General features: G+C 42.1%; 70 protein-coding genes, 1 tRNA gene and 18 pseudogenes (1 of these 89 cut by a window edge). 46 read left to right on the top strand and 43 right to left on the bottom strand.

Going from position 1 to position 100,528, the window contains the following annotated elements; all coding sequences use genetic code 11:
- Positions 1 to 281: 281 nt before the first annotated feature.
- From DXA05_RS02260 to DXA05_RS02245, 4 genes are all read right to left on the bottom strand, one after another.
- Positions 282 to 2,492 carry a heavy metal translocating P-type ATPase gene (locus DXA05_RS02260; RefSeq protein ID WP_055236213.1) on the bottom strand — a complete coding sequence of 737 codons (2,211 nt, stop codon included), beginning with the start codon at positions 2,490 to 2,492 and terminating at the stop codon, positions 282 to 284.
- Positions 2,493 to 2,590: 98 nt separating this feature from the next.
- Positions 2,591 to 2,914: a heavy-metal-associated domain-containing protein gene (locus DXA05_RS02255; RefSeq protein ID WP_009041147.1), complete on the bottom strand. Its 324-nt coding sequence runs from the start codon at positions 2,912 to 2,914 to the stop codon at positions 2,591 to 2,593.
- 69 nt (positions 2,915 to 2,983) lie between these two features.
- Entirely contained in the window at positions 2,984 to 5,206 is a 2,223-nt protein-coding gene (locus DXA05_RS02250) for a TonB-dependent receptor (RefSeq protein ID WP_032849486.1), read from the bottom strand.
- A gap of 124 nt (positions 5,207 to 5,330) precedes the next feature.
- Positions 5,331 to 5,729 (bottom strand): hypothetical protein, encoded by a 399-nt coding sequence (locus DXA05_RS02245; protein ID WP_009041149.1) that lies wholly within the window; start codon positions 5,727 to 5,729, stop codon positions 5,331 to 5,333.
- A 196-nt stretch (positions 5,730 to 5,925) separates the two neighbouring features.
- Here DXA05_RS02245 and DXA05_RS02240 point away from each other — a divergent pair.
- The 6 genes and pseudogenes from DXA05_RS02240 to gcvP all read left to right on the top strand — a co-directional run bounded on the left by DXA05_RS02240 (position 5,926) and on the right by gcvP (position 12,738).
- Positions 5,926 to 7,010, top strand: a pseudogene (locus DXA05_RS02240) (metallophosphoesterase).
- A 72-nt stretch (positions 7,011 to 7,082) separates the two neighbouring features.
- Positions 7,083 to 7,316, top strand: a complete 234-nt coding sequence (locus tag DXA05_RS02235; RefSeq protein WP_074706552.1) for a YecH family metal-binding protein — start codon at positions 7,083 to 7,085, stop codon at positions 7,314 to 7,316.
- A 143-nt stretch (positions 7,317 to 7,459) separates the two neighbouring features.
- On the top strand, positions 7,460 to 8,311 hold the full coding sequence (locus DXA05_RS02230) for a DUF3298 and DUF4163 domain-containing protein (RefSeq protein WP_074706555.1): 852 nt from the start codon (positions 7,460 to 7,462) through the stop codon (positions 8,309 to 8,311).
- A gap of 113 nt (positions 8,312 to 8,424) precedes the next feature.
- Positions 8,425 to 9,045 carry a 16S rRNA (guanine(527)-N(7))-methyltransferase RsmG gene (rsmG, locus tag DXA05_RS02225; protein WP_074706557.1) on the top strand — a complete coding sequence of 207 codons (621 nt, stop codon included), beginning with the start codon at positions 8,425 to 8,427 and terminating at the stop codon, positions 9,043 to 9,045.
- A gap of 43 nt (positions 9,046 to 9,088) precedes the next feature.
- Positions 9,089 to 9,727, top strand: a complete 639-nt coding sequence (locus tag DXA05_RS02220) for an MBL fold metallo-hydrolase (protein WP_004311627.1) — start codon at positions 9,089 to 9,091, stop codon at positions 9,725 to 9,727.
- A 161-nt stretch (positions 9,728 to 9,888) separates the two neighbouring features.
- The gene (gene gcvP / locus DXA05_RS02215) at positions 9,889 to 12,738 is read left to right on the top strand and encodes an aminomethyl-transferring glycine dehydrogenase (RefSeq protein ID WP_128858707.1); all 2,850 of its coding nucleotides are present in this window, start codon (positions 9,889 to 9,891) and stop codon (positions 12,736 to 12,738) included.
- Positions 12,739 to 12,951: 213 nt separating this feature from the next.
- Here gcvP and DXA05_RS02210 read toward each other — a convergent pair whose 3' ends face one another.
- From DXA05_RS02210 to DXA05_RS02125, 16 genes and pseudogenes are all read right to left on the bottom strand, one after another.
- The gene (locus DXA05_RS02210) at positions 12,952 to 13,521 is read right to left on the bottom strand and encodes a nitroreductase (RefSeq protein ID WP_128858706.1); all 570 of its coding nucleotides are present in this window, start codon (positions 13,519 to 13,521) and stop codon (positions 12,952 to 12,954) included.
- A gap of 61 nt (positions 13,522 to 13,582) precedes the next feature.
- The gene (locus DXA05_RS02205; RefSeq protein ID WP_055236211.1) at positions 13,583 to 14,668 is read right to left on the bottom strand and encodes an HpaII family restriction endonuclease; all 1,086 of its coding nucleotides are present in this window, start codon (positions 14,666 to 14,668) and stop codon (positions 13,583 to 13,585) included.
- 50 nt (positions 14,669 to 14,718) lie between these two features.
- Positions 14,719 to 15,552, bottom strand: a complete 834-nt coding sequence (locus tag DXA05_RS02200; protein ID WP_284515371.1) for a C39 family peptidase — start codon at positions 15,550 to 15,552, stop codon at positions 14,719 to 14,721.
- Positions 15,553 to 15,573: 21 nt separating this feature from the next.
- A pseudogene (locus DXA05_RS02195) lies at positions 15,574 to 16,190 on the bottom strand (YigZ family protein).
- A 262-nt stretch (positions 16,191 to 16,452) separates the two neighbouring features.
- Positions 16,453 to 17,699 (bottom strand): annotated as a pseudogene (locus DXA05_RS02190) (DUF1015 domain-containing protein).
- Between the two features lie 88 nt (positions 17,700 to 17,787).
- Complete coding sequence (locus tag DXA05_RS02185) at positions 17,788 to 18,708, bottom strand: NAD(P)-dependent oxidoreductase (protein WP_008022136.1); 921 nt, start codon at positions 18,706 to 18,708, stop codon at positions 17,788 to 17,790.
- Between the two features lie 107 nt (positions 18,709 to 18,815).
- On the bottom strand, positions 18,816 to 19,883 hold the full coding sequence (gene serC, locus DXA05_RS02180; protein WP_128858705.1) for a 3-phosphoserine/phosphohydroxythreonine transaminase: 1,068 nt from the start codon (positions 19,881 to 19,883) through the stop codon (positions 18,816 to 18,818).
- Positions 19,884 to 20,314: 431 nt separating this feature from the next.
- Complete coding sequence (locus DXA05_RS02170; protein ID WP_128858704.1) at positions 20,315 to 21,649, bottom strand: DEAD/DEAH box helicase; 1,335 nt, start codon at positions 21,647 to 21,649, stop codon at positions 20,315 to 20,317.
- Between the two features lie 46 nt (positions 21,650 to 21,695).
- Positions 21,696 to 21,875: a hypothetical protein gene (locus DXA05_RS02165; protein ID WP_004306317.1), complete on the bottom strand. Its 180-nt coding sequence runs from the start codon at positions 21,873 to 21,875 to the stop codon at positions 21,696 to 21,698.
- Between the two features lie 250 nt (positions 21,876 to 22,125).
- Positions 22,126 to 23,400, bottom strand: coding sequence for an NADH:ubiquinone reductase (Na(+)-transporting) subunit F (gene nqrF, locus DXA05_RS02155; RefSeq protein ID WP_008022130.1), 1,275 nt, complete (start codon positions 23,398 to 23,400; stop codon positions 22,126 to 22,128).
- Between the two features lie 18 nt (positions 23,401 to 23,418).
- A pseudogene (nqrE, locus tag DXA05_RS02150) lies at positions 23,419 to 24,044 on the bottom strand (NADH:ubiquinone reductase (Na(+)-transporting) subunit E).
- A 110-nt stretch (positions 24,045 to 24,154) separates the two neighbouring features.
- Positions 24,155 to 24,796: an NADH:ubiquinone reductase (Na(+)-transporting) subunit D gene (locus DXA05_RS02145; protein WP_004300389.1), complete on the bottom strand. Its 642-nt coding sequence runs from the start codon at positions 24,794 to 24,796 to the stop codon at positions 24,155 to 24,157.
- A gap of 21 nt (positions 24,797 to 24,817) precedes the next feature.
- Entirely contained in the window at positions 24,818 to 25,492 is a 675-nt protein-coding gene (locus DXA05_RS02140; RefSeq protein WP_004315905.1) for a Na(+)-translocating NADH-quinone reductase subunit C, read from the bottom strand.
- 13 nt (positions 25,493 to 25,505) lie between these two features.
- Positions 25,506 to 26,678 carry an NADH:ubiquinone reductase (Na(+)-transporting) subunit B gene (locus DXA05_RS02135; RefSeq protein WP_004311620.1) on the bottom strand — a complete coding sequence of 391 codons (1,173 nt, stop codon included), beginning with the start codon at positions 26,676 to 26,678 and terminating at the stop codon, positions 25,506 to 25,508.
- A 133-nt stretch (positions 26,679 to 26,811) separates the two neighbouring features.
- A pseudogene (locus DXA05_RS02130) lies at positions 26,812 to 28,289 on the bottom strand (Na(+)-translocating NADH-quinone reductase subunit A).
- A gap of 780 nt (positions 28,290 to 29,069) precedes the next feature.
- On the bottom strand, positions 29,070 to 30,464 hold the full coding sequence (locus tag DXA05_RS02125; protein WP_049702944.1) for a C1 family peptidase: 1,395 nt from the start codon (positions 30,462 to 30,464) through the stop codon (positions 29,070 to 29,072).
- A 218-nt stretch (positions 30,465 to 30,682) separates the two neighbouring features.
- On the opposite strand from DXA05_RS02125, the gene DXA05_RS02115 reads away from it, so the two are divergent.
- The 7 genes and pseudogenes from DXA05_RS02115 (at position 30,683) to DXA05_RS02085 (ending at position 39,769) form a co-directional block, all read left to right on the top strand.
- Positions 30,683 to 31,954 (top strand): BamA/TamA family outer membrane protein, encoded by a 1,272-nt coding sequence (locus DXA05_RS02115; RefSeq protein ID WP_165861462.1) that lies wholly within the window; start codon positions 30,683 to 30,685, stop codon positions 31,952 to 31,954.
- A gap of 137 nt (positions 31,955 to 32,091) precedes the next feature.
- Positions 32,092 to 32,837: pseudogene (locus DXA05_RS02110) on the top strand (TolC family protein).
- 11 nt (positions 32,838 to 32,848) lie between these two features.
- Positions 32,849 to 35,074, top strand: a complete 2,226-nt coding sequence (locus DXA05_RS02105; protein WP_074557179.1) for a hypothetical protein — start codon at positions 32,849 to 32,851, stop codon at positions 35,072 to 35,074.
- The gene (locus tag DXA05_RS02100) at positions 35,064 to 36,362 is read left to right on the top strand and encodes an O-antigen ligase family protein (RefSeq protein ID WP_004315911.1); all 1,299 of its coding nucleotides are present in this window, start codon (positions 35,064 to 35,066) and stop codon (positions 36,360 to 36,362) included. Before DXA05_RS02105 ends, DXA05_RS02100 begins: the two co-directional genes overlap by 11 nt.
- A 9-nt stretch (positions 36,363 to 36,371) precedes the next feature.
- The gene (locus tag DXA05_RS02095) at positions 36,372 to 37,298 is read left to right on the top strand and encodes a glycosyltransferase family 2 protein (RefSeq protein ID WP_008643848.1); all 927 of its coding nucleotides are present in this window, start codon (positions 36,372 to 36,374) and stop codon (positions 37,296 to 37,298) included.
- A gap of 27 nt (positions 37,299 to 37,325) precedes the next feature.
- Positions 37,326 to 38,518: pseudogene (locus DXA05_RS02090) on the top strand (glycosyltransferase family 2 protein).
- Positions 38,519 to 38,627: 109 nt separating this feature from the next.
- Positions 38,628 to 39,769: pseudogene (locus DXA05_RS02085) on the top strand (glycosyltransferase family 1 protein).
- Positions 39,770 to 39,863: 94 nt separating this feature from the next.
- Here DXA05_RS02085 and DXA05_RS02080 read toward each other — a convergent pair.
- From DXA05_RS02080 to DXA05_RS02065, 4 genes and pseudogenes are all read right to left on the bottom strand, one after another.
- Complete coding sequence (locus DXA05_RS02080) at positions 39,864 to 40,313, bottom strand: N-acetylmuramoyl-L-alanine amidase (RefSeq protein WP_008643849.1); 450 nt, start codon at positions 40,311 to 40,313, stop codon at positions 39,864 to 39,866.
- Between the two features lie 4 nt (positions 40,314 to 40,317).
- A complete protein-coding gene (locus DXA05_RS02075; protein ID WP_004300375.1) occupies positions 40,318 to 40,623 on the bottom strand; it encodes a hypothetical protein in 306 nt (101 codons plus the stop codon).
- A 56-nt stretch (positions 40,624 to 40,679) separates the two neighbouring features.
- Positions 40,680 to 41,222: an HU family DNA-binding protein gene (locus DXA05_RS02070; RefSeq protein ID WP_004300374.1), complete on the bottom strand. Its 543-nt coding sequence runs from the start codon at positions 41,220 to 41,222 to the stop codon at positions 40,680 to 40,682.
- 185 nt (positions 41,223 to 41,407) lie between these two features.
- A pseudogene (locus DXA05_RS02065) lies at positions 41,408 to 42,966 on the bottom strand (ATP-binding protein).
- Positions 42,967 to 43,146: 180 nt separating this feature from the next.
- On the opposite strand from DXA05_RS02065, the gene DXA05_RS02060 reads away from it, so the two are divergent.
- Entirely contained in the window at positions 43,147 to 43,404 is a 258-nt protein-coding gene (locus DXA05_RS02060) for a DUF4248 domain-containing protein (RefSeq protein WP_004311607.1), read from the top strand.
- Between the two features lie 96 nt (positions 43,405 to 43,500).
- On the opposite strand, the pseudogene DXA05_RS02055 reads toward DXA05_RS02060, so the two are convergent.
- The 3 genes and pseudogenes from DXA05_RS02055 to DXA05_RS02050 form a co-directional block, all read right to left on the bottom strand.
- Positions 43,501 to 45,293, bottom strand: a pseudogene (locus DXA05_RS02055) (toprim domain-containing protein).
- Between the two features lie 16 nt (positions 45,294 to 45,309).
- The gene (locus tag DXA05_RS26385; protein ID WP_165861461.1) at positions 45,310 to 45,465 is read right to left on the bottom strand and encodes a hypothetical protein; all 156 of its coding nucleotides are present in this window, start codon (positions 45,463 to 45,465) and stop codon (positions 45,310 to 45,312) included.
- Positions 45,453 to 46,423: pseudogene (locus tag DXA05_RS02050) on the bottom strand (Lin1244/Lin1753 domain-containing protein). Before DXA05_RS02050 ends, DXA05_RS26385 begins: the two are co-directional and overlap by 13 nt.
- A gap of 148 nt (positions 46,424 to 46,571) precedes the next feature.
- Between DXA05_RS02050 and DXA05_RS02045 the strand changes: the two are divergent.
- From DXA05_RS02045 to DXA05_RS01990, 12 genes and pseudogenes are all read left to right on the top strand, one after another.
- Positions 46,572 to 46,910, top strand: coding sequence for a hypothetical protein (locus DXA05_RS02045; protein ID WP_008017359.1), 339 nt, complete (start codon positions 46,572 to 46,574; stop codon positions 46,908 to 46,910).
- 74 nt (positions 46,911 to 46,984) lie between these two features.
- Entirely contained in the window at positions 46,985 to 48,100 is a 1,116-nt protein-coding gene (locus DXA05_RS02040; protein ID WP_008643869.1) for a hypothetical protein, read from the top strand.
- A gap of 41 nt (positions 48,101 to 48,141) precedes the next feature.
- A complete protein-coding gene (locus DXA05_RS02035; protein WP_004315921.1) occupies positions 48,142 to 49,110 on the top strand; it encodes a glycosyltransferase in 969 nt (322 codons plus the stop codon).
- Complete coding sequence (locus DXA05_RS02030; protein WP_004315922.1) at positions 49,103 to 50,554, top strand: lipopolysaccharide biosynthesis protein; 1,452 nt, start codon at positions 49,103 to 49,105, stop codon at positions 50,552 to 50,554. Before DXA05_RS02035 ends, DXA05_RS02030 begins: the two co-directional genes overlap by 8 nt.
- 43 nt (positions 50,555 to 50,597) lie before the next feature.
- On the top strand, positions 50,598 to 51,743 hold the full coding sequence (locus DXA05_RS02025) for a hypothetical protein (RefSeq protein WP_004315923.1): 1,146 nt from the start codon (positions 50,598 to 50,600) through the stop codon (positions 51,741 to 51,743).
- 4 nt (positions 51,744 to 51,747) lie between these two features.
- Entirely contained in the window at positions 51,748 to 52,914 is a 1,167-nt protein-coding gene (locus tag DXA05_RS02020; RefSeq protein WP_008770970.1) for a glycosyltransferase family 4 protein, read from the top strand.
- Positions 52,911 to 53,762 (top strand): glycosyltransferase family 2 protein, encoded by an 852-nt coding sequence (locus tag DXA05_RS02015; protein ID WP_004315925.1) that lies wholly within the window; start codon positions 52,911 to 52,913, stop codon positions 53,760 to 53,762. The genes DXA05_RS02020 and DXA05_RS02015 overlap by 4 nt, the downstream gene beginning before the upstream one ends.
- Before the next feature lie 4 nt (positions 53,763 to 53,766).
- The gene (locus DXA05_RS02010; RefSeq protein WP_004315926.1) at positions 53,767 to 54,858 is read left to right on the top strand and encodes a hypothetical protein; all 1,092 of its coding nucleotides are present in this window, start codon (positions 53,767 to 53,769) and stop codon (positions 54,856 to 54,858) included.
- A 166-nt stretch (positions 54,859 to 55,024) separates the two neighbouring features.
- A complete protein-coding gene (locus tag DXA05_RS02005; protein ID WP_229106202.1) occupies positions 55,025 to 56,665 on the top strand; it encodes an LTA synthase family protein in 1,641 nt (546 codons plus the stop codon).
- Between the two features lie 8 nt (positions 56,666 to 56,673).
- Positions 56,674 to 57,888 carry a glycosyltransferase family 2 protein gene (locus DXA05_RS02000; RefSeq protein WP_008770969.1) on the top strand — a complete coding sequence of 405 codons (1,215 nt, stop codon included), beginning with the start codon at positions 56,674 to 56,676 and terminating at the stop codon, positions 57,886 to 57,888.
- A 70-nt stretch (positions 57,889 to 57,958) separates the two neighbouring features.
- A pseudogene (locus DXA05_RS01995) lies at positions 57,959 to 60,615 on the top strand (ATP-binding protein).
- Positions 60,616 to 60,660: 45 nt separating this feature from the next.
- Positions 60,661 to 61,758 (top strand): endonuclease/exonuclease/phosphatase family protein, encoded by a 1,098-nt coding sequence (locus DXA05_RS01990; protein ID WP_055235563.1) that lies wholly within the window; start codon positions 60,661 to 60,663, stop codon positions 61,756 to 61,758.
- Between the two features lie 47 nt (positions 61,759 to 61,805).
- Here the strand turns inward: DXA05_RS01990 and DXA05_RS01985 are convergent.
- Both DXA05_RS01985 and ettA read right to left on the bottom strand, forming a co-directional pair.
- Positions 61,806 to 65,050 (bottom strand): annotated as a pseudogene (locus tag DXA05_RS01985) (TonB-dependent receptor).
- A 216-nt stretch (positions 65,051 to 65,266) separates the two neighbouring features.
- Positions 65,267 to 66,957: pseudogene (gene ettA / locus DXA05_RS01980) on the bottom strand (energy-dependent translational throttle protein EttA).
- Positions 66,958 to 67,077: 120 nt separating this feature from the next.
- Here ettA and DXA05_RS01975 point away from each other — a divergent pair.
- A tRNA-Lys gene (locus DXA05_RS01975) sits at positions 67,078 to 67,150 on the top strand.
- Between the two features lie 72 nt (positions 67,151 to 67,222).
- Here the strand turns inward: DXA05_RS01975 and DXA05_RS01970 are convergent.
- Complete coding sequence (locus DXA05_RS01970; RefSeq protein ID WP_087317920.1) at positions 67,223 to 69,094, bottom strand: PAS domain-containing sensor histidine kinase; 1,872 nt, start codon at positions 69,092 to 69,094, stop codon at positions 67,223 to 67,225.
- Positions 69,095 to 69,287: 193 nt separating this feature from the next.
- Entirely contained in the window at positions 69,288 to 70,673 is a 1,386-nt protein-coding gene (locus tag DXA05_RS01965; RefSeq protein ID WP_128858701.1) for a GDSL-type esterase/lipase family protein, read from the bottom strand.
- A 91-nt stretch (positions 70,674 to 70,764) separates the two neighbouring features.
- Here DXA05_RS01965 and DXA05_RS01960 point away from each other — a divergent pair, with 91 nt between their 5' ends.
- The 3 genes from DXA05_RS01960 to mtgA all read left to right on the top strand — a co-directional run bounded on the left by DXA05_RS01960 (position 70,765) and on the right by mtgA (position 73,717).
- Positions 70,765 to 72,117, top strand: a complete 1,353-nt coding sequence (locus DXA05_RS01960; protein WP_128858700.1) for an MATE family efflux transporter — start codon at positions 70,765 to 70,767, stop codon at positions 72,115 to 72,117.
- A gap of 162 nt (positions 72,118 to 72,279) precedes the next feature.
- Complete coding sequence (locus tag DXA05_RS01955) at positions 72,280 to 72,996, top strand: OmpA family protein (protein ID WP_008017353.1); 717 nt, start codon at positions 72,280 to 72,282, stop codon at positions 72,994 to 72,996.
- Positions 72,974 to 73,717: a monofunctional biosynthetic peptidoglycan transglycosylase gene (mtgA, locus tag DXA05_RS01950; protein WP_004311587.1), complete on the top strand. Its 744-nt coding sequence runs from the start codon at positions 72,974 to 72,976 to the stop codon at positions 73,715 to 73,717. Before DXA05_RS01955 ends, mtgA begins: the two co-directional genes overlap by 23 nt.
- Positions 73,718 to 73,987: 270 nt before the next feature.
- On the opposite strand, the gene DXA05_RS01945 is transcribed toward mtgA, so the two are convergent.
- Positions 73,988 to 74,491: an RNA polymerase sigma factor gene (locus DXA05_RS01945; RefSeq protein WP_004311586.1), complete on the bottom strand. Its 504-nt coding sequence runs from the start codon at positions 74,489 to 74,491 to the stop codon at positions 73,988 to 73,990.
- Between the two features lie 240 nt (positions 74,492 to 74,731).
- Here DXA05_RS01945 and DXA05_RS01940 point away from each other — a divergent pair, with 240 nt between their 5' ends.
- From DXA05_RS01940 to DXA05_RS01930, 3 genes are all read left to right on the top strand, one after another.
- Positions 74,732 to 75,292, top strand: coding sequence for a LemA family protein (locus DXA05_RS01940; protein WP_128858699.1), 561 nt, complete (start codon positions 74,732 to 74,734; stop codon positions 75,290 to 75,292).
- A gap of 45 nt (positions 75,293 to 75,337) precedes the next feature.
- Positions 75,338 to 76,297 (top strand): M48 family metallopeptidase, encoded by a 960-nt coding sequence (locus DXA05_RS01935; RefSeq protein ID WP_128858698.1) that lies wholly within the window; start codon positions 75,338 to 75,340, stop codon positions 76,295 to 76,297.
- 182 nt (positions 76,298 to 76,479) lie between these two features.
- On the top strand, positions 76,480 to 76,977 hold the full coding sequence (locus DXA05_RS01930) for a DUF4251 domain-containing protein (protein ID WP_128858697.1): 498 nt from the start codon (positions 76,480 to 76,482) through the stop codon (positions 76,975 to 76,977).
- A 214-nt stretch (positions 76,978 to 77,191) separates the two neighbouring features.
- Here the strand turns inward: DXA05_RS01930 and DXA05_RS01925 are convergent, their stop codons facing one another.
- A complete protein-coding gene (locus DXA05_RS01925) occupies positions 77,192 to 77,815 on the bottom strand; it encodes a trimeric intracellular cation channel family protein (protein WP_128858696.1) in 624 nt (207 codons plus the stop codon).
- A 92-nt stretch (positions 77,816 to 77,907) separates the two neighbouring features.
- On the opposite strand from DXA05_RS01925, the gene wecB reads away from it, so the two are divergent.
- From wecB to DXA05_RS01900, 4 genes and pseudogenes are all read left to right on the top strand, one after another.
- The gene (wecB, locus tag DXA05_RS01920; RefSeq protein ID WP_004311581.1) at positions 77,908 to 78,993 is read left to right on the top strand and encodes a UDP-N-acetylglucosamine 2-epimerase (non-hydrolyzing); all 1,086 of its coding nucleotides are present in this window, start codon (positions 77,908 to 77,910) and stop codon (positions 78,991 to 78,993) included.
- Between the two features lie 366 nt (positions 78,994 to 79,359).
- Positions 79,360 to 81,935: pseudogene (locus DXA05_RS01910) on the top strand (DUF5686 family protein).
- A gap of 6 nt (positions 81,936 to 81,941) precedes the next feature.
- Positions 81,942 to 83,213, top strand: coding sequence for a replication-associated recombination protein A (locus DXA05_RS01905; RefSeq protein WP_008022094.1), 1,272 nt, complete (start codon positions 81,942 to 81,944; stop codon positions 83,211 to 83,213).
- Positions 83,214 to 83,359: 146 nt separating this feature from the next.
- Positions 83,360 to 84,316, top strand: a complete 957-nt coding sequence (locus DXA05_RS01900) for a D-2-hydroxyacid dehydrogenase (RefSeq protein WP_008017346.1) — start codon at positions 83,360 to 83,362, stop codon at positions 84,314 to 84,316.
- A 248-nt stretch (positions 84,317 to 84,564) separates the two neighbouring features.
- On the opposite strand, the gene cydB is transcribed toward DXA05_RS01900, so the two are convergent.
- The 3 genes and pseudogenes from cydB to DXA05_RS01885 form a co-directional block, all read right to left on the bottom strand.
- The gene (cydB, locus tag DXA05_RS01895) at positions 84,565 to 85,707 is read right to left on the bottom strand and encodes a cytochrome d ubiquinol oxidase subunit II (RefSeq protein ID WP_128858694.1); all 1,143 of its coding nucleotides are present in this window, start codon (positions 85,705 to 85,707) and stop codon (positions 84,565 to 84,567) included.
- 33 nt (positions 85,708 to 85,740) lie between these two features.
- Positions 85,741 to 87,287, bottom strand: a pseudogene (locus DXA05_RS01890) (cytochrome ubiquinol oxidase subunit I).
- 20 nt (positions 87,288 to 87,307) lie between these two features.
- Positions 87,308 to 87,544: a DUF4492 domain-containing protein gene (locus tag DXA05_RS01885; protein WP_074708221.1), complete on the bottom strand. Its 237-nt coding sequence runs from the start codon at positions 87,542 to 87,544 to the stop codon at positions 87,308 to 87,310.
- Positions 87,545 to 87,762: 218 nt separating this feature from the next.
- On the opposite strand from DXA05_RS01885, the gene DXA05_RS01880 reads away from it, so the two are divergent.
- The 9 genes from DXA05_RS01880 (at position 87,763) to DXA05_RS01840 (ending at position 96,862) form a co-directional block, all read left to right on the top strand.
- The gene (locus DXA05_RS01880; RefSeq protein WP_165861460.1) at positions 87,763 to 89,160 is read left to right on the top strand and encodes a TolC family protein; all 1,398 of its coding nucleotides are present in this window, start codon (positions 87,763 to 87,765) and stop codon (positions 89,158 to 89,160) included.
- A 46-nt stretch (positions 89,161 to 89,206) separates the two neighbouring features.
- A complete protein-coding gene (locus tag DXA05_RS01875; protein WP_087318343.1) occupies positions 89,207 to 90,427 on the top strand; it encodes an efflux RND transporter periplasmic adaptor subunit in 1,221 nt (406 codons plus the stop codon).
- A 48-nt stretch (positions 90,428 to 90,475) separates the two neighbouring features.
- Complete coding sequence (locus tag DXA05_RS01870) at positions 90,476 to 91,219, top strand: ABC transporter ATP-binding protein (RefSeq protein ID WP_128858693.1); 744 nt, start codon at positions 90,476 to 90,478, stop codon at positions 91,217 to 91,219.
- Between the two features lie 177 nt (positions 91,220 to 91,396).
- Entirely contained in the window at positions 91,397 to 92,617 is a 1,221-nt protein-coding gene (locus tag DXA05_RS01865; protein WP_087318344.1) for an ABC transporter permease, read from the top strand.
- A 38-nt stretch (positions 92,618 to 92,655) separates the two neighbouring features.
- Entirely contained in the window at positions 92,656 to 93,717 is a 1,062-nt protein-coding gene (locus tag DXA05_RS01860) for a histidine kinase (protein WP_128858692.1), read from the top strand.
- A 96-nt stretch (positions 93,718 to 93,813) separates the two neighbouring features.
- The gene (locus DXA05_RS01855; RefSeq protein WP_004313366.1) at positions 93,814 to 94,512 is read left to right on the top strand and encodes a LytTR family DNA-binding domain-containing protein; all 699 of its coding nucleotides are present in this window, start codon (positions 93,814 to 93,816) and stop codon (positions 94,510 to 94,512) included.
- Positions 94,513 to 94,879: 367 nt separating this feature from the next.
- Positions 94,880 to 96,103 carry a site-specific integrase gene (locus DXA05_RS01850; protein ID WP_004318751.1) on the top strand — a complete coding sequence of 408 codons (1,224 nt, stop codon included), beginning with the start codon at positions 94,880 to 94,882 and terminating at the stop codon, positions 96,101 to 96,103.
- Between the two features lie 97 nt (positions 96,104 to 96,200).
- Positions 96,201 to 96,407, top strand: coding sequence for a hypothetical protein (locus tag DXA05_RS01845; RefSeq protein WP_128858691.1), 207 nt, complete (start codon positions 96,201 to 96,203; stop codon positions 96,405 to 96,407).
- 5 nt (positions 96,408 to 96,412) lie between these two features.
- Positions 96,413 to 96,862, top strand: coding sequence for a DUF5053 domain-containing protein (locus DXA05_RS01840; protein WP_004300324.1), 450 nt, complete (start codon positions 96,413 to 96,415; stop codon positions 96,860 to 96,862).
- 301 nt (positions 96,863 to 97,163) lie between these two features.
- Here DXA05_RS01840 and DXA05_RS01835 read toward each other — a convergent pair whose 3' ends face one another.
- The 7 genes and pseudogenes from DXA05_RS01835 to DXA05_RS01805 form a co-directional block, all read right to left on the bottom strand.
- A complete protein-coding gene (locus tag DXA05_RS01835) occupies positions 97,164 to 97,877 on the bottom strand; it encodes a hypothetical protein (protein WP_004318758.1) in 714 nt (237 codons plus the stop codon).
- A 158-nt stretch (positions 97,878 to 98,035) separates the two neighbouring features.
- The gene (locus DXA05_RS01830) at positions 98,036 to 98,506 is read right to left on the bottom strand and encodes a DUF6808 domain-containing protein (RefSeq protein ID WP_004318760.1); all 471 of its coding nucleotides are present in this window, start codon (positions 98,504 to 98,506) and stop codon (positions 98,036 to 98,038) included.
- A pseudogene (locus tag DXA05_RS01825) lies at positions 98,503 to 99,080 on the bottom strand (N-acetylmuramoyl-L-alanine amidase). Before DXA05_RS01825 ends, DXA05_RS01830 begins: the two are co-directional and overlap by 4 nt.
- Positions 99,064 to 99,590, bottom strand: a pseudogene (locus DXA05_RS28285) (hypothetical protein). Before DXA05_RS28285 ends, DXA05_RS01825 begins: the two co-directional pseudogenes overlap by 17 nt.
- A complete protein-coding gene (locus tag DXA05_RS01815; protein WP_004300312.1) occupies positions 99,587 to 99,874 on the bottom strand; it encodes a hypothetical protein in 288 nt (95 codons plus the stop codon). The pseudogene DXA05_RS28285 and the gene DXA05_RS01815 overlap by 4 nt, the downstream one beginning before the upstream one ends.
- A gap of 203 nt (positions 99,875 to 100,077) precedes the next feature.
- Positions 100,078 to 100,356 (bottom strand): hypothetical protein, encoded by a 279-nt coding sequence (locus tag DXA05_RS01810; protein WP_004300310.1) that lies wholly within the window; start codon positions 100,354 to 100,356, stop codon positions 100,078 to 100,080.
- Positions 100,319 to 100,528 carry the 3' end of an RNA-directed DNA polymerase gene (locus DXA05_RS01805; protein ID WP_128858690.1) on the bottom strand. The gene runs 1,212 nt beyond the window's last position, so only the last 210 of its 1,422 coding nucleotides appear in the window; its start codon lies off the right edge, out of view; its stop codon occupies positions 100,319 to 100,321. The genes DXA05_RS01810 and DXA05_RS01805 overlap by 38 nt, the downstream gene beginning before the upstream one ends.

Here is a 100,528-nt window from a genome sequence, read left to right as displayed (position 1 = left end):
ACTTGTTTGAATGTATTCTTCATGGTAAGGACTGCGACAAGAAGGCTCTTCTGCCATGTTTCTATAAACCGGAATGTTAAAACAAAAATATTTTCTTACGGGCATTTTTATTTTATCGGCTGAAAGACAGCCGATAAAATTGGCGTGGCGGAAAATAGTATGGTTACCGTATTATCCGCAAAGTATTCACCGTCTATTATTTACAGTTCGCTGTTCATAAATGACAGCTTACCATTCATCGTTTACAGCTTACAGGTTCCTGTCTTTTTATAGTTCATTTCTCATTTTCGTCCCAAGCTCAACGAATTGAGCACTACGCTCACGCTGGAGAACGCCATTGCGGCACTTGCCAGCATCGGATTCAATAACAAACCATTCAGCGGGAACAAGATACCGGCAGCAATAGGAATACCGATCAGGTTGTAAATAAACGCCCAGAAAAGGTTCTGATGAATCAGTTTGACTGTCTGCTTTGACAACTGGAAGGCTTTAGGAAGCAGCAACAAGTCCGATGTCATCAAAGTCACCATAGCCACGTCCATAGCAATATCAGTTCCTTTTCCCATAGCAATGCTGACGTCAGCCAATGCCAGTGCCTGCGAATCATTGATACCATCGCCCACCATCGCAACCTTCTTTCCCTGCATTTGAAGCTCACGTACAAATTCGGCCTTATCGTCCGGTAGAGCGTCGGCAACAAAACGTTCGATTCCTAAACGGGAAGAAACGGCTAGTGCAGTCCGTTGTCCGTCCCCCGTCAGCATACAGATGTCAATCCCTTGACGTTTCAGTTCCTTCACTGCTTCGGCAGAAGTAGCCTTTATCGGGTCGGAAACAGCAATGATAGCCAGCAACTCGTTTTCACGTCCAAAGTAAATGATGCCGTTACCGTCCGATTCATAGTGAACCAGCATTTCAGCCATCACATCGCTTACTGTCGCACTGAAATCTTTCAGGAGTTTATGACTGCCTACCCAGTAAGTATGTCCCTCATACGAGGCTTTGATTCCTTTTCCCGTAATGCTTTCAAAGCTATCCAACGCGGCAGGTTTTATTTTTTCTTCGTCCTGAAGCGCAGAGACAATAGCGCCGGCAAGCGGATGCTCCGATTTCATTTCCGCAGCTAAAAGTACATCTTTGAAATGTGGTTCCTGCGACTGCGCCCATAACCATCCGGTAGCTGTAGGATGTCCTTCAGTCAGTGTTCCCGTTTTATCCAGAACAACGACATCTACTTTGCGCATTTGTTCCAAAGCCACTGCATCTTTAATCAGAATATGCTGGCTGGCAGCTTTACCTATACCCACCATCAACGCAGTAGGTGTAGCAAGCCCCAAAGCACATGGACAAGCAATGACAAGAACAGAAACAGCCGACAAAATACCATAAGAAATATATTCACTACCACCAATGGTAACCCACAATACAAATGTCAGAATGGCAATGCCCAATACGACAGGTACAAAAATCCCCGTAATACGATCGACAATGCGTTGCACGGGAGCTTTGCTGCCCTGTGCTTCCTGCACCATAGCGATAATACGGGCAAGCACGGTTTCACTGCCTACCTGTGCGGCACGAATGATAAATGAGCCACGCTGGTTGATCGTTCCCGCCAATACTTTATCACCTTTCTTCTTTTCTACCGGAACCGGTTCACCGCTAATCATACTTTCATCGACATACGAGTCGCCTTCGGAAAGCTGACCGTCCACAGGTATTTGCTCTCCCGGGCGTACAACCACCAAATCACCTACCTGAAGTTTTTCAATCAGGATCTCCTCCTCCACTCCATTGCGCAGAACACGAGCCGCTTTAGGCTGCATTCCCATCAACTTACGGATAGCTGTCGAGGTATTTCCTTTGGCACGTTCCTCCATCAACTTTCCGGTAAGGACGAAAGCGATAATCACCGCAGAAGCCTCATAATAGACATGCGGTTCCAATCCGCGGTCATACCAGAATTCGGGGAAGAAAGTGTTGAACAGACTGAACAGAAAAGCAATGGAAGTACTAAGAGCAACCAAAGTATCCATATTGCTCCGTCCTAATTTAGCCTGTTTCCAGGCTCCGGTGAAGAAACCACCTCCGAAAAAGACCATAACAGGGATAGCAAGTACCATTTGAATCTCATTAGAGTATGGCACATGCATCAGTATCATGGAATATACCAACAATGGTACTACCAAAATCCACGCTCCAATTACCTTCCATTTCAAACGAGTGTAACGCTTATGCTGTTCCTCTTCCCGGCGTTCTTCTTTGTGGGCTTCTTCCACAATCAGATCATAACCTGCCGCAAGCACAGCCGCACGAATCTCTCCGGGAGTCAGCTGCTCTTTCTCATAAGAAACGGTCAATGTATTGGTAGCAAAATTAACGGAAGCCTCAATGACTCCCGGCAATTTTTTTACTGTTCTTTCTACATTATTGGCACATCCTGCACAATGCATATTAAGCACAGGAAATGCCTTTTTTGTTGTGTTACCCATATAATTATTGTTTACGGCCTTCCCCTCCTCTCGAAAAAGAAGTTGGGGAAGAACCCTTGTTTGTTTATAGAAACAAGCTAATACAGGTATTTGTTCAATTACTTCTTATCAGCCTTCTGATTGTCTTTCTTTGTTTCTTTTACAAATTCGGCTTCATAACTGAACTTATTAAACCCTGCCTGCAACTTCTTTACATTCGTTTTTTCAGCGTCATACGTAATGGTTACCATTTTCGTTTTTACTTCGGTCGAAATATCCTTCAACCCTTTCTCAAAACGCATATTGTCCTTTACTTTCTTTTCGCATTTCTCACAGTGCATCTGCGACACTTTAAATACAACAACACGAATATCTTTTGCCAATACAGCTGTTACACTCAAAAGAGCCACCACGCAAGTGGCCATCCATCTTTTTGTTCTCATTTTTCTTATCAGTTTAAAATTAATATTCTTTATTATGCGATCGTTTCTTTCATTCGCTATTTCCTGCTTTTACTCACTATTTCTAGCTAAGTTAAAACGTATTCCGATATATCCTTTTGCTCCGTGCACCGGTCCCCAAATCATGGTAGAATCAAAGTTGTTCCCCCAGGGATTTGCCGCATCGATAATCGGATTCTTTTGTTTGAAGTTTGTCAGGTTCTCGCCTCCTACGTAGATAGACCAGCGGCGGAAGTAACGGGTCACCTGTAAACTCAACTGTTCAAAACTGCCATAACGACGTTCCCAGGACAACTGTCCGTCTCCCAGTTCATAAGGAGTAGGCATCCTGCCGCCGCCATTCAGTTGCAGTGTGGCGTCAAACTGCCATATTCCCAGCGGAGTTTGGTAAGAAGCCGTGAGTAGTCCTTTATATTTGCTAGTCAGCGGTTTCTCCATTCGTTCACCTTTGTAGGTCGTTTTTGCATCTGTGAGCCGGTAAGCACCTGTCAGGGTGAATCCTTTGAAGAAAGGATAACTTGCTTCCACTTGGAACACATGCGAATAAGAGCGTCCATCCAAATTGTAGAAAGCTACTTCATGGGGGTTGCTATCCATATCTACGATCACTTGTTTCAGGAAATCCGTATAATAGTATTCTGCATTCACATTCAGCGTTTTGCCGAATATAGGGATATAAGTAGAGACGCTGGCACCGTAATTCCACGCTTCTTCCATATCCAGGTTCTTTGCTATTTCCACCTTACGACTGCTGGAAAGCAGGTAGTTGTTTTCCGCCAACACATGATTGGTACGATACCCTTTTCCGGCAGAAAGACGGAAATTCACATAATCATTCGGATTGTACTTAAGATGCGCACGCGGAGTCACGAAGAAACCATGTTCGTTACTGTAATCACCACGCAGACCGGCCATTACCATCCATTTATCATTCAGGTTCAACGTATATTGCACGTAAGCACCGGGAACAGCTTCCTTTTCAAAGGCTTTGAGAGGATTGTCCGTTGTATTTTCCAAACGGTAATGTTGGTCATAAGCGTCATAATTGAAGCTCAATCCAGCGGAGAAACTATTTTGCGGATTAAATTCCGTTTCAAACATCAGCGAAGCATAGACGTTGGTTTGATCCACATTATACAGTTTGCGTCCATACGTAGCATCCTGATTGTGTAAAGTGGTGGAAAGAATCAAAGCCAGGTTCGTATTCTTCTCCTTATTAAAGATATAGGCGTTCTTGGTGAAGAATTCATAGCGTTCCGTATCAATCCCTACTTTATACAGATCACCGGAGTGCATTGTCCCTCCGTGATTGGCCTGTCCGCTGGTACGTGTTTCAGAAAGGGCTTTGATACCTGCCTGGAAAACATAATGGTCGCCCATATATGCCCACCGATTCCACACATTATATTGTTCTACCTGCGGAATATCCACAAATCCGTCATCGTTGCCATCATGCGCCTTGGTCTCATTTTCGTAATGTGCCAGCAGAGAAGTGCTCCACCGTTTGGAAAGTTTCAATGTAGCGTCCGCATTGGCTTCATACCTGTTGGTAGTGCTTGCAAAAAGATTGGCAGAAACCCAATCGGCTTCCGGCAACTGTGGTTTCTTAAATTCTACGTTTATCTGTCCTGTGATGGCTTCATAACCATTCTTCACCGAAGATGTTCCTTTGGAGACCTGTATGCTCTGCATCCACGGACCGGGGACATATCCCAATCCATAAGGAGCGGCGGCTCCCCGATAATTCGGAATGTTTTCCGTCAACATCTGCACATAAGTGCCGGACAGCCCCAACAATTTAATTTGTTTGGCTCCTGTTGCCGCATCGGAATAACTCACATCTACTGAAGGGTTCGTCACAAAACTTTCACCCAGATTACAACAAGCGGCTCTACTCAATTCGGCACTGCTTATCATGTCTTCGTTCATCACGCTACTGCGCAATTTCATCGTTCCCAGTTTACGAGTGACAATATTTACTTCATTCAGTTCCACTCCATCACGAAGCACAATATCCAGTTGTTGATTTTTACTGCTCACATGAATCGTGTCGTTCTGAAAACCGATAAAACTGACAATCAGCATGTGGCTTTTGGAAGGTTTAGTGATAGAAAAACTACCATCCTCTTTGGTTGTCACTCCTTGTCCTGTATTCATCCAGAACACATTGGCACCCGGAATAGCCTCCCCGGTACTATCTTTCACTGTTCCCCGTACTTGCGCATATATATTGCCGGCAAATAACAGGAACAGTCCTATTATCATATATTTCATTCTTTCTAAAGTTACTTTCGAGATACAAAATTAATTCATTTCTCATGCAACTTAGTTGCATTCAGTGCTGCTTTACTTTCATGTTCTATTGAAAGCAAAGGATTAAATAAGAAAGAAATAGTGGCTAAATAATGTAGGTGGAATATAACGCCAGCTTCTGCCTCGAGCAGAGAGGTGGCGGAGAGGTCAGACTATCAAATTCTACCGGTTTATCCGCATAGGTCGGAGTCAGCAGATAGCAGAAATGCTCACATAAAAGATCGACTGCCAAAACTGATACGGTCAGTTCCGTAGAGTGTTTCATCAGGTCGAGCTTATAAATCGTAACCGTACAACCTTTTTCTTTGCAGTTTTTCTTTGAATCGCAAGTATGAGACTTTTTACACTTCGGACAGCCTGAATCACAGCAACTCTGCACTGTCTCACAACGGGCACAGCAATAACGCACAATAGAGACTCCGCCTCCTGAATAGATAATCAGGAGAGAAAGGATAAGTGCTGTTATGTAGGCTAGTTTTTTCATTTCAGAGGACAAAGATAAGAATAAAAACAGATTTTCCTATAATTTTTCGTAATTAAGATTCAATCAATCCGATACAGACACATTCTCTTTCCTTTATTTGGCTATTTTAGAGTCATATCAGCACTATTAACTCTTTTTACTCAACAATAAAACCTATCTTTGCCCCAATAAATTCTCTGATTTTTAAGTAAACGCTATGCTTACATATTTACTCATCATTATCACTCTTTATCTGGCAGGTAATGCCTACATATTTATCAGAGCAAAGCAAGCTCTGAAAGTTAAATCTCTCGGAGTAAAAATATTCCTGACCGTTTTATTCTGGATATGTGCTTTATCCTTTTTCGGCACGATGCTAACTCGTAACCTTGAGATGCCTGTCTTTATCTCCCATTCAATGTACACCATTGGAACAAGTTGGTTGATATTTACTCTATACATGGCATTATTCTTGCTTTTGTTTGATATCTTGAAATTATTCAAAGTTGTCTACAAATATAGGTTCTATCTGTCTTTAGTGTTCACGTTGGGATTGCTGGGATGTGGGTATATAACTATCATCACCCGGAAACCAATGTAGTCAGCATTTTAACCAATAAACGATATGAAGATACTCCCCAAGCAATTAAAATCGTCGCAATCAGCGATGTTCACTTGGGAAATGGCACAGGGAAAGCCGCATTAAAAAAATATGTGGAAATGATAAATGCGCAGCATCCCGACCTGATACTGATTAGTGGTGACTTGATTGATAATAGCGTCGTACCTCTTTATACAGAGAATATGGCGGAAGAATTAGCTAACTTGAAAGCTCCTATGGGTATCTATATGGTTCTCGGCAATCACGAATACATTAGCGGTATCGATGAAAGTATCCGATATATTAAAAGCACTCAAATACAATTATTGCGCGATTCAGTAGTTACACTTCCCAACGGCATACAACTGATAGGACGTGATGACCGTCATAACCGCAAGCGTCATTCCCTGCAAGAGTTAATGGTGAATATCGATAAAAGCAAACCTATCATTTTATTGGATCATCAACCTTTTGATTTGGAAAAAACGGAAGCTGCCGGCATCGACCTGCAATTCAGTGGGCATACACACCACGGACAAATATGGCCTATTAATTGGGTGACCGATTATATCTTCGAGCAAAGCCACGGTTATCGCCAATGGGGAAACAGTCACGTGTATGTATCTTCCGGATTGTCTCTTTGGGGACCACCCTTCAGAATAGGAACGCATAGTGAAATGGTTATTTTCAATTTTCAATGAATATTATGCAGTTTTGTCACATATGTTACAGTTTCCAAGCAATCTCTGCCCTATCTTTGCAGAAAAAAGATTATGGAACAATTACATGCTCATGAAGTCCTCCACATGATGGAAGGAAATAGCTACTCGGAATCATCATTGCGGGAAGCAATCATTAAGAAGTTTGGCTCACAGCAACGTTTTTATGCTTGCTCGGCAGAAAACATGGATGTAGATACCCTTATCGAATTTCTGAAAATGAAAGGGAAATTTATGCCTGTTGAAGATGGATTCACAGTAGATATCACTAAAGTTTGCAAGCATTGATTGGCGGATAATATCCGCCAATCCCATTTTGGGGATAAATAGCTGCATTTTTTTCTGTTTTTATTAGCCCGATTCACGAATTTCATCTATATTTGTCAATAGTGAATGATAAAACAAATGTTGAATTTACAGAAAAAACGGGTATGAAAAAACAATATGTCAGTCTGCTTGCAATTATACTTTCGGTAAGCGGCTTTTTGTTTTCTTGTCATGACAAGATGAACAAAAACACAGGTGCGTTACAGTTTGATAGCATTCAAGTGAATGAGACAGCACACCTCTTCAGTGATACAGCCAAACCGGCCTGCAATATTATTATTAATTTTGCCTATCCGGTAAAATCATCGGATGATATGCTGAAAGATAGTTTGAATTCTTATTTCATTTCGGCCTGCTTCGGTGATAAATACATCGACGAAAAGCCGGAAGAAGTTGTAAAGCAATATACCGAGAACTATATCAGCGAATACCGCCGCGACCTCGAACCGATGTATGCCGAGGACGAGAAAGACAAGGAAGACGAATCTTCCATCGGAGCTTGGTATTCTTATTATAAAGGTATAGAGAGCCACGTACAACTGTATGATAAAGACCTGCTTGTATATCGTATCGACTACAACGAATATACCGGAGGTGCACATGGCATTTACATGGCTACTTTCCTGAACATGGACCTCACCCTGATGCGCCCGCTCCGTCTTGATGATATTTTTGTCGGAGACTACAAAGACGCATTGACCGACCTGATCTGGAACCAGCTCATGGCGGACAACAAAGTGAACACTCACGAAGCATTGGAAGACATGGGATATGCTTCCACCGGGGACATCGCTCCGACAGAAAATTTCTATCTAAGCAAAGAAGGAATCACCTTCTATTATAATGTATACGATATCACTCCTTATTCTATGGGACCTGTAAAGGTAACAATCCCATTTTCTATGATGGAGCATTTACTAGGCAGTAACCCAATTCTGGGAGAACTGAAAAATTAAAATTCATAAAAAGCTGAACACCAATGAATATCCTATTGTTATCACTCCCGTGTGACAGAATAGGATATTCATCCACATCTATCATTCAAAACTTATAACTCAAAACTCAAACAGTGGAAATCATACTGAAATATTTTCCTGATCTGACGGAAGAGCAGCGCAAACAGTTTGCAGCTCTATACGACCTCTACATTGACTGGAATTCTAAAATCAACGTAATCTCCCGCAAGGACATCGAGAATTTATATGAGCATCACGTGCTCCATTCGTTAGGCATTGCCAAAACAATCCAATTTCGCCCCGGAACCAGCATTATGGACCTGGGTACAGGAGGAGGTTTCCCCGGTATTCCTTTAGCCATCTTATTTCCCGAAGTAACATTTCACCTCGTGGACAGTATCGGCAAAAAAGTACGGGTAGCAACCGAAGTGGCAAACGCTGTCGGACTGAAAAATGTAACATTCCGTCATGCCCGCGCAGAAGAGGAGAAACGAACGTTCGACTTTGTTGTCAGCCGTGCCGTAATGCCTTTGGCGGATTTGATCAAGATTATCAAAAAGAATATCTCCTCAAAACAACAAAATGCATTACCCAACGGACTGATCTGTCTCAAAGGTGGCGAACTGGAGCATGAAACGATGCCGTTCAAGCATAAAACGGTCATTTATAACTTGAGCGATAGTTTCGAGGAAGAGTTCTTTCAAACCAAAAAAGTGGTATATGTTCCGATTTAAATAAGACTATATGTTCTGATAGATGATAAATCATAAAGAAACCATGAAAATAAAGAGATTTGAATTTAATATGTTTCCCGTAAACTGCTACGTATTATGGGATGACACTAAAGAAGCAGTCGTAATCGATCCCGGCTGTTTTTATGAAGAGGAAAAGCAGGCTCTGAAAAAGTTCATTCTTACCAATGAGCTGAATGTAAAACATTTGCTGAATACTCATTTGCACCTGGATCATATCTTCGGAAATCCGTTCATGCTGAAAGAATTCGGATTATCGGCAGAAGCAAACAAAGCGGATGAGTACTGGATTGACGAAGCACCGAAACAAAGCAGAATGTTTGGTTTTCAGTTGCAGGAAGAGCCTGTACCACTGGGCAAATACCTGCATGACGGAGATATTATCACTTTCGGACATACCAAACTGGAAGCGATACACGTGCCCGGACATTCACCCGGTAGCTTGGTGTACTATTGCAAGGAAGATAACTGCATGTTCTCCGGCGACGTCCTATTTCAGGGCAGCATCGGTCGTGCCGATCTCACAGGAGGCAACTTCGATGAACTGATAGAGCACATTTGCAGCCGTCTGTTTGTTCTTCCCAACGAAACTGTCGTTTACCCCGGACACGGTGCTCCTACGACGATCGGAATGGAAAAAGCTGAAAACCCATTTTTTAGATAAGAGAAGATTTAATGAGTTATGAATTCTGATTTATGATTTATGATTTGCCGTGCGGATGAAGTAGGTGTTGCGGCTGATTGAGGTTTATAAATCGGGAAAACATAAGAAAGCATAAATCAGAACTCATAATTCATAAATCATAAATCATAAATCATTAAGACATGAAAACCGATTTGTTAGCTAGCCGTCACATCGGCATCAATGAACAAGACACAGCCCTGATGCTCCGCAAAATTGGCGTGAACTCACTGGACGAACTGATTGATAAAACAATTCCCGCCAATATACGGCTGAAAGAGCCGCTGGCATTGACTAGTCCGCTGACGGAATACGAATTTGGAAAACATATCGCCGAACTGGCAAATAAAAATAAACTATATACTACGTATATCGGTTTGGGATGGTACAACACGATTACCCCGGCTGTTATCCAGCGGAATGTATTCGAAAACCCGGTATGGTACACTTCTTACACTCCTTATCAGACAGAAGTGTCGCAAGGACGCCTGGAAGCGTTGATGAATTTTCAGACAGCCGTATGCGACCTTACTGCCATGCCACTTGCCAACTGTTCACTTCTGGACGAAGCAACTGCCGCTGCCGAAGCCGTGAGCATGATGTATGCCATACGTTCCCGTGCGCAACAGAAAGCCAATGCGAACGTAGTTTTTGTAGACGAGAATATTTTCCCACAAACATTGGCTGTTATGACTACACGCGCCGTGCCGCAAGGCATCGAACTGCGTGTAGGTAAATATAAGGATTTTGAACCTTCACCGGAAGTGTTTGCCTGCGTTCTACAATATCCAAACTCGAATGGAAACGCAGAGGATTATTCCGAATTTACAGAAAAAGCTCATGCCGCAGATTGCAAGGTAGCTGTCGCCGCCGATATTTTGAGTCTTGCCCTGCTGACTCCTCCGGGAGAATGGGGAGCAGATATTGTATTCGGAACTACACAACGTTTGGGTACTCCAATGTTCTATGGTGGTCCGTCGGCTGCTTTCTTTGCTACCAGAGACGAATACAAACGGAATATGCCGGGACGAATCATCGGATGGTCTAAAGATAAATATGGCAAACTTTGCTACCGGATGGCTTTGCAGACACGTGAACAGCATATCAAACGGGAAAAAGCAACTTCAAATATCTGTACCGCACAGGCATTATTAGCTACCATGGCAGGCTTTTACGCTGTTTATCACGGCCAGGAGGGTATCACCACAATTGCGTCGCGCATCCACAGTATCACTGTATTTCTTGAAAAGCAACTGAAGAAATGTGGATACACACAAGTCAACGCTCAATATTTTGACACCTTACGTTTTGAGTTGCCCGAACACGTTTCGGCACAGCAAATCCGTACCATAGCGCTTAGTAAAGAAGTAAATCTGCGTTATTATGAAAATGGTGATGTCGGTTTCTGTATTGATGAAACAACAGATGTGGCAGCCGCCAATGTATTGCTCTCTATCTTTGCCATCGCTGCCGGAAAAGATTATCAGAAAGTAGACGATATTCCGGAAAAAAGCAGTATCGACAAGGCTTTGAAACGGACAACTCCTTTCCTGACGCACGAAGTATTCAGCAAATATCACACGGAAACAGAGATGATGCGTTATATCAAACGTTTGGATCGCAAAGATATTTCGCTTGCACAATCGATGATTTCTCTCGGTTCATGCACCATGAAGCTGAATGCAGCTGCGGAAATGTTGCCTTTAAGTCGTCCCGAATTTATGGGTATGCACCCGCTGGTTCCGGAAGATCAGGCAGAAGGATATCGGGAATTAATTAAGAATTTAAGTGAAGATCTGAAAGTTATCACCGGATTTGCAGGGGTGAGCCTACAACCCAATTCAGGTGCTGCGGGAGAATATGCAGGACTTCGTGTAATCCGTGCTTATCTCGAAAGTATCGGTCAGGGACATCGGAACAAAGTCCTGATTCCGGCTTCGGCTCACGGAACAAATCCTGCGTCAGCTATACAGGCCGGATTTGTGACTGTCACCTGTGCATGCGACGAACAAGGAAATGTAGAAATGGATGACCTGCGTGCCAAGGCTGAAGAAAATAAGGATGAATTGGTAGCGCTGATGATTACTTATCCTTCTACACATGGTATCTTCGAAACAGAAATAAAGGAAATTTGCGACATCATTCATGCCTGTGGCGCACAAGTATATATGGATGGAGCCAATATGAATGCCCAAGTGGGATTGACCAATCCGGGATTCATCGGTGCAGATGTCTGCCACTTGAATCTTCATAAAACATTCGCTTCCCCTCATGGTGGCGGAGGTCCGGGAGTAGGTCCTATCTGTGTGGCCGAACATCTGGTTCCTTTCCTTCCCGGACATGGAATCTTCGGCAATTCGCAGAATCAAGTATCAGCTGCTCCATTCGGTAGTGCAGGTATTTTGCCTATCACGTATGGATATATCCGCATGATGGGTGCAGAGGGATTGACGCAGGCAACTAAGATCGCCATCCTGAATGCTAATTATCTGGCTGCTTGCCTGAAAGATACGTATGGAGTTGTCTATCGGGGAGCCAATGGTTTCGTAGGACACGAAATGATTCTGGAGTGTCGGAAAGTACATGAAGAAGCAGGCATCTCGGAAAATGATATTGCCAAACGTTTGATGGACTATGGTTATCATGCTCCTACCCTCTCCTTCCCTGTTCACGGTACATTGATGATTGAACCGACAGAAAGCGAGAGTTTGGCAGAACTGGACAATTTCGTAGATGTCATGCTGAATATCTGGAAGGAGATTCAGGAAATGAAGAACGGCGAAGCTGATAAGGATGATAATGTGTTGATTAATGCTCCGCATCCGGAATACGAGATTGTTAGTGATCGTTGGGAACATTCGTACACACGCGAAAAAGCGGCTTATCCGATAGAAAGTGTACGTGATAACAAATTCTGGGTCAATGTAGCTCGTGTAGATAACACATTGGGAGACCGTAAGTTACTACCAACTCGTTATGGCACTTTTGAATAAAGGTGATTTATTATAGAAATCAATTCATTAGAAAAGATTTTTAGAAGCATCTCAATAAGAAATAATCCCGGGGCTCAATGAATGTGAGCCCCGGGATTATTTTTATCAGCCCAAGACTGAATAAACAAAAGCCCTAGAGATGCATCAATTATCCCCAAGGCTCATATTTTGTGATATGGAATGTAAATCCAACTACAATTCTGAATATTTTTTCTACTTGACAATCGTTACCGTATCAGCCTTCACCTTTTTCTCTTTCATCGGAATCTTCGAATCAGCATACCCCAAAGCTACGCAACCATAGACTTTATGATTGGCAGGAACACCTAAAGAGGTAATATATTCACGAACTTCAGGATCATCACACGTTGTGCCCAACTGGTTGATCCAGCAAGAGCCGATTCCTAAAGAATGGGCAGCCAGAAACATATTTTCTATTGCACAAGCACAATCCATACCAGCCCACCATTGTGTAGGTTCATTGGATACAATCACCAAAGTCGGAGCATGATAATAACAACAATAGGTCTTGCTATGCCCACGCTCTTGCAAACGGGAATCATCGCTTTTTGCAAAAGCTCCTTTAATGCGCTCATTCAGTTCTGTCAATTTATCTACATTTTGAATAGCAGTAAAGTGCCATGTTTCCAAATGCATTCCACTGGGTGCATAAGTTGCAGTTTCCAGAATAGCCTGCAAATCTTCTTCTGAAACTTGCTGACTAGTATAAGCCCGTACACTACGACGTGCTTTAATGTTCTCTAAAACTTCATTCGTTTTCATGGATAACAAGTTTTTTATATATATCGAATCAAAATTTCACCACAGAATTCTAATTTATCATTTACCTTTTAACTAGCCCAATCTTTGCATTCAGTTTGAAATAATAGACTCCATTCTCTCTCTCCAAAAATCCGTATTTATCCTTCTCCAAAGATCCTTTTTCCAAACGGGTATTTTGAAACAAAAAGTCTTCCATTACTTGCTTTTCTGATTTATGATAACAGAGCACCTCTCCACTTCCGCCCACCAACAGAATACCTTCCACAGCCGAATCCAATCCATTATAAATCTTTGCGGGACGCATACCTAAAGCTAATGCCATCAAGAACTGCTTCATCTTAAACTCATAAAACTTGTGCTTGTTTATCAGTTCATCTTTAATCTTTAACGGATTCATTTGTTTGATAACTTCCGTCAGCTCGCTAATACGAGAGATACCATCCAAATGCATAATACGAACCATTTCTGTCAAGACACGTGGAAAATGCAGGTCAATCATTAGAAGATTGCTACGGAATACCCGGTCGGCTACATCAGAATATTTAAGTACACCGCCCAATCGTTCGATCATCATCATTCGCTCGGCAACCTCATTGGGAGATTCAGGCAAAGCATTGATTTTATTCACTGTGGGAGTGGCAAATTTGACTCCACTCTGTTCCAGTTTTAGATTTGCAGCACGTCCTCCGTCCAGTAACGGATTCATTACACCCAACCGTGAACGAACATTAAAACCTCTCAACGGAGCTTCCGGATGCCAAAATGCAATGGAGAAATCAGTACGATCTTCTGTTTTTGCTTCCAAATCGAAAATGGCAGCTTCATCTAAAAACTCTTCTACTCCTTCCGGAGAGGTTACGTCATCTTCCGAAGAAGATTTCACAGCCCGCAATATCAAATCAGCTACAATACCAAAGTCTTCGCGAGGCATGAATTTAGTTCCGCTCTCTGCTTCTATACGAATCGCATCTTCCTCAATATAATATTGACGTGTTCCATCATGTTCTTCCCGTTGAATCATTGCAATAGGCCAAGATGTTTCTCCCGCCTTTGCGTCTGCTGTGCCTAGCACTACTTTTCCGTCTGCCAGGAGACGAAAGAAAGAATAGAGTTCGCACCATTCTTTTTTGGTTGCTTCGAATGCCATATATCTTTGTTCTTCTTTATTTTACTAATGTTCTTTTTATCCTAATTTGACTAAGAAATTTCTATCTTCACAATGAATTGCTTACTGATTAATACCTGCGGTAAGGTTACAGGCAACGCAACAGGAGGTACTATATGAGTTACTTCCTCCAAAGGAGGAAGCTTGCCTACTTGTGCAAACAGGGAGTTTCGAATCCATTCTTTAGGAGTGACTATGATAAATCGTCCCGTCCAGCAACCATCAAAATAGGAAGGATTGCCCGGCTGTTTCTTTATTGGATAGCAGATATTTTCTCCTTTACTCCGCATCTCTGGCGAACGTCCGGGGTCATTTACCCACACATGTTTATCGTCAATGCCACGAAGTACCATCCAGTGCCCTCTCGGACCGGGACGCAAACCACGAACTGCTCCTGTATATCTCACATTCACAAGCACAGGTATACCACGATCAATATAATCTTTCAATACCCGGTAATCTTTCTGCTGAAAATGTTCGGCACTTATCATATTTTCATAATAACGTGTCAAAGAATCAATTTCAAAAGAATAATATCCTCCCTGCCCTATCGATGTACGACGACGGAAAGGGGCACGTTTTTTCAGAAAGTAGTTGCGTTGATATTCTATCAGTTTCTTTTCTGCATCCTGGGCTGTACGTTGTGTATCGGTCGTCATACCTTTAAAGTAGTCAAAGACCATTAACGAAGAAGCCAGAGAACAATGCGAGTAAGGACATCCCGTGATTTTCTGCGAATACCACGGAACAGGGATATTATTAGGAGCGAGCTTTTGAGTCTCCTGTGCTTGTACTTGCGTCTGAACGCTTATCAAAGCAAAGAAGCTTAAAAACAAATTGAAAATTATATGATATTTATTTCTCATGCAATATTTTAAATATCTTACTTACAATACATTCTCATCATCAAGAATCCGAGCTGTCTCCACCTTTTCCAAACGAGCACGCAATTTAGGCATCATCGAACGACGAATGCGTAACGTCATACTACAATCCATGTCATACGACTGATTGAGAATTTCTGGTTCCTCCTCTTTCACAATGCGCATCACGTCATTCATGAAAGGATATTCAAACATTACCGTCACGTCTTCATCTACCGTTTTTTCTATAATTGTAGCGGCAGCAATAGCTTCAGCAGCGGCAGCCTTGTAAGCCACGATCAATCCGCTTGTCCCTAACTTGATTCCTCCAAAATAACGGACTACTACAATCAGGATATCCGTCAGTTCATTTGAATTTATCTGTCCGAGAATGGGTTTTCCCGCTGTTCCGGAAGGTTCTCCATTGTCATTGGCACGGAAATCCTTTCGTGCAGCTCCCAACATATAGGCATAACATACGTGTCGTGCGTCATAATACTTTTTCTGATACGTTTCAAGATGTATTTTTATCTCATCGAGAGTACGCACAGGAAGGGCTATAGCAATGAACTTGCTTCGTTTTTCCGTATAAATACCTCGGAAGGTTCAATGATGGTTTTATAAGTATCTTCAGCAGTCATGCTGCAAAGATACGGCTTTAATAAGAAAAGTCAATCTATCGTTTGGAAATATTAATGTTCCACTTATCGATGAGATGTAGCTGGGAATATAAAAATCTTTGTTGGCAGATTTTCATCTACAAGATAGTGACGCTATCCAATAAAAATAGTGACGGTATACCACAAGGATACCGTCACTATTTTTTTTATCTTAATCGGGTGTTACATTTATTGATATAGCTTACATCAGCAACGTCTTTTTTGCATCATCCGATAGAATTTCCTAATCCAATTTATGAATTACCAACCCGAACGAAGTTTAGGTTCAAACCAAGTTGTCTTCGGTGGCATGATATTACCTGTATCTGCAATATCCATCAATTGTTTCATAGATACGGGATAAAGAGCCAGAGCCACTTTCATTTCACCGCTATCCACACGTTTCTTGAGTTCTCCCAATCCACGGATGCCGCCCACAAAATCAATACGCTTGTCCGAACGCAAATCCTTTATGCCCAAAATTTCATCCAAAATCAGGTTGGAAGAAATGGTAACATCAAGCACGCCAATAGGGTCGTTATCATTGTATGTACCTGTTTTGGCTGTCAGACTGTACCATTTACCACCCAGATAGAGTGAGAAGTTATGTAAGCCGGATGGTTTATAGATATCCGCCCCCTTCTCTTCTACTATAAAGTTTTTATCAAGTGCAGCCAGGAATTGCTCGGGAGTCAAACCATTGAGATCTTTCACTACACGATTATAGTCGATGATGGTTAGCTGGTTTGCAGGGAAGCAAACAGCCATGAAGTAATTATATTCTTCATCACCCCGATGATTCGGATTTTGCTTTGCTTTCTCTGCTCCCACTAGTGCAGCAGCGGCAGAACGGTGATGTCCGTCGGCAATATAAAGAGCCGGCATCTTAGCAAATTCAGCAGTAATGGTAGCAATATCCTCATCTTGATCGACAATCCAGAAAGTATGTCCAAAACCATCCCCCGGAGCGATGAAGTCATAAACAGGCTTGTTTGCCGTATACTTCTTGATAATAACATCCAACTTCTCATTATCCGGATAAGCAAAGAAAACAGGCTCAATGTTAGCGTTGTTCACACGGACATGCTTCATACGGTCTTCTTCCTTGTCACGACGGGTAAGCTCATGTTTTTTGATAATCCCATTCATATAATCGGGAACGTATGCACCAACTACCAATCCGTATTGCGTTTTCCCGTTCATCGTTTGGGCATAGATATAATAATTTTCCTTATTATCCTGCACCAACCAACCTTTGTCCTGGAACAGTTGGAAATTCTCGGCAGCTTTAGCATACACTTGTTCATCGTGTTCGTCCGTACCGACAGGGAAATCTATTTCCGGTTTAATAATATGATAAAGAGACTTTTCGTTACCTTCCGCTTCTGCGCGGGCTTCTTCTGAATTCAATACATCATAAGGACGTGAAGCGACCTGTTCTACGAGGTCTTGCGGAGGACGAATGCCCTTGAAAGGTTTAATTATTGCCATGATATTAGTATTTTATATGTAAAAAATTAAAGCCACAGACTTATTGAAAATCTGTGGCTCAAATATACTACTTATTTCTAAAAGAATCTTATTTGTTTACTCTAAATTTCTCGCAACCATCTTTCAGGAAGCCTACAATTTGTTGAGCGGCAGCAATACCGGCATTGATATTTGCTTCAGCAGTTTGAGCACCCATCTTCTTTGGAGTTGAGAAATAACGTCCGGCAAATTTCTCTGCAAATTCTGCGTTAGCAACAGGCATAATATCTGTGATATATTTGAAGTCTGCACGCTCTTCCATCAATTTAATCAGTTCTGCTTCGTTGATAACTTCCTTACGGGCAGTGTTTACCAACATAGCACCTTTCGGCATATCTTTCAACAAAGCATAATTGATAGAATTTTTCGTTTCGGCAGTTGCCGGAATATGAAGAGATACCACCTGACAAGTCTTATACAGTTCTTCTGCCGAATCAAGTGCTTTCACACCATCTTTTTCGATTACTTCTTTCGGGCAGAATGCGTCGTAAGCATACACTTCCATTCCGAAACCTTTGGCAACACGGGCTACATTACGACCTACGTTTCCATAAGCATGAATACCCAGTTTCTTGCCCATCAATTCTGTACCGGAAGTTCCGTTATAGAAGTTACGGACAGCATATACCATCATACCCAAAGCAAGTTCGGCAACAGCATTAGAGTTTTGTCCCGGAGTGTTCATCACACATACGTTGTGAGCAGTGGCAGCAGCCAGGTCAACGTTGTCATATCCCGCACCGGCACGTACTACGATTTTCAATTCTTTGGCAGCATCAAGCACCTCTGCATCAATAATATCACTACGGATAATGATAGCATTAGCATCTTTCACTGCATCCAGCAATTGAGCCTTATCTGTATATTTCTCAAGTAAAGCAAGCTCGAATCCAGCTGCTTCTATTTCTTTACGGATGCCGTCTACTGCAACTTTAGCAAACGGTTTTTCTGTAGCTACAAGTACTTTCATAATTTAATTCTATTTATAAAGACTCACCACAGATTACGCAGATTTTCACAGATTATAGAATTTAGGAATCTGTGCTAATTCGTGTAATCTGTGGTGAAAATAATATATTAATGAAGTTTTTCAAATTCCTGCATGCAGTCAATCAAAGCTTGTACGCTTTCTTTCGGTAAAGCATTGTAGCAAGATGCACGGAAACCACCCACAGAACGATGTCCTTTGATACCTACCATACCTCTTTCAGTGGCAAACTTCAAGAAGTCAGCTTCAAGGTCTTTGTATTCGGAAGCCATCACGAAACAGATGTTCATGCGTGAACGGTCTTCTTTGGCAGCAGTACCCACGAACATTTTGTTGCGGTCGATTTCAGCATACAACATATCCGCTTTTTCAATGGCACGACGTTCCATTTCTTTCACACCACCTTGTGCTTTGATCCAACGAAGGTTCAGCAATGCAGCATAGATGGGCACTACCGGAGGAGTATTGAACATAGAACCATTATCAATGTGTGTCTGATAATTCAGCATTGACGGAATGTAACGAGAAACCTTACCTACAGCATCATTCTTAACAATAACGAATGTAACACCTGCAGGAGCCAGATTCTTTTGTGCACCACCATAAATACAGATATATTTAGAAACGTCAATCGGACGTGAGAAAATATCAGAAGACATATCGGCAACCATCGGAACCGGAGAATCGAGGTCTTTCTTCAATTCTGTACCGTAAATCGTGTTGTTAGTAGTGATGTGGAAATAATCTGCGTCTGTCGGGATTGTGTAATCTTTTGGGATATAAGTATATGTAGCTTCAGCAGAGGAAGCAACTTCTACAACTTCACCAAACCCTTTAGCTTCTTTCATTGCTTTCTTAGCCCACACACCAGTGTTCAGGTAAGCAGCTTTTTTTTCCAGGAAGTTATAAGGAACCATGCAGAACTCCATACTAGCACCTCCACCCAGGAACAGTACCGAATAGCCTTCGGGGATATTGAGTAATTCCTTGAATAATGCCTCTGCTTCGTCAACCACAGGTTGGAAGTCTTTGGCACGGTGGCTGATTTCCATCAAAGAGAGACCAGAGCCGTTGAAATCTAAAATAGCCTTCGCTGTATCCTCTATCACCTCACGCGGAAGAATGGAAGGTCCTGCATTGAAATTATGCTTTTTCATTTGAAGTTTGTTTTTGGTTTAACAATTTCGTTACTTTTGTCTTTTGACCTTGCGAATTTACGAATTTATTCCCATCGCACAAATCTTTCCTTATAAAAATACTGTTTTAAAGCAGATTTTCCTTTCTTTTTATTGGTTTATACAGGATATATACACCATATTGTTATCTATAGATGTCAAGTATGGGATAAAAGTCGAGATTGAAATAGAACCGGGGATATTGATGATAAAACAAAAGATTAATGCAATAAAAATGAATATTTATAAACTACAACAGTGAATTCAGCTTAGATTAACAGGAAAATGAAGTGAAAAGTAAAACATCTTTGGAAATAATGTAATCATCCCTATGCTCAATGACTAGTGAACATAGGGACGATTGTAAATAATAAAAGAGGACTTTAAGAGTTCTATATTACAAAAAAAGAGTTTTACTTCGCTTCCTCAATAATAGTCTTCATTCCTTTTATTTTCTCTCCTTGAATCAGATTCAGGAGTTGCTTCACCTTAGCCCGGCGAACGGCAACGAAAGCATAATGTTCTTTGACATCAATCGCTCCGACATCTTCGCGAGTCAGATTTCCTTTTTTATATAAGAATCCGGCAATATCGATCCGACTAAGTTTCTCCTTCTTTCCTTTACCTATATATATAGTAGCCCAGAGCGATTTCGGAGGCCGGGGAGGGTTTTCAGGCAACGCCACTGTTTCCATTTCTTCCGGGATATAAGAAGGAAGTTTCTCTTCGGCATGAAGAATCAGATAAGACGTTCCGGTCGCATCCCAACGTGCTGTACGTCCGTTGCGGTGCGTAAAGGCTTCTTCATTGACCGGCAAATGATAATGGATGATATGTCCGACTTCCGGAATATCCAGTCCACGGGCTGCCAGATCGGTAGAAATCAATACATGACAACTGCCATTACGGAACTTGTAAAGCGCACGTTCACGGTCCGGCTGTTCCATACCGCCATGAAAACGTTCTGCGAGTAGTTTTTTATCCGCCAATAACTGATGTACACGGTCCACCGCATCCCGATGATTACAAAACACGATGCTCGAACTGCTCCCCAATGTACAAAGCAGGTTATATAAAGTATCAATCTTATCTTTGGAAGGCGAAAGCACCTTCATCAATTTCAAGCGCGACTCTTGTTCTTCAGAATCGTCCGAAAGGAAGTTCAACTTAACTGTGCGGTTCAATCCTGTAAATTCGGGAATCTCTTCGGCATCGGTAGCTGAAAGCAACATACGTTTTTTTAATCCCGGAAGCTGGGTGATAATCTCTGCCATTTCATCGTGGAAACCAAACTCCAACGATTTGTCGAACTCGTCGATAATTAAAGTTTCAATGGTTTCGGGATTGAAATTTCCTTTAGACAGATGGTCGGTGATACGTCCCGGAGTACCAATGATGATAGCAGGATGATTGCCCAATATACTTTTCTTTTCTTCGGTGATAGGATGTCCACCGTAACAACAGCAGGTTTTCCAGGAAGTCCCCATTGCTTTGAATACAGAATCTATCTGTAAGGCCAGCTCACGCGAAGGAACGAGAATCAAAACCTGCACGCTGTCATCGTTCGGTTTTAGAGTAAGGAGTAAAGGTAACAGATAGGCCAGCGTCTTGCCCGATCCTGTCGGTGACAACAGTATAACGTCTTTTCTTCCGGTAGCTTGTTCAAGTGATGCTTCCTGCATCGGATTCAGTTCCTCAATCTTCAAATTGCGGAGAGCCGACTGTATAATTTCATTTTTCTCTAACATGGGGGCAAAGATACAAAAAGGAAAGAGTACGGAGATAAAAATGCAATCAAACTTTAGCCATGCCGGTCAATATATAATAACCTTTCAGATTATTCTCTTTCATGTAAATGGTTACTTCTGCCCTACAAGCTGTAACCAAGGCATATCCCGTTAAACTTGAACTCATAGCTTTGACAAATGAATACTCTGTATCATTGTGAATAAAAGATATACGATGATATTCCATAACCTATTGTACTTTAATAATTCTATTGTGTAGCCAAATATACGAATATAATAGATAAGTACGGATACAAAAGGAGAACTATCTTTAAAACAGACATAAAATAGATACAAACCATAACGGAAAGACATTATGAGATAATAGTAAAAAAAAGCGGGAAATCGAAGAAGCATTACTGCTTTTCAGATTTCCCGCTCTGTGTTTATGTAACCTTTCCGGTCATTTTTCCGACCGGTTTGTTCTCTTCTGCGAATTATCCTCCGAAGTTGTCGAACATCAGGTTCTGTGCCGGAACGCCAAGATCGTCGAGCATCTTCTCAACAGCTTTCGACATCGGACCAGGACCACACATGTAGTATTCAATATCTTCAGGAGCTTCGTGATTCTTCAGGTAAGTTTCGTAAATTACGTTGTGAACGAATCCCGGAGTGTACTTCACGCCTGCAGCATCAGCAGCAGGGTCCGGACGGTCGAGAGCCAAATGGAAAGTGAAATTCGGGAAGTCCTTTTCGATTTGCAAGAAATCTTCCAGATAGAACACTTCGTTCAACGCACGGGCACCGTAGAAGTAAGACATCTTACGGTCAGTAGTATGCAATGTCTTGGTCAAGTGCATGATTTGCGCACGCAACGGAGCCATACCGGCACCACCACCAATCCACATCATTTCCTTCTTAGAATCGAAGATTGGGTGGAAGTCTCCGTAAGGACCGCTCATTATTACCTTGTCACCCGGTTTCAGGGTAAAGATATAAGAAGAAGCGATACCCGGCATTACGTCCATAAATCCAGGACCTTGTTCTTTCGGTTTGAACGGCGGAGTAGCGATACGTACTGTCAACATGATACGATCACCTTCGGCAGGATAATTGGCCATAGAGTAAGCACGGATTGTTTCCTCGTCGTTCTTACACTTCAGCCCCAGCAAACCGAATTTCTCCCATGCAGGCAAATATTCGTCACCAATCAAGCTCTTATCAATGTCCTTGTCATAGTCCATTGAGAATTTAGGAATCTTAATCTGTGCGTAAGAACCCGGGATAAAGTCCATGTGTTCGCCTTTAGGCAGAGCAACGATGAACTCTTTGATAAATGTAGCCACGTTCTTGTTGGAGATTACTTCGCACTCCCACTCTTTCACGCCAAGTACAGATTCGTCAATCTTGATTGACATATCGCCTTTCACTTTCACCTGACAGCCCAAACGCCAGTGGTCTTGCTGCTGTTTGCGACTGAAGTGAGGAACCTCAGAAGGCAGGATTTCGCCGCCTCCTTCGAGTACTTGACATTTGCACTGTCCGCAAGATCCCTTACCACCACAAGCAGATGACAGGAATATCCCATTTACAGACAGCGTATTCAACAAAGTAGAACCGGAAGCCACTTCCAACTCCTTTTCGCCGTTGATTGTCAGTTTTACGTTTCCTGATGGCACCAGGAAATTCTTGGCAACCAACAAGATTACAACAAGCAACAGAATAACCACAAGGAATACCCCAATGCTCGCTAATATTAAATTCATATCCATTGTCTTATTCCTTTCTTTTTAGATGTTCAAACCAGAGAAACACATAAATGCGATTGCCATCAGACCTACTGTGATAAATGTGATACCCAAGCCCTTCAATGGAGCAGGTACGTCAGAGTAAGCCATTTTCTCGCGGATAGCAGCCAGACCTACGATAGCCAGCAACCAACCGATACCAGAGCCTAATGCATAAGAAAGGGCATCCCAAATATCACCAATGTATTTCGGATCACTCGGACCCAGATTGATACGTTGTTGCATAAACAGAGAGGCACCCATGATCGCACAGTTAACAGCAATCAACGGCAGGAAGATACCCAGCGAAGCGTACAGTGACGGAGTGAAGCGTTCTACCACCATCTCCACCAATTGCACGATACCGGCAATTACGGCAATGAAAAGAATAAAACTCAAGAAGCTAAGGTCGACACCTCAATGATAGCATTGGCAGCCAGCACCTTAGTTTGCAACAGGTAGTTGACCGGAAGCGTCACCAGCAACACGAAAGTCACGGCGATACCCAGTCCTACGGCAGTCTTCACATTCTTCGAAACAGCCAAGTATGAACACATACCCAAGAAGAATGCGAATATCATGTTGTCCACAAAGATAGAGCGGACGAATAAACTTAATAAATGTTCCATAATTCTTTTTGATTTATGATTTATGATTTATAATTTATGATTCAGCAGACTTATCATGCGACTATGACTATAAAGCTAGACATAAATCATAATTCAGAAATCAGAAATAATTAATTACTTTGTTCTTGCAATTCTTTATGACGTGCACGTTGATACCAGATAATGCATGCTACGATAATCAATGCCATCGGCGGCATCAACATCAAGCCGTTGTTTACGTATCCGATATTTTGAATCGGTTCATAATTCAGGATATTGAAACCAAGCAATGTTCCCGAGCCAAACAGTTCGCGGAAGAAAGCAACGATAATCAGAATCTTGGCATAGCCTAAACCATTACCTACACCATCCAAGAAAGACTCCCAAGGACCGTTCTGCATGGCAAATGCTTCCAGACGTCCCATCAAGATACAGTTGGTGATAATCAAACCTACATAAACAGAGAGCTGTACGCTTACGTCGTAAGCAAACGCTTTCAGGATTTCACTTACGATAGTTACCAAAGCAGCTACCACAACCAACTGAACGATGATGCGGATGCGGTTAGGAATCGTCTTACGCAACAGTGAAATAACAACGTTGGCAAATGCAGTAATCACCGTTACTGAAAGTCCCATCACGATGGCAGGCTCCAGCTTTGCAGTAACAGCAAGTGCAGAACAGATACCGAGCACCTGTACGGTTACCGGATTATCAATTCCCAGCGGAGCAGAGAATACTTCTTTATTTTTCTTTGAAAACAGTTGTCCCATATTCTATCTTTCTCCTCCTTATTATTTAGTTAAAAAACTCAAGTAACTATTCAGGCAAGACTTCAACATGGCATCTACACCTACTGAAGTGATTGTACCACCGGAGATACCATCCACTTGGTAATCAGGTTTCTCTACCTTGCCATTTTTTACGACTCCCAAAGTGATAGCTCCATTTTCCAAAGTCTTCTTACCTACAAATTCATTTTGGAAATGGTCGGTTGCAATTTCAGCACCCAGCCCCGGAGTTTCACTAGCGTGTGAGAAGTAAGTACCGTAAACGGTATCTTTATCTTCGTTCAGTGCAACATATCCCCAGATAGCGCCCCAAAGACCGGCACCGTAAACAGGAACTACATATTTAGTCTGACCGTCCACTTCGCATACAAACACGTGCAGACGTTGTTGTTCTTTTGCTTCTTTCTCGTAGTTGGTAGCAAATTCGCCCGTATTTTCGGTCAGCGTACCGTCTACGTTCATCAGCATATCCCCTTTCACATATTTCTGATATTCAGCATCCGCATCTTCCACATTCTTAATGTTCAATGCAGCGAGGATTTGTTTCTTAGTGTCCAACTGCACATTCTTGTCTTGTGTAGATTTCAGTGAAGAACTAACGAATGCCAGCAGGAATGCTACGATAATAACCATTACCGAAGCATAAATGATAGTATAACTATTACTATTCGTATTCATTTTCTTTCGGTATTTATTGGTTAGACTTGATAGTGCGTTTCTCGCGACGGCTGATATTGCTTTGTACTACACAGTAGTCAATCAGCGGAGCGAAGATGTTCATCAGCAGGATGGCAAGCATCATACCTTCCGGATAACCCGGATTCAGTACGCGGATAACGATAGCCATCACACCGATCAGGAATCCAAAGATATATTTACCTCTTTCTGTACGTGCGGAAGTCACAGGGTCAGTAGCCATAAATACAGCACCGAAGCAGAAACCGCCGAGAACGAGGTGTTCGTACCAAGGCATTTGAGCCATTGTGTTGTTTTCCATGCCGATTGAGTTGAATACCCATGCCATGAATGCGCCACCTACGAATACGGAAATCATTGTCTTCCAGCTTGCAACACCTGTCCAAAGCAGGATAACGGCACCAATCAGGATAGCGATTACGCTGGTTTCACCAATAGAACCCGGAATCAGACCTGTAATCATATCCATGTTGAACGCAGGAACACTACCTGTTGTAGCAGCCTGTCCCAGTGGAGTGGCAACGGTGAGTCCGTCTACGCTTTGTCCTAAACCGAAGATGCTGTCTCCTGACACCCAAACAGCATCACCGGACATCTTGGTCGGGTATGCGAAGAACAGGAATGCACGAGTAATCAACGCAACGTTGAATACGTTCATACCTGTACCACCGAATACTTCTTTTGCGAAGATAACAGAGAATGCAGTAGCTACGGCAAGAATCCACAGCGGACAGTCTACCGGAACGATCATCGGGATCAGGATACCGGAAACAAGGAATCCTTCCTGGATTTCTTCTTTCTTCCATTGAGCTACGACGAACTCAATGCCAAGACCTACTACGTATGATACGATTATTTTAGGCAGTACTGCCAGGAATCCGTAGATAAACATTTCGATGAAGCTGCCAGTAGCACCTGTATGAGTGAAATGCTGGTAACCTACGTTGTACATACCGAACAGCAAAGCCGGTATTAACGAAATAACCACAATCGACATGATGCGCTTGCTATCGATTGCGTCATGTATGTGCGTTCCCGTTTTCGCAGTCTTGCTAGGCACGAACAGGAATGTTTCGAAGCCGTCAAACACCGACTGGAATGCGTGGAATTTGCCGCCCTCCTCAAAGTTCGGCTTTATCTTATCGAGATAATTTCTTAACGCTTTCATTTATTTAATTGAAAATTGAAAGTTGAGAGTTGAAAATTGGCTGTACTGGGTTTATGCTGTATCCACAGAGAGCCGTTTCGCAAGATTTCAACTATCGCTTATTTTAATTTTTATTATTTAATCTCTTATTCGATTACGCCATTTCTGAACGGAGCATATCGAGTCCGGCACGAACGATGCGTTGCAGTTCCATCTTTGAAGAGCAGACGAATTCGCAAAGGGCGAAGTCTTCGGGAGCTACTTCGTAGATGCCGAGTGCTTCCATACGGTCGATGTCACCGGCGATAATTGCTTTAATCAGATATTCGGGCAGAATGTCCATTGGGAATACCTTATCGTATTCACCCGACATAATCATGTGACGTTCGCCACCTTTGATACGGGCATCCAACGTATATTCCTTCTTACCCATCAACCAGCTGAAATAAGAACGATTGGCACTGAACTGGTTGAAACGCGGCATGATCCATCCAAGCATTTCGTGAATGTCGTCACCTTCGGGGATAACAGTCAATTGGCTATGGAATGCGCCCAAGAATCCGTTCGGAGATACTTGCTTTCCTGTCAGCACGTTACCGCTGATGTAGCGTAAATCTTTGTCTTTTGTTACATTGTCGGCAAACACGTTGGTGAGCAATGCACCTACCTGTAGTTTGCAGTATGCAGGTTTCAACACTTCGGAACCTGTCACAGCTACTGTACGGGTGAAATCTACATGGCCTGTATTGAAGAGGCGACCGATGAAGATTACGGCTTGCGGATCAATAGTCCATACCGTTTCGCCCTTGGATACGGGGTCGAGGTGGTTGATCTGAACGCCTACATTACCTGCAGGGTTCGGTCCGTCGAATGCGGTGATTGTAACGTTCTTAGCCTGTGTCAGTGCAGCAGCGTTCTGTTTCACACTGATGTTCAGGTAGGTTTTTGCCAGTTTGGCAAGAGCATCAAGCCCTGTCTGGAAGTTTGCTTCTTCGCCTTTGAGGGCGAACTCGAAATCCGGAGCCAATGGATTGGTATCGAATGCGGAGATGAAGATTCCTTTCGGGGTTACCGTCGGATCTGCAATGATGTCATAAGGACGCTGTTTGATAAACGCGAAAAGTCCGGCTTCTAACAGAGCGGATTTCACAGCTTCAGCATCCATCGAAGCAACATTCTTTTTCCCAAAATCTTCATAGTCCTGCTCTGCAGCAGCTTCTACTACGATGTTCAATACCTTACGACGAGCACCACGTTCTACACTCGTCACCACGCCGCTCACCGGCGAAACAAATTTCACTTCAGGATGATACTTGTCGATAAACAAGGGTCCACCAGCCATTACATATTCCTGCTCTTTCACAACTACCTTAGGCGTCACTCCAGGAAAGTCATCGGGTACAAGTGCGTAGAATCCCGGTTCTTTTACTGTTGCGTACGTTTCAGCAGCTTTTCCTTTCAGGTTTATGTCAAGGCCTTTACGTAACTTTATTACATTTGCCATGCTATATAAAATAATGGTTTCATAAATTTGCCGCAAAAGTAATAAATAAGATTGGGATTCGGGAGGAAAAAGAAAGGAATTACGGATATATTTCCGTAATTCCTTTCGTGTTCGTACACGTAAATCATCTTTCTCGTAATCATCTTTCTTTTGTCTTGAAACAAAAGAAAGAAGCAAAGAAAAATTCAAGGCTGACTTTTTTCTCCTACTCGCTTCCTTCACTTCGCTAAAGGGCAGAAACTCGCTACGCTCAAACAGTCTGCCCTTCTTAACGCTACGTTACGGGCGCTCGCCTGACGGAGAAAAAAGTAGGCCGGAGAAAGCCGCCGGCTGGTTCGCTGTATGATGTTCGTGAGGGGTATTAGGAAGGAACTCTCTGTATCTTTCTATTTTTCTATCTCTACTATCTCTATTATCTCGTATTCTATATCTCTATTATATATTATTCAGCTTTGCTATATTTAGTCGTATAACGTCTACGGCTTTTATATAACAAAGCATTTTTATTAGTAGCATTTGTAATATGTAAAGTTCTTTAGATAATGTGCTTTTTATGCTGAAAGTTCTTCATGCTGCAAAACCTCTTATTTAGCGAAGTTTTGTATGCTATGAATCCTTCCACACTGCAGAACTAAAACCTTTTATTTAGCAAAGTTTTCCATGCTATCCGTCCTTTAAAACAATGCAATCCTCCGTATACCAAAGGCCGCCACGCCGCACGGGTTCCCCGGCCTCGTTTTTCCGGCGTCAAGCGCAGGTGTTTCCTTCGGCGTTAAGAAGGGCAGACTGTTTGAGCGTAGCGAGTTTCTGCCCTTTAGCCGGAGGAAGCACCGGAGTAGCCGGAAAAACGCAGCCTTGATTCTTTCTTTGTTCTTTTCTTTTCTCGTATCAAGACGAAAGAAAAAGAACTATTCAGCAAACATAGGATCCCAAGCAGGAAGTCGGATAGGCTTCTGTTTCAACACCTCGAGAGCTTTTTTCGATGCATATTTCGTTTCTACTACTAGGCGGAACATATATTCGTTAAACCAATCATCTGTCATAATGAGATAACCCTGATAACCGGCGGCGGGTCCCCAACTATTTTCAACCATCCATTTCGTCGGTTTTCCATTTTTGTCAAGATCGACAGCCATAAGAGTCATGGCGTGACTGGAGCCACTAGCAAAACTTTGGATACGTTGCTTCTTGTTCATGCCAAAAGAAGTACCCATAAGAGATTCGTAGTCGTAGTTTTTGACATCCAGCAGACCACGGTCAGAGTTTAGAAACTTACCTACATCGCAAGAAAAATACATCATCGTGCTATCCTTGAGAGAAGAAATAGCCATTTCTTTGATATCCTCGATGGGAAGATTGACATAAGTCCAGTTTTTGCCGTCGTAACGGTGGCGGTCGTAATCTATCTCATAACACTTATAATATTCACGACTCGGATCGTTCATTAACATGACATAATTATCAATCAGTTTTTCGTCACCATACTTTTTCAGGAAAGAAAGCGGAGTGTAAGTTTCGGTAGACACAGGCTCACCCTTAGCGTTATATTCAGTCCAGGTAAATTCAGTAGGAGGAACACCGAGATTCAACACTAACATGCGGTAGATGGTGCTCAACATCTCTGTTTTTGTTTTCTCAAGGGCAGCAGGCTTGACACCTTGCGCGGCAAGATCACGGAGTTGAAGCCCCTGTTCACGAAGTTTCAGGGCGATCAGACCTGCCATACGGGAGGTATTTTCACTACTGTTGGTTTCCGGCATCACATCTTTGGGAACAAGCCCGTATTTACTGACAATATCGGCTACACCGGTGAATGTTCCACCGTCACTCAAAGGATTACGGAAGAGCCATTCCACCATTTTATCATCCATCGGCTTACTGCTGGTGTCGATAATACCTTGTAGAAAGAGGTTGGCTTTCTCCAGTTGGTCGAAGAAGAAAGGATAAGTTTGCGAGAATTCGAAGGAACCGAGGTTATGCTTGGCGATCGCTTTGGCACGCATCACATTCAAACCTGTAAAAAGCCAGCAACGACCAGAAGATTTTTGGTCGGTGATACCTTTAGAAGACACTTTGATAGAAAAATGCGTATCCATGCCTTTCAGATTATCCTGGTTGAGAGCCAGTTTACGGATGTCGTTGTTGCCGATGGCGTTGCGGATAGCCTTGTCGGTGGGAGTGTTTGCATAACTCTGCTTGATTTGTTGCATCATGGAGTCGCTGATGCCACCTTTCAGTTCTTGCGCTTGTGTAGAATAAGAAAAAGCACATAAAACAAAAATTGATAAAATCTGTTTATTCATTTGATATAAATAATTAATTAATAGGCTGACGGATCATAATATGCTAACAAATATTGTTTTGGTGTATGGGGGTAAATCATGCAGTTTTATTTATCAGCATATCGAGAAACATCTTATTCCGCAAAAATACGATTCTTTTTTAGATTTATTATCTAAGAACATCAAAACTAATCGGAATAAAATAGTTTTCTTTGCAGTCGAATTCCTCAGAGAGAAATATGAAGAAATATATAATAGGAATATTGATGATGCTTCCATCCATCAATATGATGTCAGCTACGGCTGATAGTACGGCAGTAAAAAGCGATGAACTGCAAATGTCTACAACTTCTATCAGTGATACTACTCCTACAGAAATTGAAGGCACCCCATCAGACACCATTCCTGCCCTTTCCAAGCGCGAGTTGCGTCGCCAGCGCGTGGCAAATCGGAATTTGCACTATAACATATTAGGTGGTCCCAGTTATACGCCGGACTTCGGTTTGTTAGTAGGCGGTAGCGCACTGATGACGTTTCGGATGAATCCGAGTGATACCACTCAACGGCGTTCAGTAGTGCCAATGGCCATCGCCTTGATATTCAAGGGCGGCTTGAATCTGATGACGAAACCACAACTCTTCTTTAAAGGCGACCGTTTCCGTATCTTCGGAACCTTCTCTTATAAAAATACAATCGAGAATTTTTATGGCATCGGATATTCCACTAATAAAGATTATGAACGTGGAGAAGATACCAGCGAGTACCGTTATAGCGGCATTCAAGTAAACCCCTGGTTCTTGTTCCGTCTGGGAGAAAGTAATTTCTTTGCAGGCCCTCAAGTCGATTTGAACTATGACAAGATAACTAAACCGGCTGCCGGGATGGTTAATGAGCCCTCGTACATTGCGGCAGGAGGTACGGAGCACGGATACAAAAATTTCAGTTCGGGACTCGGCTTCCTATTGACGTATGACACACGTGATATTCCCGCCAATGCTTATAACGGAACTTACCTTGACTTCCGGGGAATGATGTACAATAAAACGTTCGGCAGTGATAATAACTTTTACCGATTGGAAATAGATTACCGCCAATACAAAACAGTAGGCCGCCGCAAGGTGATAGCCTGGACAGTGCAAAGCAAAAACGCATTCGGAGATGTACCCCTAACAAAATATGTACTTAGTGGAACCCCCTTCGATCTTCGCGGTTACTACATGGGACAGTTTCGCGACAAGTCCTCGCATGTCATGATGGCCGAATACCGCCAGATGATAAATACGGACAAAAGCACTTGGATAAAAAAGATGTTAAGTCATATAGGATATGTAGCCTGGGGAGGATGCGGTTTCATGGGACCCACTCCGGGCAAGATAGAAGGTGTGCTTCCCAACCTCGGATTGGGATTACGTATCGAAGTTCAACCCCGTATGAATGTACGCCTTGATTTCGGCAGAGACATGGTGAACAAGCAGAATTTGTTCTACTTCAACATGACAGAAGCCTTTTGACGCCATTTACGCGACAAATTGTGCACAATTTACAAGAAAGATTGTAAAATAGATAATAAAAGACTGCACATAAATGAAATTAATCCTTATATTTGCGCAAGCTATAACACAGCAAGAGCAAATAATAGGATTTTTTTATGAAGCAATTTATATATTTTTTTTCGGGGTTATTACTTCTGTTCATCTCTACCACCCGTGTAGTTGCACAAGAAGTGTCTGACTATTCTCAACTAAGTGAAGAAGATTATAGTAAAATAGTTCTCCCCCCACTATCAGTTTTATTCGAAAATGCCAAGAACAGCCCCATTTATGAGATGGCGGACGTAAAGGCGAGAATTGAGCGCAAATTACTCCAAAAAGAGAAATGGTCATTTCTAGGTTTCTTCAGTTTACGGGGGAGCTATCAATACGGAATGTTCGGTAATGAGTCCACCTATACGGACGTGGCAGTCGCCCATATCTTACCTACTCCACTCAAGCGCAAAATGGTTACACAGTAGGTGCAGGTCTAAGTATTCCATTGAACGATTTATTCGACCTCAAAGGACGTGTCAGTCGGCAAAGACTCACACTGCGGAGTGCGGAACTAGAACGAGAAATGAAGTATGACGAAATCAAAAAAAGTATTATTGAAATGTACACAATGGCAATTTCGCAGATGAAAGTTCTTCAAATGAGGAGTGAAAGTTTGGTGCTAGCTAATGTGCAATACGAAATTTCTGAAAAGAACTTTGCCAATGGTACTATTGAGTCTACCGATTTATCTACAGATAAGGAAAGGCAATCTCAAGCCCGTGAGGCATATGAGAATAGCAAGTTCGAATTAACAAAGAGTTTAATGATACTCGAAGTTATTTCACGCACTCCCATCATACGAAAATAAAAGATTAAGATATGAACTATATCATTTCTATCATACGAGCCCTATTTCGTCATCGCTGGCTGATATTGCTAGGAACCACTTTCTTCACATTGCTGGTTATTTACTACACACGACATATGCAAGGAGGATATGATGTAAAAGCCACATTATACACAGGGGTAGCTTCAGGTTATAATCTAGAAAGTGACAAACGCACAGACTGGGCAACAGTACAAAACTCAATGGACAATTTGATCAGCATCATGCAGGCCGAAAGTACGTTGAAGAGAGTATGTCTACGATTATTTGCGCGAATTCTTATTCAGGGTAACCCGGATAAAGAAAATAACGGTATTACCGCTTCCAGCTATAACTATACCTACAATCACTTGAAAAATAGTCCGAATGGAGCTGAAATTCTAAAACTAATCGACAAGTCGAGTGAAGATAAGACAGTAGCTAATCTGGAAAAATATATGCGTCCACATAGAGATAACTATATCTATGGATTATTTTACTACAATCACCCTTTTTATAGCTATAATGCCCTGAAAAACATCAAAGTACAGCGTCGATTGACCAGTGATTTGTTGGATATCAGCTATTCATCCGGTGATCCAGGCATCGTCTACAATACAGTGAGTATCTTAATGGACGAATTTGTAGAAGAATATCGTCGCATTCGTTATGGAGAGACGGACAAAGTAATCAAATACTTTGAAGAAGAGTTGAAGCGCATCGGAAAGAAACTAAACTTAGAAGAAGAAGACCTAACAAAGTATAATGTAGAAAAACGCATTATCAACTACATTGACGAGACCAAAGAAATAGCCGCCATCAGTAAAGAATACGAGCTGAGAGAGCAAGACGCACTTTTTGCTTTTAATAGTAGCAAATCCATGCTTGAAGAACTAGAAAAGCATATGGACAGTAATGCAAAACAGGTGCTCAAGAACATGGAATTTGTAGACAAACTGAGAGAAGCTTCCAGCATTACCGGCAGAATATCGGAGGCTGAAGCGATGACTGTTTCCTCAAAAACAGACGATCAGACCTTGATAAATGAAAAGAAACGGCTCTCTGAAATCAAACAAGAATTAAATGACTTAACATCCTCCTATATCGGCCATAAATATACCAAAGAGGGCGCTTCGAGAACCAATATCATCGACCAATGGCTGGAACAAACGCTACTATACGAGAAAGCCAAAGCTGAATTACAGATTGTACAGAATGCACGCAGTGAATTGAATGACCGATATGTTTTTTTCGCACCGGTAGGTACTACCATCAAGCAAAAAGAGCGCATGATAAATTTCACCGAACGCAACTACCTCACTGTACTTCAAAGTTATAATGAAGCCTTACTGAGAAAGAAAAATCTAGAAATGACTTCTGCCACTTTGAAAGTACTCAACGAGCCGACTTATCCGATTTCGTCCAACTCAACCAATCGGAAACAGATTGTTATAGCTGCCTGTGCAGTCAGTTTTCTCATCATAGTCGCTTTGTTGTTACTAGTCGAAATGCTTGACAGAACTTTACGAGATGCCAGCCGTACCAGGCGAGTCACCGGGTTTAAGGTAATAGGCGCTATTCCCAATACAAGCCCCTCTCGCTATGGAGGTCTGACCAAGACTTATGTTCAGCTTTCCGTAAAAGAATTGAGCAATTCGCTACTTCGCTTCCTGACTAAGCGCAAGTCTCCCGGCGTATTCATCATCAACCTTTTCAGCACCAGTGACAATTCCGGAGAAGAAGAATTGGGAAATTTAATCTGTGGATATATGCAAAGCCGGATGTTAAATGCCAGGTTTATCACCTATGGAGTAGATTTTAATACAGACTCGACCCAATTTCTGCTAGCCAAGAGTATTACAGACTTTTACACTTTGCAAGGAGAAGATGTGCTGATAGTTGCTTATCCGCCATTATCGACCAGCAATATTCCGAGTGCTCTGTTACATGATGCCAACGCCAATATTCTAGTAGCTTCGGCAGACCGTGGCTGGAAAACTATTGATAAACAGCTTTGCGAACAACTTACGCAGCAACTGGGTAAGACGGATGTCCCATTCCGTATATGCCTCACAAATGCGAACCGTGACGCAGTAGAAGACTTTACCGGACAACTTCCACCCCATACATTACTGCGTAGAATCGGCTATCGTCTCAGTCAGTTATCATTAACAGAAAAAATCATATTCAATCTCAGAAGAAAAGCCAAAGAAGCAGCAGACGAGGACGATGACGAATAAAGTAACCGCTTTCCACCTCCTGCTTGCCGCACAGTTCGCGCTAATCGCAGCAAGTATGTTCGTAAACATCAAGATAGGATTATTCTCAATGGTGCTTATCTTATTGTTTACTACGATCTGTCTGATACAACTCGGCAATGACGAGCGCACTAACTGGAAACCCGGACAAAATATAATGACCTATTTCTTCATTGTCTGGTTATTGTTTTATATACTGGAAATACTGAATCCAAACAATGTTATGGCAGCCTGGAATATTAACCTCACTCCATACGCTCTCACCCCCTTGATCTGTGCATTCGTCGTTCCGATCGTAATACGTACCAAAAAAGATATTGAACTATTATTAATTATATGGTCAATATTTGTTTTGATATTCACCCTAAAAGGTTATTGGCAGAAGAATCATGGATTCAGTTCTAAAGATCTTTATTTCTTACACGTAGTGGGAGGTGCACGTACTCACATTATCTGGTCAGGCATTCGCTATTTCTCTTGTTTCTCTGATGCAGCCAATTATGGTGTTCATGCTGCCATGTCTACTGTGACCTTTGCCATTGCCTCATTCTTTGTTGACTCCAGATGGAAACGCATCTACTTCCTTTTTATTGCTTTTTGCGGCATTTATGGAATGGGAATCTCCGGAACACGCTCTGCCATGGGCGTTCTTATGGGTGGCATGCTGATGATAACCGTCATAGCAAAGAATTGGAAAGCATTACTGGGAGGTATATTCATATCTATCAGCATTTTCGCATTTTTCTATTATACCAACATCGGGAGCGGAAACCAATACATTCACAAAATGCGTTCCTCTTTCCATCCTACCGAAGATGCTTCATACCTCGTACGTGTCGAAAACAGGATGCGAATGAAAGAATTGATGGCAAAGAAGCCTATCGGATATGGTGTTGGGCTTTCAACCGGAAATTTCGAACCGAAAGAGCAAATGCCCTATCCTCCGGATTCATGGTTAGTCGGCGTATGGGTAGAAACAGGAATTGTCGGACTCATTCTTTATCTGGGTATACATGGCATTCTATTCGCTTGGTGCTCATGGCTACTGATGTTTAAAGTACGCAATAAGAGCTTGCGCGGATTAGTGGCAGCCTGGCTTTGTATGGATGCCGGTTATTTCATAGCGGCCTATGTCAACGACGTAATGCAGTATCCCAATCCATTGACTGTATATATAGGATTCGCACTCTGTTTTGCCGCTCCTCATATAGACAAGCGCATCAGTGAAGAAGAGAAAGAAAAAGAACTAGTAGCCACTCAAAAAAACTGACGAACAAATATGACAAACAATATTCCAGACATATCATTTATCACAATCTGCTACAACGGATTCAAAGACACATGCGAACTAATAGAATCACTACAGAATAAAATACATTCTGTAAGTTATGAAATCATCGTCGTAGACAATGCTTCACATGAAAACGAAGCAGCTAAAATACATCAACTGTATCCCACCGTTGTCGCTATCCGCAGCAATGAGAACAGTGGTTTTTCCGGTGGAAATAATATCGGCATCCAGGTAGCAAAAGGTAAATACATATTCCTTATTAATAATGATACATATATTGAATCAGACCATATCGCCTATCTCGTAGAACGCCTTGAAAGTCGACCGGAGATTGGAGGTGTATCCCCCAAGATACGCTTTGCATTTCCACCCCAGCATATACAATTTGCCGGATTCACTCCCTTGTCGCAAATCACCCTACGTAACCATATGCTGGGCTTCGATTGTCCAGACGATGGAACATTCGACACTCCCCACACCACCCCCTATCTGCATGGGGCAGCAATGATGTTTAAACGGGAAGTCATTGAAAAAGTAGGAATGATGCCCGAGATATTTTTTCTCTACTATGAAGAACTAGACTGGAGCACAAGCATGACCCGTGCCGGATATGAACTGTGGTACGATCCCTGCTGTACCATTTTTCATAAAGAAAGCCAGAGCACTGGGCAACTTAGTAAATTGCGTACTTATTATCTGACACGCAACCGCCTGTTCTATGCCCGGCGCAATCTGAAAGGGTTCAACCGCATCGCCTCCATTATTTATCAGAGCACCGTAGCTGCTACAAAGAATAGTTTGGCTTTCATACTCAAAGGGCGTTTCGACTTGGCGGCAGCCATATTCTATGGAGTAAACTCCGGACTTCTTCGCCCGTCATCCGACAAAAAGAGCGTTGTCTCACCCGATAAATAAAACGTTGTGTCATAAATTCCAAATACTATGAATATCGTCGACTGGATTCTTTTTGTACTTTTCGCGCTTTGCGTATGTTATCTGTTGCTATACGCCATTGCTTCCAAGTTCTACCGGGTCCCTGAATTTCCGGAAGCCCGCACCCTACGACGTTTCGTCATACTCTTCCCGGCTTATAAAGAAGACCGGGTAATCGTCTCTTCCGTACGCAGTTTCCTGAGACAGGAATATCCGAAAGAAATGTTTGATATCATCGTTATCTCCGACCAGATGCAGTCTGCCACCAACGAGCTCTTGCGTTCCTTGCTATCCGATTGTTGATAGCCGACTATAAAGACAGCTCCAAAGCCAAAGCACTGACAATGGCAATGGATGCCATTGACGGAATACCCTACGATGTAGTAGTTATCATGGACGCCGATAATCTGACTTCCCCGCACTTCCTGACAGCGGTAAACCGTGCATTCGACAGCGGTGTGCGGTGCATACAAGCCCACCGAACCGGCCAAAATCTGAATACTGACATTTCTGTTCTGGATGGCATCAGCGAAGAAATTAATAATGGCATCTTCCGCAGCGGACACAATGCACTAGGACTTTCAGCCGCATTATCCGGTTCAGGAATGGCTTTTGAAGCCGACTGGTTCCGGAAAAACGTCCGACTTCTTGAAACGGCAGGCGAAGACAAGGAATTAGAAGTACTTCTTCTGCAACAGCGCATTCACACCACCTACCTACCGGAAATACCAATTTATGACGAAAAAACGCAGAAAGAAGAAGCCATCAGCAATCAGCGAAAACGCTGGATAGCTGCACAATTCGGCATTCTCCGCAGTTCATTGTCCGGATTACAGAAAGCAATCCGCCAAGGTAACATTGACTACTGCGACAAGATAATTCAATGGATGCTACCCCCAAGACTGATCCAAATAGCAGGTGTTTTCGGACTGACATTTATTTTCACAGCCATCGGTATCTGGCTAAGTCTGAAAGGCGATTCCGGAAACGAATGGATGATAGCCATAAAATGGTGGATATTATCCATAGCCCAGATAGTAGCAATGATATTGCCCATACCTGGAAATCTGCTAAACAAACGATTGGGTAAAGCAATTATAAAAATCCCAATACTGGCACTCACTACCATCGGCAATTTGTTCAAGTTGAAAGGAGCTTATAAAAAATTTATCCATACAGAACATGGAGAAGGCCATTTTTAAAGAAAATTTTCTTGAAAAGCAAGAGAATATTTATAAAAAAATGAGACTCCCTAGAAACAAAAAACTTATATAAAAGAGAAAACATCACCACCACTAAAAAAGAAAGAATATGAAAATAGCCATTGAAGCACAGCGCATTTTCCGCCCCAACAAGCATGGAATGGATTTTGTTGCTCTTGAAACAATTCGGGAACTACAAAAAATGGATCATGAAAATGAATATTTCATTTTTGTCAGTCCCGGTGAAGACAAGTGTCTGGAAAGTTCCGATAACGTACATATCATCGAGCTGAAATGCCCTACTTATCCATTGTGGGAACAGGTAGCACTCCCGCGTGCAGTAAAAAGCATCAAGCCCGATTTGCTGCATTGCACCAGCAACACGGCTCCTCTACACTGCCCTGTGCCTCTGGTTCTAACATTGCACGATATAATCTATCTGGAAAAGCGCCAGTCGTCCAGCCTGTCGTGGTATCAAGAGATGGGATGGCATTATCGCCGGTTAGTCGTTCCGCGCATACTCCCCAAGTGCGAGAAAATTATTACCGTTTCGCAGTTCGAACGGAAACGGATTCTTGAAGCGTTACATCTGCCGGAAAAGCAATTAGTAGCTATATATAACGGGTTCAACAGTCATTTCCATTTGCAGCCCAAAGCTCCGGAAATTACCCGGAAATATATCGATGCAGACGAATATCTGTTTTTTCTAGGAAACACGGATCCGAAAAAGAATACTCCGAGAGTACTGAAAGCGTACAGCGGATATTTGAAAAAATCGGCAAAGAAGTTACCATTACTGATTGCCGACCTTAAAGAAGATGCCATTGACCGGATATTGGAAGAAGAAAAGATGATGGATATCAAAAGTTATCTCAGCTTCCCCGGCTACATTGAGAATACCGACCTTGCAGCGCTCTACAGTGTGCATTCGCATTTCTATATCCCTCACTTCGCGAAAGTTTCGGTATCCCGATGCTGGAAGCGATGGCTTGCGGAACACCAATCATTGCAGGAAATACTTCAGCAATGCCCGAAATTGCAGGTGATGGGGCTTTATTGGTTGATCCATTCAGTCCCGAAGATATCACAGCAAAAATCTTGAAACTAGAAAATGACGGGACATTCTACCAGCAACAAGTGGAATACGGGCTTAAGCGCAGCCAGATGTTTTCGTGGAGAAACACAGCAGAATCGTTATTGAGTATATATAAGGAACTTTCTTTATCAAACATCTGCCCCGTGTCTAAGTAAAACTCACCGGAAAATAACCTAAGAAATGATAAAACGAGAAAAGACTTGTGACAAGTATTTATGTACTCGGTCACAAGTCTTTCTATAGAGTACATTACATTTTTGAGCAGAATTCTTTCACTTCGAAGCACGGACACGCTTTAATCCACTCTTCGGGTTCGATCTCTCCGTTTCCGTTCAGGTCCGGACTTAGATCCCGATGTCCGCACACCCGGCAACCGGGATAGTCGCGCAGGAGTGCAAGGATCAGCACCCGCATCGAATGAATCTGCCATTCGGTACGTGTATCGGCGGGATGACCGTGGCAGTCAAGTCCGCCCTCATAACAAATGCCAATACTGTTCTGGTTGTGTCCTTTTGCGTGCGCACCGATTCGTTCAATCTCACGGGTGGTCTTTATATCTCCATTTTTACGGATATAAAAATGATACCCCGTCCCGTTGAAACCACGCCGACGGTGGCACACTTCCAAATCATCTTCCGTAAAATCCCTGTCCGCCCTTGTGGCGGAACAGTGGATCACAATCAAGTTGATGGTTCGCATAAATTCATCCCTCCGTTTCAGTGACCATCTGTACTCGTTGCACACATTCCTTGCTACTACACTGCAGAGCCGCAGCTTGCGTCAGCTGTCCTCTCAACGAGAAAATCTCCGCGTGCATCTCTTTCACTTTCGAACTAAGGTCGAAATAATCCTTCAACACTTTCTCCAACTGCTGCATCAGAAAAGTATACTGGTCTTTCACTAGTTCACTGAACTCTTTCACTTCTTGCGCCATCATCTGGCGCTTCTTGCGGCTACTGCCCAGAAAAGGCAGAATCGTCATGATGATTTCGATAATTTTATCTAACATTTTAATAGATTGAGATGATAAATTAATAAATTGAGAACAGAGTCAATCAAAGCGGTTTATGCTGCCGGATCCGGAGCTTCTCCTCCACCGCTACCACCACCGGGTTCTCCCCCATCGCCTTTACCATCATCATCGGAGCCGTCACCGCCGTTTCCTCCGGCAGCGGACTTCTTCTCCGTATACAATTCGAACATCATGTTATTATCCCCGCCACGAGTAGTTGCCGTGCTGTCATTGGCAAGACGCAATGAGTTGTCGACTTTGAAACGGAGATTGATGCGAGTGATATTTTTCACCGTACAATCCTTTTCCTGTTCCACACCCGGACAGGTCAGCGTGGTATAAAAAATACCCAGTCCATCCACTTTCACCTTATTCCCTGCCACAAGCACTTTTTTCATCGCACGGACAAAGGATTTCATCACATGCGACACGTCTTCCACCGAAAGCGACCCGATAGACTCGATTTCCTGTGCCAGTGAATCAATTGAATAGATTTTCGACTCCCCAGCCTTGGGCTTGAGAAGGTACATCATCGGTGATTTATCATCACCGAGCCGTTTTCTGCGCTTGTAGCGCACAACTGTAACTGTTGCCATATTTAAAAATTGTTTCTACGAAAAGAAGTACATTCTCCCTTTCTGTTGATGAAACAAAGATACGACAACACATTGACGACTTACCGGATTGCACCGGACTACACCGGATTATGCCAGATTAAAACGGATTACACCGAATTATACCGAAATATGTGGAAATATGTAGGAATATGTAAGATTATTCCCTAGTTTTCAATGATCCATTCTCCAATAGTTCGCGTACTACTGTCGAAATTAACTCCCACTTTGATAACTTTCCGATGATCTGCCTGATAAGGAATCGCATACTGCTTACTATTGATCTGTGCCAACGCTTCTTCAGGAGTACCGTCTACTTTGAATTCAAATACATAGATAGCCTCCTGCATCTTTATCACAACATCAGCCTGCCAACAGCGCTCTTTACTTCTGCATCCACATATTGCCCCATCAACCGGAACAGGAGGTAGAAGATGGTCTGATAGTGTTTCTCCTCCTTATTATTCATATCATTGGGGATAGAGGCGAAAAATGATTTGATCCGCTCCATACATTGATCCAGATTGCCGACCCGTAAGTCTTTGATAAACGATACTACATAAAATGTATTCTCGCGAGCAGGCAAATGCACATAAGCCGGCATTAATGATTCGATAAAGCCTTTCCGAACTTCTTTGTTAGGATAAGCCAACGTATAGATCTGAAAATCCCGATCATATTCTTTAATAGTGAGATAACCGCTTTGGTAAAGTACCGGAAGCGGGTCTGTAATGACATTGGTAGGTGCATCAAACTGCTCGGCAGTAGCCGAAACGCCATCCAGTTGACGAATATCGAAATCGCTTTGCTGCAAGATGTCTATCAGGAAAGTGGGAGTGCCGGTAGAGAACCAGAAATTGGCATATTTCTTTTGAGCAAATGCATTAAACAAACTAAACGGATTGTAAATGTCTTCACTATTTTCACTGAAATGATACCCATCATACTGTTGTTTCAAATGTATACACGCTTCATCATACGTTTCACCGTTCGCCTCGGCCATCCTTCTTATATCTTCTTCCAACTGTGTACGCAATTCATTTTCCGTTATACCGCAAATGGCACTATAAGCATCTTGCATACTTATGTTCTGAAGATTGTTCAATTCACTAAAGATGCTCATCTGACTAAATTTACTGATACCGGTCAGGAAAAGAAAACGAAGATATTCTCCCTGCGCTTTCAACGGACTGAAAAAGTCGCGCATGATGCCACGTATTTCAGCTTGCAACTCCTCATTGTTGTTGCTATCCAACATAGGAGAATCATATTCGTCTACAAGTAACACAACCTGACGCCCGCTCTGCTCGTAAGCACGTTTGATAATACCTTTCAGACGGAGACTGAAAGTGTCTTCGCTCGTGTCACATCCGTAAATTCGTTCCCATTCCACCAAGCGATTGTTGATAGCGGAGCGCAGCATCCCCGCATTCATATACTTACTGATACTGAAATCAATATGCAACACGGGATAAACCGTCCAGTCTTTCTCCAACTGTTCCATCATCAGCCCCTTGAACAGGTCTTTTTTACCAGAGAAATAGGCTTCAAGAGTGGAAACTAACAGACTCTTTCCAAAGCGTCGGGGACGGCTAAGAAAATAAGTCGTATGTGTATTTACCAAACGATAAATCAACTCTGTCTTATCAATATACACACAATTATCATTGCGTAGTCTCTCGAAACTCTGTATCCCTATCGGATAACGCCTGAATATTCCTTCCATCCTTTTTCTATGCTTTTAACGTGAAACGTAAACAAAGATACGATAAATTTCAAGAATCGGTATTCTATTAGTATCAATTCTTTTATGAATACGCCCGAACATCCGCTCTCAAAATTTGCCTATTCCACTAAAAATGAGTAACTTTACTTCAAATATAACAATCTAAAGGCACAACTATAAATGAAAACAAAAAACAAGATTCTCCCCGAACAAGAAGAAGAAAAAACATTCCAATACCGCACCTATGGGAAAGGCGAGCTCGCCTTGTTGTACCTCCCCAATATCCTGCAACAAAGCGCAGTAGACCGATTCAACGAATGGATTGAAGCTGCACCCGGACTAAAAGAACGGCTCCTGGCCACCGGCATGAATCCACGCAGCAGATACTACACTCCCGCACAAGTAAGGCTCATCGTCGAAGTACTCCAAGAACCCTAATTGAAGTATTAAGTATTAGGTATCAAGTATGGTAAACGCATCGCAACAATGGATAACATCATAATACTTAATACTTGATACTTAATACCTAATACTTTAAAACAGCTCTTTTTCAGGTAGCCAGCAGGAGTTGTCGAACATTGTATTTCGGACACGCTGGTCAGCGGAGAGAGAAGGGTCGTGAGATTCTTCACAGGGCAGGTATCGTCCGCTTACGGGATCGTAGACAAAGGATGCCATTCCACCGACACCAAGATGCTTGAATTTCACCTTGTCCACGTATACGCGTGTGGCACCAACCTCCTTGTCACGTTCCACAATGATACCGTAATCCGCTTTGTTATAGAAATCGGCAGAGCCGTTGATGTCGTACATTTCCACACGAGGGGTAATGCCCGTGACAGGATTACGGTTCATTTTACGAGGATGGACTACGAGCACGAGCAGGCAATTATGTTGCACGGCAAATTCTGTAAATTTATTCAACAGGTTCGAAATATATTGCGTTTCCGTCTGTCCAGGCTGCGGGTTATGGTCGAAACGGTTGAGCGGGTCGAAGACAATGATGCGGCAGCCACGGCGGACAACGAGTTCATGAGCCTTAGCCAGTACACGATCCGGAGAAACATTACCTTTCAGAGAGATATGAGAGACGTTTTCAGTCAGAAAATCTTCCGAGTTCGCAAGGAGTCCCTCCGTCATGCCACAGCCGTTTTGAAAACGGTGTCCGGTGAGTTTCTCAATCAGTTTGCGGAGATGATAGACGATGGGGGTATTTTCCGGGCTAAAGAACCCGATTTTCCATTGATGCCGCAGGCAGAGACGCAACACCAATTCGTCCACCCACTCGGATTTTCCTGCACCGGGAACTCCGGTGACGTAGACACTTCGCCCACGTTCATACGTGCAGATCTTATCCATCTCCTCCCATCCCGTTTCCGCTCCGGGACCGAAGCCGTTGTCGAAAAGAGCCCGCAGATCGTCATGCAAGTCGGCAGCGGTGAAGATACCTTCGAGCGGAACTTCTGCTGCCTGTTCGATGGCGATACGGAGACTGGCGATACCATATTTGCAGAGATGCTCGTTGGCATCTTTACACTCCGGACCGTAAGTCACCACCCGGCAGCGTTCAGCTCCCAGCCGGTTGATGAGTTCATTGCGCAACCGGATTCCGGCAGAATCAGCATCAACGGCAATGATGATTTCTTCCAGGTCCTCGAAGTGCGTCTCCATAAAACGGTCGAGCCAGGAGAGGTTCGAATTGGCTCCGGCCGGCACGGAGATGGCGCTTTTGAATCCGGCGGCGATGGAAGAAGCAGCATCCAGTTCCCCCTCGTGATGATGCAGGAGGTTTGCCCCAGGATGGAGTCGATGTTGTAGGGAATCAGTTCGGCACCCTGCACCATTTTGAAAAGTTTCGGGAGAGCGCGAAATTTGGTGTTTATCAGTTGTTCCCCTTCAAAATAGTTGAAGCAGATGCAACGTTCCTTTTTGCCGGATTGCGGCATAAATTCTTCCTGTTCGGTGATGCGTAGGGCAGCTATGACGGACTGCGGGATGCAACGCGTCTCCACCAGCCAACGCTCCGTGTCTTCGGAAAGCGTGGTTTTCGAAACATCGAACATCGGACGCTGAAAATGCTGCGGAATGGCTGCCGCACGACGCTTGCGGGCTACCGCACGTTCGGCATTCTTGCGCTCTTCCACATCATCGGGAACATAAAAATCAGCACCACAATGATAACAGTGACAGTGGCCCGTGTCGACGTTGACACGTAGCGAACGGTCGCGCTTATTCTTGCGGGTAGGAAGACATTTTTTACAAATCGTCTTGAGCACTCCACTCGATTTACCGTGGATGTCGACATCATAGTTGGCAAAATTTCTCATAATTTTTTCCTTTTTTCTAATTAAAAAATAGTCTAAAATAATCATTCACACGCAGAGGACTTACCTGCCGGACGAGTGTCTGCCACCTGCCGGACGAACTTCCGTTACCTACTAGACGAACATCAACAACCTGCCGGACGAAGCCAGTCATCTGCCAGATTAATGCGCCCATCTTTTCTTCACATCATCCCACACCGCCGATGCATCGGACGTGGCGGCGCATCAGCCGGAATAAGATGTCCCAGATACGTTCGCCGCCCGTCGACGACGCTTTCAAAGCGGTTCACATCCTTGTCGACCGTATTCTCAAGCTCTTTCAGCAAGGTTTCCCTCAACGTGCGGCAAGTAACGGAACCGGCCGCGATATAATTTGAAAAATACCGTTTCACGTCCTCCGGGAAAAGCAGTCCGGCTCCTTTATCATAAAGGCGGATATGTTTTTTGAAAATTTCCAGAATAAGTTTTTGATGGTCTACAAAAAGCTTTCCCAAACCGGAATGCTGGCCGGCCAATTCCATATATGACTGGAAAGTAGAAAGTTGGTCCACCAACTTTTCCCAAGGCAACACGGGTTGTAACGGACCATGATTGCCTTCATCCGCCAAACGGCTCACAAGAGACGACGGTGTTTCTACATTACTCCTATTATTGTTTACAACAGAAACACTTCCTTTACTCTCCTCTTCTTTACTCTCCTCTTCTCTCCTCTTCTGGTTTTCAGTGGGTTTTCTCCCTTTACTGACGGGCGTTTCAGCACTTTTTGCCACCTTTTTCGGACGCCCTCCTTTCTTACCGTTTTCGATGTCCATTTTCCGCTTCTCTTCCAAGCTTTTCATCACCCTATCCAAGTAAGAAGAACGAAACATCTGTCGTTCCTCATCCAGTTCGAAGAGATCGAATTCGCGAAGTACCCGCTCCACCGCAACTTCATCCACATCATACCGCCGGGCCATGGCCTTCAGTAAAACCGGTTTGCACGACGCCTCATAAGCATCTTTAGTGCGCAGATGCAACAGCAACATCACGTAAATTCCGAGTGCTTCCGCGGCATTCATCTCTGACATCATACAGGCAATATTGTCGTCATTCAACAAATTTACCTCCAAATTGAAATACTGATCTTTCTTCATTTTCATTTATCATTTATTATTCCACATTTAATACTTCCGGGGCGCAAAGGTGCAAAATGTATTTTATTCCAGCTATCGCAAAAATGAGAGAGGGATTATATATTTTTTATCCGACCTTTGCCAAAAATTATTAATAATCCCAAACAATATGGACACAAAACGCAACCAAACGTTGGAAGAAATAGAAGAAAATAAAATAGTGAACGAGCATTACCAGAACAGAGTAATGCTGATAAAAAAGCTCTTGAAAACGTCACGGCTAGCCACAGTAGACCTCTGCGTGCATATCGACATCAGTGAAGCCTCCTACTACCGTTACATAAATTTCACCAGCTATATGAAAGCAGACATTTTCATACATGCTTGTCTCTTCCTCAAGCAATATATTGAAAGTCACCACATTCCTTATACCCAAGAAGAAAAACGGCTTATAAAAACATTAGACCTGTTTCAGATTTCCTCAAATAGCAACTTAAACTGCAATTAAAACACAGAAAAGGAGAAACTTATCATAAGTTTTATTACATTTGCAATGTAATAAAGGTCTTTAAAACTTAAAAAATGAGTGATAGCGAAACAGACAGCCCATCAATAAAAGCACTGATCGTTTTCAGAGAAAACGGAGAAACCGACAATCTATTTGTTCCTATCTTATGCGATGCTATCAGAATGGCTGGAATCAATGTAAGATACTCCCAAAAAGAATTCTGGGAATCGGATACGACTTATGACATCATCCATTTCCAATGGCCGGAAGAACTGGTGGGATGGACATGCAAAGACCCCGACGTCATCCGCCGCCTGAAAGAACGCATTGATTTTTTCCGCTCGCGAGGAACTCATTTCATATACACACGGCACAACATTCACCCCCACTATGCAAATGATATCATCAGCCGGGTCTACGACATAATCGAATCGGAGAGTGACACCGTAGTGCACATGGGACATTACAGCCAGACAGAATTCATACAAAAATATCCCGACAGCAGGAACGTCATCATCCCGTACCACATCTACCAATACACCTACAAAGAAGATATCAGCATAGAGCGCGCGCGCCAATATCTGAACCTGCCACAAGAAGCATTCGTCGTCACCGCCTTCGGGAAATTCCGCAACCGGGAAGAAAGACGTATGCTGCTCGGAGCGTTCCGCGACTGGGACAAAGAACGGAAACTACTGATAGCCCCTCGCTTATGCCCCTTTTCAAGGCGCAATAACTATGGCGGAAATATCCTCAAACGATGGGCTTCCCGAATTGGCTACTATGTCCTCATGCCGTTGTTAAACCGTATGTTCAGACTACAAGCGGGAGCCAACGACGAACCGATAGACGAGTGCGACCTCCCTTATTATATGTCTGCCTCTGACGTGATATTCATCCAAGAAAGAAATGCACTAAACTCCGTAAATATTCCTCTTGCTTTTCTTTTCCACAAGATAGTCGTAGGACCAAATACCGGCAATATAGGCGAACTATTAAAAAACACAGGCAATCCGACTTTCAATCCGAATCATAAAGCCGATATCATACGGGCACTGAAAATGGCCTGGCAGTTATCTACTTGGGGAAAAGGAGAAATGAACTATACCTATGCACTAGAAAACATGAGTATAGATAAAGTGGGCAAACAATATGCCGAAGTATATAGAGATTTGAACAGCAGATTGTAATGCTGCTGCCAGTATCAATAATTTATCAGAATACGAAATGCATGAAATATAATGAAATAAAAGTCAGTGTCGTCATTCCTGTCTATAACACTGAAAAATATGTTCGTCAAGCAGTAGAAAGCGTGATGTATCAAAGCTTGAAAGAACTGGAAATAATAGTTGTAGATGACGGATCAACAGACAAAAGTTTAAGTATAGTAGAAAAACTGGGTGACACTGACAAACGTATACAAATATATACACAAGCGAATCAGGGACAATCAATTGCGCGTAACAGAGGGATCTCACACGCACACGGAGAATATATCTATTTTATGGATAGCGACGATCTGCTGGAAGAAGATGCTTTGGAATTGTGTTATCATAAATGCAAAGAAGAAAAACTTGATTTTGTATTTTTTGATGCTTTAGTTTTCTTTGAAAACAACGTTGAAAATGCTCCAACACTGAATTACAAACATACAGAGAAATTAGAAGACAAAATCTATACCGGCCAGGAAGCACTTGAAATTCAATTACAGAATAAAGAATATACTCCTTCCGTTTGCCTGCACTTTATTCATAGAAACGTGATAGAAAAACATAATCTATCATTTTATCCCGAAATCGTACACGAAGACCAACTGTTTACTACCTTGCTTTATCTACAAAGCACGAAAGCAGCTTGCATTAAACGAACTTTTTTTCATCGTCGTATGAGAAAAGATTCTACAATGACGAGTAAATTCGCAATGCGGAACATAAAAGGATATCTTGTCGTCACAGAAGAGATTCTTAGCTTTAGAAGACAGACTACCGAAGATAAAAATAAAGAAATTATTGATTTATATTTATCTCAAATGCTTGACGCTGCCATGTGGCAAGCACATTCACTAAAATTACCGGAGCGGATCAAACTCGCACGGTTGTGCCTGCAAAAATATAAAAAGTATGTATCGACAAAAACGATAGGGGCATTACTTTTCAAATTCCTATTTATAAACCATAAAAAAACGGTCGACAATGGCTAGCAACATTAAAAATCAACTCTTTTCAGGAGTGTTCTATACCGCACTGGCCAAATACAGCGGCATTGTCATTTCTCTTGTAATAGCAGGAATACTGGCCCGCCTCCTATCTCCGGACGACTTCGGAATCGTAGCCGTTGCCACCGTAATCATCGCTTTTTTCAGCCTCCTCACCGATATGGGAATATCTCCCGCTATCATACAGCACAAATCACTGACAAAAGATGAACTATCAACTATTTTCTCGTTTACCGTATGGACCGGCATCGGAATCAGCATCTTGTTTTTTGCAGCTTCATGGATGATTGCCGACTATTACGAAAGCGAAATCCTGCGGACACTGTGTCAACTGCTGTCCGTTAATCTATTCTTTGCCTCCGCCACCATCGTGCCGGGAGCACTATTCTATCGGAACAAGGAATTCAAATTCATCGCTATCCGTAGTTTCGTTATCCAGATTTCCGCAGGTGCGGCAGCCGTGACTGCCGCCCTCTGCGGAGCAGGATTATATGCACTGATTATCAACCCAATAATATCCAGCATACTCATATTCGTCATCTCCTACCAGCGCTATCCGCAACGACTGCGTTTCACGCTGGGGCTGACGGCGCTCCGGAAGATATTCTCCTATTCCGCCTACCAGTTTCTATTCAACGTCATCAACTACTTCAGCCGCAATCTGGACAAATTACTGATTGGCAAATACATGAGTATGTCCGACCTCGGATATTACGAAAAATCCTATCGCCTGATGATGCTTCCCTTGCAAAACATCACCCAGGTCATCACTCCTGTAATGCACCCCATCTTCAGTGATTTCCAAAATGACAAAGCAAAACTAGCCACCTCTTATGAACGTATTCTCCGATTCCTCGCTTTCATCGGATTGCCTCTTAGCGTGCTGCTCTTCTTTACAGCAGAGGAAGTAACGTTGATTATTTTTGGAGTCCAATGGCTGCCCTCCGTACCCGTTTTTCGGCTACTCTCCCTGTCCGTAGGAATTCAGATCATACTCTCCTCGTCCGGTTCCATCTTTCAGGCGGCAGGCGATACACGGAGCTTATTTGTATGCGGAGTGTTCTCGTCTGTGCTCAACGTGACAGGCATACTGCTCGGAATCTTCTATTTCGGAACGCTGACAGCAGTGGCTAGTTGCATTGTGGTGACGTTCTCCATCAACTTTATACAATGTTACTGGCAAATGTACCGGATAACCTTCCGTCGAAGTGCGTGGCCATTCATTCGTCAGCTTATTTCTCCGTTCATCATTAGCATTTTGATAGCATTAGCCCTCATTCCCATGCAGTATGCACTGGAAGGGATGAATATTTTTGTGACAATTATAGCCAAAAGTATCGTTAGTTTTATTATCTTTGGCATTTATATACAAATGACGCATGAGTATGACATTATCGGCAAAGTGCGAAGCATCCTGTGTAAGAGATAATAAAAAGAACAGAATAAACAATATATAGAGATTTGAGCAACCAATGAAAGCCTTATTCCTTATATTCCACGGCTTCGACAAAGCCAACGGAATTAGCAAAAAAATACACTATCAGGTAAAAGCCCTCAAAGAATGTGGGTTAGATGTTCGTTTATGTTATTATGACATAAGCCCTTCCGGTGAACGCCGCTGGATGGCAGACAATGCAGTGATTGCTGAATTGGGACAAGGAGTGTTTGCGAAAATTCGGAAACGGTTGGGCCTAAACTGCATAGCAAACTACGTACTTCGCGAAAATATACATTTTGTCTACATCCGTTCATATCATAATGCAAACCCTTTCACCATAAATATGGTGAAACGTATGAAGAAAAAAGGAGCAAAAGTGGTCATGGAGATACCGACTTTTCCTTACGATCAAGAGTACATCACATGGCCTATGAAATTCAAAAGGCTCACAGATCGTTGTTTTCGTCATCGCCTGGCCTCTTTCCTTAATGGAATAGTCACCTTTTCAAACGCTAAAAATATCTTTGGCGAACGAACAATCCGCATATCTAACGGAATTGATTTTGATGCCATTCCTATGAAGAAACAAATGAATGACACGACACATGAGCTACATTTAATAGGAGTAGCTGAAGTACACTATTGGCATGGATTCGATCGACTTATCCGTGGATTAGCTGAATATTATTGTACGAATCCTGACTACAAAGTTTATTTTCATATCGTGGGACCATTATCCGGCGAACGTGAAAAGCAAGAAATCCTTCCCGTCATTCGTGATAATAAACTAGAATCTTATGTTATCCTCCATGGACCACAGCATGATCAGCAACTTGACGCCATGTTTGAGCAGGCAGATTTTGCTATCGGTAGTTTAGGCCGACACCGCAGTGGTATCACACATATCAAAACTTTAAAAAATCGCGAATATGCTGCACGAGGATTGGCATTTACTTATTCAGAAATCGACGAAGATTTTGATAAGATGCCTTACATTTGGAAAGCACCACCAGATGAATCACCTATTAATATTCAACAGTTAATCAGCTTTCAAAAGTCTCTGACTATGACTCCGCAGAATATTAGAGAATCTATCCGTCCATTGTCCTGGACAGCGCAAATGAAAAAAGTCATCGATGAATTGGACATCAGACCACAGCATACAATACTTGAAAAGTAATCCGATGAATAAAAAAGTAAAAATAGCCTATTGCATCCCCTCGCTCTATTATCCTAGTGGAATGGAACGTGTACTTACACTAAAAGCAAACTATTTTGCAGAACATTTAGGGTATGACATACACATCATATTGACCGATGGAAAAGGAAAAGAACCTTACTATAAATTGTATCCATCCATCACCACCCATCAGCTCGACATCAACTATGACGAATTGTATGGCCTTTCCTTACCGAAACGAATTCACCGATATTGGAGCAAACAGAAATTGTTTAAAAAAAGGCTGGAGACATGCCTCAATGAGATTGAACCGGACATTACCATCTCTCTCTTACGACGTGATATAAACTTCATCAATAAGATGAAAGACAAAAGCATTAAGCTTGGAGAAATCCACTTCAACAAGTCCAATTACCGGGAATTCAGCGACAACTGTCTTCCTGGTATCATTCAGCGTGCCGTCAAGCAATACTGGATGTGGCAACTCATCAGGCAGGTGCGACAACTCAAAAGTTTTGTCGTCCTTAGCCATGAAGATGCTGCCGAATGGACAGAGCTCAATAATGTAACCGTAATCTACAATCCACTCCCGTTTTTGCCGGAACAACAATCGGATAACACCCCCAAACAGGTCATTGCCGTAGGCAGATATGTCCCTCAAAAAGGATTTGACCGTTTAATATCTGCTTGGAGCATTGTCAATAAAAAACACCCGGACTGGATTCTCCGTATCTATGGTGATGGTATGCGGGAACAACTTCAGAACCAAATCTACGAACTAGGAATTAGCCCCAGTTGTATTCTGGAGCATAGCACACCGGATATTGTCGATAAGTACTGTAAAAGTTCTATCTTCGTCCTTTCTTCGCGTTATGAGGGATTTGGCATGGTTATTATAGAAGCAATGGCATGTGGAGTACCTCCCGTCTCATTTACATGCCCCTGCGGACCGCGTGATATCATCAGCGACGGAATAAACGGACTATTAGTAGAAAACGGTAATATAGAGGGATTAGCAGAGAAAATCTGCTATCTGATAGAAAACGAAAATGTACGACGAGAAATGGGACGGCAAGCTCGAATGGATATAGAACGTTTCAGGATCGAACCAATCGCAGAACAATGGAAAACATTGTTTGAAAGTATCATTGAAAAAAATAAAGATTTATGAAATGGTATACTAAATATCTGCAAGTTTACGAACAACCTTTCGATTCAGCACCAAAGGAAGCAGTAGATTTCGTAAAAACTAAATTGCAGAAATTATCGGAAAACAAACAACCCTTAGCATCTGTCATTCTCATCTGCTATAATGAAGAAAAGCGTTTGCTAAGTTGCTTATGGTCGCTTTGTGACAACATCTGTGACTTTCCGATTGAAATTCTGGCTGTCAACAACAATTCTTCCGATCGAACTGAAAGTGTGCTCCAACAGTTGGGAGTCACTTATTTCAATGAGCTTAAGAAAGGACCGGGACATGCCCGCCAATGCGGATTAAACCAAGCAAAAGGAACATACCATATCTGTATTGACACCGATACCATGTACCCGAACAATTACATCAAGACACATGTAAAAAAACTAATGCAACCAAACGTAGTCTGCACGTTCAGCCTTTGGAGCTTTATTCCTGATGAGCAACACTCTAAATGGGGATTATGGTGGTATGAATCATTAAGAGACTTTTACCTGCGCATTCAAGCCATACAGCGTCCGGAACTTTGTGTACGCGGCATGACATTCGCATTCAAAACAGAATTAGGCAAGCAGTTAGGATTCCGCACAGATATCATTCGTGGTGAAGACGGCTCACTGGCTTTAGCGATGAAACCTTACGGAAAACTCGTCTTTATCCATTCTTCAAAAGCACGGGTTATAACCGGATATGGAACAGTAGGAGCAGATGGAGGACTGTTTAAAAGCTTCAAAGTGCGTTTTATCAAAGGATTAAAAGGTATTGGAGGATTATTCACCAGAAAGAAAAAATATAAAGATAAAGACAATAATTTAATCAAATAAGCAAATGAAAATAATAAGAAAAATTATTCTAGTTGTTATTTGTGTAATATTAGTTGACTATATATACCAGTATAATCAATTTCAAAAGTATAATCAGGCTCCATTAATTATCAAGACTCCGGAAGGTAGTAACCAACCCTATCACCCATCAGTAATATACATTCCGGAAGGATGGAATGGATATAAATACTGGATGGCGGAAACTCCATATCCCTTAGGTGAGGATGGTGATTGGAAAGGATTGCCTCCATATAGAGAACGATGGGAAAATCCATGTGTGCATGTATCTAAAGACGGAATACATTGGAACGATTTTGAGGACTCTCAAAATCCAATAGATGATTTAGACGAAAACAATATTATAAATAAAGATTATTTTTCAGACCCACATTTAGTCTTTTATAAAGATACTTTAGAGTGCTGGTACCGCATCAGCCATCAAAAAAATAATGCTACTTATATATTACGCAAATATACTCTCAATGGAAAAGACTGGTCTCCCCGAGAGGTGATGATAAATCTACAAGATACCTCTATCATAAAAAATGAAACAGGTAATATGGTTATAAGCCCTGCGATACATAAAGGTACTAATGGATATGTAATGTGGTATGTGAACAGTATAGAAAAGCCAAGAGAAATCTGTAGAAGTTTTTCTACAGATGGGAAAAAGTGGAGCAAAAAAGAAACATGTCATCTACCTGACAATTCTGTTACCCCTTGGCATATTGATTTAGCATATATAGACAAAATATATTATCTAGTTATATATGATTATGATACTAATAACCTAGTATTATACTCCAGTTCCGACGGCTTATCATTTAACAACAAAAAATATATATTATCCAAAGCTCCAATGCTGGGTTCTTTTTATTCCTATGGTTTATATCGAAGTTCACTTATTAAGGACAATGAAAAATATAAGCTATATTTTAGTGCTTTTGAGAAAAAAACTGCTATAGGACTAATGGAAGGAAATTCAATAAGTACATTACATGCTACTTCTGCAGAGGGAAATTTTATATCTTTCTGCAAATTTCCAATTGTATATTTGAGGAATAAAAAACAGTCGCTAAAGGAATTATTTCAATAGCATAGTTGAAAACAAACAATATAATTATGATTGGCGGCACCTTAAGCGTATTTAAAAGTATTTGCAGACAAAATAGTGAGATAGAAATATGAATATAAAATTATTAATCAAACAATTTACATTCCCCTTGTCGTTAATATTACTATGCTATATTAATTTACAATACATGCACTACTCAATTCTTATTGATAAATATTCTCTTACTCCATTCTCATATCTGGAGAATATCATTCATGCTTTTATCGATATATGCCTATTATTCTTTATTCCACTTTATCTAATTGGAAAAAAGACTTATTTATTTTTCATTCCATATACTATCATTACAATACTGGTAATTGTAAATGTATCTTATAGTAGATTCTTCTACACATATATGCCTCCAATATTATATGGAGAATTCAACAATCTTGACGGACTATCAGCTAACGTATTTGCAACTATTAGGTTCTCTGACATTACAATACTAATAACAACTCTTGCAAGTATCTTATCTTATAAACAATTTCATAGAGCTTATTCTGAAATAAGAAGAAAGACACGAAGAATCTTTTCCCTTTACATATTAGGAATTGCATTTGTTTTATTAGGAGGATTAATAGCTACAGCAACAATACATTGGTCATCATTAAACTACAAGTATGTTCACCCTTTTAAAAATAGTCCAACAGAAAGTATATTCAAATTCGGAATAATTTATGGGACCATTATACAATGTGCATCAAACAACAAACAAGACTGTAACCCAGAGGAAGTGGCAAAACTGGAACCATTCTTTTACGAATCAAAATATAGTATTGAATATCCACCAAAAGAAAATATTATTCTCATTATAGTAGAATCCCTTCTTTCGTTCCCTACAGATCTAAAAATAAATGGAATAGAAATTACTCCTACCCTCAACAAATTAGTAGAAAAAGGAGCATACTACAATAATAACATGACTTCTCTGATACAATTAGGCGAATCGAGCGACGGACAATTCACATACCTCAACGGACTTATACCCAAAACAAAAGGTGTTACCATTTACGATTATTTTAATAATACTTTCGTGTCCTTGCCCAAACTTTTAAAGAAACAAAAACCTGGAATCGAATGTAGAATGGTTATTCCTACTTCATCTAAAACATGGAGACAAGATGGAGTATGTATCCAATATGGGTTTGATAAACTCTATTCACGAAAGGAATATACATTGAGTAATTATAAAGAAAATTGGTTAAATGATAAGCTTCTTTTTGAATATGCAGCAAGCATAGACAAAAATAGCAAACAACCTTTTTTCTCACTTATCCTCACATCATCAACGCATTCTCCATATACCAAAGCAGTTGAAGACTACCTCATTCCATTCCCTGACACATATTCAGAAGAATTAAAAAATTATCTATCTAATGTGCATTATATGGATAAATACTTAGGTAAGTATTTGAATTTCTTAAAAGAAAATCATCTTTACCACAATTCTCTAATTATAATAGCCAGTGACCATTCCATTTCAAATGACTGGCTTAAATCCAAAGAAGAAGATAATGTTTCTTTTCAAATCCCATTGTATATTGTAAACTCTCCACAAAAGATCGACAAAACAAGCGATTATGTTATCACGCAAGCTGATTTATTTCCAACCCTTCTTGATTTGGGGGGTATTCATTCTGAATGGAGAGGAGTAGGAAATAGCTTACTTTGCCCTGATTCCATTTTGAACACCGAAAGAGAAAAAAAACGAATAATATATAGAGAAAAAATTTCTGATATTATATTAGATAGTGATTATTTTAAAGGAAAGAAAATATCTAAATAAATACAGCTATGAACGAAATCATCACTCTTTGTCTTGAAATAATTTTCTGGTTTGCCTTGTTCATTGTGTTCTACACATATCTGGGCTACGGAATTGTGCTTTACGTTCTCGTCAAGTTGAAAGAACTTTTCGTGAAGCCTGTGAAGCGTTCGTTGCCGGCATCGGACGCTGGTTTGCCGGAAGTGACTCTCTTCATTACAGCATTCAATGAAGAAGATGTTATAGACGAAAAGATGGAGAACAGTCTTGAACTGGACTACCCTGCGGACAAACTGCATATCGTATGGGTGACAGACGGAAGCAACGACGGTACGAACGAACGACTGAAAACCCGTTGGCAGGGAAAAGCGACCATACACTTCCAACCCCTACGACAGGGTAAGACAGCCGCAATGACACGTGGAATGACGCTGGTGGACACTCCGCTCGTCGTCTTTACGGATGCTAACACTATGGTAAACCGGGAAGCAATACAGGAAATCGTACTTGCTTTCCAAGACCCGAAAGTGGGCTGCGTGGCCGGCGAAAAACGGATCGCCGTACAGACCAAAGACGGAGCCGCTGCCGGTGGGGAAGGTATTTACTGGAAATACGAATCAACACTGAAAGCACTTGACGCCCGCCTCTACTCTGCTGTAGGAGCAGCAGGCGAACTATTTGCCGTGCGTCGTGAACTATTCGAAGCAATGGAACCGGATACGTTGCTCGATGATTTTATTCTTTCGCTCCGGATCACCATGAAAGGTTATACCATTGCTTATTGCACCAATGCTTACGCCATCGAAAGCGGTTCGGCAGATATGCGCGAAGAAGAAAAGCGGAAAGTGCGCATCGCTGCGGGAGGATTGCAGTCCATCTGGCGACTTCGTCCGTTGCTGAATCCTTTCCGCTACGGGACACTTAGCTTTCAATATACGTCTCACCGGGTATTGCGATGGTCTATTACTCCGTTCCTGTTGTTTGCTCTCTTCCCGCTGAATATTGCGATTCTGCTGTTAGGCGGTTCCGCGATATTCTACGGAGTGCTGCTTGCCATGCAGGTTCTTTTTTACGGATTGGGATATTGGGGATATTATCTATCCACCAAACAGATAAAAAACAAGTTGCTTTTTATCCCCTACTATTTCTTATTTATGAATGTCAATGTGCTGAAAGGCATCCGTTATCTGAAAAAGAAAAAAGGAAGCGGAGCCTGGGAAAAGGCGAAACGCGCTGAAAAGTAAAACAAATGCTATTATCTTTTGTTATCCTTACTATAAGACATTAGTCTCTATCATCTAATAAAAAACAGACATGAACAGAATATTACATGATGCGAATAACGCACAAAGAATATTGAAACTGACGGCAGATACAATGCTATTGGTTGACAGGCACGGAGTCTGCGTAGACATTGAGCCTCATTGTGATCTATGGTTTCTGCAAGAGGATATACTTTTAGGAAAAAATATATTTGAGCTTTTACCAGAATATACGAGAGAGAGGGTGATGCCCATCTTCCAGATTGTACTCGAAGAACAAAGAAGCATCAGCAAGAACTTCAAGTTGGTGCTGAAAGGCGAAACTTTTTACTTCAAATGCCTCATGTTCCCTTATGACGGTATGGTGCTTTGCCAATATCGCGACATCACGCAAAGAAGCAACGTAAAAAGACAGTTGGAACAGGCAAATCTCACCCTGCGGGCTATCCAAAAGGTAGCCCAGATAGGACAATGGACGTACAATACGAAACAGAATATTTTTCATTATCTTGGATATACCGGTGTTTTGTGCGAGGAAAATGTGCAAAACCTTGCCATTGAGAAATATGTGGAACTGATTGTAGAAGAAGACCGTCAGAGTTTTATGGAATGGTGTCGGGTGAACGAAAAAGAACTCAACATGGAAAGCATCAGCTACCGTGTCCGCCTGAACGGAGAAATCTTCTATATGCGTATCCAGACTTATCTGCGTGAACAACGCTCCGACGGTAGTTTCAATATCGAGGCTATATCCAGAACATCACGGACATACAGCATCGTAGAAATGACATCAATACACTGACTCATGCCATCAACAACGCCAAAGAAAGTATCTTTGCCGCCAAGCCCGATGGCACGATTATCTTTGCCAACCGTCGTTTCCTGTACAATCATGGTATTTCAGAAAACGAAGACATCAGTCAATTAAAGATTTACAATGTCGCCGCAGATATGCCTACACAAGAGGCTTGGAACGAACGTTGCAAAGATGTCATACACGGTGGCAGCAGTAACTTTGTGGCTCATCACCCATCTAAAATCAATAAAGGTATATTGGCTTATGAAGGCACGATGTACAACGTGACCAATGATTCCGGAGAAGAAAGTTACTGGTCGTTTGCCCATGATATTTCCGAGAGGATTCGGTACGAAGCCCAAATCAAACGGCTCAACCAAATCATGGATACAACCATCAACAATCTCCCTGCCGGGATTGTAGTGAAGGAAATCAACAACGACTTCCGATACATTTACCGGAATCGGGAGGCCTACAACCGCGATCTTTATAAGAACGACCCTGTCGGCAAGAATGACTTCGATTTCTACCCGCCTATCGTAGCCGAAAAGAAGAGACAAGAAGATATCCAGGTGGCCACCACCGGAAAAGGTCTGCACTGGACTGCTGAAGGAAAGGACAGAAACGGAAACATGATTATCCTCGACAAACGGAAAATCCGGGTGGACGGTGACGAATTATCTTCGCCTATCATCGTCAGCATCGAATGGGACATCACGGAGCTGGAAATAATAAAACGGGAACTTCAATCGTCGAAAGAGAAAGCGGAAATGTCTGATAGCCTGAAGTCGGCCTTCCTCGCCAATATGAGTCATGAAATACGTACGCCGCTGAATGCTATCGTAGGTTTCTCGCATCTCATTGCCGAAAGCGATGATGCGGAAGAACGGAAGACGTATTATAACATCGTAAACGCGAACAACGAACGTCTCCTGCAACTTATCAACGAGATTCTCGACCTCTCGAAGATTGAATCGGGAACCATCGAGTTTTCCTTCGGACCGGCTAGTCTCCATAATCTCTGCCGGGAAGTGCACGATGCTCATATATTCCGTACTCCGCAGGGAGTAAGCCTTGTCTATGAATCCTCGGACGAAAGTCTGATGATTGAAACGGACAAGAACCGGGTATTCCAGGTGATTTCAAATCTGATTGGAAATGCTGTCAAGTTTACGAAGGAAGGAAGCATCAGTTATGGTTACAAACTGGTGGACAATCAGATTGTATTCCACGTAACGGATACCGGAACAGGAATTGAACCGGAGAAAGTGGGGCGTGTGTTCGAGCGTTTTGCAAAGCTGAACAATCATGCGCAGGGCACAGGATTGGGGTTATCTATCTGTAAGTCTATTGTTGAACGGCTCGGTGGAAAGATTTCCGTCAACTCCGAATTTGGCAAGGGGACGACGTTTACATTTACTTTACCATACACGATTGCAAATCCTGCAAATGTGGATTCTTCAAAGAAAGAGAATGGTGAAGGGAACATTGCTGGAATAGCATCTGCCGGGAAAACTGCAGATTCGAGTGTTGACAGTTCTGCAAATACACGGCACGCCTGTATTTTGGTTGCCGAAGATACGGACAGTAACTTCGACTTATTGGAGGCTATTCTAGGTAAAGACCATCAGCTTATACGTGCGCATGACGGAATGGAAGCTGTCACGATGTTCGATGAGGTGAAACCGGATCTTATCTTGATGGATATCAAGATGCCGAATCTGGACGGACTGGAAGCTACAAAAATCATCCGTGAACTGTCTGCCACTGTTCCTATTATTGCTCAAAGTGCCTTTGCATACGAACAGGACAGGAAAGCGGCTGAAGAAGCGGGGTGCAATGATTTTATAGCTAAACCAATAGCGGATGATAAATTGAAAGCAATGATTCATAAATGGTTGCTTCCTTCGTAGAGAGCTTAATCCCTCATGATACAACCAGCAAATAATTTAGATTAAATGAAAGCCTTTTACAGACTGTTTTATTACATATCCATCGTGCTGACCAGTATTTTGGCAGGAGTTACCATTGCGGGTGCTTTCGTAGGCAATGCCGCACCGGATAGTTTCAAATTTATGCCTTTCATCGGTTTGATACTGCCGATACTTTTATTGGCTAATCTTGCTTCTGCTATCTACTGGACGATTCGTTGGCGGTGCTGGGTTTTCATCCCTCTGATTGCTATATTCAGCAATTGGGGATATATGAGCTGTGTATTACAATCGCCTTTTTTCAGTCCGGCTTCGTCACCGATGGTTAAAATGAATGTATATACTCCGGGAGTGTTGACGGTTGCTACTTACAACGTCGATGCCTTTAACCACGAGCATACCGGCTACTCATGCAAGGAGATTGCTTCTTACATGAGAAATCTGCAAGCAGATATTCTCTGTTTTCAAGAATTTGGCATTAACGATGAGTTTGGCATCGATAGTATATCCGCAGCTCTTTCTAATTGGCCGTATCACTATATTCCTTCTTCGCCCGAAGGGAAGAATCTGTTGCAACTGGCTGTTTTCAGCCGTTATCCTATCAAGGAGGAGCATCTTATCATCTATCCTGATTCGAAAAATTGCAGTCTTGCATGTGATATTGAAATCAATGGTCGCACCATCCGCCTGTTCAACAATCATCTCCAAACAACAGAAGTAAGCCAGAATAAACGCAAACTGGAAAAGGGACTTCGTACGGATGATTCCCAAAGAGTGGAACATGCTGCCCTGGGACTTATCGACGGCTTACATGAGAATTTCCGGAAACGGGCCGTACAAGCTGATCTTCTCAAGCAACTGATAGCCGCCTCCCCCTATCCTACTCTAGTCTGCGGTGACTTTAACTCTCTGCCGTCTTCGTATGTTTATCATACTATAAAAGGTGATAAGTTGCAGGATGGTTTTCAGAGGAGCGGGCATGGGTATATGTATACTTTCAAGTACTTCAAGCATCTGTTGAGAATCGACTATATTCTCCATTCACCGGAACTGAATAGCACGGATTACTTCTCGCCGGATCTTAATTATAGCGATCATAATCCGGTGGTGATGAGGATGAAATAAAAAAGATGCTCCGTTTATTGAACGAAGCATCTTTTTATATAAATATTCTAGAATGTAAACTTAACGCCTAACTGCATCTGCCATGCACTACCTGTAGAAGCAGTATAATCCCATTTAGAATTTTTCTGGAACACCTCGCGAGAAGATGCATTCATCTGATAAGTAAGAGGTTCTCCTACCTTACTTGCTGTTTTTAACAACCTTACATTATCATAACTCTGCAAACCGCAAGAGCGATAAGCCCCCCACTTCGAATTTAATAAGTTACCAATATTCAACATATCAAGACTTACTTGAATACCGTACTTACGGCTACCAATCTTAGCATAAAAATCCTGTGCTATCTTCATGTCAAAACGGTGAATCCACGGTTCTAAAGAAGAAGCACGTTCTACATACTGCCCCTTGTGATCATTCAAATAAGAGTCATTATTTACATAGTTCCAAAAATCTTCTTGTTGGTCTACCGCCGAATAAGTCACATTATTTTGTTTATCTTTAATATCCACAAATGTCATTTCTTCTTTAGAAGCAGGCACATACATCAAATCGGAATAGTTTCCGTCACCGTTCATATCATTAGAATAGGTATAAGAAAAACGTCCTTGTTGGTAACCTGTATAGAACAAAGAAACAGTCGTTTTCATATTCGCATAAGCAACTTCATAAGAAGCATTAGCTATCAAACGATGCGGGGTAGAAAATAAAGAATAAGAGACACCCGGATCATTCAATGAATTAACTGCAACATTATTCTGCCATACTGAAGCCGCCGATGAACCTGGATTTGCCGTCATATCTTTAGCCATTGTATAAGTGTACCCAAATGAACCTGTAAAGCCAAAATCAAATTTCTTCGTTAATACTGCATTAAAAGAATATTGATAACCTTTTTCATCCCCATTAGTCAACTGTATAACGGTTTTCGTCTTAGGATTGTCATAGTAATTATTCTTAGTCCAATATACACGTCCCGGTTGTTCATTATAGGTTCCAGAAGGGGCCTTTTCGTTCATATTCTTCTGAACAACATTATATATATCACGTGTATACATAGCACCAACAGAAAGCATAAATCCATAAGGTAACTGAAACTCTGCATTTACATTACTACGCCAAACTTGAGGCATTTTAAAATTCGGATCCACATAAGCTATAGCACCGGGGACCTCATTTCCCGGAGTTGATGGAAACATATCCGGATTTTGGGTAAGAGTTTCTTTATAATTTGGATTAAAAGCAAAGTTTGCCGGTAATTCCGAAGTCTCAAATTCGACCATATTTTGCATCTGACCTGCATTTGTCGGTTGGTTAGTGAACCATACAAATGGTAATAACCCTGTAAACAAGCCTGTACCTCCAGTCAAAACAATAGAACGGTCACCTTTTATATCCCAATTAAATCCTAAACGAGGAGATATTAACAATTTACTTTTCGGCCATTCGGATACGTCAACATTCGTTCCATTAAATGACTGTTCTTTGATAGCCGCATTCCCTAACAAATCATCAAAATATAACGGTAAATCAAAGCGTAATCCATATGTCAATTTTAAATTAGGTGTAATAGAATATTCATCTTGTGCATAAGCTCCCAACATACCAAATGTCAGTTCAGCTCCCGGAGCGTCTTTTCCATTATATCCATAAGTAATGCCATACAGCATCGGTTTTTCTCCCGTCATAAAATCGTCCATTGAAGCATAACGATAATATCCATAAGGAGCACGTAAATATGAATTCATGAAATACTGTCTTTCAAATGTTGCACCGGCAGTTATCAAATGGTTTCCTTTATTAATAGTTACATTGTCAGTAACACTAAATACATTATTCTCGACATCATTAAAAGGAGTAAACAATTCTGTACCCAATGTCATATACTGCTTACCGTCCTTGTAAATATCAACCATTGGAAACGCATCTCCCTTAGTTGTACGAGAATCTCGGATATGGGTATAAGTCACTAATAATTTGTTTTGTACTGAAGAAGAAAAATTGCTATTCAACTCACCGGAAAGAGACGTTACAATATTTCTAAAACCATAGTTGGAATTTCCAAATGCAAATGCATCAACCCCATAACGGTTTGAATTAGCTTTAGTGATTACCGAAGAAGTTGAACTAATACTAGCATCATTTTCTGATTTCACTGTGTTAAAACGTAATGACAGTTTATGACTTTTATTAATATTCCAATCCAAACGAGCCATAAGCTTCCAATTTTTACTCTCGAAATCATCAAATTTATCATAACTTCCCGGATCATATCCATATTTATCCTTTACAAAATCACTTATTGTCTTCAAATCCTTTATCCAAGTTCTAGAAATATGATTTTGATTATCCCCACTTCCACCTTCTTCTTGACTAGGAGTCCACAAAATACCAGGGCTAGTACTATTTTCTAATTCTCCATTTACAAAAAAGAATAGTTTATTTTTTATTATCGGAGCTCCTAATGTAAAGCCATACAACTGGATTTATAACTTTCCACATTAGGAACGTCAACATCGTTAATAGATTTTCCTATAAAATTCTTTGGTTTCTGATATGTATAAACTGTTCCCTTTAATTCGTTTGTACCACTCTTGGTTACAGCATTAATAGAAGCTCCCGTAAAATTGGAATACGTAACACTATAAGGAGAAACATTAACGCTAATTTCATCAATTGCATCAAGTGAAATAGGCTGCGCATCTCCACCCGGCAAATTATTAGTACTCAAACCAAAATTATTGTTCAAAGCTGCACCATCCACAGTTATTGTATTATAACGTCCATCACGTCCGGCAAAAGAATTACTGCCACCCGCATAAGGAGAAAGTTTAGTAAAGTCAGTAATACTACGATTAATAGTAGGCAATGTCGTTAACTGACGCTCACTCACATTCGTTACAGTCCCCATCTTCTCTACTGTTTTCTGTGCTGTTACTATAACTTCATCCAATAATTCAGAACTTTCCTTTAAAACTACATTTAAAGTGTATACTTCTCCTAACGATAAATTTACACCTTTATAAATAGCAGTCTGATAACCAACATAAGAAACTTCAACTTTGTAAGGACCACCGGTACGCATACCTTGCAAATTAAATTGACCACTGATATTAGTCACTGTACCATAACGTGTACCTGACGGCTCGTGGATTGCAACCACAGTCGCTCCAATGATAGGTTCATCTTGTGCTGTAACCTTACCACTCATACTAGAAGTGGTAACCTGCGCACTAACGGTAGCAATGACCATGAGCATCGCCGCTACTAAAAAAGATCGCATTCTCTTTAACATAAATGTAGTTGATTAGTTAATATAAATTGTTTGCTTTTAAAAACTGTGCACAAATATAATTAATAATATTTAGAACTACATTACGATTATACTACAATTTTTTAAGAGAGATAAACGTTTTCCCTTGTTATAAAACGATAAAGGCTCTACAATATTTGCAGAGCCTTTTATTTTGAAACAGAAAGCATTATAAATGCTTCAATCTATTACTTTATACTAGTCAGTCATTAACTTTCTATAACGAACGCGTTTTGGTTCTTCATTTCCCAAACGTTTCATTTTGTTTTCTTCATATTCTGAATATGAACCTCGAAGTAGAATACATTGGAGTCTCCTTCAAAAGCAAGGATATGTGTACAGATACGGTCGAGGAACCAACGGTCGTGCGAGATAACTACTGCACAGCCGGCGAAATCTTCCAAACCTTCTTCCAAAGCACGCAGAGTGTTTACGTCGATATCATTGGTAGGCTCATCGAGCAACAGTACATTACCTTCTTCTTTCAAAGCCATCGCCAAGTGTAAACGGTTTCTTTCACCACCGGACAATACACCGCAGAGTTTTTCCTGATCGCCTCCGGAGAAATTGAAACGGGAAAGGTATGCACGCGCATTCACGTCACGTCCACCCATGCGGATCAACTCATTACCACCGGAAATTACCTGATATACGCTCTTATTCGGATCAATATCTCTGTGTTGCTGGTCTACATACGCCACCTTTACAGTCTCTCCTACTTCAAATTCTCCTTTATCCACTGTTTCCAATCCCATAATCAGGCGGAACAATGTCGTCTTTCCCGCACCATTAGGACCAATCACACCGACAATACCATTAGGAGGAAGCATAAAGTTCAAATCGTCAAACAACAATTTATCACCGTATGCTTTAGCCACATGTTTGGCTTCAATGACCTTATTACCCAGACGGGGACCATTCGGAATAAAGATTTCAAGTTTCTCTTCTTTCTCCTTCACGTCCTCATTCAGCAATTTGTCATAAGAGTTAAGACGTGCCTTACCTTTCGCCTGACGGGCTTTCGGAGCCATGCGTACCCATTCCAACTCACGTTCCAGTGTTTTACGACGTTTGCTGGCGGTCTTTTCTTCCATTTCCATACGTTTGGTCTTTTGTTCCAACCAGGAAGAGTAGTTACCTTTCCAGGGGATACCTTCACCACGATCCAGTTCAAGAATCCATCCGGCAACGTGATCAAGGAAGTAACGGTCGTGCGTCACAGCAATAACCGTACCTTCATATTGTTGGAGATGTTGTTCCAACCAGTCGATAGACTCTGCATCCAAGTGGTTGGTAGGTTCGTCCAGCAAAAGCACATCCGGTTTCTGTAATAGCAAACGACAAAGAGCTACCCGGCGACGTTCACCTCCGGAGAGATTTTCTACCGGCTGATCTTCAGGCGGACAACGGAGAGCATCCATCGCACGCTCCAACTTGCTATCCAAATTCCATGCATCAGTTGCATCAATGATATCTTGCAATTCACCTTGACGAGCAAAAAGAGCATCCATCTTATCCTGATCCTCATAATACTCCGGCAAACCGAATTTCTGATTGATTTCTTCGTATTCTGTCAGTGCGTCAACAATGGGTTGCACACCTTCCATCACTACTTCTTTTACTGTCTTTGTGTTGTCTAAATAAGGTTCCTGTGCCAAATACCCCACGGAATATCCCGGAGAAAACACGACTTCTCCCTGAAAGGATTTCTCCAAACCGGCGATGATCTTCAATAACGTTGATTTACCAGAACCGTTCAAACCGATAATACCGATTTTCGCTCCATAGAAAAACGACAGGTAGATGTCTTTCAGCACATTCTTATTAGGAGTGAAAGCTTTGCTCACTCCTACCATTGAGAAGATAATTTTTTTATCGTCAGCAGCCATAATGTATGATTATATATTGTTGATAATGGCACAAAGATAAGAAAAATGTTTGAATTCTTTTGGAGTTATAAAAAAATGTTCTACCTTTGCACCCGCATTCGAAAGAAAGCACTGTAGGATTGATTCGCTAGCTCAGCAGGTAGAGCACAACACTTTTAATGTTGGGGTCCTGGGTTCGAGCCCAGCGGATCACGAAACATAAAATTAATCCCTTGATAATCAGTCGTTATCAAGGGATTTTTCTTTTAATATTCTTCACATATACTTATTCAACAAGCATAGAGCGACACGGTAATTCGATTATAAAAGTAGTACCTATCCCCAGTTGGGAATCGACTAATATCCGCCCGTTCATCTTCTCGACGATCAGTTTGCAGATAGGTAAGCCCAGACCGGCCCCTTGAGCAAAGGAATCCAACTTTTCAAACCTTTCGAATATCTTTTCAAGCATATTCTGTGGGATGCCCCGACCGGTATCTTTAACACCGATTCTGACAGATTGGTGATCTACCTCATAGAAGACTTCCACGTGTCCGGTGGTAGTGTTCTTTAAGGCATTCGAAAGGAAATTACTCAAGATCTGTTTGATACGCAATTTGTCCAGTTCTACCAGAGAATCATGTGCCGGATAGTTAGTCAGAAGTTCAACGCCGGATGGTACTTGATGAGCATACTCCGCTACACTCTCGTCAAGAAGCTCGGTAAGGTTAACCCAGTCCGGACGCAATTCCAGATAACCGGATTCTATTTTAGAAAGATCAATTACATCATTAATCAGATTTAATAATAGTTTGTTGTTATGTCCAATCAGAGAATTATATAGTTCCTTTTCCGCTGCATTTTCCGTACTAGTCAACAGGCTTGAAAAGCCGACAATAGCATTTAAAGGAGTACGGATTTCGTGACTCATATTAGCCAGGAAAGCAGACTTTAACCGATCGGACGCTTCAGCTTTATCACGTGCCTTGACAAGCATTTCTTCTGTCCTTTTCAGTTCTGTGATATCATAATTGATGCTGATAATCTCGATAATCCGGTCTTGCGGGGCATATTTCTTTACTAACAGATTGACATGCGTCCATGTGTATGTGCCATCCTCCCTAAGAACACGCATCTCTTTGCTAAGTTTGGTAGTAAGTCCCTTTCGTGCGTCGTCCAAAAACCGAATCAACAAGGCACGGTCATCGGGATGGAAATGCCGGTATGTGCCAAAGATGTCGGACAACGGAGTTTCATCCGCTTCACCCACATTTCTGTACCAGCTTTTTTGGGCATAGCCGTGTCCACTCAAAATATTGAAGTGGGCATAACCGACCTTGGCATAATCACCGACCAGTTCAAAAAACTCCTCAAACTCCTGAATCTTATTATAGGCTACCGTTGTTTCTGTCTTATCCGCATTAATCAATAGATAGTTTATTGGCTGATGCTCACTATTATATAATGTAGTCACTTTAGTCATCAGATCAATCGTACCCTGTTTTTGGGTATTCTGATAATACGATCCAACCTTCGAGAAGTCATAACGGAAAGTAAAGTCGGCATCTTCATTTTTCTTCAGCCGTTCTTTCATTTCTTTCGGAAAAATAGGATTATCAAAAATATTGATACCCAATACGTCTTCTTTCTTCTCTATATGAAACATTTCTAATTCCTTATCGTTCAAATCCACTAATACCCCATCCATATCGTATAATTCGATACCAATAGGCAAACACTTGAAAATGTTAGATAAGAGACGCTCACTGTATTGCAAAGCTTGGTAAGCAGATGCCATATCAGGACCATCTTGCACTTCGGATATACCATAAATGATTTCGTTTCCGTCTTCATCCGTTTCTTGAAAGCATACCTTGCTACGTACCCAAACAGATCCTTTCACCGTATCAAGCAAATACACCACCTCCGGCCGTTGATACACACCATAAGAATGAACAGTTGTAGAAAGTTGTTCCTCTTTCTGAATACGTTTATTGAAATCTTCAAAACTAATAACTCCGGTCTGATCCAGACCTAATAACTCTACTATAAAGTCAGAACATTCATAATTCGCAGTTGATAAATTGGCTTTCCACCATCCCATATTAGCGTTAGCCATCAACTGCGAGAAAAAGGTAAAATCTTGTAGTCTATTCATAACGCTATTTATCATTTTATTATTTTTCGGGCGCAAAAATACAGATTGGTAACAAATCTAACTTTCAGAAAGACACTTTTTTTAGCATATTATAAGAAGATTATTTGTGATTAAACTAAAAAATTTCCGGTTAAAACTTTCTCTAAAAGAGATTATTTCAACCGGAAATTTTACAATCGTCAAGTTCCTTATTTTACTTTTTCAAGGACTGATAAACAGCTTTTGCCATCACTTTAGCCCCTTCTTCATTCGGATGGATCTTATCCGGAAACAACTGGGGCATTCCGTCCATTGCTGCGTGAAGATCGATGACAGACAAGTTATTTTTCTTGGCAACCTTCTTTATCATCGGAATGATTTGTTTAGAGATGATATCATCGTTGATATTATCACCGGTCTGATAGGCTTTAGAAGGATAACAAAGATAAATCTTCGGTTGAGCTGGCAACGCTTTGAAAGCATCGACCATTGTTTGCAGATCTTTCGTGAAGTCGGCCTTATATTTCCAGTTGAATGATTTACTGTCATTCGTACCCAACTTGATAACAACGATATTAGGATTGAAAGCCAGCGCATCCTGATAAGCTTTTTCATTCATATAAGGATGATCGCCCTTGTTCAGCAGAGTGCGTGCACTGACTCCGAAATTCTTTACCCAATAAGCCTCTCCCAACATACGGCTCAACACGGCCGGATAACTGTCACGATCACGATTCTTGATACGTGCTCCATACGTAATACTATTTCCAATGCAAGCTACACGGATAGCATCTTTATGAGGAACTTTGAAACTACGGAGCCAAGACGTCAGTTCGTCCAACATTTCATTCTTATAGAGGAAACCCTCGCGAATTCCCCATCCATGTCCACCGGAAGGATAAATATGAAGCACTGAAGGAACATTGTTCTTGTTCAGCGCCAAATAATAATTAACTCCGTTAGCAGGCGGAACAACTTTATCATCATCACTATATACGATAAAAGCACGCGGTGTATCTTTCGTCACTTGCTTTTCATTAGAATATTCAAGTTCCAATTCAGCAGAAGCATCTTTTCCCAAAAGGTTGTCGTGAGAGCCTCTATGGGTATAAGATTTATCCATCGTAATCACAGGATAGAAAAGAATCTGAAAGTTCGGACGAAGTTCGGGCTTGGCATGAGTGGCAATGGTAGAAGCCAGATGTCCACCGGCAGAAGAGCCCATGATACCAATGTCATTCGGGTTCAAATTCCAGACATCAGCACTGTCACGCACCAATTTCATTGCTGCTTCAGCATCCGAAATGGGTAATGTACGATCACCGTTCGGCATCCGGTATTTTAGCACAATCAATGCAATACCTTGTTTATTGAAATAGGGCGCCCAATCACAGCCTTCGTGTTCGAATGCCAAATGTGAATATCCACCTCCCGGACACGCAACCACAGCACGTCCTGTAGCCAGTTCCGGCGCAGGAAAAAATACGCGAAGTGAAGGTTGTTCAATATCAAAAGGTTTCGGAGCATTTTGCGCTACCACTCGTGAACCAGCAAAAAAGAGAAGCAGCAAGATAAAAATAGTAGAGAATTTCTGTTTCATAGTATCTATGTACTTTGATTAATGAATAATTAGATGCGCGAAGATAGTAATTTTGCGTATCTTTGCACCCCATTTTGATTAGAAAAATTATATGCAAGGAATAAAGAATCTGACACAAGGCCCTATCAATCGTCAACTGTTTAATCTGGCAATGCCGATCATGGCAACGTCGTTTATCCAAATGGCATATAGCCTCACAGATATGGCGTGGGTAGGACGACTGGGAAGTGAAGCCGTAGCCGCCATCGGTTCTGTCGGAATCCTGACCTGGATGTCCGGTTCTATCTCCTTATTAAATAAGGTGGGATCTGAAGTGAGTGTCGGACAATCCATCGGTACGCAAAGCCAGGAAGATGCCCGCAGTTTCGCATCTCATAACATCACGATTGCTTTGATTATTTCCATCTGTTGGGGCACACTCCTTTTTATATTTGCAGAACCTATCATACGCATCTATGAACTCGAGGATCATATTACGGCCAATGCCATCCAATACCTGCGGATTGTCTCTACCGGATTACCTTTTGTCTTCCTCTCCGCCGCCTTCACCGGAATTTATAATGCGGCAGGGCGCAGTAAAGTCCCGTTCTTTATCAGCGGCACAGGATTGATACTGAACATCATTCTGGACCCGCTCTTCATTTTCGGTTTCGGGCTGGGAACCAATGGTGCGGCATACGCTACCTGGATTGCGGAAGCAAGTGTTTTCCTGATTTTCGTTTATCAATTGCGTTGCCGGGATGCTCTGCTTGGCGGTTTCCCTTTCTTCACGCGGCTAAAGAAAAAATATACACGGAGAATCTTTAAACTGGGATTACCCGTAGCTACTTTGAATACGTTATTTGCTTTCGTCAATATGTTCCTTTGCCGCACCGCCTCGGAACAGGGAGGACACATCGGACTAATGACTTTCACCACCGGAGGGCAAATTGAAGCAATCACCTGGAATACCTCACAGGGATTCTCCACCGCACTAAGTGCCTTCATCGCCCAAAACTACGCCGCCGGACGAGTGGAACGGGTACTTAGAGCCTGGTATACGACTCTATGGATGACGGGAATCTTCGGAACATTCTGTACATTGCTATTCGTGTTCTTCGGGAATGAAGTTTTTGCCATATTCGTCCCCGAACAGGCGGCCTACGAAGCCGGAGGTGTATTCCTCCGTATCGACGGATATTCGCAGCTTTTTATGATGCTCGAAATCACCATGCAGGGAGTATTCTACGGCATCGGACGCACCATCCCTCCTGCCATTATCAGCATCAGTTGCAACTATATGCGTATTCCGCTTGCCATCCTGTTTGTACGGATGGGTATGGGAGTGGAAGGAATCTGGTGGGCAGTCTGCATCACCACGGTTGCCAAAGGGTTAATTCTTTTGAGTTGGTTCATTATTATTAAAAAGAAGTGTTTGAGTATTCCTTCAACGATAAAAGGATAATTATCATTTCCCTTTATTAACAAACAAAGGGGCTCTTCCGAGTTATTTTAACTTAAAAAGTACACGCTTGCCAAATAATATGTATCTTTGCATTGTTATTAATAATGCGAAGTGATTCGTATAAAAACATTTTTTATAAACCAATTAAAAAACATCAACATTATGAACAAGATGAAATTTATGGTTCTCTTCATGAGTATTGCCATGATATTTGGTAGCTGTGGAAGTATGAACAACACTGGTAAAGGTGCTGCTATCGGTGGTGGTTCGGGCGCTGCACTAGGTGCGATCCTGGGAGGTGTTATCGGTAAAGGTAAAGGTGCTGCTATCGGTGCTGCTATTGGTACGGCAGTAGGTGCAGGTACAGGTGCTCTTATCGGTAAAAAGATGGACAAAGCAGCAGCAGAAGCAAAACAAATTGAAGGCGCACAAGTAGAACAGATAACAGACAACAACGGATTGCAAGCCGTGAAAGTAACATTCGACTCGGGTATTCTTTTCACTACCGGTAATGCAAATCTAAGTGCTGCTGCTAAATCTGCTTTAAGCAAGTTTGCCAACAATGTGCTCAACCAGAACCGGGATATGGACGTGTCTATCTACGGATATACCGACAACCAGGGCTGGAAGAACAGTACTGCTGCACAAAGCCAGCAAAAGAACCTGAACTTATCACAAGAACGTGCGCAAAGCGTGTCCAGTTACTTGTTGAGTTGCGGTGTTTCCACCAATCAAATCAAGAGTGTACAAGGAATGGGTGAAAGCGATCCCGTTGCAAGCAATGACACTGCTGCCGGTCGCGAACAAAACCGTCGTGTAGAAGTATACATGTACGCAAGTGAACAAATGATTAGAGATGCACAAGCAGCTACTCATTAAAAAATTACTGCGCTATACGCGCAACCTGCTGATTTTCTTCTTTGCATCAACACTACTGGCCGTGATTATTTATCGTTTCATGCCGGTTTATGTAACTCCGTTGATGGTTATCCGAAGCGTTCAGCAAGTTTTTTCAGGAGATAAACCCACGTGGAAGCACACGTGGGTTTCTTTTGATAAGATATCTCCCAACCTGCCGATGGCGGTCATAGCCTCCGAAGACAACCGTTTTGCCGAACACAACGGGTTCGACCTCGTAGAAATCAAGAAAGCGATGAAAGAAAACGAAACACGCAAACGGAAACGGGGAGCAAGCACCATCAGTCAGCAGACAGCCAAGAATGTATTCTTATGGCCGCAATCGTCGTGGGTACGCAAAGGGCTCGAAGTCTACTTTACGTTTCTCATCGAACTCTTCTGGTCGAAAGAGCGAATCATGGAAGTCTATCTCAACTCTATAGAAATGGGAAATGGCATCTACGGCGCACAAGCAACCGCAAAAAATAAGTTCGGAACAACAGCCGACAAGCTGACCCGGGGACAATGTGCACTCATCGCCGCCACCCTCCCCAACCCAATACGATTTAACTCGGCGAAACCTTCGTCATACATACTAAAACGACAAAGTCAGATATTACGGCTGATGAATCTGGTTCCTAAATTCCCACCGGAAGAGAAGGCCGTTGAAAAGAAAAAAAGCAAAAAAAAGAAAAGCAAATAACAAGAAAGAATTTATAACCTAGTTTAATTTACGATTAGACGAATAGGTGATTTACGATTAGACAATTTACGATGTACGATTGAAATAACTTTTGGAATTATAAGTACTTATCTTTGCATAAGTATCTCCTCATTCACAATTCAAATTTCAATCGTACATCGTAAATCGTTTAATCGTAAATAAAATTAGGTTATAAAAAAGGAAGGAGCAATGAGAATCTATCTCTTTGCTCCTTCTGCTAATAAGCTTGTTTGTATGCGCTATCCTCATTTATACAAAATCTTTCAATTCCTGTTGTAAACGTTGACGTGTGAAGAATATGCGGCTCTTCACTGTGCCTAATGGTAATCCTAATTTCTCTGCGATTTCGCGGTATTTAAAACCAGATACGTGCATAGAGAAAGGAATCTTATACTCCCGGGGGAGTGCGTTGACGATACGGTGCATTTCTTTCAGGTCGTAAGCACCTTCTGTACTCTCAAATCCTGAATCTTGTGGCAGATTTAAGTGATAATAATTATCGGTTGTGTCAACAAAAGTTTGATCGCGTACTACTTTACGGTAGTTATTTATAAAGATGTTACGCATGATAGTGTACATCCATCCTTTGAAATTTGTGTCCGGAACATATTTTTCTTCATTATCTAATGCTTTTAAAGATGTTTCCTGCAATAAGTCATTTGCTTCTTCACGGTTGGCCGTCAATTTATAAGCAAAACGAAGCAACTCTTCCTGTACTCCAATTAAATCTTTTCTGAAACTTAAACTTTTCATACTTTAATGGTTTTATGGTTAATATTTCGTTTTTCTCGATGTTTGCAAGTTTAAAGGTATTTTGCTTATCAAGCAGGGTAGGATCCGTTATTTTTTAGGGTGAAATTCTATCAAATGACAGATTTTAGGTGCTTTCTGATAGTTTTTAGGTGGTATTTGCGAAATTTACCCCCTACTACTTGGTTAAAAGAACCAAATAGATTACTTTTGATTTTATATTATTAAATAAAACAAAAAGCTATGACCATACTTATTATTGTAGGGATTATTGTATTGCTGGGCATCATTTTTGCTTCCATGTACAACTCATTAGTGAAATTGAGAAACAATCGTGAAAACGCGTTTGCCGACATCGATGTTCAGTTGAAACAACGCCATGATCTCATTCCCCAACTGGTAGACACCGTGAAAGGATATGCCGCACACGAAAAGGACACACTCGACCAGGTGATTCAGGCACGTAACGGTGCAATCAGCGCAAAAACAATCGACGATAAGATAGCTGCCGAAAACCAGTTAAGCTCTGCTCTTGCAGGATTGAGAATCACTCTCGAGGCTTATCCCGATTTGAAAGCCAATCAGAATTTCCTGCAATTACAGGAAGAAATTGCTGATGTAGAGAATAAACTGGCTGCTGTCCGCCGTTACTTCAACTCGGCAACTAAAGAATATAATAACGCCGTGCAGACATTCCCGTCAAATATAGTAGCAGGAATGACCGGATTCCAAAGAGAAATCATGTTCGACTTGGGGAAAAACGAACGTGCGAATCTGGATCAGGCACCTAAAATTAGTTTCTAAACTCTTTATTCACACCGTCCACTCAATTACAAAAGTTGAACACGCATGCAATACGTCGGAATCCAAACACAGCAGAGCCGGAATAATCTGCGCTCTGCGTTTCTACTATTCCTTTTTCCCTGTCTCGTGGCAGCACTCCTCTATTTATCCTGCTACCTGTTGGTTCTTTTTGGACAAGGAAAGAGTATGGAAATAGAAATAATGCCAATGGTTAATTATTTCTTTCTCTCTTCGTTACCATACACCACGGGAGTCGTAATCATCTGGTTTCTGATTGCCTACTGGGCCAACACAAGCATTATCAATTCTGCCACCGGTTCCAAACCGTTGGATCGTCAGAAGAATAAGCGCGTTTACAACCTGGTGGAAAATCTATGTATGTCACAAGGCATGAAGATGCCGAAAATAAATATCATCTATGACAGTTCTCTGAATGCATTTGCAAGCGGCATCAACGAACGTACATACACTGTTACTCTCTCGGAAGGTATCATCAAGAAACTGAATGATGAGGAACTGGAAGCAGTGATCGCGCACGAGCTAAGTCATATCCGCAACCGTGACGTGCGTCTGCTGATTATTTCCATCGTCTTTGTCGGTATCTTCTCCATGCTGACACAAATCACATTATATGCCATCACGCACATGCGTATGCGTAATAATAAAGGTAGCGGTGCCATTTTTCTTTTCATCCTTGTCGCTTTAGTGATAGCCGCCATCGGTTATCTTTTCTCAAGCCTGATGCGTTTTGCTATTTCACGCAAACGCGAATACATGGCAGACGCGGGTTCGGCAGAAATGACGAAGAATCCGTTGGCATTGGCCAACGCTCTCCGCAAAATATCGGCAGATCCTGCCATCGAGGCAGTAGAAAGAAAAGACGTGGCGCAATTATTTATACAGAATCCTAAAAAGAAATCGAAAAGTATATTCAGCGGAATCAACGGATTGTTTGCCACTCATCCTCCCATTGAAAAACGAATTGAAATACTGGAACAGTTCTAAAAGCCTATTCTAATTTTCTTCCCAAGCGTTTTTATTCAAAAGTTGATTATGACCTTAATTGGTCTAAACTTATAAATAACAGGGATTTCTGTTTAATTTTCATTAAAGGAAACAGAACTATCCCTGTCTTTTTCTTATATTTGGTTGTTATACATATATACATCAACCTAAATACAACTGATATGAGAACGAAGAAACAAATCTTTATGCTGTTACTAGCCTTGCTAGTGGGCATCCCTACCCTTTCGGCTCAAAGTAAAAAGGAAAAGAAGGAACAGAAGAAAGAAGCCGTAAAGAAGCTGATTGGATCTGAAAACTACAAGATAGATGTCAACACCGCCATGCCAATGCGCGGACGCTCCATCCCTTTGACGTCTTCCTACTCACTGGAAATCAGAAACGATTCGGTTATTTCTTATCTGCCTTATTACGGACGGGCTTACAGCATCCCCTATGGCGGAGGCGACGGGCTCAATTTTAAAGCTGTGCTCAAAGAATACAGTATGGAAATGGATAAGAAAGGAAATGCGGTCATCAAGTTTATCGCACGCAACCCCGAAGACAGGTATGAATACAGAGTCAAAGTATTCCCCAATGGTTCGGCAAGCATTGATGTCAATATGCAAAACCGTCAGTCCATTAGTTTTCAGGGGGAGCTGTATATAAAGGAAGAGAAGTAAGTAAGAAATAAAAAACAAGTAAGAAAAACGGGCTAAATAATTTTGTATTATTAGACGTGGATTGCACGGATTACACGGTTGTTAGAATGATGATTACCATACAGCAACCGTGTAATCCGTACCTAATTTTATAATATAAACTATTAAGATAATATACTTATTAGCTATCCGATAAAAACAAGATGAACACATTCACTCGGGCAGTATCGTTTTTTTATTCTTCCGGCTCTTCACCACCTTTTAATATAGGCAGGCAAATGTGATATTTTACAGCTAAGATGCGAGTCAGAAATACGGCTGATCCGCCAACCAACTGGCAGACGTAGGACTCCATACCTGCGAGATCGCAAATCCAATATGCAATACCGCCTACGACACAAGCCATTGCGTAAATCTCCTTTCGGAAGATAAGAGGTATTTCATTGATAAATACGTCACGAATCACCCCACCGGCCGCTCCCGTAATGCTACCCATGATAATCGCCACCCAAAAAGGATAACCCAAAGCAATGCTCTTGCCTACACCTACCACGGTAAACAGTGCCAGACCGATGGTATCGAAAATGAAGAAAGTATTATTGAGCCGGATGAGCCAGCGTCCGAAACAGATGACCCATAACAAAGCCAGTCCTGTACAAATCAGATAGATAGGGTCGGTCATCCATCCCGGTGTCACGTCGAGCAATACATCACGGATGGTACCGCCGCCGATAGCCGTAGCAAGTCCTACCACATAAGCGCCGAACCAGTCGAAACGTTTCGCCGAAGCTAGCCGGATACCACTAATAGCAAAGGCAAATGTGCCTATAAAATCAAGAATTTGAACGAATGTGGGCATATATTTGTTATTTTGTATGCAAAGTAACGAATAAATTCCGTAAGAAAATGTACTTTTGCTTCACGAATTAAACCGAATAAGATAGAAACAATATGAAAATAACAATTGTTGCGGGGGCACGCCCCAATTTTATGAAGATAGCTCCCATTACACGCGCTATTGAAGCCGCACGGGCGCTGGGTAAAAGTATCTCTTACCGACTGGTTTATACAGGGAGGAAAGATGATACAAGTCTGGATGCTTCTCTCTTTTCGGATCTCGATATGAAAGCTCCCGATGTGTATCTGGGAGTGGAAAGCAGTAATCCAACGAGTTTGACAGCCGGAATCATGGTAGCCTTTGAACAAGAACTGACGGAGAATCCGGCACACGTAGTCCTTGTGGTAGACGACTTGACCGCAACCATGAGTTGTGCCATCGTTGCCAAGAAACAAGGCATCAAGGTAGCACATCTCGTAGCCGGAACCCGTTCTTTCGATATGAAAATGCCGAAAGAAGTCAACCGCATGATTACAGACGGACTATCCGATTATCTGTTCACAGCCGGCATGGTTGCCAACCGCAACCTGAACCAGACGGGAACGGAAAGCGAAAACGTATATTATGTAGGCAACATTCTGATTGATGCCATCCGCTACAACCGGAACCGCTTGCTCAAACCGATATGGTTCTCCGTCTTGGGACTGCAAGAAGGAAATTATCTCCTATTTACTCTCAACCGTCGTGTATTACTCGGCAACAAGGAGAATCTGCGCCAGTTGATGAAAACAATCATCGACAAGTCTGCCGGTATGCCTATCGTTGCACCGCTGCACACCTACGTGCGCAATGCCATCAAAGAGTTGGACATCGAAGCTCCGAATCTCCATATCATGCCGCCGCAGAACTACCTGTTCTTCGGTTATCTGATAAACAAGGCGAAAGGAATCATAACAGATTCGGGAAACGTAGCGGAAGAAGCGACCTTCCTGGGTATTCCTTGTATCACACTCAACACGTATGCCGAACATCCGGAAACGTGGCGCATGGGAACCAACGAACTTGTCGGAGAAGATCCTGCCCTGCTTGCCAAAACCATGGATACACTGATGCACGGTGAATGGAAACGTGGCGAACTTCCCGAACGTTGGGACGGACGTACCGCAGAGCGTATTGTACAGATACTTACGAGCAAATAACATTTACCCGGCATGTTCCATTCCGTTTCCCGGCATGGGACTGTTAGTTTCATGCCTTGAAACTAATAGTTTCACACCGAGAAACAAAGTGTTTCACACCGAGAAACCAACAGTTTCATGCCGGGAAACAAAAAGTTTCAAGGGTCGAAACAAAAAGTGTCCTACAACGGGAGCAAAGGTTTCAAATACCGAAACCGGGAGAACGAAATGCGGAAACGCCCTTATCTAAAGGATTAACAGCGGGATGTTCCTTGAATTATCGGACGATATATGCTTGTAAACAACAAAAAACGATGGGTAAAAAAAGTTATATATTCTGTTATCCTTAGAGTTATTTGTTAACTTTGCAGCCCTACTACAAACGTTATGATACAACGATATAACAAAATACTTATACTGTTCTTACTCGTATTGGTAGCTTCCAATGCTTTTGCGCAGCAAATTAAAGGGGTAGTCACTGATTCGGTTACCCACGAGCCATTGATGTATATCTCTGTTTACTACCAGGAAAAGAGAGATATGGGTACCATCACCAATATTGACGGAGAATACAGTCTTGAAGCCCGCAGAAACGGAGGAACACTGGTATTCTCCGCTGTAGGTTATATCAGTAAAACGGTTCGGGTTGGTTCCAACAATCAGACAGTGAACGTTAAGTTAGCTCCGGATAATGTGCTCCTGAACGAGGTTGTCGTGAAACCTCAAAAGGAGAAATATTCCCGCAAAAACAATCCGGCAGTGGAATTCATGAAGAAGGTAATCGAACACAAAAAGGCACAAGTCCTCGAAGTGAACGATACTATCAGTACGACAAGTACGAGAAGATGAAAATGTCTATCAACGACCTCACACCGGAAAAGCTTGAAAAAGGTATCTACAAAAAATATTCATTCTTAAGAGACCAAGTGGAAGTGTCGGAAACAACCAATAAGTTGATTCTCCCTATTTCCGTACAGGAAACGTCCTCGCAAACCATCTACCGCAAAAATCCCGAAAACAAGAAAACGATTATCAAAGGAAAGAACTCTAATGGTATAGAAGAATTTTTCTCTACGGGAGATATGCTCGGTACCGTATTGAAAGACGTATTTGCCGACATCAATATCTACGATGATGATATCCGGTTGCTTCAGCAGCGTTTCGTCAGTCCGATCGGTAACAATGCCATCTCATTTTATAAATATTATCTGATGGATACATTGATGGTAAACAAACGCGAATGTGTCCACCTTACTTTTGTTCCGCAAAACTCGCAGGACTTCGGATTCACCGGCCATCTGTATGTATTGAATGATTCTACATACGCCGTTCAGAAATGTACAATGAACCTGCCTAAAAAGACCGGAGTCAACTTTGTCAACCGCATGGACATCACGCAACAGTATGAGCAACTGCCCAACGGCAACTGGGTATTGGCGGATGATGACATGACCGTAGACCTTTCCTGGAATTCCAACAAAACAGCAGGTGGATTGCAGGTGGAACGAACCACGAAATATAGTAATTATAAATTCGATCCTATTGAACAACGACTGTTCCGGTTGAAAGGCAGCGTGATAAAAGAAGCGGATATGCTCTCGAAAAGCGATGAGTACTGGGCGAGTGTCCGTCAAGTACCATTGACAAAGAAAGAAAGTTCGATGGATGTATTCGTCAACCGTCTTGAACAGATTCCGGGATTCAAATACATCATCTTCGGAGCGAAAGCACTGATTGAGAACTTTGTAGAGACAGGAAGCAAAGAGCATCCGAGCAAAGTGGACATCGGCCCTATCAACACCATGATTTCGAGCAATTACATTGATGGTACCCGTTTCCGGTTGAGCGGTATGACTACGGCTCATTTCGACAAGCACTGGTTCTTGAGCGGATACGGAGCGTACGGTCTGAAAGACGAACGCTGGAAATATAGCGGAACGGTGACTTATTCGTTCAACAAACGCGATTATGTGGTTTGGGAGTTCCCGAAACATTATCTTTCGGCAACGTACAGTTATGATGTAATGTCTCCGATGGACAAATTCCTGTTTACGGATAAAGATAATATCTTCCTGTCGGTCAAAACAACGACAGTAGACCAAATGTCGTATATGCGCGACGCCACCATTAATTATGAACTCGAAACGCTGACCGGATTCGGAGTGAAAGCCATGCTGCGCCACCGTAACGACGAGCCTACCGGCAAACTGGAATATCTGCGTAATGATGCCGCACAAACCCGTGTGCACGATGTCACGACTTCCGAAGCAAGTCTGACGCTGCGCTATGCGCCGGGCGAATCATTTGTCAACTCCAAGCAACGCCGCGTGCCCGTGTCGCTGGACGCTCCTATCTTTACGCTCACTCATGCTATGGGTTTCAAAGGAGTATTGGGCGGGGATTATAACTTTAACCGCACGGAAGCAAGTGTGTGGAAACGTTTCTGGCTCCCAGCTTCTTGGGGAAAGATTGATTGCAGCGTGAAAGCAGGTGCAGAATGGAGCACAGTTCCTTTCCCGTTGTTAATCCTGCCGGAAGCCAACTTGTCCTACATCACCCAGCGCGAAACGTTCAACTTGATTAATAACATGGAATTCCTGAACGACCGTTACGCTTCCATGTCATTATCATACGACATGAATGGAAAACTCTTCAACCGTATTCCTCTTATCAAGAACCTGAAATGGAGGGAAATGTTCCGTGTACGTGCTTTGTGGGGAACATTGACGGACAAGAACAATCCGTTCAAGAGCAACAATCCTGATTTGTTCCGTTTCCCGACACGCGACGGTAAGTTCACCAGTTTCGTGATGGACCCGAAAGTGCCGTATGTCGAAGCAAGTGTAGGTATCTACAACATTTTCAAGTTGCTGCACGTTGAGTATGTACATCGTTTCACTTATCGTGATAATCCGGGTATCAACAAAAACGGTATCCGCTTCATGGTATTAATGGTATTCTAAAAAATTATGCAACCACTAGCAGAACGGTTACGGCCAAAGACTTTGGATGATTATATCGGTCAGAAACATTTAGTTGGACCGGGGGCTATCTTGCGGAAAATGATTGACGCAGGACGCATCTCTTCGTTTATTCTCTGGGGACCTCCCGGAGTGGGTAAAACAACCCTTGCGCAAATCATTGCCAACAAACTGGAAACACCTTTCTATACGTTAAGTGCCGTGACTTCCGGTGTGAAGGATGTGCGCGAAGTGATAGAACGTGCCAAGAGCAACCGCTTCTTTTCACAGTCCAGCCCAATTCTGTTTATTGATGAAATCCATCGGTTCAGCAAGTCGCAGCAGGATTCTCTGTTGGGAGCGGTAGAAAACGGAACAGTCACGCTGATTGGCGCAACAACGGAGAATCCGTCGTTTGAGGTCATCCGCCCTCTCCTGTCCCGCTGCCAGCTTTATGTGCTCAAATCTTTGGAGAAAGAAGATTTATTGGAGCTTCTGCAACGTGCCATCACCACGGATGCCGTATTGAAAGAACGCAAAATTGAATTGAAAGAAACAACGGCCATATTGCGTTTCTCCGGTGGAGACGCCCGCAAGCTGCTTAATATATTGGAACTCGTTGTGCAATCGGAAACGGAAGAGACTGTTGTCATCACCGATGAAATGGTGACCGAACGGTTGCAACAAAATCCGCTGGCATACGACAAGGATGGAGAGATGCATTATGACATTATCTCCGCTTTCATCAAGTCTATTCGTGGCAGTGATCCCGATGGAGCGATCTACTGGCTGGCCCGTATGGTGGAAGGAGGCGAAGATCCTGCTTTCATTGCCCGCCGACTGGTGATTTCGGCTGCCGAGGACATTGGTTTGGCAAACCCGAACGCACTGCTTCTCGCTAACGCCTGCTTTGAAACATTGATGAAAATCGGCTGGCCCGAAGGACGGATTCCTTTAGCTGAAACAACGATTTATCTGGCTACCAGTCCGAAGAGTAATTCGGCATACAGCGCAATCAATGACGCACTGGAGTTAGTCCGTTCAACCGGCAATCTGCCTGTCCCCTTGCATCTGCGCAATGCTCCGACCAAACTGATGAAGCAACTGGGCTACGGACAGGAATATAAATATGCACACAGCTATGAAGGTAACTTTGTCAAACAGCAATTCCTCCCGGACGAACTGAAAGACAAACGGATATGGCAACCGCAAAACAATCCGGCAGAGCAGAAACATGCCGAACGGATGATACAGTTGTGGGGAGACAAATTCAAGAAATGATATTTTCAGGCATAGATTACACGGATTACGCAGATGCTTCATGCAAAGCATATTTTAAGAAAACGTGAAATCCGTGTAATTCGCGCTATAATATCAATATGTTGTTAAGAAAACACGTATAACTTATTATTAATATTGAAATTGAAATGAAGATTGTAGTTTTAGACGGCTTTGCCGCCAATCCCGGAGATTTATCCTGGGAAGGTATGAAAGTTCTTGGAGAATGTACAATTTATGATCGTACAGCTCCGGAAGAGGTATTAGAACGTGCAGCCGGTGCAGAAGCAATTCTGACTAACAAGGTAATCATCAATGCAGACCACATGGCTGCACTGCCCGAACTGAAATATATCGGTGTATTGGCTACCGGATACAACGTGGTAGACACAGCTGCTGCCAAAGAACGGGGAATCGTCGTTACTAATATTCCTTCATACAGCACCGCTTCCGTTGCTCAAATGGTATTTTCGCATATCCTGAACATCACTCAACAAGTGCAACACCACTCCGAAGAAGTGCACAAAGGCCGTTGGACAAACAACAAAGATTTCTGTTTTTGGGACACTCCGTTGATGGAACTTCGGGATAAGAAAATCGGTCTGGTAGGACTGGGAAACACCGGATATACCACAGCGCGTGTTGCTATCGGATTCGGTATGCAAGTGTACGCATTGACTTCTAAATCTCACTTCCAGTTGCCACCGGAAATCAAGAAGATGGATTTGGATCAATTGTTCAGCGAATGCGATATTATCAGTTTGCACTGCCCGCTTACACCGGATACACGCGAAATGGTGAATGCACGCCGTCTTGCCATGATGAAGCCGACAGCCATCTTAATCAATACCGGTCGCGGACCGCTTATCAACGAACAAGATCTTGCAGATGCTTTGAACAGCGGTAAGATTTATGCAGCCGGCGTAGACGTGCTTTCTACCGAACCGCCTTGTGCCGACAATCCATTGCTGACAGCAAAGAACTGCTACATCACTCCGCACATTGCCTGGGCAACCATAGAGGCTCGCGAACGTCTGATGAATATTGCAATCAGCAATCTTCAGGCTTACATTTCTGGCAAACCGGAGAATGTAGTCAATAAATAATTAGCATTAGTGTAATTCATAACGAGGGTGTCATAATGCCCGAAGTGTTTAGGCACACACGTTAAGTATAAAATATATAAAAAGCTCCCCTTATTTTATCTCTCTACCATGACTTAGAGTGATGTTAAATAAGGGGAGTTTATTTGTTCCGACTAGAATCTCTATTTCGAAATTCTATATGGACAATGTATGAGTGTATGGACAAAATTATTAGTACACAGACACAAGACTAATATACAAATAATATATTAGTATGAGTGTCCTCCTTCATCCATTTCTTTCTCGGTAATCTTATGTCGGTCGATACTACGCCAAGCGTAGAAAATATAAGCAATCACAAACGGAACAAGAATGGAAACATAAGCCATTGTCTTCAGTGTAAATTCACTGGAGCAGCTATTGACTAATGTCAATGAGCTTTGCAGGTCGGTATATGACGGATAATAGGCAGTATTGTTGTACCCTGCTACCAGTAGCAAAGATAAAACAGTCAGCACCGTACCGATTCCTGCAAACCAGATACCTTTATCAAAAGTCTTTTTAAGCAATGTCTTTCCGATACCGAAAAGAACCAGTACCACCCCAATCAGGAATAAAACCAACACTACCGGCATTTCGATAAAGTTTGTGAGATACTTGTATGGCTGCATATAAATCTCCTGTGTTTCCGGGTTAACAGCAAAGCCTTCGGACACCAATGTACGAATGACAAACGACAAAAAGAATACAAGGAACAAGACTGTGTTATTGCGTACTGCACGACGACATTTGTCGGTCAGTTCTTTGTCATCAATATTATTAATGAAATAGAGTGCTCCCAATACACGGGCAAGGAAGAAGACAGCCAATCCGAGAATTACATTCCAGATATTCGTCAACGCATCCAATCCGTGCCAGCCATTTCCCCAATGACTGATTACCGGCATAATAGTGTCTGTCATATTGGCCTTATTAATATAGAAATCAGAACCGGTGAAGAAAGTAGCCACCGCCCCGCCAAGTAACACAGGACCCACGACCCCATTAATCACCAAGAAAGTCTGATATGTCTTTTTACCTAACAGATTTCCTGCCTTACTCTGAAACTCATAACTGACAGCCTGCAATACAAAACTGAAAAGTATAATCATCCAAAGCCAATAAGCACCACCGAAACTGGTACTGTAGAACAACGGGAAAGAAGCAAAGAAAGCTCCTCCAAACGTCACCAACGTAGTAAACGTAAACTCCCACTTACGCCCGGTAGAATTCACCATCATCTTACGATGCTCTTCGGTTTTACCCAGACAGAACAATAATGAATTACCTCCCTGCACAAACAATAAGAACACGAGTATGGCTCCCAGCAAGGAAACGACAAGCCACCAATATTGTTGCAAAAATATATACATAAAATTCAAGTATTAAGTAATAAGTATTAAGTATTATGCGTCCGGTCCTTTCTTGATAGCTTTCACCATAATTCCGACACCTGCAATCAGCATCACTGTAAACAGGAGCAGGAAGATAAAGAACGTAGTTTGCACGGAGCTTACATCCAGTTTGGAGATAGCAGCCATCGTAGGCAACATATCGCGGATAGCCCACGGCTGACGACCACATTCGGCAACCACCCATCCGGCTTGTCCGGCGATGTAACCCAAAGGAATTGTCAGCAAAGCAATCCAGTGCATCCAGCGCATCTTACTCAAATCCTTTTTATAGATAAAGAAAAGAACGACTATAAAGAACAGGATGAAATATCCGCCCAAGATTACCATTATACGGAATGCGTAGAAGTTGAGAGGAACATTCGGAACCAGTTGGTTCACATCTTTGATATATCCGTAGCCAAAATAGGGAATATTTTCCTGCAATACATTATATGCAATCTTCGCATCTTCCTCGTGTCCGGCACTCTTTGCAGCACGATAGGCAGCCAATGCGCCGATAGCCGTTTTACCACGTTCTATCTTCTCGGCAGCAGAGAGAGCCTTCGATCCGTCTTTCAACTGATACCCACCTTCGATGATATTCGTAATGCCCGGAACGTAACCGTCCACATTACGCTCGGCAAGGAAAGAAAGCATACTCGGGATTTCAAAACGGAAGAGGAAAGGATCTTTCCCATCGTTGTAAGTCTTCTTTTCAGGGTTCAATACTCCTATTCCGACCAGACTGACATTCGTTCCGCCTTCATACAGACCTTCCACAGCAGCCAGTTTCATCGGTTGTGTTTGGGCAATCTGATAACCGGAACCGTCACCCGTCCAAACAGAAAGCAACGATGCTACCAATCCGAGATTGCACCAATCTTGATGCTGGCCAGTGCAAACTCACGATTTCGTTTCTTCAGCAAGTACCAACAACTGATACCGACTACAAAAATAGCACCCAACACCCAGCCGGACAATACCGTGTGGAAGAACTTATTGACTGCTACAGGCGAGGTAGCCACCGCCCAAAAATCAACCATCTCATTACGGACAGTGTCAGGATTGAATTCCATGCCTACCGGATGCTGCATCCATGCGTTGGCAACGAGAATCCACCAGGCAGAAATCGTAGCCCCCAGTCCTGTCAGCCAGGTGGAAGCCAAGTGGAAACGTTTACTTACTTTTCCCCATCCGAAGAACATAACCGCGATAAACGTAGCTTCCATAAAGAATGCCAGAATACCTTCAATAGCCAACGGAGCACCGAAGATATCCCCTACAAACCACGAATAATTGCTCCAGTTCGTACCGAATTCAAACTCCAGAATCAAACCCGTTGCCACACCGATGGCAAAGTTAATACCGAAAAGTTTCATCCAAAACTGGGCAGTCTTTTTCCAAAATTCGTTGCCTGTTTTATAATACAGCGTCTCCATGATTCCCATCACCACTGCCAGTCCGAGTGTGAGGGGAACAAAAATCCAGTGGTACATGGCTGTCATCGCAAATTGGGCTCTCGACCAATCGATCAGCGAGGTGTCAATACTTTCAATCATAATCCTATGTAGTTTAAGAGTTAAAAATCAGTAGATTTATTGGGGATGGCACGTTCTATCAGTTCATTTCCCACGTATGTACCTTTATCGGCATCCGTTGGGTGGTCGCCGAGGAAATCAGGGAAAAAGAACATTTTGAGGATGAAGAACATGACGAATAATTTCAGCAAAATAATAACCCATAGAGTACGTCCTAAGGTCATACTACGGAAGCCCTCCAAATAGAAATTCCAGATCGTAAGCAGTGTATTCTTCATATGTTTACGTTATAATTTGTAATGAGTACAAATATACATTTTTTATAATTAAAACAAACAAGTAGTCAAAAAAGTTGCAAGATTTGTCGTGTTTTTCTTCAAAAACCTACCTATCGACAGAAAAAAATCATTTAACGGCGAAATAACGTCATCCGTCTATCGTTTTTGCGGCATATATAATATGTACGTACCTTCGCTAACAGTAAATCAATAGAAGTATGAATATGATAAATGTAAGAAGATTGACAGTGATGACATTTCTTGGAGCAAGTATGCTGTCCGGCATATCTGCCCAGGTTTCTCCGCTGCAAGTCGATACGCTGAAAAAAACGAAAATCCCGGATCAATGGGACTTGCAGTCATGCATCAACTATGCAAAGGAGCAGAACATTACAATTCGCAAGAACCGGATCACTGCGGCCAGCACGCAGATTGATGTGAAGACAGCTAAAGCTGCCTTGTTCCCCAGTCTTTCGTTTTCTACCGGCCATCAGGTGGTGAATCGTCCGTACCAAGAGACAAGTAGCCGGGTGAGCGGTAGCGAGATTATCAGTAGCAACAGCAAAACGAGCTACAACGGTAATTATGGACTGAATGCTTCGTGGACTCTATATAATGGTAATAAACGGTTGAAAACCATCCAACAGGAGAAGTTGAATAATCAGATGGCCGAGCTGGATGTGGCGACTTCCGAAAATAATATTCAGGAGTCTATCGCCCAAGTATATATCCAGATTCTTTATGCAGCCGAATCTGTGAAAGTAAACGAAAACACCCTGCAAGTTTCCATTGCGCAGCGCGACCGAGGACAGGAACTTCTGAATGCCGGAAGTATTGCCAAAAGTGACCTCGCGCAACTGGAAGCACAGGTGAGCACCGACCGATACCAACTTGTCACCGCGCAAGCCACTCTTGAAGATTACAAATTGCAACTGAAACAACTGCTCGAACTGGATGGGGAGAATGAAATGAACATCTACCTCCCTGCCCTGTCCGACGAAAATGTACTGGCTCCGCTGCCTACCAAAAGAGATGTGTACATCAGCGCATTGAGCCTTCGTCCGGAGATTGAAGCGAGCAAACTGAATGTAGAAGCTTCTGAACTGGGTATCAATATCGCTAAATCGAGCTATTTCCCTACCATCAGCCTTAGCGCAGGAATCGGAACCAACCATACCAGCGGCAGCGATTTCACCTTCGGAGAACAAGTGAAGAACGGATGGAACAACTCTATCGGACTGTCTGTCAGTGTACCTATCTTCAATAACCGTCAAACGAAAAGTGCCGTACAAAAAGCTAAATTGCAGTACGAAACGAGCATGTTATCCTTGCTTGACGAACAAAAGGCACTGTACAAAACCATTGAAAGCCTTTGGCTGGATGCCAACAGCGCGCAACAGCGTTATGCTGCCGCAAACGAAAAGTTGAAAAGTACACAAATCAGCTATGAGTTGATTAGCGAACAGTTTAATCTGGGAATGAAGAATACCGTAGAACTCCTTACTGAAAAAAATAATTTGCTGCAAGCACAGCAGGAACAGCTTCAGGCTAAATATATGGCTATACTGAATACGCAGTTGCTGAAGTTCTATCAGGGAGATCAATTAGCTTTATAAAGAGTATAAAATCAGCATTATAAATAAGTAAAAGCATAATAAACGAATGAAAACGAAAAAGATTATTCTAATCGCCGTAGTAGTCGTCGTGGTTGTAGGAGCAGGAATATGGCTCTTTGCCGGTTCACCCGCCAAACACAAAGTGACGTACGCCACCGCTACTGTCAGTAAAGGCGATATTTCAAATTCGGTGACTGCTACCGGAACGATCGAACCGGTAACGGAAGTAGAAGTCGGTACGCAGGTGTCCGGTATCATCGACAAAATTTACGTAGACTACAACTCGGAAGTAACCAAAGGACAACTGATTGCTGAGATGGACCGTGTCACATTGCAAAGTGAACTGGCCTCACAGCAGGCAACTTACGATGGTGCGAAAGCTGAATATGAATATCAGAAAAAGAATTATGAACGCAGCAAAGGCTTGCACGAAAAGTCACTGATTAGTGATACGGACTTCGAACAGGCACTCTACAATTATCAGAAAGCGAAAAGCAGCTATGACAGCAGTAAGGCATCGCTCGCGAAAGCGGAACGTAACCTATCTTACGCTACCATTACTTCACCGATTGACGGAGTAGTCATCAGCCGTGATGTAGAAGCAGGACAAACCGTTGCTTCCGGATTCGAAACTCCGACACTGTTTACCATTGCTGCCGACCTGACACAGATGCAAGTAGTAGCCGACGTAGATGAAGCTGATATAGGTGGTATCATAGAAGGCCAACGAGCCAGCTTCACGGTAGATGCTTATCCGAATGATGTATTCGAAGGTGTGGTTACACAGATTCGTTTGGGCGACGCAAGCAGTACGAGCAGCACGAACAGCACTTCAACAGTAGTCACTTACGAAGTAGTCATCTCTGCCCCCAACCCTGACTTGAAACTGAAGCCGCGTTTGACGGCTAATGTCACGATTTATATCCTTGACAAAAAAGACGTATTGTCCGTTCCGAACAAAGCCTTACGATTCACACCGGAAAAACCACTGATCGGTAAAAATGACATCGTGAAAGATTGCGAAGGCGAACATAAACTTTGGACGCGCGAAGGAACTACATTCACCGCTCATCCGGTAGAAGTGGGAATCAGCAACGGTATATCCACCGAAATTATCAGTGGTATTCCTGAAGGGACAAAGGTGGTAACCGAAGCTACTATAGGTGTAATGCCCGGTGAAAACATGGGACCTGAAGGAAATATGGAAAATGGCGGAGAAAGAAGCCCGTTCATGCCAGGCCCTCCGGGAAGTAAGAAGAAAAAATAATTATTCAATGTGCCAATAACGAATTGGCGCATTAGCACATTATTTACGATGAAAAAAGTAATTGAAATACAAAATATCAAACGTAACTTTCAGGTAGGCGACGAGACCGTTCACGCATTGCGGGGCGTTTCGTTCAATATCAATGAAGGGGAGTTTGTCACCATCATGGGTACTTCCGGTTCGGGGAAGTCTACGCTGCTTAATATATTAGGCTGCCTGGACACCCCGACCAGCGGAGAGTATCTGCTCGACGATATTCCCGTACGTACGATGAGCAAGCCTCAACGTGCGGTACTAAGAAACCGGAAGATTGGATTCGTGTTCCAAAGCTACAATCTGTTGCCTAAAACAACGGCAGTGGAAAATGTGGAACTACCGCTGATGTATAACTCTGCCGTCAGTGCTTCCGAACGTCGTCGACGTGCCATCGAATCTTTACAGGCCGTAGGATTGGGGGATCGTCTGGAACACAAATCCAACCAGATGTCCGGCGGGCAGATGCAACGGGTAGCCATTGCACGTGCCTTGGTCAACAATCCGGCAGTAATTCTTGCCGACGAAGCGACCGGAAACCTCGATAGCCGTACTTCCTTCGAGATACTTGTACTGTTTCAGAAACTTCATGCAAAGGGACGTACGATTATCTTTGTGACACATAATCCCGAACTTTCGCAATATAGCAGCCGGAATATCCGGCTGCGTGACGGTCAGGTTATAGAAGATACGACCAATCCCAAAATTCTGTCTGCCGCCGAAGCGCTGGCTGCATTGCCAAAGAATGACGAGGATTAATTAATGTGATAAGGAGTAATGAAGTTATAAGAGGCAATTCATGTGATAAGGAACAATGAAGTTATAAGATGATATGCTTAGAGCATCACGCCAACATTTTACAGTCTCATAACTTTATAACCTTATAATAGCCTTATACCTTCAGAACCCCATTAATAACTCCATAACTTTATAAACATGAATGGAACTAATTTATTAAAGATAGCTCTCCGGGCATTGGCGAACAATAAGCTGCGTGCTTTTCTAACCATGCTCGGTATCATTATCGGTGTTGCTTCCGTCATCACGATGCTGGCTATCGGACAAGGTTCGAAGAAAAGCATCCAGCAGCAGATTTCCGAAATGGGATCGAACATGATTATGATTCATCCGGGAGCCGATATGCGTGGAGGTGTCCGGCAGGACCCGTCTGCGATGCAGACCTTGAAGCTTGCCGATTACGAGGCCTTGCGCGATGAGACCAGTTTCCTGTCTGCCATCAGTCCCAATGTTTCGTCATCGGGACAGCTTATTGCCGGTAACAACAACTATCCGGCTTCGGTGAACGGTGTCGGAACAGAATATCTCGATATTCGCCAACTGACTGTTGAGAACGGAGATATGTTTACAGAAGCTGACATACAGAGCTCGGCCAAAGTGTGCGTGATTGGAAAGACCATAGTCGACAATCTGTTTCCGGACGGAAGTGATCCGGTTGGTAAGATTATCCGTTTCAACAAAATACCTTTCCGTGTAGTAGGAGTGCTCAAAGCAAAAGGGTACAACTCTATGGGACAAGACCAAGATGCCGTAGTGCTTGCACCATATACCACCGTAATGAAACGTCTGCTTGCCGTTACGTATTTGCAGGGAGTATTTGCCTCTGCCCTCACCGAGGATATGACGGACTATGCAACTGACGAAATCAGTACAATCCTCCGCCGCAACCATAAACTGAAGGCTTCGGATGATGATGATTTCACCATCCGCACCCAACAGGAATTGAGCACGATGCTCAACTCAACCACCGATTTGATGACTACTCTGCTTGCTTGCATCGCAGGTATTTCGCTGGTAGTGGGTGGTATCGGGATTATGAATATCATGTATGTATCCGTTACGGAGCGTACCCGTGAAATCGGTCTGCGTATGTCTGTCGGCGCACGCGGGGTCGACATTCTAAGTCAATTCCTCATCGAAGCCATCATGATTAGTATCACGGGAGGTATCATCGGAGTGATTATCGGCTGCGGAGCCAGTTGGATTGTCAAGAGCGTAGCGCATTGGCCTATCTATATCCAGCCGTGGAGCGTATTCCTCTCCTTCGCAGTATGTACAGTTACAGGAGTCTTCTTCGGATGGTATCCGGCTAAGAAAGCAGCAGATTTAGATCCGATAGAAGCCATCAGATACGAATAAAATGGATAATTACCAATAAAAGAATTATCTTTGTCTTTATGAAACAAACCTTTACATCCGCACGTCGTCCCCTGGAAGTACTGATACACATTATCAGCTGGGGGATTATGTTCGGTTTCCCGTTCTTCTTCGTCGAACGTGGAAACGGGAACATCAACTGGATGGCTTATACACGCCACCTTGCCGTACCACTCTCTTTCATGATTGTGTTCTACGTGAATTATTTCATTCTTGTGCCGCGCTATCTTTTCCAGAGTCAGGCCAAAAGATATGTGGTCTACAATATTATCTTTTTATGCGCCATCGGTGTGTTGCTTCATCTCTGGCAAAGTCTGACGTTCGATCCGTCATTCGCTCCCAAATCAAAAAGACCGGGGATGCCTCCGGGATGGTTGTTTTTCCTTAGGGATATGTTGAGTCTCGTATTCACTATCGGACTAAGTGCCGCTATCCGCATGAGTGCCCGATGGACACAGAATGAAGCTGCCCGAAAAGAGGCGGAACGGAACCGTGCGGAAGCGGAACTGAAGAACCTGCGGAACCAACTGAACCCTCACTTTCTGCTGAATACGCTGAATAATATCTATGCACTGATTGCATTTGATTCGGACAAGGCGCAACAGGCAGTTCAGGAGTTGAGCAAACTGCTTCGTTATGTGTTATATGATAACCAGCAGACATACGTTCCTCTCTGTAAGGAGGTCGATTTTATCCGCAATTATATCGAACTGATGCGCATCCGTCTGTCCGCCAACGTGCAGATGATTACTAAATTCGATATTCAGCCCGACAGTCAGATGCTCATTGCCCCGCTTATCTTTATCTCTTTGATAGAGAATGCTTTCAAGCATGGCATCTCCCCTACTGAATCAAGTTTCATCAGTATTCATATTTTGGAGAATGATAAGGAAGTGATTTGTGAAATCCGCAATAGTAATCATCCTAAGACAGTGGAGGATAAGAGTGGATCGGGCGTGGGATTGGAACAAGTCAGCCGTCGGTTGGAGATACTTTATCCCGGAGCTTATACGTGGTTGAAAGGCGTCTCAAAAGATGAAAAGGTATACGAATCGAGATTGAGTATCAAGATTAGAGAGTAGAAAGAAAAACGTTCAGTATAAAACGTTAAGTACAAATGTTTAGTACAAAACGTCAAGTACAAGATTTTGGATATAAAACTTTAGATATAAAACAGTATGATGTTACGTTGCGCAATCGTTGACGATGAGCCTTTAGCTCTTAGCTTGTTAGAGAGTTATGTGAATAAGACTCCGTTCCTGCAACTTGCAGGAAAGTATTCCAGTGCGGTTCAGGCGATGAAAGAATTGCCGGGCGAAGAGGTCGACCTCCTGTTTCTGGACATTCAGATGCCGGAGCTTAACGGTCTGGAGTTCTCGAAGATGGTAGATCCGCATACCCGTATTGTATTTACCACCGCTTTCGGACAGTATGCCATCGACGGTTATCGTGTCAATGCACTCGATTACCTGCTAAAACCAATCTCATACGTTGATTTCCTGCAAGCTGCCAACAAAGCTCTCCAATGGTTCGAACTCGTGCAGAAACCGGAAGAGATAGATAGTATCTTTGTGAAAAGTGACTACAAACTGGTACAAGTGGACTTGAAGAAAATCATGTATATCGAAGGACTGAAAGATTACATCAAAATATATACGGAAGACGCTCCCAAACCTATCCTGTCACTGATGAGTATGAAAGCCATGGAAGAGCTCTTGCCATCCAGTCGTTTCATACGTGTGCACCGCTCATTCATCGTACAGAAAGATAAAATACGTGTGATTGACCGCGGACGTATCGTGTTTGACAAGACATATATTCCTATCAGCGATAGTTACAAGCAAGTTTTTCAGACTTTTCTTGACGAAAGGAGCTGATTATTCATTATTTTATCGGTAAAAAAGTGATTTTTGTCGATTATAGTTTGCCAAAATCCGTTTTATATCTACCTTTGCAAAGAACAGAAAGGGATTGTGAAATTCCAAGAATAGAATAGTTTAGTTAAGTCTAGTTTAGTTTTTGTGTTGATCGGAAGCCTGCGAGCGAGCATGAGCTTCCGATTTTTATTTTATTGATATACAGAATATTAAAAGCACAATCGAACTATTTTTCCTATCAATTAGTAGTCTATAATAGAGAGCAAAAACGTCACTTTTGACGCTATAAAATGGTCGGATTATGGTCGGAAAATTCCCGGATTAGAATCTGATTATAAGTAAATTACAATAGGATGTTAAAAAAATAATGGTCGAAAACGCCATTTTTACCCTAAAAACACAAATTATGGCTACATTAACATTGGTAATAGTTCCCGCAAAAAGGTTATCAGACGGGACACACAAAATAAGAATTCGAGTCGCACACAACTCTGAAACGAGATTCATCACCACGGATATAGTGGTAAGGGAAAACGAGTTTAAGAACGGTAAAATAGTACACCGTCCAGACAAGGATTTTCTCAATACAAAATTACAACAGCTATACAACCTTTATTTCAAGCGATACATGGAACTGGACTACCCTGATTCGCTCACGTGCACGCAATTAGTCAAAATGATAACTAACCCGTTAAACGGAGAAAAGCATCGTAAGTTCGAGGATATCGTGGATGAATATCTGTCCCAAATAGATGAAGAAGAACGTACCAAGACATACAAACTCTATCGGCTGGCCACAAACAAGTTTATGCAATTCATCGGGAACGGTTCTCTCATGGAACATATTACCCCTATCAGAATGAACCAGTACATATCATGGCTCAAAAAGACAAAGCTGTCAAGCACCACAATCAACATCTACATAACCCTGCTAAAGGTTATCATTAACTATGCTATAAAGATGAGATACGTCACCTACGATATCGACCCTTTCATCACAGCCAGAATTCCATCAGCCCAAAAGAGGGAAACGCAAATCACCGTCGAAGAACTCAAGACAATCAGGGACGCCAATTTAGAGCATTACAATCTCAACGTCACACGGGACATTTTCATGCTTACTTATTATCTTGCCGGCATGAACCTAGTAGACATACTAGCATACGATTTCCGGACGGATGAAATAAACTACATCCGAAAAAAGACCAAAAACACCAAAGAGGGGGACTCCCTGATTTCCTTTTCCATTCCCGAAGAAGCAAAGCCCATTATAAAAAAGTATATGAAAAAGAATACAGGGAAAATCATATTCGGGAAATACAAGAACTATACCTCCTGCTATAACCTGCTGGCCAGGAAAATCAGTCAATTAGGCAAGGTGGCAGGAATCAGGCATAAATTCACCCTATATTCAGCCCGCAAATCTTTCGTCCAACATGGATATGACCTGGGAATTCCTCTTAGTACACTGGAATACTGTATCGGGCAATCAATGAAAGAAGATAGACCAATCTTCAACTATGTCACAATAATGAGAAAACACGCTGATAAAGCAATCAGGGAAATACTTGACAACTTGAAAAATGAATAATCACATATAAAATAAATCACTAAGAATTTGCATAATAACCAAATGCTTATTATCTTTGTAGTGTCAAATAAGAGTTCTTAATTTTAATGTTTAACTGATGAAAGATGAAGAAAAAAAAGAATTAGAACAAGAGTATGAGAATTTAAAACTTCTCGCTTCATTTCACGAGGCCTATGGGGTTCCTGAAAATGCCAAAGAACGGGAAGCGCTTATAAATGACATACTCGATCGGATGAACGAAATCCAAGAGAAATTAAAAAAAGTTGTAATTAACATCCCCTCTTCGGGGAGGGACAAACATTAAAAGCTATGATAGATTGGAATGATTGCCTGCCAACAAAAGAAATGCAGGCTGACTTTGAAAGATTCAAAGAACTAAAAACCACAGAAGAAAAAGAAGCTTTCAAAAAGGAAATGCAGGATAAATATAATAAACTACCGGAAGCCCAAAAGGAAGCCTACAAAAAAGCATCTGAAGCTGGGCTAAAAGCAACGGTAAATGCCTGCAATGATTATATAGAAAGAGTGGAAGAAGCCATATTACGTGATAAACTTGGAGAATTGCCCGAAGCAATCTCATTCAGTTATATTGCAAAGAAATATTTTGGTAAAAGTAGAAACTGGCTATATCAGCGTATTAACGGAAATATAGTCAACGGGAAAAAGGCTCGCTTTACTGACAATGAACTCAAAACGTTCCTGAACGCTTTGAACGATGTTAGCGAAATGATTCATCAGACATCATTAAAAATCAGTTAAGCTCTTATTTGACACCATCCCTGCATTGAGCCGATGCAGGGATTTTTATTGTCTAATCGAAAAATAATTGTATCTTTGCAACATCAAGATAATACGGACATAATTCGGATTATTTTGGTTTGACTTTGGTGAGGGGGTGGTTCCCCTCACTTTTTTTATATCCACGATCGAACTTTTCATTTATATATTAGTACTATCTTATGTAACCCTTCTTGAGAGTTTGTTGATTCGTGTGTTGTTGATAGGAAGGATTACAAAAAAGGCAGCCTAATAAGCTGCCTTTCATTTACCTTCAATCCAATTATTTACTTACATCCCAATCAAAAGAATAAACATAACCATTGATAGGTATATTTATAGTTAGAATCTTTCCCTTTTTTCTTTTAATGTTCATATATCCTATTATACCCTCATTGGGATGTACTGTTGTCTTCTTTAGATATCCTTGCCTTTTTATTTCCCTATCATTATCCATCATTTTACCCAATGTTTGTAGTTGATAAGATGATGCCATATTAGCTTGAAAAGCCGCATTTGCATCATAATGGTTGGTCACTGTTGTATAAGCGGTACCATTTGACGAATACGATGTGGAATAAGATGTAGAATATCCGGCACTTCCTGCACTAAGCCCAGAAGAAAAGCCATATAAGGCCATAGCCCAGTTTTGAGACTTTCTTATCTTTTTCTGAAAAGCTTCATTTGTGTATACCATTAATTGATAATTATCTCCTCTATTAGTCAGCAAATGAGAAGTAACATCGTCCGGCGTAAATATGACCGACGAATCACACTGATTCTTGATGAAAACATCAATCCGATAATATTTTCCATAATCATCCTTCGTTTCATAAGTCGTAAGGCCAACGATAAAACCATTCGCATTTCTATATGCCCAAAGATTCCCATCATTATATTCTGTCATAACCGTAGAATCATTTTCTGATAGAATTAAAGTTTGTGCTTTGGATATTATTGAAATACACGCAAAAAGAAATAAACATATATATTTCATACCTTCAATATAATTTATATAAGTTACATCATAAGATTAGATTAAAATGTAAATACGAAATTATAAATAATATGTGAAATATCCAAAAAGAATTTAGCAGTAAAAAAAATAATGGAGAAGTAATCTACGAATACTAGTGTATTGTATTTCCTTTTTCATTACCACATAATCAAATTACAGCTTATTCCCACCCCAACATACCAACCGCCCGGATAACTATATCCTGTCTGTAAGCCTAATCCCCAACGTTTTTTCTTCTGTAAAGGTGAAAGAGTAATAATTTCCTTGTCTCTGTACACCTCCATGAAATCAAGACTAGGCTTATATCCACTAACTATGGCCCGGTAATTATCAGTTTTATATTCCTTGCTTACAATAGGTACAAGTACCGGAATTGAATCACCTTCTACGGTTCTGTCAGTCGTAGTATCTATCAAGATAGGTAAATATACCGTATCGATACGCTTTGGAGTTCTCTTTGCCGGTTTGGGTATTGTGTCTCTTACTGTGTCCCGGACATGTACAGTATCTCCCTTAATGTACACAGTTGACAGATCGTGCAGATGACAACGCATCCACACGATCACGCCAAACAATAGACAGACTAATATCCACGGAAGAGACTTCATATGCCTAGATATTTACAAATGCCTTTCACATGAAGAGAAACAATAGTCCGTTTCCCCTCCTCTGACAGCAGGAAATCCACATCTTCTTTGTTATCCTGAAACAGATTCTCCGTCAGAACAGCCGGACACTTCGTATGTTTCAAGATATAAAAACTACTCTCCTTATCTGGATCACCGTCTGCCATATCCTTCCGTATTTTCATTCCAAACAAACATTCTTCAGCAGTAGCATACAGACAGTCAGCCAGCTTATCGGCTTTTGTCTGTCCCACACTGGTCCATGCTTCCCAACCACGTGCTTGCATCCAATTTGAACCATTACCGGCTGCATTGCAATGGATAGAAATAAGAATTGCTTCAGAAGTCTTATATTCATTCACTCGCCTACAACGTTCTGACAAAGGAACATCTATTTCCTCTTTCACGACCAGTTCCGCATCAATACCTAATTTACGCAATTCAAATACTACACGCCCAGCAATTTCACGGGTATAAGAGTATTCCCTTAACCTACCATCGGAGAACACTTACCCGGAGTATTGCTACCGTGACCGTTATCAATCAATATTTTCATATCTTTCCTCTTTATCTAGTTCGTTTTCGATTCTATCAATAATTCCTTGTACGTGCGTAGGCGTAGCCGCTTAAATTCAAAACGTATTACATGATAAATTATACGAAACCCTTTGTTTCTAGGATAAGCAATAATCAGATTCTTAAATGCGTTCTGAAGATATACATAAGAAAATACATACGTAATAGTCTTAATAACTAACAATGAGTTCTCACCGTCTCCTATCAAGCTCATAAAGGAGAAGACTACTTCAATGATTATAAGATAGAGGAGAAGTTCGACCAAGGCATTTTTAAACTTATCCCACTTAAAGTTTTTACAACGTATAATTGAAACACCATCAGCCCTCATTCCGCACCAAATATTAAATCCAAACATTACAACTAATGCTATAAGAAAACCTTTAGTCGGCGTTAAATAAGCAAGAAGAGAACTGAACATCGAAACGAAAATAATTCGTATCTGGTCTACATTAAATAACTCATATAACCATCTCATAATATTAATCATAAAGTTACTACCAATATTGAAAACACAGTAATCAGCCCAGGAAGCAAAACAGTAGCTAATGCGTCAAGCCAATCAAAGATGAACCCGCACTTTTTCTGAATGTACTCAACCACTATTGCGGCAATGGCGGTTGTCGTTAAAGAAACAATAGCAGATTTACAGAAATCAATGCCTAATAGAAGGAAACAGAAAACAAGCATTACAACAAAGACGAACATCCCGGCTTTGACGTGTGCCGGTCGGTTAGATTGCAAAAGCCAATCATACAATACTTTTATACCCATACTCATAGCGTTTAATTATTAATAAAATATTCTGTATGGAACAAATGTATTGAGTATAATAACGAGTTTTACAAAAATGGAAAATCTTGGAAATCAATTCTATGATAAATATCTATAAAACAAGACATTATAATTTTCACTTTTTCCATAAATAAAAAAGGGATGCTTGATAAGCACCCCTAAACAACCAACAGATTGAACTATTAATCCGTAAACATATACACGGAAAGATCAACCTTTTCTATTTCGTCTGAAATTGTATCTCCATACATTGTAAGACACACCCGATAACGGTCAATACTTCTTTGAATCTGTTGCAAGGTAGGTTTCTCGGGATATTCCGAACTGGCAAAAGTTACCAGTTCTTCACCATTCTCACTGGTACCAACCACCCGGAAGTGATGACGCACAATCCAGGTTCCATCCGGCTGTTGCTCGATAGGCTTAGCAATCCCACGCGGTAAGATATTTTTTTGATCCATGTTTTTTGATATGTTTAATTAGTTGTTTTCTATGGTTATATTTATTCTTCAATACAAACTTTTCAAAATGTCCTTCGATATAAACATATTCCCACCATTCAGGAAGCAACATCGCTGCAATTTTACGGCGGATATTGTACGTTGCAAAGTGTTTCATCAGGCCATAATAAGA

It is taken from the genome of Bacteroides sp. AM54-2NS (assembly GCF_003602935.1).
Classification (GTDB): domain Bacteria; phylum Bacteroidota; class Bacteroidia; order Bacteroidales; family Bacteroidaceae; genus Bacteroides; species Bacteroides xylanisolvens.
This window is presented reverse-complemented; position numbering and strand designations above follow the sequence as displayed.

Coding starts and splice junctions, on each gene's coding strand:
- DXA05_RS02260 (WP_055236213.1), bottom strand. CDS start 2,492: ATGGGTAACACAACAAAAAAGGCATTTCCTGTGCTTAATATGCATTGT.
- DXA05_RS02255 (WP_009041147.1), bottom strand. CDS start 2,914: ATGAGAACAAAAAGATGGATGGCCACTTGCGTGGTGGCTCTTTTGAGT.
- DXA05_RS02250 (WP_032849486.1), bottom strand. CDS start 5,206: ATGAAATATATGATAATAGGACTGTTCCTGTTATTTGCCGGCAATATA.
- DXA05_RS02245 (WP_009041149.1), bottom strand. CDS start 5,729: ATGAAAAAACTAGCCTACATAACAGCACTTATCCTTTCTCTCCTGATT.
- DXA05_RS02235 (WP_074706552.1), top strand. CDS start 7,083: ATGGAACAATTACATGCTCATGAAGTCCTCCACATGATGGAAGGAAAT.
- DXA05_RS02230 (WP_074706555.1), top strand. CDS start 7,460: ATGAAAAAACAATATGTCAGTCTGCTTGCAATTATACTTTCGGTAAGC.
- DXA05_RS02220 (WP_004311627.1), top strand. CDS start 9,089: ATGAAAATAAAGAGATTTGAATTTAATATGTTTCCCGTAAACTGCTAC.
- gcvP (WP_128858707.1), top strand. CDS start 9,889: ATGAAAACCGATTTGTTAGCTAGCCGTCACATCGGCATCAATGAACAA.
- DXA05_RS02210 (WP_128858706.1), bottom strand. CDS start 13,521: ATGAAAACGAATGAAGTTTTAGAGAACATTAAAGCACGTCGTAGTGTA.
- DXA05_RS02205 (WP_055236211.1), bottom strand. CDS start 14,668: ATGGCATTCGAAGCAACCAAAAAAGAATGGTGCGAACTCTATTCTTTC.
- DXA05_RS02200 (WP_284515371.1), bottom strand. CDS start 15,552: ATGAGAAATAAATATCATATAATTTTCAATTTGTTTTTAAGCTTCTTT.
- DXA05_RS02185 (WP_008022136.1), bottom strand. CDS start 18,708: ATGAAAGTACTTGTAGCTACAGAAAAACCGTTTGCTAAAGTTGCAGTA.
- serC (WP_128858705.1), bottom strand. CDS start 19,883: ATGAAAAAGCATAATTTCAATGCAGGACCTTCCATTCTTCCGCGTGAG.
- DXA05_RS02170 (WP_128858704.1), bottom strand. CDS start 21,649: ATGTTAGAGAAAAATGAAATTATACAGTCGGCTCTCCGCAATTTGAAG.
- DXA05_RS02165 (WP_004306317.1), bottom strand. CDS start 21,875: ATGGAATATCATCGTATATCTTTTATTCACAATGATACAGAGTATTCA.
- nqrF (WP_008022130.1), bottom strand. CDS start 23,400: ATGGATATGAATTTAATATTAGCGAGCATTGGGGTATTCCTTGTGGTT.
- DXA05_RS02145 (WP_004300389.1), bottom strand. CDS start 24,796: ATGGGACAACTGTTTTCAAAGAAAAATAAAGAAGTATTCTCTGCTCCG.
- DXA05_RS02140 (WP_004315905.1), bottom strand. CDS start 25,492: ATGAATACGAATAGTAATAGTTATACTATCATTTATGCTTCGGTAATG.
- DXA05_RS02135 (WP_004311620.1), bottom strand. CDS start 26,678: ATGAAAGCGTTAAGAAATTATCTCGATAAGATAAAGCCGAACTTTGAG.
- DXA05_RS02125 (WP_049702944.1), bottom strand. CDS start 30,464: ATGAATAAACAGATTTTATCAATTTTTGTTTTATGTGCTTTTTCTTAT.
- DXA05_RS02115 (WP_165861462.1), top strand. CDS start 30,683: ATGAAGAAATATATAATAGGAATATTGATGATGCTTCCATCCATCAAT.
- DXA05_RS02105 (WP_074557179.1), top strand. CDS start 32,849: ATGAACTATATCATTTCTATCATACGAGCCCTATTTCGTCATCGCTGG.
- DXA05_RS02100 (WP_004315911.1), top strand. CDS start 35,064: ATGACGAATAAAGTAACCGCTTTCCACCTCCTGCTTGCCGCACAGTTC.
- DXA05_RS02095 (WP_008643848.1), top strand. CDS start 36,372: ATGACAAACAATATTCCAGACATATCATTTATCACAATCTGCTACAAC.
- DXA05_RS02080 (WP_008643849.1), bottom strand. CDS start 40,313: ATGCGAACCATCAACTTGATTGTGATCCACTGTTCCGCCACAAGGGCG.
- DXA05_RS02075 (WP_004300375.1), bottom strand. CDS start 40,623: ATGTTAGATAAAATTATCGAAATCATCATGACGATTCTGCCTTTTCTG.
- DXA05_RS02070 (WP_004300374.1), bottom strand. CDS start 41,222: ATGGCAACAGTTACAGTTGTGCGCTACAAGCGCAGAAAACGGCTCGGT.
- DXA05_RS02060 (WP_004311607.1), top strand. CDS start 43,147: ATGAAAACAAAAAACAAGATTCTCCCCGAACAAGAAGAAGAAAAAACA.
- DXA05_RS26385 (WP_165861461.1), bottom strand. CDS start 45,465: ATGGGCGCATTAATCTGGCAGATGACTGGCTTCGTCCGGCAGGTTGTT.
- DXA05_RS02045 (WP_008017359.1), top strand. CDS start 46,572: ATGGACACAAAACGCAACCAAACGTTGGAAGAAATAGAAGAAAATAAA.
- DXA05_RS02040 (WP_008643869.1), top strand. CDS start 46,985: ATGAGTGATAGCGAAACAGACAGCCCATCAATAAAAGCACTGATCGTT.
- DXA05_RS02035 (WP_004315921.1), top strand. CDS start 48,142: ATGAAATATAATGAAATAAAAGTCAGTGTCGTCATTCCTGTCTATAAC.
- DXA05_RS02030 (WP_004315922.1), top strand. CDS start 49,103: ATGGCTAGCAACATTAAAAATCAACTCTTTTCAGGAGTGTTCTATACC.
- DXA05_RS02025 (WP_004315923.1), top strand. CDS start 50,598: ATGAAAGCCTTATTCCTTATATTCCACGGCTTCGACAAAGCCAACGGA.
- DXA05_RS02020 (WP_008770970.1), top strand. CDS start 51,748: ATGAATAAAAAAGTAAAAATAGCCTATTGCATCCCCTCGCTCTATTAT.
- DXA05_RS02015 (WP_004315925.1), top strand. CDS start 52,911: ATGAAATGGTATACTAAATATCTGCAAGTTTACGAACAACCTTTCGAT.
- DXA05_RS02010 (WP_004315926.1), top strand. CDS start 53,767: ATGAAAATAATAAGAAAAATTATTCTAGTTGTTATTTGTGTAATATTA.
- DXA05_RS02005 (WP_229106202.1), top strand. CDS start 55,025: ATGCACTACTCAATTCTTATTGATAAATATTCTCTTACTCCATTCTCA.
- DXA05_RS02000 (WP_008770969.1), top strand. CDS start 56,674: ATGAACGAAATCATCACTCTTTGTCTTGAAATAATTTTCTGGTTTGCC.
- DXA05_RS01990 (WP_055235563.1), top strand. CDS start 60,661: ATGAAAGCCTTTTACAGACTGTTTTATTACATATCCATCGTGCTGACC.
- DXA05_RS01970 (WP_087317920.1), bottom strand. CDS start 69,094: ATGAATAGACTACAAGATTTTACCTTTTTCTCGCAGTTGATGGCTAAC.
- DXA05_RS01965 (WP_128858701.1), bottom strand. CDS start 70,673: ATGAAACAGAAATTCTCTACTATTTTTATCTTGCTGCTTCTCTTTTTT.
- DXA05_RS01960 (WP_128858700.1), top strand. CDS start 70,765: ATGCAAGGAATAAAGAATCTGACACAAGGCCCTATCAATCGTCAACTG.
- DXA05_RS01955 (WP_008017353.1), top strand. CDS start 72,280: ATGAACAAGATGAAATTTATGGTTCTCTTCATGAGTATTGCCATGATA.
- mtgA (WP_004311587.1), top strand. CDS start 72,974: ATGCACAAGCAGCTACTCATTAAAAAATTACTGCGCTATACGCGCAAC.
- DXA05_RS01945 (WP_004311586.1), bottom strand. CDS start 74,491: ATGAAAAGTTTAAGTTTCAGAAAAGATTTAATTGGAGTACAGGAAGAG.
- DXA05_RS01940 (WP_128858699.1), top strand. CDS start 74,732: ATGACCATACTTATTATTGTAGGGATTATTGTATTGCTGGGCATCATT.
- DXA05_RS01935 (WP_128858698.1), top strand. CDS start 75,338: ATGCAATACGTCGGAATCCAAACACAGCAGAGCCGGAATAATCTGCGC.
- DXA05_RS01930 (WP_128858697.1), top strand. CDS start 76,480: ATGAGAACGAAGAAACAAATCTTTATGCTGTTACTAGCCTTGCTAGTG.
- DXA05_RS01925 (WP_128858696.1), bottom strand. CDS start 77,815: ATGCCCACATTCGTTCAAATTCTTGATTTTATAGGCACATTTGCCTTT.
- wecB (WP_004311581.1), top strand. CDS start 77,908: ATGAAAATAACAATTGTTGCGGGGGCACGCCCCAATTTTATGAAGATA.
- DXA05_RS01905 (WP_008022094.1), top strand. CDS start 81,942: ATGCAACCACTAGCAGAACGGTTACGGCCAAAGACTTTGGATGATTAT.
- DXA05_RS01900 (WP_008017346.1), top strand. CDS start 83,360: ATGAAGATTGTAGTTTTAGACGGCTTTGCCGCCAATCCCGGAGATTTA.
- cydB (WP_128858694.1), bottom strand. CDS start 85,707: ATGTATATATTTTTGCAACAATATTGGTGGCTTGTCGTTTCCTTGCTG.
- DXA05_RS01885 (WP_074708221.1), bottom strand. CDS start 87,544: ATGAAGAATACACTGCTTACGATCTGGAATTTCTATTTGGAGGGCTTC.
- DXA05_RS01880 (WP_165861460.1), top strand. CDS start 87,763: ATGAATATGATAAATGTAAGAAGATTGACAGTGATGACATTTCTTGGA.
- DXA05_RS01875 (WP_087318343.1), top strand. CDS start 89,207: ATGAAAACGAAAAAGATTATTCTAATCGCCGTAGTAGTCGTCGTGGTT.
- DXA05_RS01870 (WP_128858693.1), top strand. CDS start 90,476: ATGAAAAAAGTAATTGAAATACAAAATATCAAACGTAACTTTCAGGTA.
- DXA05_RS01865 (WP_087318344.1), top strand. CDS start 91,397: ATGAATGGAACTAATTTATTAAAGATAGCTCTCCGGGCATTGGCGAAC.
- DXA05_RS01860 (WP_128858692.1), top strand. CDS start 92,656: ATGAAACAAACCTTTACATCCGCACGTCGTCCCCTGGAAGTACTGATA.
- DXA05_RS01855 (WP_004313366.1), top strand. CDS start 93,814: ATGATGTTACGTTGCGCAATCGTTGACGATGAGCCTTTAGCTCTTAGC.
- DXA05_RS01850 (WP_004318751.1), top strand. CDS start 94,880: ATGGTCGAAAACGCCATTTTTACCCTAAAAACACAAATTATGGCTACA.
- DXA05_RS01845 (WP_128858691.1), top strand. CDS start 96,201: ATGAAAGATGAAGAAAAAAAAGAATTAGAACAAGAGTATGAGAATTTA.
- DXA05_RS01840 (WP_004300324.1), top strand. CDS start 96,413: ATGATAGATTGGAATGATTGCCTGCCAACAAAAGAAATGCAGGCTGAC.
- DXA05_RS01835 (WP_004318758.1), bottom strand. CDS start 97,877: ATGAAATATATATGTTTATTTCTTTTTGCGTGTATTTCAATAATATCC.
- DXA05_RS01830 (WP_004318760.1), bottom strand. CDS start 98,506: ATGAAGTCTCTTCCGTGGATATTAGTCTGTCTATTGTTTGGCGTGATC.
- DXA05_RS01815 (WP_004300312.1), bottom strand. CDS start 99,874: ATGGGTATAAAAGTATTGTATGATTGGCTTTTGCAATCTAACCGACCG.
- DXA05_RS01810 (WP_004300310.1), bottom strand. CDS start 100,356: ATGGATCAAAAAAATATCTTACCGCGTGGGATTGCTAAGCCTATCGAG.